This is a genomic window from Rhodobacter maris (genome assembly GCF_900217815.1).
Lineage (GTDB): Bacteria > Pseudomonadota > Alphaproteobacteria > Rhodobacterales > Rhodobacteraceae > Rhodobacter > Rhodobacter maris.
The window spans coordinates 55,496-163,927 of the sequence record NZ_OBMT01000008.1 but is presented as its reverse complement, the minus strand read 5'-3'; the positions used below and the strand labels follow the sequence as shown (position 1 = coordinate 163,927).

Annotated in this window: 105 protein-coding genes, 1 tRNA gene, 1 pseudogene and 1 CRISPR repeat array (1 of these 108 running past the window's edge); of the genes and pseudogenes, 58 read left to right on the top strand and 49 right to left on the bottom strand. The window is 65.3% G+C overall.

All coding sequences use genetic code 11. The features are described from left to right. Nucleotides 1-381 precede the first annotated feature (381 nt). The 9 genes and pseudogenes from CRO22_RS12305 to CRO22_RS12265 all read left to right on the top strand — a co-directional run bounded on the left by CRO22_RS12305 (nucleotide 382) and on the right by CRO22_RS12265 (nucleotide 11,116). The gene (locus CRO22_RS12305; RefSeq protein ID WP_097070447.1) at nucleotides 382-2,886 is read left to right on the top strand and encodes a CRISPR-associated helicase/endonuclease Cas3; all 2,505 of its coding nucleotides are present in this window, start codon (nucleotides 382-384) and stop codon (nucleotides 2,884-2,886) included. 79 nt (nucleotides 2,887-2,965) lie between these two features. Next, nucleotides 2,966-4,435, top strand: coding sequence for a type I-E CRISPR-associated protein Cse1/CasA (gene casA / locus CRO22_RS12300; RefSeq protein WP_097070446.1), 1,470 nt, complete (start codon nucleotides 2,966-2,968; stop codon nucleotides 4,433-4,435). Then, nucleotides 4,432-4,926, top strand: a complete 495-nt coding sequence (gene casB / locus CRO22_RS12295; RefSeq protein ID WP_097070445.1) for a type I-E CRISPR-associated protein Cse2/CasB — start codon at nucleotides 4,432-4,434, stop codon at nucleotides 4,924-4,926. Before casA ends, casB begins: the two co-directional genes overlap by 4 nt. Then, nucleotides 4,923-6,020, top strand: a complete 1,098-nt coding sequence (gene cas7e, locus CRO22_RS12290) for a type I-E CRISPR-associated protein Cas7/Cse4/CasC (RefSeq protein WP_097070444.1) — start codon at nucleotides 4,923-4,925, stop codon at nucleotides 6,018-6,020. Before casB ends, cas7e begins: the two co-directional genes overlap by 4 nt. Continuing rightward, nucleotides 6,020-6,703 (top strand): type I-E CRISPR-associated protein Cas5/CasD, encoded by a 684-nt coding sequence (gene cas5e, locus CRO22_RS12285; RefSeq protein ID WP_097070443.1) that lies wholly within the window; start codon nucleotides 6,020-6,022, stop codon nucleotides 6,701-6,703. The genes cas7e and cas5e overlap by 1 nt, the downstream gene beginning before the upstream one ends. Next, complete coding sequence (gene cas6e / locus CRO22_RS12280) at nucleotides 6,700-7,371, top strand: type I-E CRISPR-associated protein Cas6/Cse3/CasE (protein ID WP_097070442.1); 672 nt, start codon at nucleotides 6,700-6,702, stop codon at nucleotides 7,369-7,371. Before cas5e ends, cas6e begins: the two co-directional genes overlap by 4 nt. Continuing rightward, nucleotides 7,368-8,396 carry a type I-E CRISPR-associated endonuclease Cas1e gene (gene cas1e, locus CRO22_RS12275; RefSeq protein ID WP_245860968.1) on the top strand — a complete coding sequence of 343 codons (1,029 nt, stop codon included), beginning with the start codon at nucleotides 7,368-7,370 and terminating at the stop codon, nucleotides 8,394-8,396. Before cas6e ends, cas1e begins: the two co-directional genes overlap by 4 nt. Continuing rightward, nucleotides 8,393-8,674 carry a type I-E CRISPR-associated endoribonuclease Cas2e gene (gene cas2e, locus CRO22_RS12270; protein ID WP_097070441.1) on the top strand — a complete coding sequence of 94 codons (282 nt, stop codon included), beginning with the start codon at nucleotides 8,393-8,395 and terminating at the stop codon, nucleotides 8,672-8,674. The genes cas1e and cas2e overlap by 4 nt, the downstream gene beginning before the upstream one ends. Before the next feature lie 87 nt (nucleotides 8,675-8,761). Continuing rightward, nucleotides 8,762-10,071: a CRISPR direct-repeat array (repeat unit 29 nt; unit sequence CTGTTCCCCGCCCACGCGGGGATGAACCG). 74 nt (nucleotides 10,072-10,145) lie between these two features. Next, nucleotides 10,146-11,116: pseudogene (locus tag CRO22_RS12265) on the top strand (IS5 family transposase). Between the two features lie 325 nt (nucleotides 11,117-11,441). On the opposite strand, the gene CRO22_RS19490 reads toward CRO22_RS12265, so the two are convergent. Together CRO22_RS19490 and CRO22_RS12260 are read right to left on the bottom strand one after the other, a co-directional pair. Next, on the bottom strand, nucleotides 11,442-11,612 hold the full coding sequence (locus CRO22_RS19490; protein ID WP_449314197.1) for a hypothetical protein: 171 nt from the start codon (nucleotides 11,610-11,612) through the stop codon (nucleotides 11,442-11,444). Nucleotides 11,613-11,672: 60 nt separating this feature from the next. After that, the gene (locus CRO22_RS12260; protein WP_449314196.1) at nucleotides 11,673-12,407 is read right to left on the bottom strand and encodes a helix-turn-helix transcriptional regulator; all 735 of its coding nucleotides are present in this window, start codon (nucleotides 12,405-12,407) and stop codon (nucleotides 11,673-11,675) included. Nucleotides 12,408-12,618: 211 nt separating this feature from the next. Between CRO22_RS12260 and CRO22_RS12255 the strand changes: the two genes are divergently transcribed. The 6 genes from CRO22_RS12255 (at nucleotide 12,619) to CRO22_RS19205 (ending at nucleotide 18,061) form a co-directional block, all read left to right on the top strand. Continuing rightward, on the top strand, nucleotides 12,619-13,197 hold the full coding sequence (locus CRO22_RS12255) for a 5-methylcytosine restriction system specificity protein McrC (protein WP_097070440.1): 579 nt from the start codon (nucleotides 12,619-12,621) through the stop codon (nucleotides 13,195-13,197). Between the two features lie 334 nt (nucleotides 13,198-13,531). After that, complete coding sequence (locus CRO22_RS12250; protein WP_097070439.1) at nucleotides 13,532-14,734, top strand: tyrosine-type recombinase/integrase; 1,203 nt, start codon at nucleotides 13,532-13,534, stop codon at nucleotides 14,732-14,734. Between the two features lie 4 nt (nucleotides 14,735-14,738). After that, complete coding sequence (locus tag CRO22_RS12245; protein WP_097070438.1) at nucleotides 14,739-15,398, top strand: hypothetical protein; 660 nt, start codon at nucleotides 14,739-14,741, stop codon at nucleotides 15,396-15,398. Between the two features lie 97 nt (nucleotides 15,399-15,495). After that, the gene (locus CRO22_RS12240; protein ID WP_245860967.1) at nucleotides 15,496-15,678 is read left to right on the top strand and encodes a helix-turn-helix transcriptional regulator; all 183 of its coding nucleotides are present in this window, start codon (nucleotides 15,496-15,498) and stop codon (nucleotides 15,676-15,678) included. 66 nt (nucleotides 15,679-15,744) lie between these two features. After that, entirely contained in the window at nucleotides 15,745-15,987 is a 243-nt protein-coding gene (locus CRO22_RS12235; RefSeq protein WP_097070437.1) for a hypothetical protein, read from the top strand. Further along, the gene (locus CRO22_RS19205) at nucleotides 15,974-18,061 is read left to right on the top strand and encodes an AAA family ATPase (protein ID WP_245860966.1); all 2,088 of its coding nucleotides are present in this window, start codon (nucleotides 15,974-15,976) and stop codon (nucleotides 18,059-18,061) included. The genes CRO22_RS12235 and CRO22_RS19205 overlap by 14 nt, the downstream gene beginning before the upstream one ends. A 247-nt stretch (nucleotides 18,062-18,308) precedes the next feature. Here the strand turns inward: CRO22_RS19205 and CRO22_RS18670 are convergent, their stop codons facing one another. The 15 genes from CRO22_RS18670 to CRO22_RS12165 all read right to left on the bottom strand — a co-directional run bounded on the left by CRO22_RS18670 (nucleotide 18,309) and on the right by CRO22_RS12165 (nucleotide 32,003). Continuing rightward, the gene (locus tag CRO22_RS18670; RefSeq protein WP_176518630.1) at nucleotides 18,309-18,941 is read right to left on the bottom strand and encodes an SWIM zinc finger family protein; all 633 of its coding nucleotides are present in this window, start codon (nucleotides 18,939-18,941) and stop codon (nucleotides 18,309-18,311) included. A gap of 164 nt (nucleotides 18,942-19,105) precedes the next feature. Further along, a complete protein-coding gene (locus CRO22_RS19345) occupies nucleotides 19,106-19,237 on the bottom strand; it encodes a hypothetical protein (protein WP_281254754.1) in 132 nt (43 codons plus the stop codon). A gap of 304 nt (nucleotides 19,238-19,541) precedes the next feature. After that, a tRNA-Ala gene (locus CRO22_RS12225) sits at nucleotides 19,542-19,617 on the bottom strand. Between the two features lie 108 nt (nucleotides 19,618-19,725). Further along, entirely contained in the window at nucleotides 19,726-20,181 is a 456-nt protein-coding gene (locus CRO22_RS12220) for a thioredoxin domain-containing protein (RefSeq protein WP_245860965.1), read from the bottom strand. Between the two features lie 174 nt (nucleotides 20,182-20,355). Then, nucleotides 20,356-20,952: a thymidine kinase gene (locus CRO22_RS12215; protein ID WP_097070436.1), complete on the bottom strand. Its 597-nt coding sequence runs from the start codon at nucleotides 20,950-20,952 to the stop codon at nucleotides 20,356-20,358. Nucleotides 20,953-20,995: 43 nt separating this feature from the next. Further along, the gene (locus CRO22_RS12210; RefSeq protein ID WP_097070461.1) at nucleotides 20,996-22,351 is read right to left on the bottom strand and encodes a DEAD/DEAH box helicase; all 1,356 of its coding nucleotides are present in this window, start codon (nucleotides 22,349-22,351) and stop codon (nucleotides 20,996-20,998) included. Nucleotides 22,352-22,586: 235 nt separating this feature from the next. After that, nucleotides 22,587-23,036 (bottom strand): D-aminoacyl-tRNA deacylase, encoded by a 450-nt coding sequence (dtd, locus tag CRO22_RS12205; protein WP_097070435.1) that lies wholly within the window; start codon nucleotides 23,034-23,036, stop codon nucleotides 22,587-22,589. Continuing rightward, nucleotides 23,033-23,956: a carbohydrate kinase family protein gene (locus CRO22_RS12200; RefSeq protein WP_097070434.1), complete on the bottom strand. Its 924-nt coding sequence runs from the start codon at nucleotides 23,954-23,956 to the stop codon at nucleotides 23,033-23,035. Before CRO22_RS12200 ends, dtd begins: the two co-directional genes overlap by 4 nt. A gap of 53 nt (nucleotides 23,957-24,009) precedes the next feature. After that, nucleotides 24,010-25,149 (bottom strand): primosomal protein N' (replication factor Y) - superfamily II helicase, encoded by a 1,140-nt coding sequence (locus CRO22_RS12195; protein ID WP_097070433.1) that lies wholly within the window; start codon nucleotides 25,147-25,149, stop codon nucleotides 24,010-24,012. Nucleotides 25,150-25,212: 63 nt separating this feature from the next. Further along, complete coding sequence (locus CRO22_RS12190; protein WP_097070432.1) at nucleotides 25,213-26,334, bottom strand: SPFH domain-containing protein; 1,122 nt, start codon at nucleotides 26,332-26,334, stop codon at nucleotides 25,213-25,215. 12 nt (nucleotides 26,335-26,346) lie between these two features. Next, complete coding sequence (locus CRO22_RS12185; protein ID WP_097070431.1) at nucleotides 26,347-27,294, bottom strand: DUF2927 domain-containing protein; 948 nt, start codon at nucleotides 27,292-27,294, stop codon at nucleotides 26,347-26,349. Nucleotide 27,295: 1 nt separating this feature from the next. Then, on the bottom strand, nucleotides 27,296-28,456 hold the full coding sequence (locus tag CRO22_RS12180; RefSeq protein WP_097070430.1) for a toxic anion resistance protein: 1,161 nt from the start codon (nucleotides 28,454-28,456) through the stop codon (nucleotides 27,296-27,298). A gap of 32 nt (nucleotides 28,457-28,488) precedes the next feature. Continuing rightward, complete coding sequence (locus tag CRO22_RS12175; RefSeq protein ID WP_097070429.1) at nucleotides 28,489-29,139, bottom strand: hypothetical protein; 651 nt, start codon at nucleotides 29,137-29,139, stop codon at nucleotides 28,489-28,491. A gap of 125 nt (nucleotides 29,140-29,264) precedes the next feature. After that, the gene (locus tag CRO22_RS12170) at nucleotides 29,265-30,164 is read right to left on the bottom strand and encodes a 5-bromo-4-chloroindolyl phosphate hydrolysis family protein (RefSeq protein WP_097070428.1); all 900 of its coding nucleotides are present in this window, start codon (nucleotides 30,162-30,164) and stop codon (nucleotides 29,265-29,267) included. Nucleotides 30,165-30,368: 204 nt separating this feature from the next. Beyond that, nucleotides 30,369-32,003: a pseudouridine synthase gene (locus CRO22_RS12165; protein WP_097070427.1), complete on the bottom strand. Its 1,635-nt coding sequence runs from the start codon at nucleotides 32,001-32,003 to the stop codon at nucleotides 30,369-30,371. Between the two features lie 119 nt (nucleotides 32,004-32,122). Between CRO22_RS12165 and CRO22_RS12160 the strand changes: the two genes are divergently transcribed. Continuing rightward, nucleotides 32,123-32,572: a nucleoside deaminase gene (locus CRO22_RS12160; RefSeq protein WP_097070426.1), complete on the top strand. Its 450-nt coding sequence runs from the start codon at nucleotides 32,123-32,125 to the stop codon at nucleotides 32,570-32,572. Between the two features lie 3 nt (nucleotides 32,573-32,575). Here the strand turns inward: CRO22_RS12160 and CRO22_RS12155 are convergent, their stop codons facing one another. The 3 genes from CRO22_RS12155 to CRO22_RS12145 form a co-directional block, all read right to left on the bottom strand. Further along, a complete protein-coding gene (locus CRO22_RS12155; RefSeq protein WP_097070425.1) occupies nucleotides 32,576-33,340 on the bottom strand; it encodes an ABC transporter permease in 765 nt (254 codons plus the stop codon). Continuing rightward, nucleotides 33,340-34,128 (bottom strand): ABC transporter ATP-binding protein, encoded by a 789-nt coding sequence (locus CRO22_RS12150; protein WP_097070424.1) that lies wholly within the window; start codon nucleotides 34,126-34,128, stop codon nucleotides 33,340-33,342. The genes CRO22_RS12155 and CRO22_RS12150 overlap by 1 nt, the downstream gene beginning before the upstream one ends. A gap of 75 nt (nucleotides 34,129-34,203) precedes the next feature. Then, nucleotides 34,204-35,220 (bottom strand): ABC transporter substrate-binding protein, encoded by a 1,017-nt coding sequence (locus CRO22_RS12145; RefSeq protein WP_097070423.1) that lies wholly within the window; start codon nucleotides 35,218-35,220, stop codon nucleotides 34,204-34,206. A 291-nt stretch (nucleotides 35,221-35,511) separates the two neighbouring features. Here CRO22_RS12145 and nudC point away from each other — a divergent pair, with 291 nt between their 5' ends. Both nudC and CRO22_RS12135 read left to right on the top strand, forming a co-directional pair. Next, a complete protein-coding gene (nudC, locus tag CRO22_RS12140) occupies nucleotides 35,512-36,441 on the top strand; it encodes an NAD(+) diphosphatase (protein WP_097070422.1) in 930 nt (309 codons plus the stop codon). 75 nt (nucleotides 36,442-36,516) lie between these two features. After that, the gene (locus CRO22_RS12135; RefSeq protein WP_097070421.1) at nucleotides 36,517-36,975 is read left to right on the top strand and encodes a hypothetical protein; all 459 of its coding nucleotides are present in this window, start codon (nucleotides 36,517-36,519) and stop codon (nucleotides 36,973-36,975) included. 39 nt (nucleotides 36,976-37,014) lie between these two features. Here CRO22_RS12135 and CRO22_RS12130 read toward each other — a convergent pair whose 3' ends face one another. From CRO22_RS12130 to nikR, 3 genes are all read right to left on the bottom strand, one after another. After that, a complete protein-coding gene (locus CRO22_RS12130; protein ID WP_217991895.1) occupies nucleotides 37,015-38,691 on the bottom strand; it encodes a hypothetical protein in 1,677 nt (558 codons plus the stop codon). Nucleotides 38,692-38,751: 60 nt separating this feature from the next. Beyond that, nucleotides 38,752-40,548: a PhoX family protein gene (locus tag CRO22_RS12125; protein WP_097070420.1), complete on the bottom strand. Its 1,797-nt coding sequence runs from the start codon at nucleotides 40,546-40,548 to the stop codon at nucleotides 38,752-38,754. Between the two features lie 104 nt (nucleotides 40,549-40,652). Next, nucleotides 40,653-41,150, bottom strand: coding sequence for a nickel-responsive transcriptional regulator NikR (gene nikR / locus CRO22_RS12120; protein WP_097070419.1), 498 nt, complete (start codon nucleotides 41,148-41,150; stop codon nucleotides 40,653-40,655). Nucleotides 41,151-41,298: 148 nt separating this feature from the next. On the opposite strand from nikR, the gene CRO22_RS12115 reads away from it, so the two are divergent. The 11 genes from CRO22_RS12115 to CRO22_RS12065 all read left to right on the top strand — a co-directional run bounded on the left by CRO22_RS12115 (nucleotide 41,299) and on the right by CRO22_RS12065 (nucleotide 51,867). After that, nucleotides 41,299-42,069, top strand: a complete 771-nt coding sequence (locus CRO22_RS12115) for a DUF4198 domain-containing protein (RefSeq protein WP_245860964.1) — start codon at nucleotides 41,299-41,301, stop codon at nucleotides 42,067-42,069. Nucleotides 42,070-42,085: 16 nt separating this feature from the next. Then, entirely contained in the window at nucleotides 42,086-42,718 is a 633-nt protein-coding gene (gene cbiM, locus CRO22_RS12110; RefSeq protein WP_097070417.1) for a cobalt transporter CbiM, read from the top strand. After that, a complete protein-coding gene (locus CRO22_RS12105) occupies nucleotides 42,715-43,254 on the top strand; it encodes a cobalamin biosynthesis protein CbiL (RefSeq protein ID WP_097070416.1) in 540 nt (179 codons plus the stop codon). The genes cbiM and CRO22_RS12105 overlap by 4 nt, the downstream gene beginning before the upstream one ends. Further along, entirely contained in the window at nucleotides 43,251-43,967 is a 717-nt protein-coding gene (locus tag CRO22_RS12100; protein ID WP_097070415.1) for an energy-coupling factor transporter transmembrane component T family protein, read from the top strand. The genes CRO22_RS12105 and CRO22_RS12100 overlap by 4 nt, the downstream gene beginning before the upstream one ends. Then, nucleotides 43,964-44,665: an energy-coupling factor ABC transporter ATP-binding protein gene (locus tag CRO22_RS12095; protein WP_097070414.1), complete on the top strand. Its 702-nt coding sequence runs from the start codon at nucleotides 43,964-43,966 to the stop codon at nucleotides 44,663-44,665. The genes CRO22_RS12100 and CRO22_RS12095 overlap by 4 nt, the downstream gene beginning before the upstream one ends. A 1,020-nt stretch (nucleotides 44,666-45,685) precedes the next feature. Further along, a complete protein-coding gene (locus tag CRO22_RS12090; protein WP_097070413.1) occupies nucleotides 45,686-47,215 on the top strand; it encodes a Ni/Fe hydrogenase subunit alpha in 1,530 nt (509 codons plus the stop codon). Continuing rightward, the gene (locus tag CRO22_RS12085) at nucleotides 47,197-47,739 is read left to right on the top strand and encodes a hydrogenase maturation protease (protein WP_097070412.1); all 543 of its coding nucleotides are present in this window, start codon (nucleotides 47,197-47,199) and stop codon (nucleotides 47,737-47,739) included. Before CRO22_RS12090 ends, CRO22_RS12085 begins: the two co-directional genes overlap by 19 nt. Before the next feature lie 9 nt (nucleotides 47,740-47,748). Beyond that, entirely contained in the window at nucleotides 47,749-47,982 is a 234-nt protein-coding gene (locus tag CRO22_RS12080) for a HypC/HybG/HupF family hydrogenase formation chaperone (RefSeq protein WP_097070411.1), read from the top strand. A gap of 89 nt (nucleotides 47,983-48,071) precedes the next feature. Next, nucleotides 48,072-49,445 carry a sensor histidine kinase gene (locus tag CRO22_RS12075; RefSeq protein WP_097070410.1) on the top strand — a complete coding sequence of 458 codons (1,374 nt, stop codon included), beginning with the start codon at nucleotides 48,072-48,074 and terminating at the stop codon, nucleotides 49,443-49,445. After that, nucleotides 49,442-50,440: an NADH-quinone oxidoreductase subunit B family protein gene (locus tag CRO22_RS12070; protein ID WP_097070409.1), complete on the top strand. Its 999-nt coding sequence runs from the start codon at nucleotides 49,442-49,444 to the stop codon at nucleotides 50,438-50,440. Before CRO22_RS12075 ends, CRO22_RS12070 begins: the two co-directional genes overlap by 4 nt. Further along, nucleotides 50,437-51,867: a nickel-dependent hydrogenase large subunit gene (locus CRO22_RS12065; protein WP_097070408.1), complete on the top strand. Its 1,431-nt coding sequence runs from the start codon at nucleotides 50,437-50,439 to the stop codon at nucleotides 51,865-51,867. The genes CRO22_RS12070 and CRO22_RS12065 overlap by 4 nt, the downstream gene beginning before the upstream one ends. 39 nt (nucleotides 51,868-51,906) lie before the next feature. Here CRO22_RS12065 and CRO22_RS12060 read toward each other — a convergent pair whose 3' ends face one another. From CRO22_RS12060 to kynU, 3 genes are all read right to left on the bottom strand, one after another. Beyond that, nucleotides 51,907-52,314, bottom strand: coding sequence for a universal stress protein (locus tag CRO22_RS12060; protein ID WP_097070407.1), 408 nt, complete (start codon nucleotides 52,312-52,314; stop codon nucleotides 51,907-51,909). A 108-nt stretch (nucleotides 52,315-52,422) separates the two neighbouring features. Further along, nucleotides 52,423-53,430: a GTP 3',8-cyclase MoaA gene (moaA, locus tag CRO22_RS12055; protein ID WP_097070406.1), complete on the bottom strand. Its 1,008-nt coding sequence runs from the start codon at nucleotides 53,428-53,430 to the stop codon at nucleotides 52,423-52,425. 47 nt (nucleotides 53,431-53,477) lie between these two features. After that, a complete protein-coding gene (gene kynU, locus CRO22_RS12050) occupies nucleotides 53,478-54,674 on the bottom strand; it encodes a kynureninase (RefSeq protein ID WP_097070405.1) in 1,197 nt (398 codons plus the stop codon). A gap of 148 nt (nucleotides 54,675-54,822) precedes the next feature. Here kynU and CRO22_RS12045 point away from each other — a divergent pair, with 148 nt between their 5' ends. The 3 genes from CRO22_RS12045 (at nucleotide 54,823) to CRO22_RS12035 (ending at nucleotide 58,607) form a co-directional block, all read left to right on the top strand. Beyond that, the gene (locus CRO22_RS12045; RefSeq protein WP_176518629.1) at nucleotides 54,823-55,290 is read left to right on the top strand and encodes a methyltransferase family protein; all 468 of its coding nucleotides are present in this window, start codon (nucleotides 54,823-54,825) and stop codon (nucleotides 55,288-55,290) included. Between the two features lie 290 nt (nucleotides 55,291-55,580). Then, a complete protein-coding gene (locus tag CRO22_RS12040; RefSeq protein WP_097070403.1) occupies nucleotides 55,581-57,155 on the top strand; it encodes a Re/Si-specific NAD(P)(+) transhydrogenase subunit alpha in 1,575 nt (524 codons plus the stop codon). 15 nt (nucleotides 57,156-57,170) lie between these two features. Next, nucleotides 57,171-58,607 carry an NAD(P)(+) transhydrogenase (Re/Si-specific) subunit beta gene (locus tag CRO22_RS12035; protein WP_097070402.1) on the top strand — a complete coding sequence of 479 codons (1,437 nt, stop codon included), beginning with the start codon at nucleotides 57,171-57,173 and terminating at the stop codon, nucleotides 58,605-58,607. Nucleotides 58,608-58,877: 270 nt separating this feature from the next. On the opposite strand, the gene CRO22_RS12030 is transcribed toward CRO22_RS12035, so the two are convergent. From CRO22_RS12030 to CRO22_RS12000, 7 genes are all read right to left on the bottom strand, one after another. Beyond that, nucleotides 58,878-59,876, bottom strand: a complete 999-nt coding sequence (locus CRO22_RS12030; RefSeq protein WP_097070401.1) for a hypothetical protein — start codon at nucleotides 59,874-59,876, stop codon at nucleotides 58,878-58,880. Then, nucleotides 59,873-60,553, bottom strand: coding sequence for an ABC transporter ATP-binding protein (locus CRO22_RS12025; protein WP_097070400.1), 681 nt, complete (start codon nucleotides 60,551-60,553; stop codon nucleotides 59,873-59,875). Before CRO22_RS12025 ends, CRO22_RS12030 begins: the two co-directional genes overlap by 4 nt. Next, on the bottom strand, nucleotides 60,550-61,686 hold the full coding sequence (locus CRO22_RS12020; RefSeq protein WP_097070399.1) for an ABC transporter permease: 1,137 nt from the start codon (nucleotides 61,684-61,686) through the stop codon (nucleotides 60,550-60,552). Before CRO22_RS12020 ends, CRO22_RS12025 begins: the two co-directional genes overlap by 4 nt. Further along, nucleotides 61,683-62,030, bottom strand: coding sequence for a hypothetical protein (locus CRO22_RS12015; RefSeq protein WP_217991894.1), 348 nt, complete (start codon nucleotides 62,028-62,030; stop codon nucleotides 61,683-61,685). The genes CRO22_RS12020 and CRO22_RS12015 overlap by 4 nt, the downstream gene beginning before the upstream one ends. After that, complete coding sequence (locus CRO22_RS12010) at nucleotides 62,027-62,554, bottom strand: nitrous oxide reductase accessory protein NosL (protein ID WP_097070398.1); 528 nt, start codon at nucleotides 62,552-62,554, stop codon at nucleotides 62,027-62,029. Before CRO22_RS12010 ends, CRO22_RS12015 begins: the two co-directional genes overlap by 4 nt. A 54-nt stretch (nucleotides 62,555-62,608) precedes the next feature. Further along, nucleotides 62,609-63,253 (bottom strand): nitrous oxide reductase accessory protein NosL, encoded by a 645-nt coding sequence (locus CRO22_RS12005; RefSeq protein ID WP_097070397.1) that lies wholly within the window; start codon nucleotides 63,251-63,253, stop codon nucleotides 62,609-62,611. A 129-nt stretch (nucleotides 63,254-63,382) separates the two neighbouring features. After that, entirely contained in the window at nucleotides 63,383-63,820 is a 438-nt protein-coding gene (locus CRO22_RS12000; protein ID WP_097070396.1) for a DUF2946 family protein, read from the bottom strand. Between the two features lie 183 nt (nucleotides 63,821-64,003). Between CRO22_RS12000 and CRO22_RS11995 the strand changes: the two genes are divergently transcribed. Further along, complete coding sequence (locus CRO22_RS11995; protein ID WP_097070395.1) at nucleotides 64,004-64,897, top strand: DMT family transporter; 894 nt, start codon at nucleotides 64,004-64,006, stop codon at nucleotides 64,895-64,897. A 32-nt stretch (nucleotides 64,898-64,929) separates the two neighbouring features. Here CRO22_RS11995 and choV read toward each other — a convergent pair whose 3' ends face one another. The 3 genes from choV to choX all read right to left on the bottom strand — a co-directional run bounded on the left by choV (nucleotide 64,930) and on the right by choX (nucleotide 67,824). After that, nucleotides 64,930-65,982 carry a choline ABC transporter ATP-binding protein gene (gene choV, locus CRO22_RS11990; RefSeq protein ID WP_245860963.1) on the bottom strand — a complete coding sequence of 351 codons (1,053 nt, stop codon included), beginning with the start codon at nucleotides 65,980-65,982 and terminating at the stop codon, nucleotides 64,930-64,932. Next, nucleotides 65,979-66,815, bottom strand: coding sequence for a choline ABC transporter permease subunit (gene choW / locus CRO22_RS11985; RefSeq protein ID WP_097070394.1), 837 nt, complete (start codon nucleotides 66,813-66,815; stop codon nucleotides 65,979-65,981). The genes choV and choW overlap by 4 nt, the downstream gene beginning before the upstream one ends. A gap of 82 nt (nucleotides 66,816-66,897) precedes the next feature. Next, nucleotides 66,898-67,824, bottom strand: a complete 927-nt coding sequence (gene choX / locus CRO22_RS11980) for a choline ABC transporter substrate-binding protein (protein ID WP_097070393.1) — start codon at nucleotides 67,822-67,824, stop codon at nucleotides 66,898-66,900. A gap of 117 nt (nucleotides 67,825-67,941) precedes the next feature. Here choX and betI point away from each other — a divergent pair, with 117 nt between their 5' ends. The 4 genes from betI (at nucleotide 67,942) to CRO22_RS11960 (ending at nucleotide 72,411) form a co-directional block, all read left to right on the top strand. Continuing rightward, on the top strand, nucleotides 67,942-68,523 hold the full coding sequence (gene betI / locus CRO22_RS11975; RefSeq protein WP_097070392.1) for a choline-binding transcriptional repressor BetI: 582 nt from the start codon (nucleotides 67,942-67,944) through the stop codon (nucleotides 68,521-68,523). Then, on the top strand, nucleotides 68,520-69,968 hold the full coding sequence (gene betB, locus CRO22_RS11970) for a betaine-aldehyde dehydrogenase (protein WP_097070391.1): 1,449 nt from the start codon (nucleotides 68,520-68,522) through the stop codon (nucleotides 69,966-69,968). Before betI ends, betB begins: the two co-directional genes overlap by 4 nt. Nucleotides 69,969-70,033: 65 nt before the next feature. Continuing rightward, nucleotides 70,034-71,689, top strand: a complete 1,656-nt coding sequence (gene betA / locus CRO22_RS11965; protein ID WP_097070457.1) for a choline dehydrogenase — start codon at nucleotides 70,034-70,036, stop codon at nucleotides 71,687-71,689. Nucleotides 71,690-71,766: 77 nt separating this feature from the next. After that, on the top strand, nucleotides 71,767-72,411 hold the full coding sequence (locus CRO22_RS11960; protein ID WP_097070390.1) for a thermonuclease family protein: 645 nt from the start codon (nucleotides 71,767-71,769) through the stop codon (nucleotides 72,409-72,411). 2 nt (nucleotides 72,412-72,413) lie between these two features. Here CRO22_RS11960 and CRO22_RS11955 read toward each other — a convergent pair whose 3' ends face one another. The 3 genes from CRO22_RS11955 to CRO22_RS11945 form a co-directional block, all read right to left on the bottom strand. Then, nucleotides 72,414-73,811, bottom strand: a complete 1,398-nt coding sequence (locus tag CRO22_RS11955; protein ID WP_097070456.1) for a helix-turn-helix domain-containing protein — start codon at nucleotides 73,809-73,811, stop codon at nucleotides 72,414-72,416. A gap of 54 nt (nucleotides 73,812-73,865) precedes the next feature. Then, the gene (locus CRO22_RS11950) at nucleotides 73,866-75,062 is read right to left on the bottom strand and encodes a multidrug effflux MFS transporter (protein ID WP_097070389.1); all 1,197 of its coding nucleotides are present in this window, start codon (nucleotides 75,060-75,062) and stop codon (nucleotides 73,866-73,868) included. Nucleotides 75,063-75,125: 63 nt separating this feature from the next. Beyond that, a complete protein-coding gene (locus CRO22_RS11945; protein ID WP_097070388.1) occupies nucleotides 75,126-75,476 on the bottom strand; it encodes a DMT family protein in 351 nt (116 codons plus the stop codon). A gap of 174 nt (nucleotides 75,477-75,650) precedes the next feature. Between CRO22_RS11945 and CRO22_RS11940 the strand changes: the two genes are divergently transcribed. From CRO22_RS11940 to scpA, 6 genes are all read left to right on the top strand, one after another. Next, nucleotides 75,651-77,183 (top strand): acyl-CoA carboxylase subunit beta, encoded by a 1,533-nt coding sequence (locus tag CRO22_RS11940; protein ID WP_097070387.1) that lies wholly within the window; start codon nucleotides 75,651-75,653, stop codon nucleotides 77,181-77,183. A 10-nt stretch (nucleotides 77,184-77,193) separates the two neighbouring features. Further along, nucleotides 77,194-77,640 (top strand): DUF6497 family protein, encoded by a 447-nt coding sequence (locus CRO22_RS11935; RefSeq protein WP_245860962.1) that lies wholly within the window; start codon nucleotides 77,194-77,196, stop codon nucleotides 77,638-77,640. A gap of 457 nt (nucleotides 77,641-78,097) precedes the next feature. Next, complete coding sequence (locus CRO22_RS11925; RefSeq protein WP_097070385.1) at nucleotides 78,098-78,499, top strand: hypothetical protein; 402 nt, start codon at nucleotides 78,098-78,100, stop codon at nucleotides 78,497-78,499. Nucleotides 78,500-78,893: 394 nt separating this feature from the next. After that, a complete protein-coding gene (locus tag CRO22_RS11920) occupies nucleotides 78,894-79,073 on the top strand; it encodes a hypothetical protein (RefSeq protein WP_245860961.1) in 180 nt (59 codons plus the stop codon). A gap of 147 nt (nucleotides 79,074-79,220) precedes the next feature. Beyond that, nucleotides 79,221-81,224 carry an acetyl-CoA carboxylase biotin carboxylase subunit gene (locus tag CRO22_RS11915; protein WP_097070383.1) on the top strand — a complete coding sequence of 668 codons (2,004 nt, stop codon included), beginning with the start codon at nucleotides 79,221-79,223 and terminating at the stop codon, nucleotides 81,222-81,224. Between the two features lie 95 nt (nucleotides 81,225-81,319). Next, a complete protein-coding gene (gene scpA, locus CRO22_RS11910) occupies nucleotides 81,320-83,449 on the top strand; it encodes a methylmalonyl-CoA mutase (protein WP_097070382.1) in 2,130 nt (709 codons plus the stop codon). 168 nt (nucleotides 83,450-83,617) lie between these two features. Here scpA and nhaA read toward each other — a convergent pair whose 3' ends face one another. Beyond that, on the bottom strand, nucleotides 83,618-84,814 hold the full coding sequence (gene nhaA, locus CRO22_RS11905; RefSeq protein ID WP_097070381.1) for a Na+/H+ antiporter NhaA: 1,197 nt from the start codon (nucleotides 84,812-84,814) through the stop codon (nucleotides 83,618-83,620). A 145-nt stretch (nucleotides 84,815-84,959) separates the two neighbouring features. On the opposite strand from nhaA, the gene CRO22_RS11900 reads away from it, so the two are divergent. The 4 genes from CRO22_RS11900 to CRO22_RS11885 are packed head-to-tail and all read left to right on the top strand — an operon-like array spanning nucleotide 84,960 to nucleotide 87,657. Then, complete coding sequence (locus CRO22_RS11900) at nucleotides 84,960-85,445, top strand: GNAT family N-acetyltransferase (protein WP_097070380.1); 486 nt, start codon at nucleotides 84,960-84,962, stop codon at nucleotides 85,443-85,445. Between the two features lie 17 nt (nucleotides 85,446-85,462). Then, a complete protein-coding gene (locus CRO22_RS11895; protein WP_097070379.1) occupies nucleotides 85,463-86,161 on the top strand; it encodes a TerB family tellurite resistance protein in 699 nt (232 codons plus the stop codon). Beyond that, nucleotides 86,161-87,177 (top strand): endonuclease/exonuclease/phosphatase family protein, encoded by a 1,017-nt coding sequence (locus CRO22_RS11890; RefSeq protein ID WP_097070378.1) that lies wholly within the window; start codon nucleotides 86,161-86,163, stop codon nucleotides 87,175-87,177. Before CRO22_RS11895 ends, CRO22_RS11890 begins: the two co-directional genes overlap by 1 nt. Nucleotides 87,178-87,195: 18 nt before the next feature. Then, on the top strand, nucleotides 87,196-87,657 hold the full coding sequence (locus CRO22_RS11885; RefSeq protein WP_097070377.1) for an AAA+ family ATPase: 462 nt from the start codon (nucleotides 87,196-87,198) through the stop codon (nucleotides 87,655-87,657). Between the two features lie 60 nt (nucleotides 87,658-87,717). Here the strand turns inward: CRO22_RS11885 and CRO22_RS11880 are convergent, their stop codons facing one another. Next, nucleotides 87,718-88,203, bottom strand: coding sequence for a hypothetical protein (locus CRO22_RS11880; protein ID WP_097070376.1), 486 nt, complete (start codon nucleotides 88,201-88,203; stop codon nucleotides 87,718-87,720). A 140-nt stretch (nucleotides 88,204-88,343) separates the two neighbouring features. Between CRO22_RS11880 and CRO22_RS11875 the strand changes: the two genes are divergently transcribed. Then, nucleotides 88,344-88,772 carry a SufE family protein gene (locus CRO22_RS11875; RefSeq protein WP_097070375.1) on the top strand — a complete coding sequence of 143 codons (429 nt, stop codon included), beginning with the start codon at nucleotides 88,344-88,346 and terminating at the stop codon, nucleotides 88,770-88,772. Nucleotides 88,773-88,859: 87 nt separating this feature from the next. Further along, on the top strand, nucleotides 88,860-89,627 hold the full coding sequence (locus tag CRO22_RS11870; protein WP_097070374.1) for a gamma-glutamyl-gamma-aminobutyrate hydrolase family protein: 768 nt from the start codon (nucleotides 88,860-88,862) through the stop codon (nucleotides 89,625-89,627). Nucleotides 89,628-89,630: 3 nt separating this feature from the next. On the opposite strand, the gene CRO22_RS11865 is transcribed toward CRO22_RS11870, so the two are convergent. From CRO22_RS11865 to glmU, 3 genes are read right to left on the bottom strand one after another with little or no spacing between them, the layout of a single operon-like run. Then, nucleotides 89,631-90,464, bottom strand: coding sequence for a DNA alkylation repair protein (locus CRO22_RS11865; RefSeq protein ID WP_097070373.1), 834 nt, complete (start codon nucleotides 90,462-90,464; stop codon nucleotides 89,631-89,633). Next, nucleotides 90,461-92,275, bottom strand: coding sequence for a glutamine--fructose-6-phosphate transaminase (isomerizing) (glmS, locus tag CRO22_RS11860; RefSeq protein WP_097070372.1), 1,815 nt, complete (start codon nucleotides 92,273-92,275; stop codon nucleotides 90,461-90,463). The genes CRO22_RS11865 and glmS overlap by 4 nt, the downstream gene beginning before the upstream one ends. Next, the gene (gene glmU / locus CRO22_RS11855; RefSeq protein ID WP_097070371.1) at nucleotides 92,276-93,622 is read right to left on the bottom strand and encodes a bifunctional UDP-N-acetylglucosamine diphosphorylase/glucosamine-1-phosphate N-acetyltransferase GlmU; all 1,347 of its coding nucleotides are present in this window, start codon (nucleotides 93,620-93,622) and stop codon (nucleotides 92,276-92,278) included. 93 nt (nucleotides 93,623-93,715) lie between these two features. Between glmU and CRO22_RS11850 the strand changes: the two genes are divergently transcribed. The 3 genes from CRO22_RS11850 to CRO22_RS11840 are packed head-to-tail and all read left to right on the top strand — an operon-like array spanning nucleotide 93,716 to nucleotide 96,801. After that, nucleotides 93,716-94,402, top strand: a complete 687-nt coding sequence (locus CRO22_RS11850; RefSeq protein ID WP_097070370.1) for an HAD-IA family hydrolase — start codon at nucleotides 93,716-93,718, stop codon at nucleotides 94,400-94,402. Then, the gene (locus tag CRO22_RS11845; protein WP_097070454.1) at nucleotides 94,395-95,612 is read left to right on the top strand and encodes an MFS transporter; all 1,218 of its coding nucleotides are present in this window, start codon (nucleotides 94,395-94,397) and stop codon (nucleotides 95,610-95,612) included. Before CRO22_RS11850 ends, CRO22_RS11845 begins: the two co-directional genes overlap by 8 nt. Continuing rightward, nucleotides 95,602-96,801, top strand: coding sequence for a DegT/DnrJ/EryC1/StrS family aminotransferase (locus tag CRO22_RS11840; RefSeq protein ID WP_394341494.1), 1,200 nt, complete (start codon nucleotides 95,602-95,604; stop codon nucleotides 96,799-96,801). The genes CRO22_RS11845 and CRO22_RS11840 overlap by 11 nt, the downstream gene beginning before the upstream one ends. Here CRO22_RS11840 and CRO22_RS11835 read toward each other — a convergent pair. The 4 genes from CRO22_RS11835 to CRO22_RS11820 all read right to left on the bottom strand — a co-directional run bounded on the left by CRO22_RS11835 (nucleotide 96,798) and on the right by CRO22_RS11820 (nucleotide 101,355). After that, entirely contained in the window at nucleotides 96,798-97,604 is an 807-nt protein-coding gene (locus CRO22_RS11835) for a hypothetical protein (protein WP_097070369.1), read from the bottom strand. The genes CRO22_RS11840 and CRO22_RS11835 overlap by 4 nt on opposite strands. Before the next feature lie 144 nt (nucleotides 97,605-97,748). Beyond that, on the bottom strand, nucleotides 97,749-98,600 hold the full coding sequence (locus tag CRO22_RS11830) for a response regulator (RefSeq protein ID WP_245860969.1): 852 nt from the start codon (nucleotides 98,598-98,600) through the stop codon (nucleotides 97,749-97,751). Continuing rightward, the gene (locus CRO22_RS19200; RefSeq protein ID WP_097070367.1) at nucleotides 98,513-100,651 is read right to left on the bottom strand and encodes a sensor histidine kinase; all 2,139 of its coding nucleotides are present in this window, start codon (nucleotides 100,649-100,651) and stop codon (nucleotides 98,513-98,515) included. The genes CRO22_RS11830 and CRO22_RS19200 overlap by 88 nt, the downstream gene beginning before the upstream one ends. 32 nt (nucleotides 100,652-100,683) lie before the next feature. Beyond that, nucleotides 100,684-101,355 (bottom strand): molybdopterin-dependent oxidoreductase, encoded by a 672-nt coding sequence (locus CRO22_RS11820; protein ID WP_097070366.1) that lies wholly within the window; start codon nucleotides 101,353-101,355, stop codon nucleotides 100,684-100,686. Nucleotides 101,356-101,608: 253 nt separating this feature from the next. On the opposite strand from CRO22_RS11820, the gene CRO22_RS11815 reads away from it, so the two are divergent. Next, nucleotides 101,609-102,211, top strand: a complete 603-nt coding sequence (locus CRO22_RS11815; RefSeq protein ID WP_097070365.1) for a response regulator transcription factor — start codon at nucleotides 101,609-101,611, stop codon at nucleotides 102,209-102,211. Between the two features lie 224 nt (nucleotides 102,212-102,435). Here CRO22_RS11815 and CRO22_RS11810 read toward each other — a convergent pair whose 3' ends face one another. After that, nucleotides 102,436-102,669 carry a hypothetical protein gene (locus tag CRO22_RS11810; protein ID WP_141399443.1) on the bottom strand — a complete coding sequence of 78 codons (234 nt, stop codon included), beginning with the start codon at nucleotides 102,667-102,669 and terminating at the stop codon, nucleotides 102,436-102,438. A gap of 207 nt (nucleotides 102,670-102,876) precedes the next feature. Between CRO22_RS11810 and CRO22_RS11805 the strand changes: the two genes are divergently transcribed. The 5 genes from CRO22_RS11805 to CRO22_RS11785 all read left to right on the top strand — a co-directional run. Continuing rightward, the gene (locus tag CRO22_RS11805) at nucleotides 102,877-104,037 is read left to right on the top strand and encodes an acyl-CoA dehydrogenase family protein (protein ID WP_097070363.1); all 1,161 of its coding nucleotides are present in this window, start codon (nucleotides 102,877-102,879) and stop codon (nucleotides 104,035-104,037) included. Then, on the top strand, nucleotides 104,034-105,638 hold the full coding sequence (locus tag CRO22_RS11800) for a carboxyl transferase domain-containing protein (protein WP_097070362.1): 1,605 nt from the start codon (nucleotides 104,034-104,036) through the stop codon (nucleotides 105,636-105,638). Before CRO22_RS11805 ends, CRO22_RS11800 begins: the two co-directional genes overlap by 4 nt. 122 nt (nucleotides 105,639-105,760) lie before the next feature. Continuing rightward, nucleotides 105,761-107,683: an acetyl/propionyl/methylcrotonyl-CoA carboxylase subunit alpha gene (locus CRO22_RS11795; protein ID WP_097070452.1), complete on the top strand. Its 1,923-nt coding sequence runs from the start codon at nucleotides 105,761-105,763 to the stop codon at nucleotides 107,681-107,683. Continuing rightward, nucleotides 107,680-108,327: a glutathione S-transferase family protein gene (locus tag CRO22_RS11790; protein WP_097070361.1), complete on the top strand. Its 648-nt coding sequence runs from the start codon at nucleotides 107,680-107,682 to the stop codon at nucleotides 108,325-108,327. The genes CRO22_RS11795 and CRO22_RS11790 overlap by 4 nt, the downstream gene beginning before the upstream one ends. Next, nucleotides 108,320-108,432, top strand: partial view of a hydroxymethylglutaryl-CoA lyase gene (locus CRO22_RS11785; protein ID WP_097070451.1) — the 5' portion only. 748 nt of this gene lie beyond the right edge of the window; 113 of the gene's 861 nt are visible here — the first part of the coding sequence; it begins with the start codon at nucleotides 108,320-108,322; its stop codon lies off the right edge, out of view. Before CRO22_RS11790 ends, CRO22_RS11785 begins: the two co-directional genes overlap by 8 nt.

The window sequence follows — 108,432 nt, the reverse complement described above, 5'->3', positions numbered from 1 at the left end:
GCTTGCCATGGCTCTTCGGAAAGAACGGTTTCAGACGCTCCATCTGCGCCTCGGTCAGCCAGTAAAGATTGCTCATAGATCAGGTCTCCTTGCGGGGCCTGAAACACGCCAGAAGCCTGAAATCAATGGGTCTGGAGCCTAATGACCTGCCGCTTCGGAGGAACTGCGTCAGGATTTTCTCTAAACCAAAAGCCTCCAGTCTGAGCAGATCCAGCGAGCAGGGACCGATCACGCTCAGGTTGATTGTCTACGCCCCCGCGACATTTTTCGACGCAAGGGGGGGCGTTTCTGCGAGGTCTGTTGGCGCAGGAAGACGACGCGGTGTAGCCTCGGGCGCGTCAGATCCGGGATGGCCTGTTTTTAAACCTGTGGAGTTTTCTGATGAGCTTTTGGGACTGGCCCGGCAAAAGCCCTGTGGGCGATGAGTTGCCCGCCCATCCTGCCGTCTATCACATGTTGGATGTGGCGGCCGTGGCCGAGCATTTGATCGAGCCTTTCGCCCTGGTCCCGCCGCTGAGGGCGGCGCTGGTGCTGCTGGTGGCGCTGCATGATCTGGGCAAGATCAGCGACAGCTTTCGGGCGATGCTTGCGGGCGCGCCTGCGCAGGGCCCGCGGCATTGGGAATTGACCGAGGTGTTGCTGCACCAAAACGACGCGCATCTCGCCGAGCGACTGGGCGGCGACCCCGATCTGCGCTGGCAGCTTTATGCCGCCGTGGCGGGGCATCACGGAAGGCCGCCCGATCTGGCCATCGGTGCGCTGCCCAAGCCCGCAAGGGTGCGGGAATTTGGTCTCGCGATGCACCGTGTCGGCTCTGGCGCGGCCCCTGCCGCCGAGGTGATCGAGGCCTTTTGCGACCTCTGGCCCGGGGCTTCGCTTGATGTGCTTGATCTGGTCGATGCCACCCGGCTTTCATGGTGGTTGCCCGGGCTTTGTGCCTGCGCCGACTGGGTCGGCTCGAACACGCGCTGGTTCACGGCGCAGACCCCGGACCTGCCGCTCTTCGACTATCTGGCGCAGGCCCGGCAGGTTTCGACGGTCGCGGTGGCCGAAGCGGGGCTTGGCGGCACCGTGGCGCAACCCGGCCCGCTTTTCGATTTTGCGCTACGCCCGATGCAGGCGGCCTGCACCGCGCTGCCCTTGCCAGACGGCCCGATGCTGGCGGTGATCGAGGATGAAACCGGCGCAGGCAAGACCGAGGCCGCACTGATCCTGGCGCATCGGATGGCGTTGGCGGGCAAGGGGCGGGGGCTTTACTTCGCCCTGCCGACAATGGCGACGGCGGATGCGATGTTTCGCCGTTCCGCACAGATTGTAGGTCGGATCTTTGCCGCGCCGACGTTGACCCTGGCGCATGGGCGGGCAGGGCTCTCGGCCGATTTCCGCGATCTGGTTTCGGGGGACGCGCGGGGCGAGGACGATCCCTCCTGCACAGACTGGTTGGCCGAAAGCCGCCGCCGCGCGCTCTTGGCCGATGTGGGGGTGGGCACCATTGATCAGGCGCTGATGGCAGTGCTGCCGGTCAAGCATCAAACCCTGCGCCACTTCGGCCTTTCGTCGAAGATCCTGATCGTCGACGAGGTCCATGAGATGGGCGAGGCCTACATTGCCAAGGAACTCGAACGGCTGTTGCAGATGCACCGCGCGGCGGGGGGCTCGGCGATCGTGCTCACCGCAACCTTGCCACTGGCGCTGCGCGAAAAGCTGCTCGCGACTTACGGCGGGAAGGGCGTCAGCCCCGCCTATCCGGCGCTGACGGTGGCGGGCGGCCCGGCGGTCAGCGACTTTGCCGCCGATCCGCGCCCGGTCAAGGGGCCGGTCACGGTTGCCCGGATCGAGACGGTCGCGGCGGCGGTCGATCATCTGGTGACGGCGGCGGGGCAGGGCGCGGCCTGCGTCTTCGTGCGCAACTCGGTCGATGAGGCGATTGCGGCGCGCGAGGCGCTTTTGGCGCGGGGCATCCCCGCAAGGCTTCTGCACGCCCGTTTTGCGCTGTGCGACCGCAAGCGGATCGAGGCCGAGGTGTTGGCCACGGTCGGCAAGACCGGGCAGGGGCGGGCGGGCTTCGTGCTGGTGGGCACGCAGGTGCTGGAATCCTCGCTCGATCTCGATTTCGACGTGATGATCTCGGACCTCGCCCCCATCGCCGCGCTGATCCAGCGCGCAGGCAGGCTTTGGCGGCACATGGAGGAACGTCCTGCCGCCGCCCGCCCGGTTGCCGCGCCCGTGCTTCATGTGCTCTCCCCCGATCCCGCCGTCGTCGCCGATGACCGCTGGCTGCGGGGCACGCTCGGGCGCGGGGCTTTTGTCTATGATCTGGCCGATGTCTGGCGCACGGCGAGGGTGCTCTCTGCCGCGGGCCGGATCGAGGCTCCGCAGGGCCTGCGCGCCCTGATCGAGGCGGTGCATGGCGAGGCGGCCGAACCGGTGCCCGAGGCCCTGACCCGCGCCGAAACCGAGGCTCTGGGCAAGGCAGCCGCCGCCCGAACGCAGGCGGTTCACAACCTTGTCGATCTGTCGCGCGGCTATCGTGACGGCGGCGGGGCCTCCCCCGATACAAGTTATCCGACGCGGCTGGGCGGTCCCACCCGCACGCTGGTTCTGGCGCGGCACACCGCTTCGGGCCTTGCGCCCTGGGCCGAGGGCGCCGATCTCTCGCCTGCCGAGGCCTGGGCGCTCTCCGAGGTCTCGGCCCGCGCGGCGCGGCTCGACGCGCTGCCCTTGCCCGATCAGACCACCCCGCAGATCGTCGCCGCCACCCGCGACTGGCCCGACTGGAGACGCGCCGAGGTCCGGCTCTGCCCGGTGGCTGACGACGGCACGATCTGTAAGGGCTTGCGTTACGACCGCGAGTGCGGGCTTGTCTTCGAGGGCGTCACTTCCTGACATCCGATGAAATTAACCCTCTTTACGGGTGTCGATGCGGGGGATTTACTGCCTGCATTGGTTCTGAGCGGAGGTGTTGATGACGCTCAATTTGATTGCAGACCCATGGATTGCGGTGCGGTGTCGGGATGGGGCGCGCCGCACCATCGCGCCCTGGCAGATGGCGGAACCGGAGATTGTGGCGCCCGACTGGCACCGCCCCGATTTCGACATTGCCTGCCTCGAGCTGCTGATCGGGCTGGTTTATCTGGCCGATCCGCCCGCCGACAGGGCCGACTGGAAACGCCGCAGGGCCGCCGATTCGGCGCGTCTGCGCGAAAGCCTGGCCGCCTTTGCCCCCGCGTTCAACCTGCTTGGGGATGGCCCGAGGTTCTTGCAGGATTTCGAGCCGATCAAGGGCGAGGATAGCCCCCCCGACATGCTCTTCATCGACAGCGCCGGGGCGAATACCGCGCGTAACAATGCAGATGTGATCGTGCATCGGGGTCGCTACCCGGCGCTCGATCTGCCCGAAGCGGCTATGGCGCTTTATACTTTTCAGGCCTTTGCGCCCTCGGGGGGCGCGGGCAACCGCACCTCGATGCGCGGCGGCGGGCCCTTGGTGACGCTGGTCGATCCGTACGAGAGGCAGGGCAGCCTGTGGGATCTGATCTGGGCCAATGTGCCCTGCGGTCAGCCCGGCCGGGCCGAGGATCTGCCGTGGATGCGCCCCACGCGCGTTTCCGATACCGGCCAGCAGACCCTGCCGCCCGAGGGCGCGCCGTTCGCCCCAGAGGCGTTCTTTGGCCAGCCCCGCCGGCTGCGGCTGGTGGCCGAGGGAGGGCGCGTCACGGGGGTGATCCAGCGGCCCTATGGCACCAATTACGCGCTCTGGAAACATCCGCTCAGCCCCTATTACCGCATGAAACCGGGCACGGAATGGCTGCCCAAACACCCCCGCGCCGGGCGGTTCGGCTATCGCAACTGGCTTGGGATCATTGCCGAGCAGAGCAAGGACGAGCTTTCCGAGCTGGCGCTTTGCTTGCGCGACTGGAACGGGCGGCAGGGCGGCGGGTCGGTGATCGTCGCCGGTTGGGCGATGGACAACATGAAACCGCGCGATTTCACCCTGTCGGTGCAGCCGGTGCTGGATCTTGCCGACGACGGCTGGGCCTGCCTTGCCGGGCTGATCGCGGCGGCCGAGGCGGCGGCGTTGGCTCTGCGCGGTGCGCTTGAACCCGTGCTTGCGGGCGGCGAGGCGCGCGAGGCGGAACGCGAGACCTTCTTTGCCGAGACCGAGGCCCGGTTTCTGGCGCATCTCGATACGATCCGGGCGGGCGGCGATCCGGCGGCGGACTGGCTCTCCGACCTGCGGCGTCAGGCGATGGGGCAGTTCGAGAAGCTCGCCTTCGACGGCATCGAAACCCGCGAGACTGATCAGATGCAGCGCGTGTTCGACGCCTGGAAGTTTCTTGGCCTCGCCTTTGCCGGTTACGGCAAGCAGGGCAGGGAGATCTTCGAGGCGTTGACCCTGCCCCCGCCCGAGAGAAAGAAAGGGAAAGCAGCATGAGTGAGGATCCCAAAGGGCCGGGCGCGGTGGCGCTGGGCTGGTGGAGCACGCATATCGGCCCGCGCGACATGCCCGCCGCCAAGGCGCTCTCGGCCCGGTTACGCCGGGCCGCGCCGCTTGCCGTGCTCTGCGAACCGGCGGTGCAGGATCTGGCGCGGGCGCTGAACCTTGGCCCGGCGCAGGCCGATCGCCTCGTGCAACTGGCCGTGCTTCTGGCCGAGCTGCGCGAGCACACCGGCGCGCGGTTGGCGCGGCGCCTGGGCGGGGCCGAACCCGTTCTGTCGCAGCTTCGGTTTCAGCGCCTGATCCGCGCCGAAGGCGACGAGCTGACCGACCTTCTGCGCCGCGCGATTGCGATGGCCGACCGCAAATGCAACGTCGCCGCGCTTGCCGCTGACCTGCTGCACTGGGAGGCCGCCCGGCCGCGCTGGTGTTTCGATTATTTCGGCGCCGAGGCGCCGGCCAAAGACCTTGAGGAGCAAACCCGATGACCACCTTCGTGCAATTTCACCTGCTGACCAGCTACGGCCCCTCGAACCCGAACCGCGACGATCAGGGCCGCCCGAAACAGGCGATGGTGGGCGGTGTGCCCCGGTTGCGGCTTTCGTCGCAATCGCTCAAGCGCGCGCTGCGCGAAAGCAGCTTCTTTGCGCTTGATCTCAAGGGGCACATGGGCGAGCGCACCAAGCTTCTGCACGGCGAACTGTTCACCTATCTGACCGGCAAGGGAGCCTCCGACAAGGCCGCGCAGGAGGCCGCCGACAAGGTGGCGGCGATCTTTGGCAAGCTGGAAAAAACCAAAAAGAAAGACGGCACGGAGGAAACCAAGGGCACCACCTTGGCCTTCATTTCGCCCGTCGAACGCAAACTGGCCGAGGAACTGGCCGAAAAGATCGTGGCGGGCGAGGCGCTGCCCGCCGAGAAGGATCTGAAGAAAGAGGTGCTGCGCCGCGCCGATGGCGCCATCGACATCGCCATGTTCGGGCGGATGCTGGCCGATGATCCGGATTTCAACCGCGATGCGGCGGTGCAGGTGGGCCATGCGATCACCACCCACGCCGCCCATGCCGAGGAAGACTGGTATTCGGCGGTCGATGATCTGAACAAGGCCGAGGATACCGGCGCCGGGCATCTGGGCGAGACCGCCTTCGGATCGGGCATCTATTACCTTTATGTCTGCATCAATTGCGATCTGCTGATCGAAAACCTTGCGGGCGACCGCGATCTGGCGGTGAAGGGGGCCGAGGCGCTGACGCGGGCGCTGGCGCAGGCGACGCCGCGCGGCAAGCAAAACAGCTTCGCCCATCACCCGATGGCGTTCCATATCCGTGCCGAACGCGGGTCGCGCGCGCCCCGCGATCTGTCGGGGGCCTTCTTCACCCCGGTCGATCGCAAGCTGAAGGAGCTTGGCGCGAACGACCTGCAATCGGCCTCGGTGAAGGCGCTGGAAAGCACGGCTGCGAACATCGACGCCTGCTATTTCGACGGCCAGCCCGAGGACTTCCGCAGCCTCGATACGCTGTCGGGCGAGGGCACGCTGGGCGAGATCACCCGCTTCGTCGCTGATGCGCTGCGGGGCGCGTGATGCAACCCGTTCTCATTTTTGGGCTTTCGGCGAGCCTTGCCGCAATGGGGGAGCTGGCGGGGCACGAGCGGCGCGGCTCGCTGATCTGGCCCGCCCGCTCGGCCATCCTCGGGCTTCTGGGTGCGGCTTTGGGGATCCGGCGCGAGGGCGATTTCTCCGCTCTCGACGCCTTGTCGATCTCGGTGGCGATCTTCGAGGCCGGGGTGCCGCTGCGCGATTATCACACCATCGAAACGGTGCCCTCGGCGGCCGCCAAACGCCCCAATTCCCGCCCCGAGGCGCTGCGCGACGCGAAGGGGCGCACCAACACCACGATCACCCTGCGCGACTACCGCGCGGGGGTGTTTTACGGCGTGGCGGTGCAGGGCGCGGGGCTCGAGACCCTGCAAGCGGCACTGACCCGCCCGCATTTCACGCTTTATCTGGGCCGCAAATCCTGCCCCCTTTCGGCGCCCCCCGGCGCAAAGATCGTGCAGGCCGAAACCCCCGCCGAGGCCCTGGCCCATCTCACCCCGCCGCCCTGGCTGTGCCGTGGCGGCGCTCCGCTGGCCCGCATGCTGATCGTCGATGCCGAGGTGGGCGAGCAGGTCCACGACCGCGCCATCGACCGCGGCCTGTGGCACTTCGCCCCCCGCACATTCGCCCGCCAGCCGGTCGAGATCGCGCTGGAGGCCACGTCATGAGCCTCTATCTGAGCCAGATCCGCCTCGCGCGCAGCCCCGCCGCGCAGGCGCTTGCGCCGCTTTTGCTGCCCTCGGGCGCGGGGCATCGCCGCTCGGCCGCGCATAATCTGCTCTGGTCGATCTTTTCCGACGGCCATGACCGGCGCCGCGATTTTCTGTGGCGCGAGGAAGCCGAGGGGCAGTTTCTGACCCTCTCGGCCCGCCCGCCGGCGCAGACCGACCTCTTCGCGCCGCATCGGGTCAAGGACTTCGCTCCCGATTTGAACCCCGGCGACCGGCTCGATCTGTCCTTGCGCGCTAATGCCACGCGGATGAAGCGCGGCGGTGCGCGGGTCGATGTGGTGATGGACGCGCTGCGGTCGGTGCCCACGGCGGCCCGCGCCGGGGAACGCGTAGCCCTTGCGCAGACCGAGGGGGCGGCGTGGCTCGCGCGGCAAGGGGAAAAGGCCGGGTTCCGGCTGATCCGCGCGCAGATCGAGGACTATTCGGTCGAGGTGCTGCCGGGCCATCGCGGCCCGCGCAGGGGCCAGAAGCAATTCGGTATCCTCGATCTGACCGGCCAGATCGAAGTGACCGACCCCGCGGCCTTTGTCGCTCAGCTTGGGCAAGGGTTCGGGCGCGCCAAGGCCTTCGGCTGCGGGCTGATGCTGATCCGGCGGGCGACGTGAGCGGGGAAGGCGAAAAAGGGCCGGGCGGTCCCGCCCCGCCCGACGCGGCCCCGCCCGGCTCTGACCCTCCCCATTCTGCTTTGCCCCATTCCGCTCTGCCCGGTCTGGCGCCGCCCAAACCGATCCCGCTCAAGGACCGCGCCTCGCTGGTGTTCGTCGAACACGCGAAACTCGATGTGCTTGATGGCGCCTTTGTCGCGGTGAATGCCGATGGCACCCGCACCCAGATCCCGGTCGGCGGTCTTGCCGGCATCATGCTCGAACCCGGCGCGCGGATCAGCCATGCCGCCGTCGCCCTGGCCGCCCGGGTCGGCACGCTGATCACCTGGGTGGGCGAGGGCGACGTGCGGCTTTACTCGGCGGGCCAGCCGGGCGGGGCGCGGGCGGATCGGCTGCTCTGGCAGGCGCGGATCGCACTCGACGATGCGGCGCGGCTGCGCGTCGTGCGCAAGATGTTTGCGATGCGCTTTGCCGAGGAGCCGCCCTCGCGCCGCTCCATAGACCAGTTGCGCGGGATCGAGGGGGTTCGGGTGCGCGAAACCTATGCGATGTTGGCGCGCCAGCATGGCGTCGACTGGAAACGGCGCAACTACGACCCGGCCGATTGGGCGGCGGGGGACATCCCGAACCGCTGTCTTTCCGCCGCCACCGCCTGCCTGCACGGGCTTTCCGAGGCGGCGGTTCTGGCCGCAGGCTATGCCCCTGCCATCGGCTTTCTGCATTCGGGCAAGCCGCTGTCCTTCGTTTATGACATCGCGGATCTGTTCAAACTGGAGACTGTGGTGCCCGAGGCCTTTCGCATCGCGGGACAGGCCGCCAAGGGCAAGCTGGAGATGTCGCCCGACCGCGCTGTGCGGCTGGCCTGCCGCGATGCCTTCCGCCGCACCGGACTTCTGGGCCGAATCATCCCCGCCATCGAAGAGGTGCTGAGCGCGGGTGACTTGCCCCGCCCGGACCCGCCGCCCGAGGCGATGCCGGTGGCCTTCGAAGAGGGGCAGTCGGGCGATGCGGGGCATCGCGGATGATGGTGGTCGTGATCTCGAACGCGCCGCCCCGATTGCGCGGGCGGCTGGCCGCCTGGCTCGTCGAGGTGCGGGCGGGCGTTTATGTGGGCGATTATTCGGCGAAAACCCGGGAAATGATCTGGGATCAGGTTCTGGCGGGGCTTGAGACGGGCGATGCAGTGATGGTCTGGAAGGCACCCACCGATCAGGGCTACGACTTCCGCACTGCGGGAAAGAACCGCCGGATGCCGGTGGATTTCGACGGGCTGAAGCTGGTGAGTTTCAGGCCGGACAGGTGAGGCCGGGCCAGAACGAAAATCGCGTTGGAACTCGGTGCGCTCTTTGACATTGTGAAAATCTCGGTAGATCAATGGTCTGCAGGAAGTCTGTTCCCCGCCCACGCGGGGATGAACCGGAACGCGCTATGATCATGCTTCCGCTAATCAACTGTTCCCCGCCCACGCGGGGATGAACCGCAGATTGAAACGGAAATCCCGTTCGCGTCGTCCTGTTCCCCGCCCACGCGGGGATGAACCGATCTCCTGCTGCCGCTCGCCCATCACGAGGTACTGTTCCCCGCCCACGCGGGGATGAACCGCCCGTGTCAGCGCCGTGAAGGCTTCGGACCGTCTGTTCCCCGCCCACGCGGGGATGAACCGCGCCTGATTGGCAGACCATGCCCAGGTGGACGCTGTTCCCCGCCCACGCGGGGATGAACCGAATGGTGGGCGGTGATCGTGGGTGTGGTCGGGCTGTTCCCCGCCCACGCGGGGATGAACCGAGGGGTTCCATCGCGCTTGGTGCGAAGAGGCTCTGTTCCCCGCCCACGCGGGGATGAACCGATCGCCGCGTCGTAATCCTCATCGGTGCGGGGCTGTTCCCCGCCCACGCGGGGATGAACCGCGCCAGCCCGCCCCGCACGTGCTTCGATGGCACTGTTCCCCGCCCACGCGGGGATGAACCGACTTTATCGGCAAGGTCAGACCTTGGCCGATACTGTTCCCCGCCCACGCGGGGATGAACCGCACTCCTCCAAGGTGGGGAACCATGGGGTCTCCTGTTCCCCGCCCACGCGGGGATGAACCGCCGCCTTTATCGAAAAACCCGCGGCGTCGGCGCTGTTCCCCGCCCACGCGGGGATGAACCGGCCGCAGCTATTACCGTTGGGCAGCGCATGTTCTGTTCCCCGCCCACGCGGGGATGAACCACTGACCGCAAAGATGCGGCTCGATGTGAGCGACTGTTCCCCGCCCACGCGGGGATGAACCGCTGCCGGTGCTGTCGTCAAACCCGATCGAGACCTGTTCCCCGCCCACGCGGGGATGAACCGCGCCACGGGCGAAAGATCACGTCTCGCTGCGCCTGTTCCCCGCCCACGCGGGGATGAACCGCGACCCGGATGCCACGGCTGGGACGAAAATTGCTGTTCCCCGCCCACGCGGGGATGAACCGGCGGATGGGTGGGTGATCGCCAACATGGCGAACTGTTCCCCGCCCACGCGGGGATGAACCGCTTGACCTGCGCCTTGTCCTTGATCGACCACGCTGTTCCCCGCCCACGCGGGGATGAACCAGGACAGTTCCGCGAGGGCGGAGAGGGTGCGCCCTGTTCCCCGCCCACGCGGGGATGAACCGGTACCTGCAACCGGTTGCACGATCCGTCAGCCCTGTTCCCCGCCAACGCGGGGATGAACCGGAGAGGCGTCGGGCTCTATTGCGCAAATCCCTGCAGGGATTCATCTCGTGAAACCGGTATGGTAGCTGGACGTCATGAGCATACCCACACCCCCGACCTACAAGGCCAAGAACTGGCCGGCCCAGAATGAAGCGCTCAAGCGCCGGGACTCGCTGACGATCTGGCTTGACCTGCGATGCCGTGCCGACAGGCTATTGTGGCCGCCAGCAAACCTGCAGTCAAACCGACCATGATGCTGAAATCCAGACGTGCCTTTCAATGAAGGTCTTGTTCGGTATGGCGCTTCGGCTGACGACCGGGTTTGTCGAGAGCCTGTTGAAGCTGATTGGCTTTGACTGGTCTGTGCCCGACTTCAGCACGCTGTCCCGCCGCCAGAAGACCCTGGCCGTGAACATCCCGTATCGCGGCTCAAAGGAGCCTTTGCACCTGCTGATCGACACTGAGCCATGGCGCCGCCACTGGTCCGAGTCCCATGGCGAAGGGCATCAAGGTCGAGGGGGAAGGTGAGTGGAATGCGCGCGAGCATGGCGGTTCCAAACGGCGGGTCTGGCGCAAGATCCACCTCGGGATCGGCGCGCAAACGTTGGAGATCCGAGCCGTTGCGTTCACCAGCCGTGGCATCGGCAACGCGCCCATGCTGCCGGAATTGCTCGATCAGATCCCACCCGAACAGGAGATCGGTAGCGTCACCGCATACGGCGCCTATGACACGCGTAAGTGCCATGATGCCATTGCGGATCGAGGCGCCGCCGCCGTCATCCGACCCCGCAAGAACGCAAAACCGTGGAAGCCGAACACCCTCGGAGCGGTCGCACGAAACGGAGTTTTGCGGGCGTAGAAGTATCTCGGTCGGGTGCTCAGGCGAAACTGGAGCGGTTATCACCGCCGAAGCCGCGTCGAAACGAAGATGCACTGTGTGAAATTGCTGGGGCAGCGCCTCATGGCGCGGGACTTCGACCGTCAGGTCGCTGAATTCCAGATCCGCATAGCCATCCTGAATGGCTACACCGCGCTCAGCACGCCTGTCACTGAGGTCGTGGGATAAGTCTGTCCGTGGATAGGGGAGCCTCGATCATCAGCCGAATTGCGCAACAGAGTTTTCGTGAGTATCCAGGGTCACCTCGGGTTGTTAACGGTGACCCCCATATTAAGCAGGATTTTCGTCCTGTCGTCAGCTGTCGATCCGAAATCCACATATTCCGAACTTCCTTCGATGCGAAGTTTCTGGTGCCCTCGATCCCGTCGACGACGTGGCCAGTCCCCACCCGCGATTGCCCGGACGCCCGTGTGTCATCCTGTTTCAGAACGGATTTTTTCGTCGCTGTTCCAGTGCAGGGTATTGCGACGGTTAACCGCCGTTTCACCCCGCCTCAGGGCATAGAGCTGAAATCATCGCGCCTGTGGCCTTCGACCATCGCATGCAGGCCTTCGGGTTCCAGCACCTCGACCGCATCGCCCCATTGGTAGAGGTGCCAGGCCATCTCCAGTCCGCCCGCCGCCTCGAAGCGCACGAGCAGACTGCTGTCGTCCTGCCATTCCAGCCGCTGCGAGGGGTGGAACCGAAACCCCGCCGCGCGCTCGGCGGCGCGGGGGGCAAAGCGTCAGACCACCGGGCCGAATTGCGCCGGGTCCTGCCAGACGCCGAAGGATTGCGCTGCGAAGCGTTGCATCGAGAACGCCGTGTCCATCGCGAAACTTTCGTCGAGCGCCTCGGCGGAAAGGATCTGATCGAGCCGGAAGCTGCGGATCAGATCGCCTTTCGCCGTATCGCGGGCCACGAGATAGGTGCGATGGCCAAGCAGCACCCCATAAGGTTCCAGCACTCGTTCGGGCGCATCTTCGGATTTGTAGCGTACCCTGAGCTGGAAGGGGCCACGCAGCGCCTCGGTCACCGCGTCAAGGATTTTGGGCGCCAAGCTGACCCGCGGCCCCGGCCGGGTTACCGTGGCCAGCGCCTGCAGCACCGCCTCGGCATCGGCATCGGCTTCGGCGCGGGCGGCATCGCGATTGCTCAGCCGCGCCAGAAGGCCCTCGCGCAGCCCCGCGAGCGCCCGGGCGTGACGCAGCTGCCCCTCGGCACCGGCCTCGCGCCCCGCGATCTCGAGGCCTCGATCGCGGTCTCGGGGGGGCAGCTGCGGTCGGTCGAGCGCGCCGGGCTCGATCCGCCAGCGCCGCTTGTGATCCGCACCGTCCTCGGCGGCGACATTGGCGAAGGTCGTCTCGAGCGCCTTTGTCATCCGCTGTGCCGTGCGGTGGGAGATAGAAAATTTCGCAACGATTTCATCAAGGTTGACGCCCGAACGCCGCGCCGCCGCCATCTGCGCCAGCCGGATCAAGTCTTGGCTTTGGAAAAGGACATTCGCTCCCCGACAGCAATTGACACCCCTCGACGTTAGGAATGATCCTGCGATCTGTCGAGGGGATTCCCTTGGGGGGCCATCACCAGACCTTTGGAGCACCTATGCGTTTTCTCGGCAGTCGCACCCATTCTCTCGTCACCAGACCGATGTGTTCGGCGCGGGGGCTTTCTGCTGTGGAGGAGTTTGTGTGACCGGGTTGACCGACACCCGCCGCCTTGTGTTTTACGACGCAGAGGGAGAGATGTATTTTCCGGTGCGGGACGGTGGCACGGGACGATCGATCTTTAAGGTGAAGCCTCGCGGGGCGAGCAATCGGGCCGAGGACGAGGGCACGGCGCTTCTGTTCGAGATGGATGCGCTGTTTGAACAGTGTATCGGGCGGCTGATCCGTCGGGCTGTGCAGGGCAGCGGCCATCAGGTGGCCCTGCAGGGCGGTGGTCTTTATTGCCTTGAGGACGCGGGGCGGGGGCTCTTTCGCACCAGACCCGACATTCTGATCCGGCGCGCGGGCCAGGTGGTGCAGGTGATCGACACGAAGTGGAAGCGCATCGCGGCGCGGATCGACGACCCGAAACAGGGCGTGTCGCAGGCCGATGTTTATCAGATGATGGCCTATGCCCAGCTTTATCGCGCCCCCCGGGTGACGCGGCTTTCCCCGCATTACAAAGGGCTTGCAGCGGCCGAAGGAGTGCAAGCGCGGTTCACGATCTCAGGGTATACGACCGTGCTCGAAACCGCGTCGGTCGATGTGGGGCTGCTCGCCTGAGCATTTCGGTCGAGGTGTCGCCTCAGATTTTTTCGCCAAAATCGGGCGGCTTGGGCCTGAGTCGGTCGGGCCTCAAAACTTGGTCGGAATGATTGGTCGGAACTTGGTCGGAGGGGCCTGGGACATTTCCCGTAACCCGCTGATATTGCTTCAATTTTCAGGAAATTTTACGGCTTGGTGGAGCTGAGGTCTGCCATAATGGGTTCCGCTTGGTTCCGCGATGCGCCGCAATGTCATTGTAAAATAACGGATAATTTCGCTTTCACGATCCCGCATGTTCCGGCATAATACGCCCTATTCCCCCACTTAAAGGGGGAAAGCTTGGGGGAAGCCGATGGCAGCTTATCTAACCCGCCGACCCGAAAAGGCCCTGACCGCGCAGGCGGTGAAGAACGCCGCCCAGCCGGGCAAGTATTTTGACGGCCACGGGCTGTTCCTGCGCGTCGATGCGAACGGCTCGAAGTTCTGGGTGCAGCGCATCACCATTCGCGGCAAGCGGTGCGAGTTGGGGCTGGGCTCTCCCGCGCTGGTGTCCTTGGCCGAGGCCCGCGCCGCAGCTTTGGAGAACCGCAAGATAGCCCGTGCCGGGGGCGACCCGCTGCAAAGCAAGCGCGAAGCCTTGGCGGTGCTCAGTTTCGAGCAAGCCGCGCGCAAGGTGCATGAGTTGCACCTGCCGACATGGCGCAACGAAAAACACGCCCGCGACTTCATCATTTCGCTGGAAACCTACGCCTTCCCGAAGCTGGGCAAGCTGCGGGTGGCCGATGTGACCACGGCGGATGTTCTTGGCGTCCTGATGCCGATCTGGACCGAGAAGGCCGAAACTGCGCGCCGGGTGCGCCAGCGCATCGGCTCGGTGATGAAATGGGCGATCGCGCAGGGCTGGCGCCAAGACAACCCTGCGGAAAATATCGACAAGGCATTGCCCAAGGTGGACAAGTCGCAAATTCACCGCAAGGCGTTGCCATACGCTGAGGTGCCGAAGTGTCTTGACGCCGTGGCCGCCTCGCGCGCTGGGCTTGCAACCAAGCTGGCGCTGGAATTTCTGGTGTTGACTGCGGCGCGCTCGGGCGAGGTGCGGGAAGCGCGCTGGGATGAAATCGACCTGAAGGCGAAGGTCTGGGAGATTTCCGCCCAGCGCATGAAGATGAAGCGCCCGCATCGGGTGCCGCTCTCACCGCGCGCCGTGGCGATCCTGCGCGAGGCCGAGGCGCTGGGCGGCAGGGATGGCTTTGTCTTTCCCGGCACCAAACCGGGCCGCCCGCTTTCCGACATGACGCTTTCCAAACTGGTGAAGGAATTGGGCTTTGAGGCCGATGTTCACGGCTTCCGCACCTCCTTCCGCACATGGGCGCAGGAACGCACCAATTTCCCGCGCGAAGTGGCCGAGGCGGCCTTGGCGCACCTTTCAGGCGATGCAGTTGAGCGCGCCTATGCCCGATCGGACGTGTTCGAGAAGCGCCGCGAGATGATGGACGCTTGGGCGGGCCATGTCGCAGGCGGATCGGCTGAAATCGTCAAGCTGGCGCGGGGGTGAGGGGATGACGCGAGGCAGCAACAGGCACGATGTTCCTTCGCAACTCGGTGACGATTGGATCAATTACGATTGCCCGGTGGAAAGCTGGGAGTATTGGGAGGGCAGGTTTGGGCAAGCGTTCGCACTAAAACTGCGTAACGCGATCGCGTTGGCGATGACAGACCTGCGGACCTATCGGAAAAACTATGACGCACCCGCCGTCACGGAAAATGGCCGAAGGCTTGACGCAGGTGAGATCAAACGCGCGTTGAAGAAAGCGATAAAAAACGGTTCATATCCCAGCCAAACTATTGCCCGGTTCGTCGTGCTGCACAGCACAGATTCGCCGTTTGCAAGCGTGGCCGAGAAAGCCAGCCAAATTCTCGGCGGGTTCACAGAAGCGCCAGAAGATTATTTGATGGAGCGCGCCCGGCCAGAAACCCTGTTTACGCGCGTTCTCTGCGAAATGTTCCATCGCCACGGCATGAATGTGTCGCTTGGATCGGCGGGAACCTTATACGGCAAAGACGGAATGAGTCCCGAAGCCAGATCGAAAGACGCGCCCGAAACGGCCTTTGTCGAGTTCGTCAGGCGGGTGGTTGCGGAACAGAGCAATCCATCGGCAAGCTATTGCGCGAGTGTGAGAAAAGTAATCCAGAGATGCCCTATCTGCTCCAAGCTATGAGCGGCTTGCGGAAATATGTCCTCCCGTAATCTTTTGTAAAATAACGAGTTTTCCGGCACCGTCCTTCCTGAGCCGCAACGCAACATGGAGAACGGACGTGACAATCGAAAAACACTATCGCCGCCGCGACGTTGAAGCCCTGACGGGCCTCGCGCGCTCGACACTTTACGACCTCATGAGCCGGGGGGAGTTTCCCCGCCCTGTGAAGATCACGGGAAAGGCCGTGGCATGGCCCGAAAGCGCCGTGGCCGCATGGCTGGCAGATCGGCAAAGCGCCTGAAACGGAAATGGCCCGGACGGGCTAGGTCCGGGCCGAAAACTCACCCTCAAGCAAATAGGTGAAACGATGGCATACATCGTCATGAAGCAATATACCCCGAAAGAACTCGCCCGCAAATGGGGCAAGCGCGCATGGAGAGAAACGCCCGCGCAAATCGTGGCGATCCCTTTCCCCGAGGGCGTCCTGTTCGGTGCAGAACAGCGTTACAGCGCCCAGCGCGTCAGCTTCTTCCTCTCGGTCGAAGATGCCCGGATCATTGGCGAGAAGCTTCTTGCCGCCGCGCGTGAGGCTGAAAATGCAGTTTCCTGACAGGTTCATTCTCTACCGCCGCGAATGGGACGCCGGGCGGGGCAAGTTCAACAAGATCCCCGTTGACGCCTCTGGCGCCGCCATTGACGCACACGACCCGGCCCAGTGGCACAGTCGCGCCGATCGGGCGCAATATGCGCGCTGGGATGAACACACGCCAGCCGCGCCTTATGGCGTCGGCTTCGTGCTCAACGGTGACGGGATATTCTGCCTCGACCTCGACAACTGCGGCACCGAGACGGGATGGTCCGATGAAGCGCAGGCGATCTGGCAAAGCTTCCCCGGCGCGCTGGGCGAGGTCAGCACAAGCGGCAAGGGGCTTCACATCTTCGGGCGTTGTGACCCGGCCCAGCTTGGCGATCTGCGCAACAAGTGGGGCGGTGACAAGGAATGGTATCAGGCAGGGCGGTTCATCGCCCTGTCGCGCGAAGGCCCGCAGCCGATCGGCGGGGCGTGGCGCGAGTTTGACTGGACAGAACAGTTGCGCCACCTCGTGCCGAAGCGCGAACACCTGGGCGAATTACCCGAGGGACGCGCGCCGGAATACACCGGGCCGGAAGATGACGAGGCGTTGATTGCCACCGCCATGCGATCGAGTAGCGCCGCCGCATCGTTCGGGGCGGGCGTCACCTTCTCGGACCTCTGGACCGCAAACGCCGCTGCGCTGGGCGCGCGTTACCCCGCCTTCGATGGCAACGGGGGTTTCGATCATTCCTCTGCCGATATGGCCCTGATGACCTTGCTCGCATTCTGGACCGGCAAGGATATGCCGCGCATGGATCGCCTGTTTCGCCGCTCCGCGCTGATGCGCGACAAATACGAGGCGCGCGAGGATTACCGGCGCGAGACGATTCAGAAGGCGGCAAGGCTCTGCAAGAGCGTCTATGACCACCCGCGCCGCGAAATGGCGCAGCCGATCGCGCCGGAAGATGAAGAAAGCGGCTTCTACAGCGCCGCAATCCTTGACGGCAGGCCCGTTCCCGAACGGCAATGGCTGGTGAACGGGCTTGTGCCCGGTGGAACTGTCACCCTTCTCGGGGGCGATGGGGGCACCGGCAAATCGCTTCTCGCGCTGCAACTGGCCGTTGCGGTGGCGACGGCGACCCCTTGGCTGGGAAAGCCGGTTCGATCGGGCGGCGTGATCTTCACATCTGCGGAAGATGACGAGGCCGAATTGCACCGCCGCCTTTCCGATATTCTTCGGGTGCAGGGCCTCACCTATGGCGCCTGCGAACGCCTGACGCTGCGCAGCCTTGCGGGCAGGGACGCCTTGCTTGCGACCGAAGGGCAATATGCGTTGATCGAGTCCGACCTGTTCAAGGAACTCGACAAGCGCGCTGGGCAGGACGCGCCGGTTTGCATCGTGATCGACACACTGGCCGATGTTTTCCCGTCGAACGAAAACGACCGGGCAAAGGCCCGCCAATTCATCGGACTTTTGAGCAAGTTGGCGATCCGGCACCGCTGCGCCGTGATCTTGCTGTCGCACCCGTCCTTGACCGGCCTCAACAGCCGCAGCGGCACAAGCGGCTCGACCGCGTGGCACAATTCGGTTCGGTCGCGCCTTTATCTGGAACGGATCATTGTTGACGGTTACGAGGCCGATCCCCGCAGGCGTGTCCTGTCGATCAAGAAGGCGAACTACAGCGAAACGGGCAACGAGATTGAGATGATCTGGCAAGCGGGGGTTTTCGTGCCCGACGCTGGGACGGGGCGAGAGGCGCGCAACGCCGATGCGGAGCGGGTGTTTCTCAAGCTGCTGCGGTTGTTCACAGGGCAGGGGCGGAACTTGAATCCAAACAGCGGTTCAAATCACGCGCCAAAGCTGATGGCGGAACACCCCGAGAGTGAGGGCATGACGAAAAAGGCCTTCAAGCAAGCGATGGAAAGCCTTCTGGCGAGCGGCCGCATTTGCCTCAAAGAAGAAGGCCCGCCCTCGAAGCGCAGCAAATACCTTGCGGAGAACGCTATTTATCGGGAACTGCCGTTAAATAGCGACGGCGAAGCGGCTTCCACCTCCCCTTCCATTCCCCCTTCACCTCCCCTTCCGATTGGGTGCCTTCCACTCCCCTAATACCCCTGGAGGGAGAAGCACCCCCGAAGGTGCTTCCTCCCCTGTGATTATCAATTCGGGCGCTAATTGCTCGGAGAACGGTCACATCCTGCGGCAAGTAACAGATTTGCCAAATATTCCTGTCGCTAGAAAACGCCCGAGGTCGCGCGTTCCCCGCGCGGCCTTGGCGCTGACAGGACCCGGGATTGTTTGACGACTTCTTAGCCCCAGTCCGCGCATCGCTGAGCTTGATAAATTGAGAAGAACGTCAACGATGAAGCAAGCCAATCAGGCGACCTAGCGCGCTACGCGGTTTGCCCGGAGTCTGCGGGCGCGCCGAGGGGGCGGCGCTGCTTACGGCTGTTTTCGCAGTTGGAACCGGAAAGCTCGGCGCCGTTCCAACAACGAAAGTTGTTGCGGATTGTGGTGGTCTTGATCGATTGTCACCACGCAAGAGAGCATCGAAATCGACGCCATCAAGTTGCTTAAGAAATGGGCGTATTTCACTCGCGCCCGCAGGGCCTTGTCCGTATGACCAACGATGCCCGCCAAGCGACCAACCAAACTGTTCTATTGGGCCGCTCGCCTCGCTGTAACGTTCCCCATTGCGCTTCATGTGCGCGAATACATTGAGCCATTCGCGGGAGTTGCCGACTGTGACGAGCATGGGTTTCGCAGTTGGCAAGCTGACTTCCCAAGCGATGTAAGGGGCACCATGCCCCGCATTAACGATTGCGCGCACCCAGTTGTTGGCGGAGTCGAAGGCGTGGCGTTCATTCAACGCTCTGACCAAGTGTTTGCACAATCGGCCGAGTTCCCCTGATTTTGCTAGGTTGCCGCGAACCTCAACAAAATCAGGGCAAGTGCAGGTCTGCGCTGCGAGGTCGAGTGAATAGGTCACATTTTGCAACCGATCCGACGCAACCCGTTTGGTCGCTGGGGAGACGATTGGAGAAATGAATACGAGGCTGACAGGCCGAAACGCTCTCGGCAGGCTTGTGTCGCACAATTCGGCTACCTCCCTCTCGACTGACGGCATGCAGATACGGAAATGTGAAGCTGGCTTCACGATCCGAACTTCAACGTCCCAATAATGCCGAGAATAACCCCCACAACAAGCCCGCGCCCAAACGGTCCGGCCATCCAAATCGAGGCAACCGCTCCGGCAATCGCGCCCATTATTGCGGTGTAGATCATGCGTGCAGACTCCCCCCAGTGCGACCATGCCTCGCATGGTCCCTGAGTGACTTTGTTGCAGCCAAGCTGAACGCGATGCCGATGATGACGCGGAATAGTTCTGTGACGAGACTCATGGGGAAATTCCTCGGTGAACAATTCTGCGCCGATCATGCTTTGAGGCGTCGTTTCTGTCAAAGCCAGATGTCCGACTTGTTCCGCTCAGAACCGCCTTGTTCTCGAATGAATTGGGGGATGAAATGGGGGAAGTTCAAAAGCATGACTGCGATTTTTCGCTTTATTTCAATGCTTTAGGGGAACGGCATGGTGGAGCTGAGGGGGATCGAACCCCTGACCTCATCATTGCGAACGATGCGCTCTCCCAACTGAGCTACAGCCCCTCGCCGTGGGGGGCTGTTTCGCCTAAGACGCAGGTATTGTCAAGCGGCTCTCATGCCGACGGGTGACAAAATTTTCGGTTTTCCGTCACATGTTTCGAGGCGCGCGCTTTACGCCTTTGCACCCAGCTTGCCGCGCGCGAAGACGACCAGATCGGCGGCCGGTCGCACGCCGGCGGCGCGGGCTTGCTCGCGCCCCTTCTTGAACAGGATGAACGCCGGAATACCTTGAATTCCATAATGTTGCGCGGCTTCCGGATGGCTCTGCGTGTCGAGTTTCGCCAGCCGTACTTCGCCTGCCAGCATCCCCGCGGCAGTCTGGAATTGTGGCGCCATCTGCCGGCACGGGCCACACCAGGGAGCCCAGAAATCGACCAGCAGCGGCACATCGTCCTGTGCGGCCTTGCGCAAGATGTCGGAATCGATTTCGCTCACCTTGGCCGCCATCAGCGTCGCGCCGCAGATGCCGCATTTGGGCCCGTCGCTGAGTTTTCCTGCCGGAACCCGGTTCGCCTGCCCGCAGGACAGACATGTGAGCCGCAAACCTTCAGCCATGTTGGCCTCCATAATATTCGCTTTGTAGAATATATTGGAGGCGAGGGCCGGGTTTGCAAGGCGTCACGGGTGAGCCGCTTGATGTCCTGACGCGCGGCCCGCCGCATGTCAGGCAACGGCCAAGGATCCGTTTCAGCGGCGGCGGCCTGCGGACACGGACGGCTGACCGAGAGCTTTCGGGCGAACTCAATCGCCTGCAGGGAGAGGCTCGCCCATTGCCGCGCGCCAGTGGCGACGGCAGAGCGCGACATAAGTCTCGTTGCCGCCGATCTGAACCTGGGCGCCGTCGTGAGCAGCGCGCCCATCGGAGCCCAGGCGCACCACCATCGTCGCCTTCTTGCCACAATGGCAGATCGTGCGCACCTCGCGCATCTCGTCGGCCAGAGCGAGAAGCGCGGCCGAGCCCGGAAAGAGTTGCCCGCGAAAATCCGTGCGCAGCCCGTAACACATCACCGGCACGCGCAAATCGTCGACCGCCCGGGCCAGTTGCCAGACCTGCGCCTCGGTCAGAAATTGCGCTTCATCAACAAATATGCAGGCGCAGGGCCCGGATTCGAGCTGATCCTTGATCAATTCGAACATATCGGTGGTTTCCGTGAAACTGGTCGCGGGCGCGCTGATGCCGATCCGGCTGGCGATCCGCCCGGGGCCGGCACGGCTATCGAGTTGTGCCGTGACGAGCAGCGTCTGCATGCCGCGCTCGACATAATTGTGCGAGGCCTGCAGGAGGATCGTGCTCTTGCCGGCATTCATCGTCGAGTAATGGAAGTAGAGCTTGGCCATGGCGCCTTTTGCGCTACAGCCGCGCGCCTTGCAAGCGCGCGGTTCAGTGGCCGCGCTGCGCGCGCGACGGGCGCTTTGGCATCGCCGTCCCGCCCGTGCCCGACTGCGTCTTGCTCCGGGGGCCACCGCGCTTGCCCTCGTGCTTTGTCGGCGCCGGAGCCTTGGTTGCGGTTGCCTCGGCCGGGGCCGGTTTCGGACCGCGCCCGCGATGCGGCTTCTTGGCGCCGCCGCGAGGTTGTTGCCCCGGCGCGGGGCGCGTGCCGCCCTCGGCATGGGCCTCGCCGCCGATGACCGGGATCTTTGCTCCCATCGCGGCCTCGATCGCGCGCAGATCGCTCATTTCGAGCGGGCCGCAAAAAGCCACGGCGCGCCCGTCGCGACCGGCGCGCGCGGTACGACCGATCCGGTGCACATAGTTTTCCGGCACATTCGGCAGGTCGTAATTATAGACATGGGCGACGAGCGGAATGTCGAGCCCGCGCGCGGCGACATCGGTCGCCACCAGCACCTGAACCTCGCCCGCGCGGAACGCGGCAAGCGCCCGCTCCCGCTGCCCCTGGCTTTTGTTGCCATGGATGGCGGTGACCGAAAAACCCCATTTTTCCAGAAGCTTCGCGAGCTTGTCCGAGCCGTGCTTGGTGCGGTTGAACACCACCGCAAGCTCGCCCGGATGGCGCGAGACATATTCCGCGAGCAGCGCTGCCTTCTCGCCCTGCGTAGTGAAATGCACGCCCTGGTCGATCTTTTCGGCCGCCTTGCCGGGGGGGGCGACCTCAATGCGCACCGGGTCGGAGAGGTAGCTTGCCGCCAGTTCCTCCATCAGTTTCGGCATCGTTGCGGAGAAGAGGAGGGTCTGCCGTTTCGCCGGGATCAGCGTGGCGATGCGGCGCAGCGCATGGATAAAGCCGATGTCCAGCATCTGGTCGGCCTCGTCGAGCACGAGATATTTCGTCTCGCTCAGCACCACGGCACGACGTTCGATCAGGTCGATCAGCCGGCCCGGGGTGGCGATCAGCACGTCGCAGCCCTTCAGGAGCCGTTCTGCCTGCAGGTTGAGCGAAGCACCGCCGACGACGCGCTGAATCCGCACCGGTGCATCCTTGGCATAGGCGGCGAGGTTGTCGTGGATCTGGCTTGCCAGTTCGCGCGTCGGGGCAAGCACAAGGGCGCGCACGGTTTTGGGCGCCGGACGCTTGCCATAGGCGATGATGCGGGTGAGCATCGGGAGGCCAAAAGCGGCGGTCTTGCCGGTGCCGGTCTGGGCGAGGCCGAGGATGTCGCGCCCGCGCACGATATGGGGAATGGCGCGGGACTGGATCGGCGTCGGCTTGATCAGGCCGAGGCCTTCGAGATTTTGCAGAAGCATCGGCGCGAGGCCGAGATTGTCGAAGTTTTCCAAACGTTTGTCTTTCAGATTGCGCAGGCGCAAAAAATTCTGGCCCCCGGCGAAGCGGGGGCGGGCGGGCGGGCGGTGCAATCCCTGCACCCGGCCCCCCGCGTGAATGTGAGGCCAATCATCCGGTTCGGGCGCTCGGAAGAAAAGCGCGGCTGCTCACGCGGCAACAAACCCGGATTGAGCAGCACTTGGGGGCTTGGCGCCGAAAAGTCAAGGGAAACCGGCAAGTCCTGGTGATTCAAGCCCGGTCGGCACTGTCCATCCAGATCGTGACAGGGCCATCATTGACGAGGCTCACCGCCATGTCGGCGCCGAATTCTCCATTCGCCACTGATAGGCCAAGGTCTTGCAATATATTTGAAAAATGCACGTAAAGCCGGTTTCCCTCTTCGGGGGGCGCAGCCGTGGAAAAGCCGGGGCGATTGCCGCGGGAGGTATCCGCGGCGAGGGTGAACTGGCTCACTACGAGGCAGGCGCCGCCAATCTCGGCCACTGAGCGATTCATCTTGCCTGCGGCGTCCTTGAAAATGCGCAGTTTGGCGATGCGGGCGGCGAGCTTTTCCGCCGCGATCTCGGTGTCGCCCTGCATGGCGCAAACAAGGATCAGCAGCCCTTGCCCAATTTCGCCGGTGACGCGTTCTCCCACTTCCACTTTCGCGCGGGAAACACGCTGGATCAGCGCTCTCATGCGAGCTCCTCCGCCCAAGGTGGGTTAGCCCCCGCGCGGGATACGGTGACAGCGGCCGCGCTCACGCCCAATTTCAGACAGGCGCCGAGAAGATCCGCATCGGCACTGGTCACCGCCGCTTTCGTCAGCGCGCCGGCGCGGTCGAGGGCCGCCAGAATACCCGCATTGAACGTATCGCCTGCGCCGACGGTATCGATCACCGCAACTTCGCGCGACGGTTCGAAAAGTGAAAGCTCTGCCGTGAAGGCATAGGCCCCTTCGGCGCCCTTGGTGATGAAAACGAGCTTCGGGCCGCGGTGCAGGATCTGGCGGGCCTGCGCCGCGATCTCACCCGGGCCTTCGAGCCAGTGCAGATCCTCATCGGAGAGCTTCACGATATCGGCCGCCGCAATCATCCGCGCGAGCCGCGCGCGATAGGCGGCTTCATCTTGGATGAAACCGGCGCGGATATTGGGGTCAATCATCACGAGGCGCGTCTTCGTCGCGCGCAGCATCAGCGCTTCATAGGCCGCGCCGCAGGGCTCCGCCAGGAGCGAGATGCCGCCAAAAAAGAGTGCGCGCACCGCGGCGGGCAGAGCGGGCATCATGTCCGGAACAAGCATGCGCCCGGCGGTATTCTCGTCATAAAAGGCGTAGTTCGCCTGGCCGTCGACGAGCGTCACGAAGGCCAGCGTCGTCGGGCGGTCGGAACGGAGGGTGAGGCTGCAGTCGACCCCCGATGCCGCAAGCGTGCGCATCAGAACCCCCCCGAAGAGATCGGTCGAGATCCCGGACAGGAAGCCCGCATCGGCCCCAAGCCGCCCAAGCGCGATTGCCGTATTGAAGACCGCACCGCCCGGGTGCGGCGCGAACAGCGTCTCCCCTCCCGGGCCGACCCGCGGCAGCATGTCGATCAGTGCCTCGCCACAACTCAGGATCATCGCGTCCCCCGTTTTGCCGAGACATAACGGCTGGCGGGGCAGGGTGCAATCGCTCAGCCTTGCTGGAGATTGCCGAGCCAGACGAGCCCGCCGACCAACACGGCCACGAGCAATACCGCAAAGGCGATCTTCCACGCGGACCAGGGCCGGTCGCCGCGGACTTGGCCGGTTTGCGCATTGACGACGAACCGATAGGAACGACCGCGGAACTTGTAGGCGGCGGTCCAGACCGGCAACAGCACATGTTTGAAGGTCTCGGCGGCGAAATCGGTTTCTATCGCGCCGATGCGCTGCTCGTCGCCACCGATCGCGCGGCGCACGTCGCTCTCGATCACGCGCGCCATCTCGGCGCGGCCCTCGCGATGCCCCTCGGCCAGTGCGACCGTGTAGCCTTCCGCCTCAAAGCCGGAGAGATAATCGGGGCTGTAGGCGATGAGCGCCGAGAGATCCCAGGGCTGGAGCGCGCGCAGATAGGCGGGCGGAAGCGAGCGGGCCGCATAGATCAGCACATCGTCGAATGTGCGGGCAACGCGCCCCGAAACCGTGCTCCAGCGGATGCGGCGCTCCTGTTGCGTCCGGGTTTCCCAGCGTCCGTCGACCTGAACCCGGACCTCCTTGCTGACGTAATAGGCATCGCCGCGCTGGCCGGTATAGGCGCTCTGCGTGTCGGCGTCGAAGGTCCAGAAGGGCGCGTAGACCCCGGTCAGCTTGCGGCCCCGGCGAGCATAGTCGACGAGCCCGTTCGGGGCGAACCAGAGCCCCCCGAGCCATTTGCCCACGGCGGCGCGCGCCTCGGCCTCCGTCACGGCGAAGGGCACCAGTCCCTGCGGTTTGAGGCGTCGCGACGGGCCCGTGTCGGCAACGACCGGAGTTGCACAAAACGGACATTCAGAGGCGTGAACAGCGCCTCTCATTTCGATATTTGCGGCGCAATTCGGGCATTTCAGCGTTCGAACCTCTTCAATCTCCGCAGGGGCCCCGCCTTCCGAGAGACCCTCCGACAACGCCATCTCGCGCAACCCCGAGCGGCCGCGTCCAAGCGCGCGGGGGATCTCCTGCGTATGACCGCAATGGTCGCAGATGAGCTGATCCATTCCGGGCGCGAAGCGCAGGTCCGCACCGCAAGCCTCGCAAGGGTAATGGCGCTCCGCAGGGGCATTGCCCTTGCGGCCGATCTTGGGCACCAGAGTCATTGTCGTCTCCCTCCGCTGCGCTGCGAAATCGGGGGTGGTTCGATTGGGGCTTCGGGGGGCGGATCAGAGTGGCGGCGGGGGCGGCGCAATTGTGAAAAGCTGCGCAAGTTCCATGATCTCGCCCGCGGCTTTCCAGCCATCCTGTCCGGGCGACCACACAAGGGACTCGCGGCTGAAAGTGCCCTCGCTCACCATCCGCCCCAGATGGCCGCGGCCATATGGGCCAAGCGTTTGCCCGTTTACGGCCAGATGCCAGACCTTTTCGACGGGCGGCGGCGGGGGCGGAGGCACGGCTTGCGCGGTGGCTGGGGCAGGGGCGCCCCAGGGGCCAGGGGCGATGCCGAGCCCCATCCCGGCTCCCATTCCGGCGGCCAGTCCGGCGCCCATCGTTGCCCCCAGCGTCGTCACCGCGGCCGAACCCGGCTGGCCAAGCGCCTGGGCGGCGGTGAACTGCAGGTAGCGGTTGAGATCGCCTACCACGCCCATCGAGCTGCGCTGGTCCAGAACGGCTTCCACCGCCTCTGGCAAGCTTATGTTTTCGATGTAGAATTCCGGGATCGAAAGGCCATAGGCCGCAATCACCGGCTCGATCGCCCGCACCACGAGCTTGCCCATGTCGGTGGTATTGGCGGCCATGTCGAGCACTGGCACGCCCGCCCCGGCGAGCACCCGCGAAACTTCCTGAACGATCACGTTGCGGATCTGGAACGAAATCTCGTCGGCGGTGAATTCGCCATCCGTTCCGACGATCTCGGCCATGAATTTTGCGGGATCGGTGATCCGCATCACATAAGTGCCGAATGCGCGCAGCCGCACCGGGCCGAACTCCGGATCACGACAGATCACCGGGTTCTTCGTGCCCCATTTCTGATCGGTGAAGCGGGTGGTGTTGAGGAAATAGATCTCGGATTTGAAGGGAGAGCGGAAGCCGTGGTCCCAGTGTTGCAAGGTGGTGAGCAGAGGCATGTTGTTCGTCTCGAGCATGTAGAGCCCGGGGCCGAACACATCGGCGATCTGCCCCTCATGCACGAAAACAGCCGCTTGCCCCTCTCGCACAGTGAGCTTCGCACCATATTTGATCGCATGTCCCTCGCGTTCGAAGCGCCAGACCATGGTGTCGCGGCTGTCATCGGTCCAGTGGATGACATCGATGAATTCGCCGGCGAGAAAATCTAAAATGCCCATGCGCATACCCTCCTAGCTGCCACCGGTCATTTCGGTGGCGATCGTGGTGATGATCGGCCGCGCCTCCGCCTCGGTCATGCCCGGGCGCAGTCGCGGGTCGTACAGCATGCGCAGCAAAAGCTCGTCATGGCGGGTGAGCAGCGCGAATTCCTCGTCGTCGTTGAAAATCGAGGGCCGGGCGCTGGGGTAGTCATTGGCGAGCCCCATGCCCTGCGCGAGTTCTTCATGCAGGCAGGAGCGGCGCAGAAGCGGCGGATGCTCGGCCCGGATCACCGCCACGGCGCGCGAATAGGCTGGCGAATGGCCCTCGGAAAAGGCGAAAACAACGCAGAAGGTCGAGGGAGAGAGATTGGTGATCGCATTGATCGAGGCCGGGTCGATCCCGGGCACCAGCCGCTCGAGCCGGGGCGCCAGCGCGCGGCGCTCGTCCTCGTTGACGACGAAGACGGTGTAATTGCCCCCCGCGGGCACGGTGGAAACCGGATGGCGGGTGGTCGTCGCGAGCCGGCCAGCATAGGCGGCGATTTCGGCGCGGTCTGCCTCCCGCGTGGCGCTGGGCACCGAAGCGCCGAACTCCACGGCAAGGCGCACCGGACTCTCCCAGCGGCGCAGCCGCGAAGGTGCTGTTTTGGCTACGTAAATTCCGCCAAGCTCGGAATATTCGTCGTAAAGCGCGATATGGATGAAATCGTCAATCAGTTGATGCGTCGCAAAGGGCGCATCGCGCGGCGCCAGATCGGTCCGCAGCAGGCCGCGGCCCTTCAGCGTCTCCTCGATCTGGCGGTAATAGCTTTCGATCGCCAGGCTTTCGGCGCTGCGCGGGGCTACGGCCTCCTCGGCCACGGGCGCAGGGCTCGGGCGGGGCGAATGGGCGAGGCCGCGCTCGCCCAGCGGCCGGTCGAGACAGCCCGACAGGGCGAGGCAGGCGAGCGCGACGCCCGCCAGACCGAGGCGGCGCATCTCAGCCCTCGGCCGGTTTGGCCCGCGCCGAGGCGAGGGTCTCACGCAAAGCCGTTTCGAGCCGGACCAACTCCTGCGCGGCTTCGGCGCGCTTGCGCTTGCCCTCGTCGGCGATACGCAGGCTGTCCTCGATCGTCGCGATCAGCTCTTCGTTCGCGGCCTTCACCGCGGCAATGTCGAACACACCGCGCTCCATTTCGCTGCGAACCGTGGCATTGGCCGCCCGGAGCGTCCTGGCATTGGCGGAAAGGAGTTCGTTCGTGAGGTCGGAGGCCGCCTTCACCGCTTTCGCCGCCTCGGCGGAGCGCTGGATCGTGACCGCCTGGGCAAGCTGCGTCTCCCACAGCGGCACGGTATTGACGAGCGTCGAATTGATCTTGGTGATCAGGCTCTTGTCGTTTTCCTGCACGAGCCGGATCGAGGGCAGGGACTGCATCGTTACCTGCCGGGTGAGCTTGAGATCATGCACCCGCCGTTCAAGGTCGTCGCGCGCGGCGCGCAAGTCGCGCAGCTCTTGCGCGCGCAGGATCTTTTCTGCCTCGGGCGCCGCATTCACAGCGGTTTCAAGCGCGGGGATGTCCGCCGCATCCACCTCGGCAAGCTTGGCCTCGCCCGCGGCGATGTAAAGCGCAAGCTCGTCATAAAAGCCGAGTGTCTTGTCATAGAGCCGGTCGAGCGCCTTGATATCCACGAGAAGCCGCTGTTCGTGGTTCAGAAGCCGGTCCGTGATCGAGTCGATCTGCCCCTGCACTTCCTCATAGCGGGCGAGGAAGCGCGCGAAAGGGGCGGCGCGGCCGCTGAGTTTTTCCCACAGGCTGCGCTCGCGGCGCACATCGAGTTCGCCCTCGGAAAAGCCGCGCAACGCGGTGACCATGGCCGCGAGGCTGTCGCCCGCCGCACCCAGATCTTTCGTTTTCACATCTGCAAGCATTTCCTGACTGATCGCCTGCAGATCGCTTTGCGCGCGTGCACCGAATTGCACGATCGAGCCGGTGTCGCGCAGGTTGATTTCGGCCATGCGGGTGCGGATCTCGGCGGCAACGGGCGCGGGGGCAGTGGTCAGCGGCACCAGCTCGGCGGTGGGCTCGGGCAAGGTCAGCGCGGCCACGGATTCGATTTCGGCCACGGCTTTTGCCGCTTCGGTGCGGACGGTCTCCGTCATGCAGTCCCCCATTGCGTCCCAAAGGGGCACATTCAGGCGTGCTCGGCCCTGCCCCCGATCTCTCGTCCGTGCTGCGCCCCCCGCGAGCGGGCGCGCAGCGATACCAGGCAATCGAGAGTTTCGCTCGTCAGTTTTTCGAGCGTATCCGCGAAGTTGCCAAGCGTATGTTCGTTCGTCGCGCTGCCAAGGACAAGTGAAAGTTTGCGCGTTGCAGTCTCGATCTGCACCAGCCCGCCGATCAGCTCTGCCTCGATCTGTATGCGCTGCGCGGGAGCGCGACGCAATTCGGACAGCAAGCGCATCTGCGCCGCGCGGCAATCGGCAAACACCGGCAAAAGTTCAGGGGCACGCGCGCGCAGGAGCCGGTGCACCTCGGTCATGCGCAGCTTCACCTCCGCGTCGAGCCCGCGCCCCTGGGCAAGATGTTTGGCCGGGGCGAGGGCGGGCGGCGCAGCGGCAGGGCAGGGCGCAGAATGCGGGCCCCTTGCTTGCGAGCGCGCCGCAATCTGCCGCTGCCGGAGCAGGGCGGCGAGGGCGAGCGCGAGCGCCAGAGCCCCGAAGGCGAAGAGCGCGCCAGGCAAGGGGGCGATTGCGCGCGGTTCGGCCGCGAAAGTAATCGTGGCGAGGGCCGCGATGCCCCCTCCGCCGAGTGACAGAGCGAGGATCGAGAAGCGTGAAGACATGAAAGACCTACGAAAGTTTATGCCACTCTCGCGGGGAAGCGGGGCCAGATTATGGCTGCGCGGAGGAGAAAACTTGCGGGAGTCAGAGCCTTTGGTGCCGTAAGGAAAATGGCGGGCAAGAGCGCTCAGCGCGGCTCCCGCAGCCCCTCGCGGGCGAGCCGTTCCCGCAGCACCTCCACCTCGATCTCAAGCGCCACACGGTCGTTTTCGCGCAAGGCACGGGTCCGGGCGGCGTAATTCGCCTCCAGATCGTCCAGCAGCGCTTCATATTCAGCGCGCGCTTTGGCGTCGCGCAGCGCTCCGGTGAGACCGGCGTATTTCTCGCTCGCCGCGCGCGCGCCCGAAAGATAGACGGTGAGATAGCGCCGCGCCGCGCCCAGATCGCCCGGGTCTTCCTCGACGGCGCGGAAGAGTTCGTGCGCGGTCTCGGCAAAGGCTGCGACCCGGGCGGTGAGCCGCGCATCATCCGCCCGCGCGATCGCTTCCGCCATCGCGGCGAGTTCGCGCTCGCCTTCGGTCACCACTTTCGACACCCGATCTTGCTGGAACGGGTCAACGCCCTCCAGCCCCTTGTCGCGCATCGGATCGAGACCGAAAGCGAACAGGGAGAGCGCGGCGCCGATCAGACCGATCAGACCGGCGCCGAGGGCGCCGATCTCGGGCGCCTGGGCACCCAGCCCGAGGCCGAGCCCGATGCCGAGAGCGCCGAAGGCCTTGCGCGGCAGCACGGGGCGGCGGGCGACCTTGCGGGCCTGCCAGGCGGCCTCGGCCTTCAGCCCCTCACGGATCAGAAAGACCGCCCCCGCAATCAGTGCGAAGCTGCCAAGGCTTCGGGCAAGCGTGAGCGGGCCCGCGCCGAAAGCGTTGAACAGGAACGGCAGTGCCGCAACGACAAGCCATACCAGGCGGCGGGTCATCGGGTGCGCGGGGCCGGTTTCCGGCAGCCTGTCAGGCGCAACCCCGGCGTAGCCGCGCGATTCGGCATTGGGGGAAGGGGAATATTTGCCGCCGTATCGTTTCGCCATTTCAGACCGTGCCCTTCAGCGCGACCGAGACGGTCAGTGCCAAAAGCAGATAGAAGGCGATGCTCTGGAGCGTCTTGCGGGACATGGGGCCTCCGGGTCGGGGTCACATGGTCAAGCTAGGTGCGCGGGGCCGCCGAGAAAAGGGGGCGGGCGCATTTGGCACGGGCAGGGCGGCATTTTCGGCGCCCCGCCAGAAACTCTCGCTCAGCCGCGCTTCGGGCCGCCCTTGAAGCTGCCGCCCGGTTTCCCCCCGGGTTTGCCGCCCGGTTTGCCGCCGTGGCTCTTGAAACCTTCCGAACGCGGTTTGCCTCCGGGTTTGCTCCCATGGCTTTTGAAGCCCGAGGATTTGAAGCCGGGCTTGCCGCCGTCTTCGCGCCGGGCGAAGGGCTTCTTGTCGCCGTCCTCGCGGCGGGGATAGGGCTTGCGATCCCCGTCCTCGCGGCGCGCATAGGGTTTTTTGTCGCCATCCTCGCGGCGAGCGTAGGGTTTTCGGTCCCCGTCCTCGCGACGCGCATAGGGTTTTTTGTCGCCATCCTCGCGGCGGGCATAGGGTTTGCGGTCCCCGTCCTCGCGGCGGGCGTAGGGTTTTTTGTCGCCCTCTTCGCGGCGGGCATAGGGCTTGCGGTCCCCGTCTTCGCGGCGGGCGTAGGGTTTTTTGTCGCCCTCTTCGCGGCGGGCATAGGGTTTACGGTCCCCGTCCTCGCGGCGCGCCCAAGGTTTTTTGTCGCCGTCTTCACGCCGGGCAAAGGGCTTGCGCTCCCCGTCGTCGCGACGCCCGAACGGTTTGCGGTCCCCATCCTCGCGCCGGGCAAAGGGTTTGCGCCCCGCGTCGTCCTCATGATGCGACTTCATGCCGAAGGCGCGCGGCTTGCGGGCGCCGCCCTCGCTTCCGGAGGAAAAGTCACGCTGCCGCCCGAAGCCCTTTTTCGGCGCGTCGTCGCCCTCGGGGCGAGGGCCGCGTCTCGCGCGTTCGGGGCGATCTTTATCAACCCCCCCCTTGTCAAAGCTCTTGCCCCCTTCGCGGGGCGGGCGCGGTGCCATGCGCTCGGCGCGCGAAGGCTTGCCATCCTCGACGCCAAACAGGAGCCGGTCGCCGAGCTGGTCGCGCAGGAGCTTGCGTTTCACTTCCATCACGTCTCCGGGCTGCATGTCATTGAGCCGGAACGGGCCGTAGCTCACGCGAATGAGCCGGTTCACCACCATGCCCACCGCGGCCATGGCGCGGCGGATCTCGCGGTTCTTGCCCTCGCGGATGCCGACCGTCAGCCAGGCATTCGCGCCTTGTTGGCGGTCCAGCGTCACTTCCATCGGCTGGAAGTCTTCGCCCTCGATGGTGATCCCCTCGCGCAGCGGGTTGAACGTGTCGTTCATCGGGCGACCGTTTACGCGCACGCGGTATTTGCGCAGCCAGCCGGTTTCGGGCAGTTCGAGGCGGCGCTTGAGCCCGCCATCGTTCGTCAGCAAAAGCAGCCCCTCGGAGTTGAGGTCGAGCCGACCGATGTTGAGCACGCGCGGCATGCCTTCGGGCATTTCGTCAAAGATCGTGCGGCGGCCCTGTTCGTCCTTCTCGGTCGTCACAAGGCCGAGCGGCTTGTAATAAAGCCAGACCCGGGTTTCCTGTGGCGCATCAATCGCGGTGCCGTCGATCGTCACCTTGTCGGTGGGGCGCACATCGAGTGCGGGCGTGTCCACCCGCTTGCCGTTCACCGCAACGCGGCCCGCAAGGATCATCTTTTCCGCATCGCGGCGGGAGGCCACGCCGGAGCGGGCGATCACCTTGGCAATACGTTCAGCGGTGTTGGAGGATTCGGGGGCGGGGGATTCGGGCGTATCAGCCATATCTGGTCCTTCGGGGGGAGGGGGCGCGCGACCATCGCGGGCGAAGGCTCCTCCCTACACCTGTTGTGCGGGCTTGGAAAGCGGCTTGATGGGGGAAGGTTTGCGCGCGATGAAGGGGCATGGAGTTTCGCAGCTATATGGATCAGGCGCTCATCGAGGCGCGGGTCGCCGCCGCGCGCGGCGAGGTGCCGGTGGGCGCGGTTGTCGTGGCGCCCTCGGGGGAGGTGGTGGCCCGGGCGGGCAACCGCACGCGCGAGCTTTGCGACCCGACCGCCCATGCCGAAGTTCTGGCCCTGCGCGCGGCCTGCGCGGCGGCGGGCTCAGAGCGGCTTTTGGGGCATGATCTTTATGTCACGCTTGAGCCTTGTCCGATGTGCGCGGCGGCGATTGCCAATGCCCGGATCGCGCGGCTGTATTATGGCGCGTCAGACCCGAAATCGGGCGGCGTGGCGCAGGGGCCGCGCATCTTTGCCCATACCCAATGCCACCATGTGCCCGATGTCTACGACGGGATCGCCGCGCTGGAGGCGGAGCGGTTGCTGAAGGAGTTCTTTGCCGCGAAACGGTGAGGCTCAGCCCGGGCTGCGCTCTGCCCAGCCGGCAAAGATCCGCTCCAGCGCAACGACGGCGTAATAAAGCACGATCCCGAGTGCGGCGAGCGCGATCAGCACCGCAAACATCAGCGGATAATCAGAGTTGGTCTGGCCAGACAGGAACAGCGCGCCCAGCCCCTTGCCATGCGGCGAGACGATTTCCACAAGGTTCGTGCCGATGAAGGCGAGCGTGACCGAGACCTTCAGCGCGCCAAAGAATTCGGGCAGGGTCTTTGGCAGGGCGATCTTGCGGAAGATAGTGAATTTCGAGGCGCCAAGCGCGGCCAGAATATCGCGGTATTCGGGCTCAAGCGTGGAGAGGCCAATCCCCACCGAAACGGCAATCGGGAAGAACGAGATCAGAAACGCCATCAAGACGGTGTTGAAATCATACTGGCCAATGAACACGAGCGCGATCACGGGCACGAGCGTCGCCTTCGGGATCGCGTTGAAGCCCACGAGGAGGGGGTAGAGCCCGGCGCGCGCGATGCGCGAAAACCCCATCACCATGCCAAGCCCGGTGCCAAAGATGACCGCCAGCACCAGCCCCGCCACGGTGCGCCAGAGCGTTTCCCAGCCGCCCGAGAGAAAGAGCGCGTGGTATTTGACAAAGGCGGGGGGCAGGTCGGAGGGCGAGGCCATCTTGTAATCGGGCCAATCGTTGATCCAGACCACGCCTTCCCAGAGGCCGAGGAAAATCAGCATCGCCAGCAGCGGCACGAGGATCTTTTGCGCAAGCTCCATCAGTGCATCTCCCCGGTGCGGCCCTGCGCAATGCGGATCTGATCGCGCAGCAGGTGCAGCATCTCGCCCGCCTTCGGCTCGTAAAGGATGTCGATGCGCCGATCCGCGGGCAGATCGACATCGAGCACATATTGCGTGCGCGCGGGCCGCCCCGAAAGCACGACGACCTGATCACCCAAAAACACGCTTTCGCGCAGGTCATGGGTGATCAGCACACAGGTGAAGGGCTCGGCGGCGCGCAGATCGCGCATCGTCTGCCACAGATCCTCGCGGGTGAAATTGTCAAGCGCGCCAAAGGGTTCATCCATGATCAGCACCTGGGGGCGATGCACGAGCGCGCGGCACAGGCTCGCGCGTTGCCGCATCCCGCCCGAAAGCTCGGACGGTTTCTTGCCCTCGAACCCTTTGAGCCCGACCATGTCGAGCAGATGCGCCGCCCGCGCCTCGGCCTCGGCGCGCGGCATCCGCGGCGCGACGATCTCCAAAGGCAGCATGACGTTTTGCAAGATCGTCCGCCATTCCAGCATCACCGGGTTCTGGAACGCCATCCCCACAGTCTTGCGCGGGCTCGCCACCTCTTCGCCCGCCAGAACCACAGCGCCGGTATCGGGCTTCATCAGCCCGGAAATGAGCCGCGTCAGGGTGGATTTTCCGCAGCCCGAGGGGCCGACCACGGCGCAAAACGTGCCCTCGGGCACTTCGATGTCGAGCCCGTCCAGCACCGGCAGCGGCCCGTGCTTGGTACGATAGGCGTGACGCACGCCCTTGATATCAATGAACTTGCTCAATGGTTTCCCCAAGTCGTCGGGGCGACACGGCGGAAGGAACATAACCGCGTCGCCCCTCTGGCCACCTCGCGTGGCCTATTGCAGGGTCATGCTGCCATCCGTGGGCAGGTAGGTTGCGTCAAATACATCGCCCATCGTCGGCTTGGTCTTGAACGCATAGGTCATCGCCAACTGGTCGATGGCTTTGGCAAAACGCTCCGGGTCAACATTGCCGAGCCCATGCGCCTTGACCCAATCGGTCGCCACATTGCCGTCGATCGCGAGTTTGAGGCGTTTTTCCTCAAGCGTTGCATCGGCCGCCGGGTTCTTGGCCGCAAGCGCGGCAACGGCAGAGGCCGGATCGGCAATGGCTGCCTTCCACCCCTCGGCGGTGGCCCGCAGGAAGCCCGTCACCTCGGCGGGATGCGCGGTGGCGAAGTCGGTGTTCACAATGATCGCATTGCCGTAAAGTGCGACACCGTAATCGGCCATCAGGATCACGCTGAGATCCTCCGCGGGCACGCCAAGGCGCTCGGCATTGAGCGTGGAAGTGAAGGAAAAGCCCGTAATCGCGGCGACCTTGCCCTCGGCCAGCATCGGTTCGCGCACCGGAAAGCCCACCGGCTCCACGGTGATCTTGCTCATGTCGAGCCCGTTCTCGGCGGCAAAGATCGGAAATTGCGCCCAAGCGCCATCGGGGGGCGGCGCGCCGAGAACCTTGCCTTCGAGATCCTTCGGGCTTTCCACGCCCAGCGACTTGCGCCCGACCACGGCAAAGGGTGGCTTATCGTAGATCATCATCACCGCACGCACCGGCGCGTCGGGGTTCTGGTCGAGAAATTTCATCAAGCTGTTGATGTCGGTGAAGCCCACCGGATAGGCGCCGGTCGCCACTTTCGGGATCGCATCAAGCGAGCCCGCGCCCTCGGTCACGGTGACCGTGAGCCCCTCGGCCGCGTAAAGCCCCTGATCGACGGCGAGCACATAGGGCGCAGACGGTCCCTCGAATTTCCAGTCGAGCGCGAAGGGCATCGCGGTTTCGGCGGCCAGCGGCGATGCGCTCACAAGCAGGGCCGCGCTGATCCCGAAACGGCGGCCAAGGCGAAGGAACATGGTCAATCCCCTGTCGTTCTTTCTCTTTTCTTCATGCTGCGGCGGGGCCGCGCGGCAGGGAAGAGGATGTCTTTGCACGCGGCGCCCGAGAACGATGCAGATGAGCGGGACATGGGCGGAAAAGGCGCAGATGCCTGCAATTTGGGCTGAATGGCAAAACTCGGGTTCGAAACACGGGCGAATCCCGAGGCGAGGTCTGCGGGTTGCGCAGGACAGGTCGCCGGTCCGGGCTCTGGTCAGCCGCGCGGGGGCATGCCACAACCGGGCCAGTCGGGCGGGAAAGGACAGGCGATGATCGAGACCATGGCGTTCACCGGATCGGGCACGGCCGCGGGCCTGGCGCGCGCGGCGCATCTGCGCGCCGATGCGCAGGCTCAAGCGCAGATGCGGGCGGATCAACAAGCCCGTGCGGTTGCTTTTTGCGGCGGGCAGGCGCTTCTGACCGCGTCGGGCGCGGCCCCCGATCCGGTGTTGGGGGCCGGGCTCTTTGCGCTGACGCTGCGCGATCCGCGCTGCGCGGGCCTCGAGCCGATTTTTCTGGGGCTGTGCGACGCCGCGCCGGTCTTCGCGTTCGATCTGCCGCCCGAAATGGCGCAGTCCCTGCCCGAGGGGGCTGAATGCGCCGATCTGCGTGGCGCGCTGGCGCGGCTTGATGCGCGCTCGGGCGAGATTGCGGCTACGGCACGGGCTTTGATCACCTGGCACGGCACGCATCGCTTCTGCCCGGCGTGCGGGGCACCGAGTGCTATAGTTCTGGCTGGCTGGCAACGCGCCTGTGCGGCCTGCGGGGCGAGCCATTTTCCACGCATGGATCCGGTGGTGATCATGCGCATCACGCATGACGACCACGTGCTTCTGGCAAGGTCGCCGGGCTGGCCCGAGGGGCTTTATTCCTGCCCGGCGGGCTTCATGGAACCGGGGGAAACGCCCGAGGCGGCGGTGCGCCGCGAAGTGGCGGAAGAGACCGGGGTGCAGGTCGGCGCAGTGCGGTTTCTCACCGCCCAGCCCTGGCCTTTCCCGGCCTCGCTGATGCTCGGTTGCGCGGGCGCGGCATCAAGCACCGCGCTCACTCTCGATCCGGTCGAGATCGAGGCCGCGCTCTGGGTGCCGCGGGCGCGGCTTGCCCGGATCTTTGCGGGCGAGGATTCTGAAATCCGCGCGGCGCGGCCCGGAACTGTCGCACGCTGGATGTTGGCGGACTGGCTTTCGGCTTCGGTGTGACAGGGCAATTGACAGGCTGGCCGCGCTTGGGCAAGCACAGAAGAGCGCTCCCATGCGGGGCATCTGGAGGCAGACATGAAGTTTTCCAACCGCGTCGACGTGGCTCTGGCGCCGGATCATCTGTTTTCGCATCTCACAGACGTGGCCGCGATCGAGCAGGTCGCGCGGCGCAAGGGGGTGACGATGCGCCGGCTCGACAGTCTGCGCGAGATTGGCGCGGGAATGTCCTGGGAGGTGGGGTTCATGCTGCGCGGCAAGCCACGGGAGATGATCGTCGACCTCGCGCGGTTCGAACCGGCCCGCTGCACCGAATATGCTGGTACGTCCTCAAGCTTCCAGCTGACACTCCTGCTCGAATTTACCGCGCTTGAGGCGGGGCGCACGCGGCTGAGCACGGTGCTGGAGCTGCGCCCGCGCACGCTGGGTGCGCGGCTGCTGCTGCAATCGGCGCGGCTCGGGCGCGCTAATCTCGACCGGCGCTATGATGCGCGGATCAAGAGCTTCCTGCGCGCGCTCGAAGCCCGCGCCGCCTGAGCATTTGCGCCACTGCCGGGCGCCGCCCCCGGCCCTGTGTCATTGATACCAGGCGGCGAGCGGTTTCGTGATGCCGGTGGGCTGGTCCTGCTCCACTTCGCGGTGGACATTTTCCTGCACCTCCACGGTCGCATCGCGCCCCTTCGCAAAGCTCTGGTCGCGCACGATCTCGCGGTAGGCCTTGTCGAGCGCAAGTGCGCGGGCGGGCGAAGGGTAAAGAAGCCGGGAGACATCGGCGCGGAACCCCGCCACCGGCGCGGGGCGCAGCGCGCCAGTCTCTGTCAGATAGCGTTCGATCACCTCGGTATTGCCGCGCAGCTCGTCGCCCGCGCCATTGGCTTGCAGGTAATGGGCATATTCGGGCGCGCCATCGGCGCGGATCATCTCCGGGATGCCGTAAAGCGCCTTTTGGCTCCAGTGCCACCAGCCGCCATTGCCGAGCGTGGCGGGCACTTTGCGCGGGAAGGCGAAAGTGTCGTCGTCATTGGTGCCGACCCCGCCGTGGCAGCCGATGCAAAACACCGTTTCTTCAAAGCTCTGCGGGCGCAGATCGCCCTGCGCATCCTCGATGAACCCCTGCAGCCGCCAGCCGGTGCCATTCGTCACCCCCTCTTCCGAGGAGCCGAAGAAGAGCGAGATCCGGTCCGGAAAATCGACCCGTTCCTTGGCTTCGGCGAGCGCGCCCTCCTGCCGGTCGAAATAGGTCTGCCAACGGGTCTTGCGCATGTAACGCAACTCTTTCAGACGCGGTGCCATGGCGATTTGGCCGCTCTTCTCCTCCACGTCGATGTAGCGCACGGTGTGCAAAAATTCTGTGCCGAGCGGGTAGAGCCCGGCGGCCAAGGGCGCCGAGCCCGCCGCCTGCAGGCTTTGCGCAAGCCCCACCCAGCTCATGTTCTGCCCCTCCTTCGGCGCCCAGTCAAAAGCGACGAAGAGCGCCTGAGCGAGCCTGCCATCGTGGTCGAGGTCAACGCCGAGCGCGGTCTCGTCGGTCGGCGCGATCGGCACCGGGGCACGGCGGATCAGCGCCTCGACGATGGCGAGGTTGGTCTCGTAAACGAGCCGGCTCTCGGTGCCATCCGCGGTTTCGCGGTAGGCGGCGGGCAGGCGGATCATCACGTCATCGGTGGCGCCATTGGTGGGCCAGAAGGCGCCATTGAGCGGATAATAGGCGAACGCCCGCCAGCCGGTCATGCGCCCATCGGCGCCGATGTCGAAGCCGTCCGCATCGAAATTGTAGGTCACGTCGGGGGTGAAGCCGTCCCAACGGCCATTCCCGTTCACATCCCATTCGGGGGGCAGATCGGCGAGCTTCGCGGCGAGCAGATTCTGCCCGTTTTCATCGAGATAATTGCCGGTGCGGATATAGGCGAGGATCTCGTCATCGCTCACCTTGGCCACCTCGGCGCGGCGGTCGACAAAAAGGTTCGTCCAAGGGTTTTTCAGCGCCGGACCGGGCAGGCTGTAGGCGGTTTGCAGGTCATCATCGTTGATGAAATGCGGCGCGCGGCTCTCGGCATGGCAGGTGAAGCACGGATTATGCACCGCGCCCGCGGCATCCTCGGTCTTCGTGTAGCATTGCGGCGGGATATAGGCGGTGCGGTTTTTCAGCACCGTGGTCTTGAGATCCACCACCGGGGATTCGGCGCCCGCGGGCAGGGCCAGACCGGCCAGAACCAGAAACACGAGGCCCATGCGGGCGGCGGGGTGGGGCATCTTCGTCTCCTGCAAAAAAGACGGGGAGGGCGGACCCTCCCCGTCGTGCTTTGGCTTTGCTTACTTCGCGTCGAGCGCGGGCATCGGGCCGATGTAGCCGACATAGGCGCGCGCATCGGCGGCGTCTTGCAGCTTGTCTTCATCCGATTCCCCGTAGGGGTGCTGCACCACGGCCATCAGATAGGCATGGCCGCCCACATTCGGGTAGAAGTAGGGCGAGGTGGTTTCCGAGCCGTAGGGGGTCGAGAAGATCCGGGTGAGTTCGCCCGAGCCGAGGTTCATCGCCCAGATCGCGTCGTTCTGGTGGCCTTCGCCGGTGTCTTCGCCGATGATCAGCGTGTTCGTGCCCGGCATGTAGGTGATGTTGTCGGGGTTCGCGATGCCGTTGATATCGCAGGTGTTCACCTCGGCCGCGGCGCCACACATGTTATGCGCGGGGTCGCAGTTCGGATCGGCCGCAGCGGCCACCTGTTCATCGCTCATCGGTTTGCCCGAGATCAGCGCCTTCATCGTCGTGGCGTTGAAGTTCTCGTCCAGATCGAGCGCGAAGACGGTGCCGCAGGCGTTTTTCGGCAGCTGGATCAGGTCGCGGCTCGGCAGATCCTTCTTGTCGCCCGCGGTCATGCCCTTGCCGACTTCCGACATCGAGATGTAGAGCTGGTTCGTCTCCGGGTTGAAGGTGATGCCTTCCATCTTCCGAAACTCGGTCGAGGCGCCCATCATCGAGGCATAGCGGCGGGTCTCGATGCGCGAGGCCACCACTTCCATGCCCGGTTTCACCTTCAGGCATTCCAGAACGCCCTCGGCGTTCGAAGGCGCGAAATCCATGGCGCAGGTGCCGCCCTCGCCCAGATCGGTCGCTTCGAAGATGTCGGAAAAGATCGGCTTCTTGGCGATCGCCGCGGCGATCTCGGCTTCGGTCGCATGGCCGAGGTCGATCCATTCGAGGTTCGCCGCACCGCCGTTCTCGGCCGAGGTCTGCACCCATTTCGCGGCATAAAGCGTGCCGGCGCTCAAATCGCCCGCCGTGTCGGCGACGAATTTGAACAGCCCGACGTTGGTACCGTCATCCGAGATATAGGCGGTTTTCTGGTCGGGCAGAACATAGGCGAGTTCCACCGCAACGCGGCCCATCGCATAATGCTTGTCGGCCTTGGCCGAGCCATCTTCCGAGACGGTGATCTCGGTCGGATAGCCATAGGCATAGGGGTTGAACACCGAGCGGAACGTCGCGAGGTCCATCTTTGCCGGGTCAACGCCGAAGAAGCGCACCATCGGGAAGTAGTAATCGTCGATATCCGAGAGTGCGGCGGCTTTTTCGATCGCTTCGGCATCCGGCGGATACTCTTCCGAGCCCAGATGCGTGCCCCAGGGCGTCACGGAGCCCGCGCAGGGCACCCAGAGCCCGCCCAGATCCTTGAATTCGACCGGTTTGGTCGAAACCGGGGTCAGCTTGCCATCGGCATCTTGCTTGAGCTCGCTCACATACATCGCACCGGGGCGCGATTCGAAATGGCTGATCGAATAGAGCTTGTCGCCGACGGGGAGGAGCGAGGAGAAGTCAGCATCGACCGAGAGCGCTTCCGAGCCGTCTTCCGCAGTCACGACCTTGCCGTTCTCATCGACGAGCGCGCCAAAGACGCCATCGCCGATCTTGTCGCCGGTGCGGGCGAGGATGTTGTAACCGATCGCATATTCCTGACCGTCGATGACGATCTTGTCGGAGGCGAGAACCTGACGCTTGGCCGCATCATCGGCAGCGAAGGGCACCGGGGCGAAGCTGATCTCATGGGCGAGCGCGAGGCCGGGCAGCAGCACGAGGGCCGTGGCGCCCAGCAGGGCGGATTTGAAAGTCATGTCGGACACCTGATCCTGTTTAAGGTTGGGGTGCCCTCCTGCTAGGCCCGCTGTGCGACGTGTCGTTGACGTCTGTGTAACGTTCCTGTGACGAGTTCCGCTGCTCAGCCTTCGACCGGCCCGAAGCCGGCCTGCACGCGGATGTGGCTATGTTCGTGCCCCGGTGCGCCGTGGCTGTGCTCGTGGCTGTGGCGCGCGGCATCCTCGCCCACCGGAATGAGCGCAAGCGCGCCATGCGCCACGCCGCGTTCAAGAAATTGCGCTTCCGCGGCGCGGGTGACGCTGTCGACCGTGCCGCGTGTCACTTCGATCTCAAGCGACGTGGTATGGTCAAGCGGCACCGACAGGGTGGCCAGCGTGTGGTCATGCGTGTCAAGCCGGCGCTGGGCGAGCCTTGCGCCAAGGTTGCGCACGCCCTGATCGACGGTGCAGGACATCACCGCAAGGCAGGGCGCCTCGGCGGGGACATCGGTGCGGGTCAAAAGCGCGCGCCGCACCAGATCGCGGATCGCCTCGGAGCGGTTGCCCGCCCCGCTTTTCGCCATGAACAGGTCAAGTTCCGTCGCCAGATCCTCGGTCAGGGTGATCGTCACGCGCTGCATGGAAACTTGTCCTTTCCGGTGGTCATGCTCTTACCATCTGATTTTCCAACGCTTTTTATGCGCGTGCAATGATTTTCGCTTGCGGTTTGTGAGTGTATGATCAATTTTAAAATAAATCACACAATCCATGTCGCTCAGGGAGACCCCGTTGCTTTCTCGCTTTGCCCCGTTTCTCGGCGCTGCCGTGCTCGTCCTTTTTGCCGCTCCGGCCGTCGCGCATTTTCAGGAAATCCTGCCCTCGGCCGATGTGTTGCCTGAAGGTGGCACTGTCACGCTGGATCTGACCTTCACCCATCCGTTCGAGGGGGGGCCGGTGATGGAGATGGCGCGCCCGGCCGCGGTCGGCATGCTCGCGGGCGGTGTGAAGACCGATCTTTCCGCCGCACTCACTGAAGCGCCGAAGGACGGCAAGAGTGCCTGGACCCTCCGCGCTGATCTGCCCGAGCCGGGTGCCGCGGTGTTCTGGGTCACGCCGGAACCTTACTGGGAGCCCGCCGAGGGAAAATATATCGTGCATCACGCCAAGGTCGTGGTCGACAGTTGGGCCTCGGGCGCGGGCTGGGATGCCATGGTGGGTCTGCCGGTGGAAATCCGCCCGCTCACGCGCCCGACCGGGCTCTGGGCGGGCAATGCCTTTTCGGGCGTGGTGATGAAGGCGGGCGCGCCGCTGCCCTTCGCCGAGGTGGAGGTGGAGCTTGTCAACACGCTGCAGCTTGCGGCGCCAAACGAGGCCTTCATCACCCAGGTGATCACGGCGGATGCGAATGGCACCTTCTCCTATACCATGCCCTTCGCCGGCTGGTGGGGCTTTGCGGCGTTGACCGAAGCTGATACGCCGATGCGGTCGCCCGACGGCAGGGAGGCTCCGGTCGAAGAGGGCGCCCTGATCTGGGTGCGGGCCACCGCGCCCGGGCCGTGAGCGGAAAGGTCGCGAGATGGCGCATATTCCCGACGGAATCCTGACGTTGCCTGTGCTGATCGGCGGCGGCCTGTGCGCGGCGGCGGGGGTGGCGGTTGGCCTGCGCGCGCTTGATGATCGCGCGATCCCGCGGGTGGCGCTTCTGGCCGCCGTGTTCTTTGCGGCTTCGCTTGTCGCTGTGCCGGTCGGCCCGTCGAGCGTACATCTTATGCTCTCAGGGCTCATGGGGGTGATGCTCGGCTGGGGGATCTTTCCGGCGGTGCTGGTGGCGCTTGCGCTTCAGGCGGCATTGTTCGGCATCGGCGGGATGACGACGCTGGGGGTGAATACGGTCAATATCGCGCTGCCCGGGGCGCTGGTTGGCCTCGTGCTCGGCCCGATGATCCGCGCCGCGCGCAGCCCCGCCCGCGCCGGGGGACTGGCGGCGCTGGGGGCGGTGCTGGCCGTTGCCGGCACGGCCGGAGGCGTGGTGCTCGCGCTTTTCCTTTCGGCCCCGGAATTTGCTCCCGTGGCCAAAATCCTTGGCCTCACCTATCTGCCGCTCGCGCTCGCCGAGGCCGCAATCACTGGCACGATCACGGCTTTCCTCACGCGGGTCGAGCCGCGCGCGCTGCACCCGGTGCTGCGAGAGGAGGGCGAGTCGGCATGATCCGCCCCTTCGCGCTGCTTTTGTTCCTGTGTGCCGCAATGCCTGCCAATGCGCATGGGATGAAGGTCTTTGCGAGAGTGATCGGCGATCAAGTGAGCGGTTACGGCTTTTTCATCGGCGGTGGGCGACCCGAAGGGGTGGATTGGATGGCCGAGATGGCCGGAGCCCCCGTCGCAAGCGGCAAGACCGATACCGGGGGCGGCTTTGCCTTCCCGGTGCCGGGCCCGATCACCGGTCCCGTCACCGTAACGATCAACACCGGGGACGGCCATATCGCGCATACGGCGCTTTCGCCCGAGCGCTTCGGGGCGGCGCCCGGTGCGCCCGCCCTGCCGGAGCCCGCCTCCCCGCGCGTGCCCGGCGCTCCGCCGCTCGACCAGATCGTCGCGACGGCAGTGGCGCGCGAAGTCGCGCCGCTCACCGAGCGGATCGAACAGATGGACGACCGGATGCGGCTCACCGATCTGATGTCGGGGATCTTCCTGATCATTGGCCTTGCGGGCATCGGCCTCTGGGTCCGGGGGCTGCGCCGGTGAGGTTCGCGCCCGCCGATCTGCGCCCCCGGCTCGGCGCCGGGGGTCTGGTGCTCGTGCTGATCGCGCCGCTTGCCCGGCCCGGCCCGGCGCTGGTGGCGCTCGCCCTCGTGCTCGCGCTTTATGCGCTCGAGGGTCGCGCGTTGCCCTGGCGACGCCTGATCCATCTCGAGGCTTTTCTGGCGCTTCTCTTCCTCACCCTGCCGTTCACCGTTCCGGGCACCGCGCTCCTGCGCCTCGGTCCGCTTGCCCTTACCGATGCAGGCCTCGCCCGCACCCTCACGCTCGCCGCGAAGGTGACCGCCTCGGTGCTGCTGCTTTCGGCACTTTTCGCCGACACCGCCCCCGAACATCTGGGCGGCGCAATGCGCGCCGCGCGCCTGCCCGAACCGCTCGTGCGCATCTTCCTTGGCCTCGTGCGCTACCTCGCGCTGATCCGCGCCGAGATGGCGCGCGCGCAAGAGGCGATGCGGGCGCGCGCCTTCCACCCCGGCACGAACCGCCACAGCTGGCGCGCCTTTGGCTGGCTGATCGGGCGGATGCTGATGCGCGCGCTCGCCCGCGCCGACCGGGTGGAAGAAGCGATGCGCCTGCGCAGTTATACCGGGCGCCTGCCGCGCCCGCTCCTGCCGCCTGTCGGCGCCGCAGACCACGCCCGCGCGCTGGCCCTTTGCGCCCCTTTCCTTGCGATCCTGATCTGGGAGCTTGCCCGATGATCCCGCTCGTCACCCTGACGGATCTGGAGATCCGCCGCGACGGTCGCGCCGTGATTTCCCATGCGGCGCTCACCCTGAGAGCCGGGGAAAAGCTGGCCATCGTCGGCCCGAATGGCGCGGGCAAGACAACGCTTCTGCGCGCCATCGTCGGGCTCGAGCGTGCGAGCGCGGGGCGCGTGACGCTGTTTGGCGAGACCTGCGGGACCGAAGCGGCCTTTCGCAAGGGGCGGCGTCGCATCGGCTTTCTGTTTCAGGACAGCGACGATCAGTTGTTTTGCCCGAGCGTTGTCGAGGATGTGGCCTTCGGCCCGCTCAACCTCGGCGCCTCCGAAGAGGCGGCGCGCGAAGTCGCGCTCGAGGCGCTCGCTGCGCTCGGCCTCGCGCATCTGGCCGAACGCTTCACCCACAAACTTTCTGGCGGCGAGAAGCGGCTCGTCTGCCTCGCCGGGCTTTTCGCGATGCGCCCCGATGTGCTCTTGCTCGACGAGCCGACGAATGGCATCGACGCTGAAAACGGCGCGCGGCTGCGGGCGGCGCTGGCCGGATTTGCAGGCGCGATGATCCTCGTTTCACATGACGACGGCTTTGTGTCCGAGTTTGCGAGCCGGGCGATGGTGCTGCGCGAAGGCGTGCTGCGCGCCGCCGAAATCCACAGCCATCCGCATTTTCACGCCCATCCGCATATCCACCCGGTCTGAGCGTCAAAAAGGCCCGCGCGGCGTGCCGGGGCGGGCGAATCCGACCGCGACTCTGCCTGATTTGCGGCGAGTGAAAGCCAGGCTTCCACAATTCCGCTAAGGCGGTCATTTTTGAACCACCCCAGTTTTGCACCGGTTGCGGGTATTGATGAGGGGCGGCACATCTCTGGCGCGATCTTCGTCAAAAACATGCGCGAAGACCTGTTTCGCGGGCGGGATTTTACCGCGGATCGCGCGATGAGATCTCCGGCGATGCGGCCGGGGCGGACCCAATCGCCGGGCTGCGCCGCCTGCCGGGGGAAATGCCTGCAAAAGAAAGGTGGCAAGGGGCCGGGGCTCATCTCCGGTGTGACGCGGGAAAAGCGGAGGCCTGTCTTTTCGGGCAGGTCGCTTGACCGGGACGACGCGCGGGCAGGCGGAAATTGGTCAGCATTTGTGACTAACCTTCGCCGGCCACACAGACCGCCCGGAACCGGCGCGGCGCGGTGCGAAAAAACCGATCGGCTGGGGGCGGCAATTCGTTTGACCCGTCCTCCGTCGCGCGCCAGATTTTCCTTATTCCAGACGGAGACTGGTGATGCACTGCCCCGAGATCAGATCCGCTGCGAGGATCGCCACCAGAGCCGAGCGCAAGGCTGCGCCCCGCTTTTGTGGAGGGCACGGCACCATCGATCTCGGCGTCTTTTTCGGCCCGGCCCGACCCTGCGCCCGGGCCATGTCTCATACGATCATCGCGCCCGGTGCCTGCGCGGTGACCGCAGACCTGTCCGCGCCAGTCGCGCATCTCGATGTGGGCGAGATGCCCGGTGCCCCTGTCTGTGGGGCGACCGGGGGGCGGGTCAACGTCCCGGACGGCCCAGAACCCTCATCCCCCAGGGTCGGGGGGCAGAGAGTCGCCGTGGCCGTCCGGGTCGAGCCTTGCACCGCGCGGTCGTGGTGGGCGGGGCCGGTGCCGCCGCGCCGATGAACGCCGCCGCGCTGCCCGCTTCCGCCTGACATTGCCCCCCTGAAAGCCCCCTCATGTATGCGTCTCGCCCTCTGGAACCCGACAGCGCCCGCCCCGAAAGCGTGGCGCCGCAGGGTCCGGGCCGGCAGATCACGCTCGAGGCGCCCGCGCCGCTCGGCGATCAGGGACGGGTGACGATCACGCTCGATGCCGCGGGCGAGGTCGATCAGGCGCGGCTGCACATGGTCGAGTTGCGCGGGTTCGAACGTTATCTGGAGGGGCGCCCGATTGCGGAGATCGCGCATGTGGTGCAGCGTCTCTGCGGCATCTGCCCGGTCTCTCATCATCTTGCCGCGGCGCGCGCGATGGACCGGCTGGCGGGCTATCAGGCGCTCACCCCCACCGCCGAAAAGCTGCGCCGGCTGATGCATTACGGTCAGATGGTGCAGAGCCATGCCGTGCATTTTTATCATCTCGCCGCGCCCGATCTGCTCTTTGGCGATGATGGCGCGGCAAATCGGCGTGCCGTTGCAGAGGTGTCCGAGGCCTTTCCGGAGATCGCGACTCAGGGGGTTCTGGTGCGCCGCTTCGGTCAGGAGGTGGTGCGCGCTGTCGCGGGAAAGCGCGGTCTGGGCGGGGGCGCGGTGCCGGGCGGGATGAGCCGTCCGCTTACCCCCGAAACGCGCGAGATGCTGCGCGGAGATGTCGATCAGGTGATCGACTGGACCGAAGCCGCGCTCGGCATGATCGCGCGGCTGCACGAGACGAACCCTGCCTTCTATGCCGGTTTCGGCACGGTTTCGGGGCCCGTGGTCGGGCTCGTCACCGCCGCGGGCGGGGCTGATTTCTACACCGGGGCGCTGCGCGCGCGCAGCGCGACCGGCGCTCCCCTGTTCGACCAGATTGCTCCGGAACGCTTCGATGATGTGATCGAGACCCGACCGGTGCCCTGGAGCGACACCGAATTTCCGCACCTCAAAGGGATCGGTCCGGAGGAGGACTGGTACCGCGTGGGGCCGCTGGCACGGATTCAGGCCTGTGATCTTCTGACCTCCGAGAGAGCAGAGGCTGAACGCCAGCGGCTCCTGGCCATGGGGGAGGGGCGGATGCTGCATGGCGTGCTGTTCCATCACTGGGCGCGGCTCGTCGAGCTTCTGCATGCCGCCGAAGTGATCCGCGATCTGCTTGAGGACAGCGGCCTGTGCGGGCACGACCTCATTGCGGAGCGCAGCGCAGAGCGGCCGATGCAGGCGGCGACGATGATCGAGGCGCCGCGCGGGATGTTGTTCCATCGCTACAGCTGTGATGATGCCGGGCGGATCCGCAGTTGTCAGTTGATCGTGCCGACCACCCAGAACACCCATGCGCTGAATGCCGCACTCGGTCAGGTGGTGCGCCGGCATCTTAGGGGGCGCCGGATCACCGAGACATTGCTCGGCCATATCGAGCGGGCGATCCGTGCCTACGACCCCTGCCTCTCCTGTGCCACCCACGCGCTGGGGCAGATGCCGCTTGAGGTGGAACTGCGCGATGCATCCGGCCATCTGCTCTCGGAGATCCGGCGCGGCATCCGCGGGGAGGTCTCATGCGCAATCCCCGGCTGAGCCCGCGGGTGGTGGTTTTCGCCTGGGGCAACGAAAGCCGCGGCGATGACGGGCTCGGGCCGCGGCTCGCGGCGCGCATCCATGCCGCGGGCTGGCCGCATGTCACGCTCGTCGAGGATTTCCAGCTGCAGGTCGAACACGGGCTCGACCTCGTCGGGCAGGATTTCGTGCTCTTCGCCGATGGCGGGCAGGGCACTCCGGCGCCGTTCTTTTTTCGCCAGACCGCGCCGCGCCGGCTGATGACGCATTCGAGCCATGGCGTCGGGCCCGAAGCCGTGCTCGAAGCCTATCGGCAGGTGATGAATGCCGAGCCGCCGCCCGCTTTCGTGCTTTGCATGGCGGGCGAGCGCTTCGATCTGGGCGAGGGGCTGAGCCGGCGGGCGGTTACCCATCTGGCCGAGGCCTGGGGGTTTCTTGTGCCGCTGCTGTCCTGGCCCGATCTCGCGCATTGGCAAGCGGTCCAGACTGGTCCGGTCGCCGTTGCGGAGCCTCTGCCCGCGTCGCCGCGCCCGGCGGCGGAATAGGGGGCGGGAATGTGTCTGGGCGTTCCGGTACAGATCGAGGAGATGCTGGAAAACGGCTGCGCCCTTGTCACGCTCGAGGGCGTGACACGGCCGGTCTCGCTGGCGATGATCGAGGCGGCGCGGCCGGGCGACTGGGTGATCGTTCATGCCGGGATCGCCTGGGAACGTGTCCCCCCGGAAGAGGCCGCCGAGATCCGCGCCGCACTCGCGCTTGCCTGCGCCGCCGAACCGCCCCTTGCCTGAGCCCCGCTCTGGGTTACACTGAGCCGACGCCCGCGGCCGCCCGCGCCCGGACGAACCCGCCCGGCCCCCCAGACCCCCGAGTGCAAAACATGACCGGCAAGGACAGCCTTCCCCGCCACGACCCGGCCCGGCTCGGGATGCTTGCGCCCGAGACCGGCGACGCCGTCTGGGCCGATGTGCTCTCGGCCGTCGATCGCACCTGGGTGGAACTGGTTGATTATCAGGAACGGCTCGAACGGCAGAACCACGAACTCGAGGGGCTTCGTTCTTTTCTCGGCTCGATCCTCGCCTCGGTTTCCGATGCGCTGATTGTCGCCTCCCGCGCCGGGGCGGTGCTCGAAACCTCGGCCTCGGTCGATGCGCTCACCGGCCGCCCGTCCGGCGGCTGGACCGGCGCGGCGCTCGTGCAGATGTTCGAACCGGCTGCGGGGCCACGGATCGAGCAGGCGATGGCCGAGGCAACGGCGGGGCGCGCGCCGGTCACGCTTGAGGCGGCGCTGAACGGGCGCGACGGGCCGGCGCCGCTTGAGCTTTCGATCTCGCCCCGGCGCGACGAGCGCGGCCGGATCGTCGGCTTCGTGCTCACCGGCCGCCCGCTCGGCGAGTTGCGCCAGGCCTATTCGCAGCTCGCGGCGAGCCATGCCGCGCTTATCGCCGCGCAGGCGCAGCTTGTGCGCAACGAAAAGCTGGCCTCGCTCGGCCGGCTCCTGGCCGGGGTTGCGCATGAGCTCAACAATCCGATCTCCTTCGTGTACGCCAATGCCCATGCGCTGGAGCGCTATGCGGGCAAATTCGAGACTTATTTCGCCGCCGTGCAGCAGGGGGCGAGCCGGGACGCGCTGATTTCCCTGCGCGACGACCTCAAGCTCGACCGCGCCGTGACCAATCTGCGCACCGCGATCGAGGGCGCGCGCGACGGCGCCGAGCGGGTGCGCGACATTGTCGAGGATCTGCGCCGTCTCTCGGCTGAAGGGAGCGGTGAGATGGTGGATTTCGACCTTGTCGAAGTGGCTCATGTCGCGGCCGACTGGGTGAGCCGGGGCACCAAGACGCTTGCCGACATCCGTTTTGCGGGGGTGCCCGCGCTGATCGTTCGGGGGCGGCCCGGGCATATCCAGCAGGTGGTGATGAACCTCGTGCAGAATGCGCTCGACGCGCTTGAGGACATGGGCGGCGCACGGGTGGTGATCGAGGCCGGTCAAAACGGCGGACGCGGAGAACTCCGGGTCAGCGACAATGGCCCCGGTGTGCCGGAGGCCGTGGCAGCCACGATCTTTGATCCGTTCTTCACCACCAAGGCGGTGGGCAAGGGCACCGGGCTCGGCCTGTCGATCAGCCACAAGATCGTGGAGGAACACGGAGGTCGGCTCCGGCTGCTGCCTTCGGGTGATCTTGGCGGCGCCTGTTTCGGCTTCGATCTGGCGCTCGGCGCGAGCGCAGACGTGCTGGGAGAGGGGGCATGAACATTCTCTGGCTTCAGGCCTCGGGCTGCGGCGGCTGCACGATGTCGGCGCTTTGCGCCGAAGATCCCGACTTTCTCGACACGCTCGCGGGGGCGGGGCTTGCATTTCTCTGGCATCCCGCGCTCAGCCTGGCGAGCGGGGCCGAAGTGCTTGCGCTGCTGAAGTCGATCGAATGCGGCGAGACCGCGCTCGACATTCTTGCGATCGAGGGCGCGGTGGCGCGGGGGCCGCGGGGCACGGGTCGGTTCCAGATGCTCTCGGGCACCGGGCGCGCGATGCTCGATTGGGTGCAGGCGCTTGCGCCTATGGCTGCCCATGTGGTTGCCGTGGGAAGCTGCGCCGCCTATGGCGGCGTGACATCGGCGGGTGGCAACCCCTCCGATGCGGTCGGGCTCGCCTGTGAGGGCGCGCATCCGGGCGGCGTTCTGAGTGCTTCCTTTCGGGCCCGCGCGGGCCTTCCGGTGATCAATATCGCCGGTTGCCCGACCCATCCGGGCTGGGTGACGGAAACACTGATGCTGCTCGCCGCCGGGCGGCTCGGGGCAGAAGACCTCGACCCTCTGGGGAGGCCGCTCTTTTATGCGCAGCATCTCGTGCATCATGGCTGCCCCAAAAATGAATATTATGAATACAAGGCCTCGGCTGTGGTGCTCTCCGATCTGGGCTGCATGATGGAGCATCTGGGCTGCGTCGGCACACAGGCCGTGGGAGATTGCAATATCCGGCCCTGGAACGGCGAGGGCTCCTGCACAAGGGGGGGCTACCCCTGCATTGCCTGTACCGCGCCCGAATTCGAGGAACCGCGCCACCCCTTCACCGAAACGCCGAAGGTCGCGGGGATCCCGGTGGGGCTTCCGGCCGACATGCCCAAGGCCTGGTTCATGGCGTTGGCCTCGCTTTCCAAGGCCGCCACCCCCGAACGGATCGCGAAAAATGCCACGGCCTCCCGCATCGAAGTGCTGCCGACGATCCGCAAGCCGAAGGACCGCAGATGAGCGACGCACCAAGGCTCGTGGTCGGGCCGTTCAACCGGGTCGAGGGCGATCTCGAAGTGCAACTCGAGATCGCCGCGGGGCAGGTGGCCTCGGCACGGGTCAATGCGCCGCTTTTCCGCGGCTTCGAGCGCATGCTCGAAGGGCGTGATCCGCGCGACGCGCTGACGCTCACGCCGCGGATCTGCGGTATCTGCTCGATCTCGCAATCGACGGCTGCGGCGCAGGCGCTCGCCGCGGTCGCGGGGGCGGGCCCGACCCCACAGGGCGCCGCGATGGCCGCGCTGATCCATGCGGTCGAGAATGTCTCGGACCATCTCTTCCACTTCACCCTCTTCTTCATGCCCGATTTCACCCGCCCCTGTTACTCCGGCCGGCCGTGGTATCTGCATGCGGTGGAGCGCTTTGCCGCGATGACCGGCGCGGCGGGGCGGGGGGCCGTGGAAGCGCGCGCGCGGCTGATGCATATCCTTGGCCTGATGGCCGGGAAATGGCCGCATACGCTCGCGATCCAGCCCGGCGGCGTCACCCGCACGCCGGGTCCGCGCGACAAGCTGCGCATCGAGACCGGGTTGCGCCAGTTCCGCCGCTATCTCGAAGCAGAGCTCTTTGGGGGGCGGCTCGAAGATTTTGTCGCCCTCGCCACGCCCGAGGCGCTGGCGGGCTGGGGGCGTGGCGATGTCGGCCTGTTTCTTGAGATCGCTGCCGATACCGGGCTCGCCGATCTTGGCCGTGGCACGGGGCGGTATTTGAGCTTTGGCGCCTATTCCCTTGCCGGAGCGCATGGTTTTGCACCGGGGCTCTGGCGTGCGGGGGCGCGGGCCCCGGTTGATCCGGGCGCGATTGTCGAGGATCTGAGCCATGCCTGGATGCTCGGCCCGGGCGCCCATCCCTATGAGGGCATCACCGAGCCCGACCAGACGATGCGGGCCGAGGCCTACAGCTGGTGCAAGGCGCCACGGCTCGGCGGTGAAACGGTCGAGGTTGGCGCGCTCGCGCGGCAGGTGGTGGATGGTCATCCTCTGGCGCGCTCGCTCGCGGGGGGCGGGGTGCTTGCGCGCGTGGCCGCACGACTTCTGGAGATTGCGCGCACGCAGATCCTGATGGAGCGCTGGGCAGCGGAGATACGGCCCGAGGCGGCCTTCATGGCGGCGGTGGAGCTTCCGAAAGACGGGCGGGGCGCCGGGCTCGCCGAGGCGGCGCGGGGGGCGCTCGGACACTGGATCCGGATCGAGGGCGGACGCATCGCCGCTTATCAGATCATCGCGCCAACGACCTGGAATTTTTCCCCGCGCGATGCGGCAGGCCAGCCGGGGCCGCTCGAGGCGGCGCTGGTGGGCGCGCCGGTAGGACCGGGCGACGAAAGCCCGGTGTCGGTACAGCATATCGTGCGCAGCTTCGACCCCTGCATGGTCTGCACCGTTCATTGACGGGCGGGGGCCGGCCTTGGCGCCGGCCCGGCAAACGCTTTAGCGCAGCACCATCACGGAGCACGGCGCATGGCGCACCACCCGCGCCGCGGTCGAACCGATCAGATAATCGCCAAAGCCCGGTCGATGCCCTGCAATCACCACGCAATCGGCACCGATCTCGTCGATCAGGTCGAGGATCTCGTTGGCAGCATGGCCTTGGCGGATCACCCCGGCGCCGTTTTCGAAACTGTTGGCAAGCTGGTCGAGCTGGCTTTGCAGCGTGTTGCGCAGCTCGATGTCATAGCCCTCGGGCATGTAGGAGATTGCATAGCCGGGGACATCGGCCATCACATGCACGAGCGTGACCCGTGCGCCGGGACCGGCAAGCACCCGCGCGGCCTCAAGCGCGGCGGCCGGGTCATGGCTCTCGTCAAAAGCCACGGGAACGATGATATTGGAATACATGACGAACTCCCCTCCTCTGGAGACCGGTTTATGGCTCAGTTTCGGCGCTTCGCGGCGCCGGTGCATTGATGCAGGTCACGTCCGGCGGGCGCGCCGTGGCCGGGGTTCTCATCCGCCGGTCCGGTTCATCGGCCGTGCCACAGCGCCTTCGGTGGCGGTGTCGGTGTAAAGGAAATCATGTCCGCGCGGCTTGCTGGAGAGCCCTGCGCGGATCGCGGCGAGGAGCGGCTCGTTCCCCTCGGAGGCGCGCAGGGGCGCGCGCAGCTCGACCTTGCCGATCTGGCCGAGGCAGGGGTAAAGCGTACCGGTCGCACTCACCCGCACTCGATTGCAGCCCTCGCAGAAATTATGGCTCAGCGGTGTGATCAGGCCGATCTTCTGCCCGGTCTCGCGCAGGCGCAGATAACGCGCCGGGCCGCCCGTCGTTTCGGCAAGATCTTCGAGCGTGAAGCGCTCCGCCAGCCGTGCGCGCAGATCGGTGAGCGGCCAGAACTGGTCGCGCCGCGCCTGGCCGGGCAGATCGCCGAGCGGCATCACCTCGATGAAGCTGAGATCATGGCCCGCATCGCCCGCCCAGGCCACGAGATCAAAGAGTTCGTCCTCGTTGAAGCCCTTGAGCGCGACGGTGTTGATTTTTATCTTCAGCCCCGCGGCCTTTGCGGCCGCGATGCCCTCCAGCACCTTGGCGAGATCGCCGCGCCGGGTGATTTCGACAAAGCGGGCGGGATCGAGGCTGTCGAGCGAGACATTGATCCGCCGCACCCCGTGCTCTGCAAGGGCCGCGGCATGGCGGGCAAGTTGCGAGCCATTGGTGGTGAGGGTGAGCTCGTCCAGCGCTCCGCTCGCAAGATGGCGCGAGAGCGCGCGCACGAGGCTCATCATGTTGCGCCGCATCAGGGGTTCGCCCCCGGTCAGGCGCAGCTTGCGCACGCCAAGGCCGATGAAGGCGGAGGCGAGCCGGTCGAGTTCTTCGAGCGAGAGAACATCGCGCCGCGGCAGAAATGTCGTGTCCTCCGACATGCAATAGGCGCAACGGAAATCGCAGCGGTCGGTGACCGACAGCCGCAGATAGGTGATCGGGCGCGCGAAAGCGTCGGTGAGGGCGGGGCTCGTCATCTTTCAAGGGTAGTGTGGCGGCGGTCCCCCGGCAAGCGGCGGAACGTTCATGTGACGCGCGCGCGGGCGTGGAAGTCCGGGCGGTCCCACCGGCCGGTTTTGAGAATGTCGGCGAGAATCGCGGCGGCACGGTCGACCTCATCGGCGCCGAGATAGAGCGGCGTGAAGCCGAAGCGCAAGATGTCGGGCGCGCGGAAATCGCCGATCACCCCTTCGGCGATGAGCGCTTGCATGATCGCATAGCCCTGCGGATGCGCAAAGCTGGCCTGAGAGCCGCGTTGCGCGGGATCGCGCGGGGTCACGAGCCGCAGATCCGGGCAGATCGCTTCTACTGCGGCAATGAACCGGTCCGCCAGCATCAGCGATTGTGCCCGGACATCGGCCATCTCGACGCCCTCCCAGACATCGAGTGCCGCCTCGAGTGCGGCGAGTTGCAACACCGGGGGCGTGCCGACGCGCATCCGTTGCGTGCCCGGGGCGGGGCGGTAGCCCGGCTCGAAGGCGAAGGGGGCCTCATGGCCGAGCCAACCGCAAAGCGCGGGGCGGGCCGTCTCCGCATGGCGGGGCGCGACATAGAGGAAGGCGGGCGCGCCCGGTCCGGCATTGAGGTATTTATAGGTGCAGCCCGCAGCAAAATCTGCCCCTGCACCGGCAAGGTCGACCGGCAGCGCGCCCGCGGAATGCGCCAGATCCCAGAAGGCGAGCGCGCCGGCCACATGGGCCCTCGCGGTCAGCGCCTTCATGTCGTGTTTGCGCCCGGTGCGGTAATCGACCTCGGTCAGCATCGTCACGGCGATGCTTTCGTCGATCGCGGCTTCCACCTCTTCGGGGGCGACAATGCGCAGCTCATGCCCGGCGGCGAGCAGATCGGCCAGCCCCTGCGCAATATAGAGATCGGTCGGGAAATTGCCGCTGTCGGTCAGAATTACGCGCCGTTCGGGCCGGGCTGCGAGTGCGGCGGAGACGGCCTGAAACACCTTGATCGAGAGCGTGTCGCCGAGCGTCACGGTGCCGGGCTCGGCACCGATCAGCCGACCGATCCTGTCGCCGAGCCGCTCGGGCAGACCCATCCAGCCGGCGCGGTTCCAGGCGGTGATCAGCATCTGACCCCATTCCGCGGTCATCGCCTTGGCCACCCGGGCGGGCACCGCGCGCGGCAGCGGCCCAAGCGAATTGCCATCAAGATAGATCACCCCTTCGGGGATATCGAACAGCGCCCTGGTGGCGGTGAAATCTGTGCGCATCGGAGCCTCCCTCGGGCGGAGCCTGCCCGGGGCGGGCGGCGAGTGCAAGGGGGGGCGGCTGTGCACCTGCGCGCAAGTGACCCGCCGGGCGGGGCTTGCCAGCCCCGGCGCGAGCCCCAAAATGCGGATCAGGGCAGGGGAGAGAGCGATGAACCTGGCAACGACACTGAAACTTGCGCTGCAAGAAATGGAACTCCCGCCGATGTGGCTCGCGGTTTTTGCAGCGCTGGGCTGGGCGGTGGGGCAGCTCGCCCCGCTGCCGATCCCTTACGCGCCCGCCCTCGGCTGGGCGCTGGTCGGGCTGGGCCTTGCGATCTCGGGGCTCGCTGCGGCGCAGATGGTGCGCGCCCGCACCACCTTCATTCCCCGTCGCCAGCCCGCAAGGCTCGTGACCAACGGTATCTTCGCGCTCTCGCGCAACCCGATCTATCTGGCCGATGCCGTCATCCTCTCGGGGCTTTTGCTGATCTGGAACGCGCTCTTTGCCGCGCCGCTTGTGCCCGCCTTCATGCTCTGGATCACGCATCGTTACATCAGGGGCGAAGAGGCCTGGATCGCAGCGGCGCATGGCGAGGATTATGCCCGTTACCGCGCCCGCACCCGGCGCTGGCTTTGAAGTGATGCTGCGGCGCAGAAAAATCGTCGCAGCCTCGTGTCTCCGCGTCACGCGCGGGAATTTGCCGGATTGCCCGGTACTTCAGCAAACCCTTGAAACATTTTGGTAAATGGGAGCGGTAACATGGTATGCAACGGTATGCCGCACTGCGGCCCAAAGACTGCGTCAGATTCCCATCTGTTTCCTGTGATCATTCGCTTGTGAAACTTTCTTACGCGGTGTTAAGAGGCTGTCGCCACGTTTTGTCCCCCGGCTGAAATCGTCCGGGGGCAGCATTGGGAGAGAGAGAAGTGAAAATCGGCGCTCCGAAGGAGATTTTCGAGGGGGAAGCGCGCGTCGCACTCACCCCCGACTCTGCGGTCCAGCTCCAGAAGCTCGGACATGAATGCTACGTCGAGGCCGGGGCCGGTCATGCGGCAGGCTTCGAAGACAGTGCCTATGAGGCTGCGGGCGTGACCGTGGTGAAGGGCGCCGCCACACTCTTCGACACCGTCGATTTCATCGTCAAGGTGCGCCCGCCGGTCGATGCCGAGATGGCGCGTCTCAAACCCGGTAAAACGCTGATTTCCTTCTTCTATCCCGGTCAGAACAAGGCGCTTCTGGAGGCTGCGAAGGCCACCGGCGCCAATGTCGTTGCGATGGATATGGTGCCGCGGATCTCGCGCGCCCAAAAGATGGATGCGCTGTCGTCGATGGCGAACATCTCCGGCTACCGCGCGGTGATCGAGGCGGGCAACAATTTCGGCCGCTTCTTCACCGGTCAGGTGACGGCGGCGGGCAAGGTGCCGCCCGCGAAGGTGCTGATCGTCGGTGCGGGTGTTGCGGGGCTTGCCGCGATCGGCGCCTCGACCGCGCTCGGTGCGATCACCTATGCCTTTGATGTGCGCCCCGAAGTGGCCGAGCAGATCGAATCGATGGGCGCTGAATTCGTCTATCTCGATTTCGAGGAAACGCAGCAGGACGGCGCCGCGACGGGGGGCTATGCCGCCCCCTCGAGCCCTGAGTTCCGCGAAGCGCAACTGAAGAAATTCCGCGAGCTTGCGCCCGAGATGGACATCGTCATCACCACGGCGCTGATCCCCGGCCGCGATGCGCCGATCCTCTGGACCAAGGATATGGTCGCGGCGATGAAGCGCGGCTCGGTGATCGTTGACCTTGCCGCCGAGCGCGGCGGCAACTGCGAGCTGACCAAAAAGGACGAGAAGGTCGTCACCGAGAACGGCGTGACCGTGATTGGCTACACCGATTTCCCGTCCCGGATGGCGCAGCAATCGAGCCAGCTTTACGCGACCAACATCCGTCACATGATGACCGACCTGACCCCGGGCAAGGACGGCGTTGTCGTGCACAACATGGAAGACGATGTGATCCGCGGCGCGACGGTCGCTTATCAGGGCGAGATCACTTTCCCGCCGCCGCCGCCGAAAGTGGCCGCGATTGCCGCGCAAAAGCCGAAGGAAAAGCCCAAAGCGCTGACGCCTGAGGAAATCCGCGCCGCTGAAAAAGCCGCCTTCCGCAAGCAGACCCGCGATCAGCTGATCATGCTCGGGGCGGGTGGGGCCTTCCTCCTTGGTATCGGCCTTGTCGCGCCGGCGAGCTTCATGGCGCACTTCATCGTTTTTGCGCTCTCGTGCTTCGTCGGCTTCCAGGTGATCTGGAACGTCTCGCATTCGCTGCACACGCCCTTGATGGCCGTCACGAACGCGATCTCCTCGATCATCATTCTGGGCGCGCTGATGCAGGTGGGCTCGACCAACTATCTGGTGGTGCTGCTTTCGGCCGTCTCGGTCTTCCTTGCGGGCATCAACATCTTCGGCGGTTTCATGGTCACCCGGCGCATGCTGGCGATGTTCCAGAAGTCGTAAGCGGAGGGGAACATAATGGATTTCGGTTTCACCACGGCCGCTTACGTTGTTGCGGCGGTTCTTTTCATCCTCTCGCTGGGCGGGCTCTCGGGCCAGGAAAGCGCCAAGCGGGCGGTCTGGTACGGCATTGTCGGGATGGCGCTTGCCGTCGCGGCAACACTGGTCGGCCCCGGTCAGGGCTACTGGCTGCTGTCGATCATCCTGCTCGGCTGGGGCGGCTTTTATGGCGTCAAAGTCGCCAAGAAGGTGCAGATGACCGAGATGCCGCAACTCGTTGCGGCGATGCACTCGCTCGTTGGCCTTGCGGCCGTGCTTGTGGGCTATAACGCCTATATCGAGTCGGTCACCGTGCCGGAAATGAACGAGGCGGCGAAGGCGCTGCTGCGCGGCTTTGGCGCGGTTGTGGCGCATAAAACGCCGACCGAGCTCACCATCCTGCATGTCGAGCTGTTCCTCGGCGTGTTCATCGGGGCCGTGACCTTCACCGGTTCGATCATCGCCTTCGGCAAGCTCGCGGGCAAGGTCGACAGCAAGGCCAAGAAGCTTCCGGGCGGCCATATTCTCAACGCCGTTGCCGCGCTTGGCTCGGTGGCGATGCTCGTGCTCTTCATGCTCGGCTATGGCACCTGGCCGCTCATCGTGATGACGCTTCTGGCGCTTTTCATCGGCTATCACCTGATCATGGGCATCGGCGGCGCCGATATGCCGGTGGTCGTCTCGATGCTCAACTCCTATTCGGGCTGGGCCGCGGCGGCGATCGGCTTCTCGCTCGGCAACGATCTTCTGATCGTGACCGGGGCGCTGGTGGGCTCTTCGGGCGCGATCCTGAGCTACATCATGTGCAAGGCGATGAACCGCTCGTTTGTCTCAGTGATCCTCGGCGGCTTTGGCAACACCTCGGGCCCCGCGCAGGCGGTGGAAGGCGAGATGGTGGCGATTGATGCGCAAAGCGTGGCCGATGCGCTGAATGAAGCCGAAAGCATCATCATCATCCCGGGTTATGGCATGGCGGTGGCGCAGGCGCAGATGGCGGTGAGCGAACTCACCACGCTGCTGCGCTCGCGCGGCAAGTCGGTTCGCTTTGCCATTCACCCGGTGGCGGGGCGCTTGCCGGGGCACATGAACGTGCTGCTCGCCGAGGCGAAAGTGCCTTATGACATCGTCCTTGAGATGGACGAGATCAACGAGGACTTCCCTGAAACCGACGTGGCGATCGTGATCGGCTCGAACGACATCGTGAACCCGGCGGCGCAAGACGATCCGAACTCGCCGATCGCCGGGATGCCGGTTCTGGAAGTGTGGAAGGCGAAGCAGGTCTTTGTTTCCAAACGCGGTCAGGGCACGGGCTATTCGGGCATCGAAAACCCGCTTTTCTACAAGGAAAATACGCGGATGTTCTATGGCGACGCGAAGAAGTCGATCGAGGAACTGCTGCATCTGATCCGGCGCTGAGTCTGATCTTACGGCATTGGAAAGCCCCGCCTTCGGCGGGGCTTTTGCTTTCGCCTCGGCAGGGCCGAGGCGACCCGCGCGGGGGGCAAAGCCCCCCGCGCCCCCCGATTGATGCGCCTTAAGTCGTGCGTGATGTTTGCAGGAGGCTGTTTCGCTCCGCTGGCGCGGAGCGACCCGCCGGGGGCTCCGCCCCCGGACCCCCGGGATATTTGCGCAAGTTCGAAAGACGGGGATCTTGGGTCGGCTCGGCTCTGCCGAGGCGAACGACTTTCAGCCGAAGAGGATCAGATGTGAGCGGGCGATCACCAGAAGCGTTACTGCGCCATAGGTGGCAAAGCCCGCCATCGCCCAGAGCGTGAACCGGCGCGCAACCGGCGGCAGGACCGCTTCAAGGCTCGCACGGCGCTGGAACGGGGCGGTGGCGCCAAGCCCGAGCGCCAGCGCCGTTGCGCCGAACAGCGGCACGTAGAAGGCATAGCCGATATAGAAATACTCCCGCTGCAGAATGCAGAACGGGCAGTGATGATTGGGGTTCTCATAGACATAGAGCGAAATCACCGAGACCATCGCCGTCAGCGCCACCGCAAAGAACACCGCCCCCGCCAGCGCGAAGAGAGCATGGCCGCGCCCGGTCCTGACGGCATAGGCGCCGAGCCCCAACACCACCAGCTCCGCCAGTGCCAAAGCCCAGAGCGAGAGCCCCGGGGCGAGGCCCGCCATCTCGTTGCCGATCCCTTCATTTGCCGGGGTGAAGAGCTTCGAGCAGCAGGAGGTGATCACATCGGTGCGCAGGTTGAGATAATAGGCGAGTTCCAGCCCCCCCGCGAGGATCACGAGCGGCGCGATCCCAAGGATGAGCGCATATTTCACGCGGGTGAGCGGGTAGTCGCGCCCAAGCCGGTCCACATGATCCACGATCAGCCAGACCGCTGCGGCGAAGAACACCGCGATCTTGGCATAAAGCGCCGGGAAACCGTAGCCATTCACATTGAGCGTGCCGACCGCGCACATCGCCCCCACGAACAGCGCCGCCATCCGGTCTGCGTTGAACACGAACAGAAACAGCGCCACCGCCTCCGCCAGCATCACCATCGCAAAGAGGGTCGAGACAAGCTCGGTGCGCCGTTCCATCTCAAGCTGCGCGCGGCTTCCCGAGGCCAGATCCCAGTGCCGCACCAGCCGTTGCCCGAACCAGGCGGCGCCCAGCGCCACCAGAAGCGCGAGAAAGGAGACGAGGAGCAGGGTCAGGATCGGGGTGCGGAAGATCACGAACGCACCTCAACCACCTGCCCGTCACGCATCTCGACCACAGCGCTTACGGGGGCTGCCGCGATGATGCGCGGGTCATGGCTTGTCAGCAGGACCGTTTTGCCCTGATCGCGCAGCGCGGCCACAATATCGAGAAAGCGGTGCGTGAGCGCGGTATCGAGGTTGGCGGTTGGTTCATCGGCGATCAGCACCGGCGCATCGTTCACGAGCGCGCGGGCGATGGCGGCGCGCTGCGTTTCACCGCCCGAGAGCACTTCGACAGGCATCAAGGCCTTCGGGCCGAGCCCCAGAGCCTCGAGCCGGGCCAGCGCGCGCGCTTGCACGGCGCGCGGGTCTTCGCCCAAGGGGGCGGCGGGCAGCATCACGTTGTCGAGCACCGTCAGACCGCGGATCAGGTTGAAGCGCTGGAACACGAAGCCGAAGTGCCGGCGCCGCAGATCGGTCAGAAACCGCTCGGGCAGGCCGGAGACCGGCGCGCCATCGAGGGTGATGCGCCCGGTGCTGGGGCGCGCCATGCAGCCCACAAGGCTCAAAAGCGTGGTCTTGCCCGAGCCCGAGGGCCCCATGAACACCGTGACCCCGCCCCGGGCGATGGTCAGGGTGACGGCGTGGAGTGCCGTGACCGCGTTCGGGCGGCCCTCGTTATAAATTTTCGATACATCGGAGAGGGTTATCATCGCATCACCGCATCGGGGTCGGCACTTGCCGCGCGCCAGACCGGCACCACCGTTGCCGCCGCATAGGGCAGCGTGGTGAGCAGCAAAAGCACCACAAGCTCGGAAAGATCCACCCCGGGGGCGAGCCTGAACGCGGGGTAGATCACGGCCCAGCCTTTCAGCACCGGCGCAAAGAGTGGCGCGCCAGCCCAGAAAACATGGGCGTAAGCTGCTGTTGTGCCAAGGAGGAACGCGCCAAGCGAGACAAAGCCGCCTTCCCAGAGCTTCATCGCGATCACATCGCGCGTATCCCAGCCGATCGCCTTCAATATGCCGATCTCGCGCGCTTCCTCGGCGGAGAGGCCCGAGGCTTTGTCGGCGGCAAAAATCGCGAAGGCGAGCATGGCAACCGCGGCAAGGGCCACCATCATCCCCTCGCGCCAGTCAAAGAGCTTCATATAGGTGCGGGCAATGTCGTCGCGGGTGACGAAGCGGGCATCGGGCATCGCGCGGCTGGCCTTGTCGACCACGGTGGCGCGTTCGCGCGGGTTGCGCACGCTGGCGGCAAGGTCGGTGAACATGTCCTCGGGCACCGAGAAAAAGGCGCGGAAATCCGCCGCGTTCATCAAGAGCAGATCGGCGGTCAGCAGGGCAGAGTCGCTTTCAAAGGTTTGCGCCACGTCGAAGCGGTTCAAATCCCCCTGCTTGCGGGAGAGAAAGAGCGGGGCGCCCTGCCATTCAAGCCCGCGCGCCCGCGCGATGCCCTCGCCAATGATCACCTGCCCGGGGGGGGGCATCTGCCCCGCTTCGGGCACCATCACGGTGTAATTCGCGCCGCTCACCCGGTCATAATAATAGCCCCAAAGCCGACCACGCACATCGCGCACGCCGCGGATGCTGGCGAGATCGTCGATCAGATCGGCAGAAATCATCGCCTGACGGCCAAGCGAAAGCTGCTGCACGATCAGATCCGGCGCACCCTCAAGCGCGGCATCCGCCTCTTGCCGCAGAGCCGAGGCGAAGAACATCGCCGAGGCCAGCAAAAACACCACAAGCGAGAAGACCGCGACGAGGGCAAGGTTCTTGACCTTGCGGCGGGAAAGCGCGGCGATCGTGTAATCAGCGAGTGCGCGTTGGCGGCGCAGCGCGTTCATCGTGTGACCTCCGCTTCCGAAAAGCCGAGCCTTGCCGCGCCCCATGGCCCCGCAGGGGGCACGAAACTGCCGGAGGGGAAATGTTCGAAACTGCCGGGCGCATCTTGAAAGGCGGCGGCATGATCGGCGAGCGCGGGGTGGCGGGTGTAGCGTGCCTCGGTGAAAAGGGCGAGATCGCTCAGGCCGAGATCGGCCACGATCTGACGCTCGCGCGCGATGCGCAGGCGCTCTTGCGGGGCGCGCCAAAGCGCATCGGCGGCCTCGGCCATGCCAAGCGCCACGAGCAGGCCCAGTGCCCCGAAGACCGGCGTGGCGGGGCGGCGATATCGGGGCAGGGCGGTCACTCGAAGCGGCCCTCATCAAGCGCGAAGGGCAGCTCGGGCGTGACCTCGGCAAAGCTCACGAGCCGCTTGCCCTTGTGGTCGCGCATGAAATCCTCGGCATCGGCCGGGGTCGCGAGCGGCACGAACTCATGGCCCATCGGCCCGAGCACATCCGAGCCCACCGCATAAAGCGCTTCGCGGGCATCGACCATCGCGACCTCGTAATAATCGCTCACCCCCATGCCGGTGATCTGCGCGCGGCTGCGGCCGCGGGCATATTTGCCGGGGTCGTGCAGGAACTTGAAGAAATCCTTCGGCCCGTCGAAATGCACCGCTGTGCCGTCGGAAAACTGGATCGTCGCGATCCAGTCCGGGTAGCGCGCGACGAACATGCCGCAGACCGGGCAGGTGTCGCGGGGGCCGGGCGGTGGCAGCGTGATTTTTGCCGCCGCGGCAGAGGCAAAGCCGGGCGCGAGCGGTAGCGCTGCCGCGCCGAGCAGCAGCGCCAGCGTGCTCCGCCGGGATTGCTGCGAGATATTGCACATGGTCAACTCCAAGTCAGGCCGCGCAGTGAGGCGCGGCCAAAATGTTGCAAAAGGTCAATTGCCGGCGGGCATAGCCATGCCCATTTGCTTGCGTTTCTCCCCGCGGCGGGCCCGAATGGCGAGCGTATCCTTGGCCATATCGAGATAGGCGAGGGTCAGCGCCTCGTCAAAAGCTGTGGTCTTGGCCCCCGCGGCGCTGGCGGCGGCCTCGGCCTTGGCTGCATCGGCATAGGCCCATTTTGACACGGCTGTCATCGTGCCGGGTTTGCCCGGGTCGATCACATAGGTCATCGCGCCCGTTTCGGCGAGCGGCTTCACCTCGCCCTCGGCCCCGGCATCGCCCGCATAGATCGCCTTCGGCCCGGCATCCATGTTGAGCGCGAGCGAAATCGCCGCGCAGTGGAGCGAGCAAGTGGCATCGACCGTGTCATTGGCATAGACGATGAGGTGACGGGTGTGGGAATACATCTGCCGCATCATGCCGCAATAGGGGCAGCGGGGGTATTTTTCGAATTCATCGGTGAGCGGGTCGGTATCGACCTTCAAAAACCGCGTCAGCCCGTTCTCGTCGGTCCATTGCATCGGGCTCACGGGCTTTTCGGTGGGCGCCATCGCCATTTCGGCGTGCGCGGCGGTGCCTGCCAGCCCCGCGAATGCGGCGCCGGTGGTGGTGGTGATCAGAAAATTGCGACGGTTCATGGAAATCTCCGGTCATTGGCGTGGGGCAAGCGCCCGAAGGCGGCCCCGGATCATGGCGCGAACACGGCAAGACACCCGACCGGCGCCGGAGGTGCGGGACGCTGCCCCTCCGGCCCGGACGCGGGGTCGTCAGGCGCGCGGCGGCGCGCGGATCTGGCCGGAGCGGGAAAGCGGAGCGATGAAGCCAAAGGGGACAAACAGCGTGGGTGCGAGCGCGGCAATCAGGGTGACAATCGGCGCGGGCGCAAGGCTTGCAACCGGCGCATCAAAGCTGCACACGCCCGCCGAGGCGCAGACGGCGCAATCACCGTGCCCTGTGGGGGCGGGCGCGCCGGGTTGGGCGACGATGCGGCCCGAGGCGGGGTCATAAAGCGCGACCCCCTCGCCCGTGCAAATTTGCAAAAAGCCGAGCCGGGCGCCGGGTTGGGCCGCGCCCATCTCATGCACGGCTGCCGCCCCCAGATGCTCGGCAAAGAACAGCACCTGCACCAGCATCGCAAGGATCGCCAGCGCGCGCGGCAGCGCGTGGCGAAGCGGTCGGGCTGGAAGAGCGGGGGTGAGCGACATGGGCCTGCGTGCAATGGGTCGCCGCAGCCTCGCCTCAGATGGTCAAAAAAGCAACACTCTTCCGGCGCTTCCGGGCTGGCGGCTGCGACATTTTGTGCGCCCGGCGGCTCCGGCCTGCCGATGCTGTAATCGGCACAATCGCGCGCTTGCCAATGGCGGCCTCTGCCCGCACAACGGGCCATCATGACCCGTGCCCCCTCTTTTGTCCCGAGCAAGGATCGCCCGCTTGCGGGCATCGCCTGGATGCTTGCCACCACGCTCAGCTTTACCGCCGTGAATGTGAGCGTGCATTATCTGGGGGCGGGCCTCCCCGCGACCCAGACCTCTTTCGTGCGCTTCCTCTGGGGCTGGCTTTTCGTTGCCCCGGCGCTCTGGCAGCTTGTGCGATTGCGCTTTGCGCCAAAGGTCTGGGCGCTCTTTGGTCTGCGCGGGCTGTTGCATGCGGTGGGCGTGATCTTGTGGTTTTACGCCATGGCGCGGATCTCGATCGCCGATGTGACGGCGATCGGCTATCTCAACCCGATTGTCGTCTCGATCGGGGCGGCGCTGCTTTTGGGCGAGGCCTTCGCCTGGCGCCGGGGCGTGGCGATTGCGGTCGCGCTCCTTGGGGCGCTGGTGATCTTGCGGCCGGGCCTGCGCGAGATTACCTCGGGCCATGTCGCCCAGCTTGGCGCGGCGCTCTTCTTCGGGCTCTCCTATCTGGTGATGAAGCGCCTTTCTGTGCTCGCGCCCGCCGCCGTTGTGGTGGCGATGATGACGGTGGTGGTGACGATCTGCCTTGCGCCACTCGCGCTTTTGCAATGGCAGCCGATGACGCTTTCGGAAAACCTGATGCTCGGCACCACGGCGCTTTTCGCCACGCTCGGCCATTATTGCATGACACGCGCCTTTGCCTGCGCGCCGGTCACCGTCACTCAGCCGGTGGTGTTTTTGCAGCTTGTCTGGGCCTCGACCGCCGGGCTCTTGCTGTTTGGGGAGGCGATCGACCCCTTCGTCTTCCTTGGCGGCGGGATGATCGTTGGCGCAGTGAGCTATATCACATGGCGCGAAGCGCAGGCCCGCCGCCGCCAAAGCTGAAAGGCCCCTCGCGGAGGGGCCTTTCGGGCGTGTCAGCGTGCCGCCTCGGCACCGCGCGGGTCGATCAGCCGCGCAATCACCCCCTCGCGGGTGACGCGGCGCCCGCCGGTGAGCGCCACGGCGGGCACGTCGCGCAGGAGCGCCATCACCTCTTTCACCGGCAGATCGGGCGAGAGAGGCGTGCCCTCGGCGCTGCCCGGCTCGGAAACATCTGCCGCCGTGAGCACGCCAAGCGGGTTCATATGCGCCACGAAATCCTCGACATAATCGTCGACCGGATTGGCGATGATGTCGCGCGCCGTGCCCATCTGCACGATCCGCCCGCCCTCCATGAGCGCGATCCGGTTGCCGATCTTGAAAGCCTCATCAAGGTCATGGGACACGAAAACGATAGTGCGTTTGAGCGTGGATTGCAGCTCGAGCAACTCGTCTTGCAGCTTGGCGCGAATGAGCGGGTCAAGCGCCGAGAAGGGCTCGTCCATCAAAAGGATCGGCGCCTCGGTGGCAAAGGCGCGCGCAAGGCCCACGCGCTGCTGCATGCCGCCCGAAAGCTCGCCCACCTTGCGATCTGCCCAGTCCTCAAGATGAACCAGTTGCAGCTGCGCATCCACTCGGTCACGCCGCTCCGCCTTCGACATGCCGCCGAGTTCAAGCCCGAGGCCGACGTTTTCGCGCACCGTGCGCCAGGGCAGCAGGCCGAACTGCTGGAACACCATGGCCACGCGAGAGAGGCGAATGCGGCGCAGGGTTTGCGGATCGGCATGGGTGACATCCACAAGCCCGTTGCCGTCACAGACCTCCACCTTGCCACGGCAAACCGGGTTGAGCCCGTTCACCGCGCGCAGAAGCGTTGATTTGCCCGAGCCCGAGAGCCCCATCAGCACGAGGATTTCGCCCTCGGCCACCTCGAGCGAGCAATTGTGCACGCCCAGAACCTGGCCCGTCGCCTCCTGAATCTCGCTCCGGCTCTGGCCCTGATCCATCAGCGGCAGCGCCCGCCCCGGCTGGTCGCCGAACACGATCGAGACATTGTCGAACCGCACCGCAACGCCCGCGGTCTCCTTCGGGGTCATGATCCGGGTCATTTCTTGCCTCCCAGACGCAGCATCCGGTCAAGGATGATGGCGACAACGACGATGATCATCCCGGCCTCGAAGCCGAGCGCGGTATTGACCGAGTTGAGCGCGCGCACCACCGGCACGCCGAGCCCGTTGGCGCCGACAAGCGCCGCGATCACCACCATCGAGAGCGAGAGCATGATGGTCTGGTTCATCCCTGCCATGATCTGCGGCAGGGCATAGGGAAGCTCCACTTTCCACAGCACCTGCCGCGGCGTGGCCCCAAAGGCGCGGGCGGCCTCAAGCAGGGCCTGCGGCGTGGAGGACACGCCCAGATGCGTGAGCCGGATCGGCGCGGGCAGCACGAAGATCACCGTGGCGATCAGGCCGGGCACCATGCCGATGCCAAAAAACACGATGGCCGGAATGAGATAGACGAAGGTCGGCAGGGTCTGCATGAGGTCCAGAACCGGCTGCATCGCCATGAAAAGCCTTGGGCGGTGCGCCGCGGCAATGCCGATCGGCACGCCCACCACCATGCACACGACACAGGCCGAAAGCACCAGCGTCAGGCTTTCGGTCGTCGGTTTCCAGTAGCCCTGGTTGAGGATGTAGAGAAAGCCCACGAAGACCAGTGCGACCATCTTCCAGTTGCGCTGCGTGGCCCATGTGAGCGCGCAGAAGATCGCGATGATCACCAGCGGCGGCGGTGTCTGCAACAGCCACAGGATGCCGTCGATCAGCGCCTGCATCAGTGCCGAAAGCATGTCGAAAATGCCCGAGGCATTCTCCTTGAACCAGTCGAAGACGAATTTCGCCGTCTTGCCGACCGGGATCTTCTGGGCCGTAAGCCACTCCATCTACATCTTTCCCCTCAAGTCGCGCCCGGTATCGGGCCTGCATCGCCCCCCGCAGCCTTGCGGGCGAGGGGCGGAATGGTGCTTATTTCAGCGCTTCGGTCACGGCGGCGAGCCCGTCGCCACCATCCTTGGTGGTCACGCCCGCAAGCCAGGGCGCGAGCACCTCGGTATGCGCCGCGAGCCAGGCCTTCGCGGCCACTTTCGGCTCCTCGCCATCGTCGAGGATCTTGCCCATGATCTCGTTTTCCATCGCAAGCGAGAACTCAAGGTTTTCGAGCAGCTTGCCGGTGTTCGGGCACTCGGCCACATAGCCTTTGCGGACGTTCGTCGCCACTTCCGCGCCGCCATAGTTCGGGCCGAAGAAATCGTCACCACCCGCAAGATAGGTGAGGTCGAAATTGGCGTTCATCGGATGCGGTTCCCAGCCGAGGAACACGACCGGCTCGTTCGACTTGTCGGCGCGCGCGACCTGCGCGAGCATGCCTTGCTCGGAGCTTTCGACCACTTCGAAGCCCTCGAGCCCGAAGGCGTTTGCCGTGATCATGTCCATGATCAGCCGGTTGCCGTCATTGCCCGGCTCGATGCCGTAGATCTGCCCGTTGAGCGCATCCTTGTGCGTGGCGATATCGGCAAAATCCTTGATCCCGAGCGCCGCGCCCGCGGCGTTGGTGGCGAGCGTGTATTTGGCGCCCGTCAGGTTCACCCGCACCGTTTCCACCGAGCCCTCGTCGCGGTAGGGCGCAAGATCGGCCTCCATCGTCGGCATCCAGTTGCCGAGGAACACATCGACATCGCCGCCCGCAAGCGCGGTATAGGTCACCGGCACCGAGAGCACTTTCACGTCGGTCTCGTAGCCGAGCGCTTCGAGCACGACCGAGGTGGCGGCGGTGGTCGCGGTGATATCGGTCCAGCCGACATCCGAGAACACGACCTTGTCGCAATTGGCGCTGGCGGGAAGGGCGAGCGAAAGTGTCGCAGCCCCGGCAAGAAGGAACGAACGAAGGGTCATTTTGGTCTCCCGTTGGTTGCCCGGTTTGGTGGTCAGGCTTTTTGTTGATTGACGAGTCAATAAACTTGCCTGTAGCTCCAGAAAGCAAGACCTTTTTGTCGCAGGGACGCAAAAGCCATGCCGAAGCTTGGGGCAGAGCCTATTCGACGGGCAGCCTTGGTGAAAGCCACGATTGAGACCGTGGGGGAGGCCGGGTCGCTTGAAGTGACTGTCGCGCAGATCGCGCGGCGTGCAGGCATGTCTTCTGCGCTCGCGCATCATTATTTCGGCTCGAAGGAACAGATTTTTCTTGCCGCGATGCGCTCGATTCTGACCCTCTACGGGGCAGAAGTGCGCGGCGCTCTGGCGACGGCACAGGATCCCGAGTCGCGGCTTCGGGCGATTGTTGCGGCCTCTTTTGCGGCGGGCAGCTTCCGGCGCGAGACGATTTCGGCCTGGCTGAACTTTTACGTGCTCGCGCAGACGAATGCAGAGGCGCACCGGCTCCTGCGGGTCTACCAGCGGCGGCTGCGCTCCAACCTGCGCCACGATCTGCGCGTGCTGGTCGGGCCGCGGGCCGAGGCGGTGGCCCGGGGCCTCGGCGCGATGATCGACGGCGTCTATATTCGTGCCGCCCTTGCCGATGGTGCGCCGGATCGCCGCTATGCACTTGATATCGTGACAGAATATCTCGATCGTGAACTGGAGGGAACGCCATGAAGGCTCAACCGCAAGCAAGCCATTTTGTGGATGGCACCTGGCTCGAAGACGCTGCTGGCGCCGAGATCGAGGTGATTTATCCCGGCACGGGCGAGGTGATCGCGCGGCTCCACGAGGCGACGCCCGCCGTGATCGACGCGGCGCTTGCCTCTGCCACGCGGGCGCAAAAAGTATGGGCTGCGATGAAGCCTGTCGCGCGTGCGCGAATCCTGCGCCGCGCGGTCGATCTTATTCATGCGCGCGCGGCGGAGCTGGCGCAGCTCGAGACCCTCGACACCGGCAAGCCGATTCAGGAGACCGAAGTGGCCGACTGGCCCTCGGGCGCCGATGCGCTCGAATATTTCGCGGGCCTCGCGCCCACGCTGACGGGCGAGACCATCCCGCTGGGCGGCGATTTTGCCTATACGATTCGCGAGCCGCTCGGCGTGTGCGTGGGGATCGGCGCCTGGAACTATCCGAGCCAGATCGCCTGCTGGAAGGCCGCGCCCGCGCTTTCAACCGGCAATGCGATGGTGTTCAAACCCTCCGAGATCACGCCGCTCGGCGCGTTGCAGCTGGCCGCGATCTTCATCGAGGCGGGGATGCCGCCCGGCGTTTTCAACGTGGTGCAGGGGCGCGGGGCCGCAGGCGCAGCGCTCTCGACCGATCCGCGGGTGGCGAAGGTCTCGCTCACCGGTTCGGTGCCGACGGGCGCGAAGGTCTATGCCGCCGCGGGGGCGGGCATGAAGCATGTGACGATGGAGCTTGGCGGCAAGTCGCCGCTCATCGTTTTTGACGATGCCGATCTGGAAAGCGCGATCGGCGCGGCGATGCTCGGCAACTTCTATTCCTCGGGGCAGATCTGCTCGAACGGCACCCGCGTTTTTGTGCAAAAAGGGATCAAGGAGCGGTTTCTGGCGCGCCTTGCCGCGCGCACGGCGGCCATCGTGGCGGGCGACCCGCTCGATCCGGCGACGCAATTTGGCCCGCTGGTGAGTGCCGATCAACACGCGAAGGTGTTGGGCTATATCGCGAAAGGCAAGGAAGAGGGGGCGCGGCTTGTTTGCGGCGGCGCCGGCAACGAGGGGCCCTTGTTCGTGCAGCCCACTGTTTTCGCCGATGTGACTGACGACATGACCATCGCGCGGGAAGAGATTTTCGGCCCCGTGATGGCGGTTCTGGAGTTCGAGACCGAGGAAGAGGTGGTTGCGCGCGCCAACGGCACGCAGTTCGGCCTCGCCGCCGGGGTCTTTACCGGCGATCTGGCGCGCGGCCACCGGGTGATCGGCGCGCTCGAAGCCGGCACCTGCTGGATCAACGCCTATAACCTGACGCCCGTCGAAATGCCGTTTGGCGCGGTCAAGGCCTCGGGCCTCGGGCGGGAGAATTCCAAGGCGGCGGTCGAGCACTACACCCAGCTCAAGGCCGTCTATGTCGGCATGGGGCCGGTTGAAAGCCCCTATTGAACATCACGCCGGGGGCGCTGCCCCCGGACCCCCGGGATATTTACGGCAAGATGAAAGAGCACGGCATGGATGCGGATTATGTGATCATGGGTTCGGGTTCGGGCGGGTCTGCGCTGGGCTACCGGCTCGCGGAAGCCGGACATAAGGTTGTCATTATCGAACATGGCGGTACCGATTGGGGGCCGTTCATCCAGATGCCGGCGGCGCTCTCCTACCCGATGAACATGGGCCGGTATGACTGGGGCATGTCGACCGAGCCCGAGCCGAACCTCGGCGGTCGGCGCCTTGTCACGCCGCGTGGCAAGGTGATTGGCGGCTCTTCCTCGATCAATGGCATGGTCTATGTGCGTGGCCATGCACGGGATTTCGACCATTGGGCGGAGCAGGGGGCAACCGGCTGGGCCTATGCGGATGTGCTGCCCTATTTCAAGCGGCAGGAGAACTGGCACGGCAGCCATGATGGCGCCGATGCCGCCTGGCGCGGCCATTCCGGCCCGCTCCATGTCACGCGCGGCCCGCGTAAAAATGTTCTTTTCGAACATTTCATTCAGGCGGGCGCCGCCGCGGGCTACCCGGTGACGATGGATTACAATGGCGAGCAGCAGGAGGGCTTCGGCCCGATGGAGGCGACGATCTGGAAGGGCCGGCGCTGGTCGGTGGCCAATGCCTATCTGCGCCCCGCGCTCAAACGCGGCAACCTTCAGATTTTGCGCGGGCTCGCCCGCAAGGTGGTGATCGAGGCGGGCCGCGCGGTGGGCGTGGAATACGAGCGCGACGGGGTGATCAAGGTCGCGCGCGCGCGCGCCGAGGTGGTGCTCTCTGCGTCCTCTCTCAACACGCCGAAGCTTTTGATGCTGTCGGGTATCGGCGATGCGGAGCATCTGCAATCGCATGGGATCGAGGTAGTGGCGCATCGCCCCGGGGTTGGCGCGAACCTGCAAGATCACCTTGAAATCTATATGCAATTTGCGGCGCAAGAGCCGGTGACGCTCTACAAATACTGGAACCTCTGGGGCAAGTTGACGGTGGGCGCGCAATGGCTCTTTACCCGCAGCGGGCTCGGCGCCTCGAACCAGTTCGAGGCTTGCGGCTTCATCCGCTCCGATGCCGGGGTCGAATATCCCGACATCCAGTATCACTTCCTGCCGATCGCCGTGCGCTACGATGGCAAGGCCGCCGCGGAGGGGCATGGCTTCCAGGTCCACACGGGGCCGATGCGCTCGAAATCGCGTGGCACCGTCACGCTGCGCTCTGCCGATCCGAAGGAGAACCCGGTGATCCGGTTCAATTACATGTCCCATCCCGACGATTGGGCGGAGTTCCGCAAAGTGGTGCGGCTCACGCGCGAGATCTTTGACCAGGCGCCGATGACAGGCCATGTGAAGCATGAGATCCAGCCCGGCGCCGGAGTTCAGAGCGATTCCGAGATTGATCTGTTCATCCGCGATCATGCGGAAAGCGCCTATCACCCCTGTGGCACCGCGCGGATGGGGCGTGCGGACGATCCGATGGCAGTGGTTGACCCCGAAGCGCGGGTGATCGGCGTCGAGGGGCTGCGCGTGGCCGACAGTTCGATCTTCCCGCGGGTGACGAATGGCAACCTCAACGGCCCCTCGATCATGGTCGGCGAGAAGGTGGCGGACCATATTCTGGGGCGTCGCCTGCCCTCCGAGAATGTGGTGCCCTGGATCAATCCGACCTGGAAGACCGCGCAGCGCTGACGCAATATATGGTGCGTATTCTTAATCGGCCCACATAATCTGCTTGCGCTCCGGCGGCTCTGCGCTAGGTTCGCCCCATGATGAAGTGGGTTTTGATATTCGTGGCTCTGGCCTGCCCGGCCGCGGCCGGGGAGGTGGAGGGCAGGGCCCGGGTGATTGATGGCGATACGCTCGCGATCGGCGCGGAAAAAGTTCGGCTTCAGGGGATCGACGCCCCCGAACATGACCAGACTTGTGAGGATGCGCTGGGGCGGGCCTGGCCCTGCGGCGCGGCCGCCACGAAGCGGCTCGAAACGCTGGTCGGACAGGGCGAGATTCTCTGTGAAGGCAAGGAACGCGACCGCTATCACCGGCTTCTTGGAACCTGCCGCGCCGGTGGGCAGGTGATCAACGCCGTGCTTGTGTCCGAAGGGCTGGCCGAGGCCTATCGCCGCTACGCGCTCACTTATGTGCAGCAGGAAGAGGCTGCCCGCGCGGCCCGGCGAGGCATCTGGCGTGGTGCGCATCTGGCGCCGGAGGCGTTCCGGCATGGCGCGGCCCATCGCCCAGAACGGGTGTCCGGCTGCCTTATCAAAGGAAATATTTCAAAAAACGGCAAGATTTTTCATGTTTTTGGCGCGCCGGATTATCAGCGCACGCAGATTGACACGCGCAAGGGCGAGCGCTGGTTCTGCTCGGAAGCCGAAGCGCGCGCGGCCGGTTGGCGTCCGGCGAGACGCTAGGCTCACGCGATGTCATAGGGCAGCAGGCCGCGGCGGTTGGGGGTGACGATCAGGCGGCGCTCCAGCGGCGGCACGGAGCGTTGGTGGCATTCTCTGCGCTCGCAGATCCGGCAGGAAATGCCGATCGGCTGATAGGCGCGCGGGTTGCTCAGTTCCATGTCATCGGCATAGACAAGTCCGCGCGCATGCGACACTTCGCAGCCCAGGCAGATCGCATAGCGCCGCACCGGGGCGGTGAAACTCCCGCCAGATTTCGAGACATCGCGGGCGAGGCAGAGATACCGCACCCCATCCGGCGTCTCGGCCAGTTGCCGTAGAAATTTAGTCGGCGTTTCAAAGGCCTGATGCACGTTCCAGAGCGGGCAGGCGCCGCCGAACCGGGCGAATTGCAGCCGGGTGGCGGAATGGCGCTTGGTGATCGTGCCAGCCTGGTCGACGCGCACGAAGAAGAACGGGATGCCCTTGGCACCGGGGCGCTGCAGGGTCGAGAGCCGATGGGCCACCTGCTCGATGCTGGCGCCGAAATGGTCGGCAAGGCGCTCGAGGTCATGGCGCGTTTCCTGCGCGGCCTCGAGAAAGGCGCGGTAGGGAAGCAATGCCGCCCCGGCGAAATAATTCGCAAGCCCGATCTTGGCGATCGCGCGCGAGGTCTCGGACTGGAACCGTGCAAGATCGAGGGTCGCATCCAGAAGCGGGTTCTGGGTGATCAGCGCGACCTGATGCAGGAGCTGGAAGGCCTGGGTCGCGCGGTGCGCATGGTTGGCCAGATGCAGGCTGTCTCCCTGTCGCAGGCGCAGCTCTGAAATATCGGAAAACTGCACTTTTACCCCATGCATCGCGAGCACTTCGATAGCCCGGGCCATAGGGTCAAGACGCTTTCCATTCGGGCTTGAAAACTGCTCGGCAGCACGGTCGACGGCATCGATGTAATTGTCGCAATAGTGAAAGAAGTCGCGCACTTCTTCCCAAGGGCTGACGACCGTTTGCGCGCCTTCGCGCCCCAGCGCCTCGTCGAGTGAGGCGAGCCTTTCGTGTACTTGCCGATAGGCGCGGTGCAGTTCGAGAAATGCGCGTGCGAGCGCGGGCGCATTCGAGGCGGCCAGGCGCAGATCGGCGAGCGGAGGGGCGCCGCCATCGGCAAAGACCGGATCGGCCAGCGCCTCGCGCATGTCGCTGACGAGCCGTTCGGCATCGCCCGCCGAAAGTTCGGTCACGTCGAGGCCGAATTCGCCTGCCAGTGCCAGAACCACTGCGGCGGACACCGGACGGTGGTTGTTTTCCATCTGGTTGAGATAGGGCAGCGAGACGCCGAGCCGGTCGGCAAAAGCCTTTTGCGTCAGCCCGAGCCGCGCACGGGTCTCACGCAGCTTGACGCCAGCATAGAGTTTCTGGGTTGTCATCGGCGCCTCCCCGCGCTTTTGCAAAGCGATTGTAGTCTTTGCAAAGCTCAGGCGTCAAATGCCGAGCGCGCGACGGCGGTGAAACACCCAGAGGATCGCGCAGACCGAGAGCGCCGAGGAAGCGAACATCACGAGGGTGAGGTTGAAAACGGAGACCTCAACCCCGATCAGCGCCGCGGTGAGGCTCGAGAGCGCAGCGCCACAGCCGATTGTGAGCGTGGCGCCAAGGCCGGAGGCCGTGCCCGCAAGGTCGGGGCGTACCGACATCATCCCGGCATTGGCCGAAGGCAGCGACAGGCCGTTGCCGATCCCGGTCACGCCGACGAGGGAGAAGAAAAGGAGCGGACCCAGAAGCCCGGCGAGGCTCGCCAGAAGCGCCGCCGCGAGGGCGAGGGTGGCCAGCGCAGTGCCCGCGAGCACCATCTTGTCCATTCCGAGGCGCGTGGCGAAGCGGCCCGAGACCCAGTTCCCGATCAGATAGCCGAGCGACGGCAGGGCGAAATAATAGCCGACCTCCGCCGGGCTCAACCCGAATGCCTTCTCGCCCACCAAAGGCGCACCGCCGAGATAGGCATAAAAGAGCCCTGCGGCAGAGGCGGCGGAGAGCGAATACCCCCAGAAGCGCTGGGAGCGGACAAGCACCGGATAGGCGCGGGCCTGAGCGCGGAAGCCGAGCCCGCCGCCCGCCACCGTCTCGCCCATATCGGCCCACACCAGACAGAACAGGCCGATCCCGGAGGCGGCGAGCACCCAGAGGTTCGCCCGCCAGCCAAAGCCCGCGTCGAGCAGCCCGCCGATCACCGGGCCCACCATCGGCACAAGCGACATGCCCATGGTGACATAGCCGATTTTTGAGGCGGCTTCTGGGCCGGGCACCACGTCACGGACCGCAGCGCGCGACAGAACGAATGTGGTCGCCACCACCGCCTGCACGAAGCGCGCGGCGAGGAAGCTCTCGGCCGTGGGGGCGAAAAGCGCCGTGAACGAGGCGAGCGTGAAGATCGCCACCACGCCAAGCGTCACCGGCCGGCGGCCGAACCGGTCCGAGATCGGGCCGATCACGAATTGCGCGAGCGCCGAGACTGCGAGATAGGCCGAGATCGCAAGCTGCATCACGCCGTAATCCACCCCGAAATGGCGCGCCATGCCGGGCAGCGAGGGCAGGAAGATATTGAGCGCAAGCGCCGCCACCCCGGTCGACAGCACCAGGGTCAGGATATGGGGCGGCGTGGAGCGGTCAAGAAAGGCCATGGCAAGGCGCTAGGCGTTGCGCGGCTTTTTGTCCATGGGGCAGTTGTATGCCGCACAAGATCGCTAGCCGCGGTTGGAGAATACAAGCCCCGCCCCCGCCACGATCAGCCCAAAGCCAAGCGCGGTGCGCCAGCTTGGCGCCTCGCCCAGCCACCAGGTGTTGAAGGCGACGAAGACGCTGAGCGAAATGACCTCCTGCATCACTTTCAGTTGTGCCGCCGTTAGCGTGCCGTAACCGATCCGGTTTGCGGGCACCATCAGCAGGTATTCGAAAAAGGCGATGCCCCAGGAGACGAGGATCGCGACGAGAAGCGGCGCGGATTTGAAGCGCAGATGCCCGTACCAGGCGAAGGTCATGAAAACATTCGACGCCGAAAGCAGAAGAAAGGTGACGAGCGGGGCGGGCAGTTGCATGATGATCTCCGGGAACCGCTCTAGCGCAGGGCCGGACGCCACACCAGAGCCGCGAATTTGCGGATTTGCAATTCGCAATCGTGCCGCTGGGAATAATTTGCAAATTTTCGCAAATCCGCTTGGTAATAATCTTGCGCTGAATTAGGTTGCGCGGAAATTCTCGGAGGGGACCCCATGAAAGATATTCTGAGCGAGCTGGAAAGCCGCCGGGCGGCCGCGCGCCTGGGTGGCGGCGAACGCCGCATCGATGCCCAGCACAAGAAGGGCAAACTGACCGCGCGCGAACGCATCGAGCTGTTGCTTGACGAGGGGTCGTTCGAAGAATTCGACATGTTCAAAACCCATCGCTGTACCGAATTCGGCATGGAGCAAGACCATATCTCGGGCGATGGCGTGGTGACCGGCTGGGGCACGGTGAACGGCCGCATGGTCTATGTGTTCTCGCAGGATTTCACGGTGTTCGGCGGCTCGCTTTCCGAAACCCATGCCGAGAAGATCTGCAAGATCATGGATATGGCGGTGCAAAACGGCGCGCCGGTCATTGGCATGAACGATTCGGGCGGCGCGCGCATTCAGGAAGGCGTGGCCTCGCTCGCGGGCTATGCCGAGGTGTTCCAGCGCAACATCATGGCCTCGGGCGTGGTGCCGCAGATCTCGCTCATCATGGGGCCCTGCGCGGGCGGCGCGGTCTATTCGCCCGCCATGACCGATTTCATCTTCATGGTGAAAGACAGCTCCTACATGTTCGTCACCGGCCCCGACGTGGTGAAAACGGTGACCAACGAGATCGTCACCGCCGAGGAACTGGGCGGTGCGGGCACTCATACCAAGAAAAGCTCGGTGGCCGACGGCGCCTATGAGAACGATGTCGAAGCGATTTACGAGACCCGGCGTCTGATCGACTTCCTGCCGCTCTCGAACCGCGAGAAATCGCCGGTGCGGCCCTTCTTTGACGATGTCGGCCGGATCGACGAAAGCCTCGATACGCTCATTCCGGCCAACCCCAACATGCCCTATGACATGAAGGAACTGATCACGAAGATTGCCGATGAGGGCGATTTCTTCGAGATCCAGGCGGCGTTCGCAGGCAATATCATCACCGGCTTCATCCGCATCGAGGGGCGGACGATTGGCGTGGTGGCGAACCAGCCGATGGTGCTGGCGGGGTGTCTCGACATCGACAGCTCGCGCAAGGCGGCGCGGTTCGTCCGCTTCTGCGATGCGTTCTCGATCCCGATTCTCACGCTGGTCGACGTGCCCGGCTTCCTGCCGGGGACCGGGCAGGAATATGGCGGCGTGATCAAGCACGGCGCGAAGCTGCTCTTCGCCTATGGCGAGGCGACAGTGCCGAAGGTGACGGTGATCACCCGCAAGGCCTACGGTGGCGCCTATGACGTCATGGCCTCCAAGCACCTGCGCGGCGACATCAACTATGCGTGGCCCTCGGCCGAGATCGCGGTGATGGGCGCGAAAGGGGCGGTCGAGATCCTTTATCGCTCCGAGCTTGGCGATGTGGAAAAGATCGCGGCCCGCACCAAGGATTACGAGGGTCGCTTTGCCAACCCCTTCGTGGCGGCCGAGCGCGGCTTCATCGACGAGGTGATCAAACCCTCCTCGACCCGCCGCCGGGTGGGGCGCGCCTTTGCGAGCCTGCGCTCGAAGACGCTTTCCAACCCGTGGAAGAAACACGACAACATTCCGCTCTGAGGGGCGCGGAATGGGGCGTGGGGCCGGGCAGTCTGTCAAAGCCTTGCGGGGGGTGGCTCTGGTCGCCCTCGCTTTGAGCCTGACTGCCCGGCCCGGATTTTCGCAAGAGACCGGGCCTTCGGGCGAGCCGATCCCGGTGCCTTCGGGGGTTACGGTGCGCTGGTTCGAGACCCTGCGCGACAGTCAGGGATCTGCGGGGCTCACCCTGCGGTTCCGCTTCGTCGCGCCGGAGGTGGCGGCGCCGGGCTATGATCCCGACAAGGCCGCCGCTGACCTTCAGGCGCTTTGCGACGGCTATGTGCTGCCGCGGGTGCCGATGATGGGGCCGCAACCGGCGGAGCTGGTGCTTGACCTGGCCGACCGGGTGGTCCCCTTCGGCGAGGCGAACGAGGCGGCCGTACAATTTTTCGAGGCGTATTCCGTCGCCGACGGGGCCTGTGTCTGGGAGTTCTACTGATGCGCGCTGGCGCGGGAACAGCGAGGATGGGGCGGAGCGTCAAGGGCGCGGCCGATCACATCTGCGCGGGGTGGCGGGGGGAACCGTGCGATCCCCTCTTCTGCGCCGCCGCACACCGCGATATTCTCGCAACCGGCGGGAATCGTTCCCGTTGTATCAACATGCCGTGGGGCAGAACCGGTCAGAAGCCGCGTCACGCAAGCCTCTCGGTCAGGAGACTCTCATGTCGAAAAAAGCTTTCGCTGCCCTCGCTCTGCTCGCGTTTGTCGCCGCTTGCGCGCCGAAACCCGCTCCGGTCGAGCCGGTTACGGTCGAGCCCGTGCAAACCGGCAAATACAAGTGATCCGATCCGGGGGCGGGGTCTGACCCCGACCCCCGGCGCCGCGCCCGCCTTGCAGGGCGCGGCTGCGATGTGCCATGGCGCGCGCAGACATGCCGCGCTCAAAGGAGGCACATCATGCTGAAACACAGAGGGTTCCCGTCGCGCCTGCCGGGAACCGACTTCCAGTTCACGATCCGGCGCGCCAACAAACAAGGCGCCACCAAGATCATCCGCCGCGAACGCTACAAGGACCGCGCCGCGCCTGACCGGCGCGCTGATGCGGGGTTCATGGCCGCGCTCTGGAACCATTTCGGGGAAGAGCCGTTCGAGCGCGGCAATCTTGATGCCGGCCGGCTGAGCTGGCTCATCGGTCGAGAAGTTGTCTGGGCCGAGGAACCCGCCGATCCCGCTGCCTACGACCAGCTTCTGCGCATTGACCGCAAGCGCGCCGAGGCCGCCTTTCCGGAAGTTTTTGCCGAGCCCGAAGCCTTCCAATGGGAGGATCCAGATGCGGACGATGACGAGGATTGGGAGTGATGCTGGGCGCGGCGCGAGATTTTCGGCAAAAAATGGCCGATTCCAGCAAAAAAACGCATTTGCGCTTTTGCAATTGCGCCAGCGTACCCCACATCAATCCCAGAGCGCCGCGTTTCGAAGCCGCGACGCTCATAGCCAAAGTCCATGCTCTTCGTCTGCGGCCCGGCCATCCGGTCGGGCCGCGGCACGCATTTTTCCCCGCTGTCGCTCCCTATGATGCGCAAGGTCTTGCCGATGCCGCGCCGCAGCAGGCAAAATCTGGCGAAATCCCTTTGTCGACCGACGCTTCCGCGCTAGATTCCGGGGTAACAACAACCCCTGACGGAGGCAGATCAACATGCGCAAATCATCCCTTCTTGTTGCGGCACTCGCCGTCGCATCCCTCGCCGGATGCATGGAAAACCAAAACGGCACTGGCGTGCTTCAAACCCAGGGCGGGCGGGCGCTTGCCGGGGCCGCGGCTGGCGCCGTGCTCGCCGATGCGACCGACAACAACGCCCTCACGGGGGCGGCGATCGGTGCGCTCGCTGGCGGGGCGAGCTGCAACGCCGGTATCGGCGGCCCCTGCTACTGATCTTCTGCTCGCCGCGTATCGCGCGGCCGAGCCTTTTTTGCGTGCCACCGGAGCCTCCCGCTCCGGTGGCCGTTTTGTTTCCGTCATTGACATCGCCATGAAGAAAGGGGGCACGGTTTCCGCTGTGCCTGGAGGAAGGGACTGACAATGTTCAAGAAAATCCTGATCGCCAACCGCGGCGAAATTGCTTGCCGCGTGATCAAGACTGCGCGCAAGATGGGTATCAAGACGGTGGCGGTTTATTCCGACGCCGACGCCCATGCGCTGCATGTAAAAATGGCCGACGAGGCGGTGCATATCGGCCCGCCGCCGGCGAACCAGTCCTATATCGTGATCGACAAGATCATGGAGGCGATCCGCAAGACCGGCGCCGAAGCGGTGCATCCGGGCTATGGCTTCCTCTCCGAGCGGATGGATTTTGCCGCCGCGCTGGAAAAAGAGGGCGTTGCCTTCATCGGCCCGCCCTCGGGCGCGATCGAGGCGATGGGCGACAAGATCACTTCCAAGCGCCTTGCGAAAGAGGCGGGCGTGAGCACCGTTCCGGGCTACATGGGCCTTATCGCCGATGCCGAGGAAGCGGTGAAGATCTCCGACGAGATCGGCTATCCGGTGATGATCAAGGCCTCTGCGGGCGGCGGCGGCAAGGGTATGCGCATCGCCTGGAACGCCGAGGAGGCGCGCGAAGGCTTCCAATCCTCGAAGAACGAGGCCGCCAACAGCTTCGGAGATGACCGGATCTTCATCGAGAAATTCGTCACGCAACCGCGCCACATCGAAATTCAGGTGCTGGCAGACGCGCATGGCAACTGCCTTTATCTGAACGAGCGCGAATGCTCGATCCAGCGCCGCAACCAGAAGGTCATCGAAGAGGCGCCCTCGCCCTTCCTTGATGCCGAGACCCGCAAGGCGATGGGCGAGCAGGCCTGCGCACTGGCCAAGGCCGTGGGCTATACTTCGGCGGGCACCGTCGAATTCATCGTCGACGGCAACCGCAACTTCTACTTCCTTGAAATGAACACGCGCTTGCAGGTGGAGCATCCGGTCACGGAACTCATCACCGGCATCGACCTTGTCGAGCAGATGATCCGCGTCGCCGCGGGCGAGAAGCTGCCGTTTGCGCAAGACGACATCAAGATCAACGGCTGGGCGATGGAAAGCCGCCTTTATGCCGAAGACCCCTATCGCAACTTCCTGCCCTCGATCGGGCGGCTCACCCGCTACCGCCCGCCGGTTGAGGGCCACACCACCCGCGGCGGCATCGTGCGCAACGATACCGGCGTTTACGAGGGCGGCGAGATCTCGATGTTCTACGACCCGATGATCGCCAAGCTCTGCACCTGGGGGGCGACGCGCGCCGAGGCGATCGAGGAGATGCGGCTCGCGCTCGACACGTTCGAAGTGGAAGGGATCGGCCACAACCTGCCGTTTTGCGCCGCGGTGATGGACCATGAGCGCTTCATCTCGGGCAATATCTCCACGGCCTTCATCGCCGAGGAATATCCCGAGGGCTTCCAGGGTGTGACGCTCGATGCGATGACGCTCAAGCGCGTGGCCGCGGCGACGGCGGCGATGAACCGGGTGGCGGAGATCCGCCGCGCCCGCATCTCTGGCACGCTCGGCAACCATGAACGCCATGTGGGCGAGGATTGGGTGGTGAGCCTGCAGGGCGAGGCCTTCCCGCTCAAGATCGCGGCCGACAAGGCGGGCTCGACGGTGAAATTCGCCGATGGCACGCATCTGCGGGTGGAGAGCGACTGGACCCCGGGGCGCTCGCTGGCGCAGCTTCTTGTCGAAAGCGTGCCGTTGGTGCTCAAGGTTGACGAGATCCCGATGGGCTTCCGGATCCGCGTGCGCGGTGCGGATCTCAAGGTGCATGTGCGCACGCCCCGCGCCCATGAGCTGAGCCTGCTCATGCCCGAGAAACTGCCGCCCGATACCTCCAAGTTCCTGCTCTGCCCGATGCCGGGGCTGATCGTGAAGATCGCGGTCGAGGAGGGGCAGGAAGTGCAGGAAGGTCAGGCGCTGGCCACGGTCGAGGCGATGAAGATGGAAAACATCCTCAAGGCCGAGCGCAAGGGTGTGGTGGCGAAGATCAACTGCGCGGTCGGAGCCTCGCTGAAGGTCGATGACATCATCATGGAATTCGAATGAGCCTTGCCGCCCGGGGCGCCACGGGGCCCCGGGCGGCAACACGAACAGAGGCGATCCGGGGCGCGCATCCGGCCGGGCCGAGAGAGGAAGAGGCTATGACGACGAAGAAAGAGGATTGGGCCACGCTCGCGCAGAAGGAACTGCGTGACAAGCCGCTCGACACGCTCACCTGGAACACGCTCGAGGGGATCGCGGTCAAGCCGCTCTACACAGAAGAGGACGTGCAGGGCCTGCCCCATATGGGCTCGCTTCCCGGCATCGCCCCCTTCACCCGCGGCCCACGTGCCACGATGTATGCCGGCCGCCCCTGGACAATCCGCCAATATGCGGGCTTTTCCACCGCCGAGGAGAGCAACGCCTTTTACCGCAAGGCGCTTGCCGCCGGTCAACAGGGCGTTTCCGTGGCCTTCGACCTCGCCACGCACCGCGGCTATGACAGCGACCACCCGCGCGTGGTCGGCGATGTCGGCAAGGCCGGTGTGGCGATCGACTCGGTCGAGGACATGAAGATCCTGTTCGACGGCATCCCGCTCGAAAAGGTCTCGGTCTCGATGACGATGAACGGCGCGGTGATCCCGGTGCTGGCGAACTTCATTGTCACGGGCGAAGAGCAGGGGGTGGAGCGCAAGCTCCTTTCGGGCACGATCCAGAACGACATCCTCAAGGAGTTCATGGTCCGCAACACCTATATCTATCCGCCCGAACCCTCGATGCGGATCATTGCGGATATCATCGAATACACCTCGAAAGAGATGCCGAAGTTCAACTCGATCTCGATTTCGGGCTATCACCTGCAGGAAGCAGGCGCGAACCTGGTGCAGGAACTCGCCTACACCCTCGCCGACGGGCGCGAATATGTGCGTGCGGCGCTTGCCCGGGGGATGGATGTCGATGCTTTCGCGGGAAGGCTCTCGTTCTTCTTCGCGATCGGCATGAACTTCTTCATGGAGGCGGCGAAACTGCGCGCGGCGCGGCTTTTGTGGCATCGCATCATGTCCGAGTTCAACCCGAAGAAATCCAGCTCGCTGATGCTGCGCACCCACTGCCAGACTTCGGGTGTGAGCTTGCAGGAGCAGGATCCCTACAACAACGTCGTGCGTACCGCCTATGAGGCGATGGCGGCGGCGCTGGGCGGCACGCAGTCGCTCCATACCAACGCGCTCGACGAGGCGATCGCGCTGCCGACCGACTTCTCGGCGCGGATCGCGCGCAACACGCAGTTGATCTTGCAAGAAGAGACCGGCATCACCCATGTCGTCGATCCGCTCGCGGGCAGCTATTACGTTGAGAGCCTGACCCATGAGCTCGCCGCGAAGGCCTGGGAGCTGATCGAGGAAGTCGAGGCGATGGGCGGCATGACCAAGGCCGTGGCCACCGGTATGCCGAAGCTGCGGGTGGAAGAGACCGCGGCGCGGCGGCAGGCGATGATCGACCGCGGCGAGGAAGTGATTGTCGGCGTCAACAAATACCGCCTCGCGAAGGAAGACCCGCTCGACATTCTCGACATCGACAACGTCGCGGTGCGGGAAGCGCAGATCGCGCGGCTGACGAAGATGCGCGCGAGCCGCGATGAGGCAGCCTGTCAGGCGGCGCTGCTCGAACTGGGGCGGCGCACGGTGGAAGGGGGCAATCTGCTCGAGGCGGCGGTCGAATGCGCCCGCGCCCGGGCTTCGGTCGGGGAGATTTCGCTCGCCATGGAAGCGACGTTCGGGCGCCATCGCGCCGAGGTGCGGACCCTTTCCGGGGTTTATGGTGCGGCTTACGAGGGCGATGAGGGCTTCGCGCAGATCCAGCGCGATGTCGAGGCCTTTGCCGAGGCCGAGGGCCGCCGCCCGCGGATGCTGGTGGTGAAGATGGGGCAGGACGGGCACGACCGCGGGGCCAAGGTGATTGCCACGGCCTTCGCCGATATCGGCTTTGATGTCGATGTGGGCACGTTGTTCCAGACCCCCGAAGAAGCCGCGCAGGACGCGGTCGACAACGACGTGCACGTGGTGGGCATTTCCTCGCTGGCGGCGGGGCACAAGACGCTGGCGCCCAAACTCATCGCCGCGCTGAAGGAGAAGGGCGCTGAGGATATCCTCGTCATTTGCGGCGGGGTGATCCCGCAGCAGGACTATGATTTCCTGGAGAAAGCGGGGGTGAAGGCGATCTTTGGGCCGGGCACCAACATTCCGTTCGCGGCCCGCGAGATCCTCGATCTGATCCGCGCGACGCGCGGCTGACTGGCCGGGCAGGGGGCGCTGCCCCCCTCTTGGCCGGGCCAATTCACCCTCTGGGATGTTTGCTCCGAGTCGAAGGGCCAAGAAGAAAGGGCGCCGCTGCGGGCGCCCTTTTCTGTTTTCGGGCGGGTCGAGATCTTCCCGAGGGCGAAGGAGGGGGCGGGCCAGGCCTCAGCTGGCCGCCTGCGGCGTGGCCACCGCCTCTCGCGCGGCGTCTCCCTGCGGGGCCAGTCGCAGCACGGCAAAGCCGATCAATGCCGAGACGAGCGAGCCCGCGAGAACGCCGAGCCGGACCGCGTTCATCTGTTCGTCTTCCTCGAAATTCAGCGAACCGATGAAGAGAGACATGGTAAAACCGATCCCGGCGAGGGCAGCTATGCCGTAAAGCTGAAGCCATGTCGTCGCCTCGGGGAGCCGCGCGACCCCCGATTTCACCAGCGCGAAGCTTGCGCCGAAAACGCCGATCTGTTTGCCGATCACGAGCCCCGCGGCGATCCCGAGCGGCAGCGGCGCGAAGAGATCCGAAATCCCGATGCCGCCGAGGTTCACACCGGCATTGGCAAGCGCGAAGACCGGCACGATGAGGAACATCACATAGGGGTTGAGCGCATGTTCGAGCGCGTGGAGCGGCGATTTGCCGTAGCGGTCCTTGAGAGGAATGAAAAAGGCGGTGATCACGCCCGCGAGCGTCGCATGCACGCCCGATTTCAGCACCAGTACCCAAAGCACGACACCAAGGATCAGCGTCGGCGCGATCCGGTGCGCGCCGGTGAAGAGGCGCAGCGCCATCAGCGCCATCGGGATCAGCCCGAGCGCCAGATAGACCGGCTTCAGCTCGGCGGTGTAGAAAAGCGCGATCACGATGATAGCGCCAAGATCGTCGAGAATCGCGAGCGTGAGCAGGAAGACCTTCAACGCGGGCGGCACGCGTTTGCCCAGAAGCGCCACCACACCCACCGCAAAGGCGATATCGGTGGCGGTCGGGATCGCCCAGCCGGTGACATGGAGCGGATCGGACCAGTTCAGCGCCAGATAGATCAGGGCCGGCATCGCCATGCCGCCGAGCGCCGCCACGCCGGGCAGTGCCACATTGGCAGGATTGCGCAAGGCGCCTTCGCGGATCTCGTATTTCAGTTCCAGCCCGACGAGCAGGAAAAACACCGCCATCAACCCGTCATTGATCCAGAGAATCAGCGGTTTGGAGAGGCCGGTCTCGCCCAGGGAGACTGTGAATTTCAGATGCAGAGCCTGGGTGTAAAGATCCGCATAGGACGAATTCGCCAGTGCCAGTGCCATCGCGGTGGCGATCATCAAGACCACGCCGGCCGCCGCCTCGTGTTGGAACAGTTTCTCGATCCGCTTCAGCACGGGCAGGTATCCTTTCTCTGGTATCCCCTTGGAAATGGGCCCTCACGCCCGCGTTTCAAGCCAGAATCGACGGTGCTCATGTCGCTTTTTGCTGCGCTTGCACCCGGGGCGCGGCTGGGGCAGGGTGCCGCCAAAGGAGCCCGCCATGATCCGCCCCGCCACGCCCGAAGATATCCCCGCCCTTCTCGCTTTCTGGAATCCGGTGATTGCCGAGACGACGATCACCTTCTCGCCCACGCTGCACAGCGCCGAGAGCCTCGGGCAGCTCATTTCGGAGCGGCAGGCGGCGGGGCGGGCCTTTCTCGTGGCCGAGAGCCTGGGGGAGGTGGCGGGCTTCGTCAGCTATGACCAGTTCCGCAAGGGGCTCGGCTATGCCGCGGCGATGGAACATACGATCATTCTCGCGCCGGCGGCACGGGGGCAGGGGGTGGGGCGTGCGCTGATGGCGGCGGCGGAGGATCACGCCCGCCAGGCTGGGGCGCATCTGATGGTTGGCGGGATCTCGGCAGAGAATGCGCCGGGCCTCGCCTTTCATGCGGCGGTGGGCTACGTCGAAGCCGGGCGCGTCGCCGAGGCCGGACGAAAATTCGAACGATTCATTGATCTTGTGTTGATGCAAAAGATTTTGTGAGGCGATAGAGTGGCGCCATGGAGCGCAAGCCTTCCCTCTGGGCCCGCATCGGCGAGGCCGTTTCCTCGCTGACCCGCGCCGAGGGGCTCGCGGGGATCTTTGAGCGTACCCCGCCCGAGCGCTCGGTCGCCTTCACCATTGCCATCATCGCACTCGGCGCGAAGCTTTCCAAGGCCGACGGGCAGGTGACGCGCGACGAGGTCTCCGCCTTCCGCGCGATTTTCCAGATCCCGCCCGGCGAGGAGGCCAATGCCGCACGCGTTTTCGACATGGCGCGCACCGATGTGGCGGGGTTTGACGCCTATGCCCACAAGATCGCGGCCATGTTCGGGAGGGGCGATCCGATGCTGAAGGATCTGCTCGAGGGGCTCTTTGCCATCGCCATGGCGGATGGCGAATATCACGAAAACGAGGATGCCTTTCTCTCCGAGGTGGCTGCGATCTTTGGCATCGACGATGTGAATTTTCGTTCAGTGCGTGCGGCCTTTGTGCCCGGTGCACCGCTCGACCCCTGGTCGGTGCTTGAACTTGCCCCCGGCACCGATTTGCAGACTGCCAAGGCGCGCTGGCGCACTTTGGTGCGCGATGCCCACCCCGACCGGGCGATTGCCCGCGGCCTGCCACCCGAGGCGGTCAAGCTCGCAGAGGAACGCGTGGTGGCGCTCAATGCCGCCTGGGCCGAGATCGAATCTTCCGCGAAGCGGGCGGCGCTCTGATGCGGATCGCCACCTATAACGTCGAATGGTTCACCTCGCTCTTCGACCGACGCGGGCGGATCCTTGACGATACCGAGCGCTCCGCTCGTTGGGGGGTGAGCCGGGCCGAACAGCTCGGCGCGCTCGGCATCGTTTTCACTGCGCTCGAGGCCGATGCCATCCTGATTGTCGAGGCGCCCGACAACAACACCCGGCGCAAGACCGTGCCGATGCTCGAGGCTTTTGCCGCAAAATTCGCGCTCCGCCAGCGCCGCGCATTGATTGGGTTCGCGAACGAGACGCAGCAGGAAATTGCGCTGCTTTACGACCCCGATGTGATCCGCGCGGTGCATGAGCCTGCCGAGGGCAACGAGTTCGCGCCGCGGTTCGACGGTCAGTTGCAGATCGATCTCGATATCGACGACCGGCTCGATATGGTCATCTTCTCCAAACCGCCGCTCGAAGCGACGCTGGAAACCCGCACGGGGGTGCAGGTTCGGCTCATCGGTGTGCATATCAAATCAAAGGCGCCGCATGGCGCTACCGATCTCGACAGCGAAGTGCGGGTCGCGATCGAAAACCGCCGCAAGCAGCTTGCGCAATGCCTCTGGCTGCGGCGCCGGGTCGATGCGATGCTCGACCGGGGCGAGAGCCTGATCGTGCTGGGCGACTTCAACGACGGGCCGGGGCTTGACGAATATGAAAAGCTTTTTGGCCGCTCCGGGCTTGAGATCGTGCTGGGGCATGGCCTGCCGCAGGAGCGGCGCCTGCATGATCCGCATGCCCGGCCGAGCAAAGGGCAGACCGCCGCGCAACCTGCCTCGGCGCGGTTCTTCATTCCCGACCCCCCGCCGGGGCAATATTTCTCGGCGATGCTCGATTATATCCTTCTTTCCCCCGATCTGTGCCGGCGCGGGCCGAAATGGCGGATCTGGCATCCGTTCGACGATCCCGCCTGCTATCGCACCCCGGAGCTGCGCGAAGCGCTGCTGCAGGCGTCGGATCATTTTCCGGTCTCGGTGGATCTTGCGCTCTGACCGGGCTATGATCGCCTCATGAGCCAGCGCATCCTTCTTGCCGTAGCTGTTCTTGTGGCTGCTCTCGGGTTCGGGGGCTGGGCCGTGTTCGCCCCTGCGGAAGAACCCACGCCCGTGCCGCGCCAGCTTCTGCCGCCGGAGCCGGGGCCCGAAGTGGCCGAGCCGTCCGGGCGCGACGACATGGTGGCAGGGCGGTCGCTCGTTGAGCGTGGAGCAGAGCTTTTTCTCCGCGGCCTGATAGACGAGCTGGGGCCGCAACTCGACGAGATGCAGGACGGGCTGGGCGCTGCGGCCGAGAGCCTCGGGCCCAAGCTCGCGCAGCTGCTCGCGCTGATCGACGATGTGCGCAATTATCTGCCGCCAGAACGGCTCGGAAACGGTGATATCCTGATCCGCCGCCTTCCGGGCGCGCCCGCGCCGCCGCCCCTTCCGGAGGGGCTGAAGCGCGCATCTCCGCCCACGCCGCTGACCGATCTCTGAAGCTCCGGCAGGGCGATTTCGGGGAAGGAGAAGAGGATCCCGCCCGCCGATCCGTAACGCTCAGCGGCTGATCGCGCGCTGGTTGGTAGCGCCGATCACCACGATCCGCTTCACCCGGGCGAGTTTGACGCTGTTGATATAGGCGGTGGCCGTCACTTCCCGCGAATTGGGCGTTCCCACCCGCTGGGCCGCAAGGCTGCCCGGTTCGGGCCAGACCGCGACGAAACGATACCGCATCTCGCCCTCGACCGGCTCGCCATCGTTTTCCGCCAGAAGCGCTGTTCCCCACCAGCCCTGAGTCGGCGGCAGCCCGGTTGCGGCGACGATTGCGCCGCCCTGGCTGGGCTTCACCTCCAGCCCGACCACATCGGCGATGAGACGGCGCTTGTCATTCTCGATATCGGGATAGCCGCCGGGCGGTGCCAGCGTCTGCGCAACTTCCTGATGGCGGAACCAGTTGAACGGGTTCATCCAGCCGCAGCCCGTGAGAGCCAGGGAAGTCGCCAGCAGCAGCGGAAGGGGGACGGAACGGCGGATCAGGGTCATGGCTACTCCGGTCGGACGGCAACAGGTCTCGCCTTGGGTAGCCGATCACACAGACTTTGAAAAGCGGCCTCTGCCCCTCTGGACGCTCGCGCCCCTGCGCGCTACCCATGGGCAAGCGCATGAAATCCCCGGAGTCCGCCATGGCCAGCCCTGCCTTTGAAGAGATTGCCGAGACCTTCGACTTCCTCGACGACTGGGAGGACCGTTACCGCCATGTGATCGAACTGGGCAAGGCTCTGCCCCCGCTCGACGAAGCGCTCAAGGTGCCCGCCACAAAAGTCGAGGGCTGTGCAAGCCAGGTCTGGCTGATGCCGCGCATCGAGGGGCAGGGGCCGCAAGCGGTATTCAATTTCGAGGGCGCCTCGGATGCGATGATCGTGCAGGGGCTGATCGCGCTTTTGCATGCGCTTTATGCCGGGCTCAGCGTCAGCGAGGTGAGCGCCGTCGATGCGAGGGGCGAGATGGGGCGGCTCGGGCTCGACGCGCATCTGAGTGCGCAACGCTCGAACGGGCTCGCCGCGATGGTGGAGCGGATCCGCAAGCTCGCCGCCGAGGCTTCGGCGGCCTGAACCTTGCACTGACGCACAGAAGTTGCGCGTGCGAAAGCCTTTGCGCCACGCCGCACCGGCGCTAGCTTGATGGCAAAGGAGCGCGCCATGAGCATATTCGCACATCGCCCGGTGGTCGGCGTGATCGGCAACCGAGGCCTCGTCAATGACCGTTACCCGGTGCATGAGGGGGGGCAGATGAATTCCTGCGCGGTCGCGCATGTGTCGGATTGCCTGCCGCTTCTGATTCCGGCCGATCCGGAGATGGTCAGCGTTTCCGAGTTGCTGGAAGTGTGCGATGGTTTCCTGCTCACCGGCGGGCGTCCCAACATTCATCCGCATGAATATGGCGAGGAGCCGACAGAGAAACATGGCGCCTTCGATCGCGCCCGCGATGCGATCACCTTGCCGCTGGTGCGAGCCTGCGTAGAGCGCGGCCAGCCGTTTCTGGGGATCTGCCGTGGCTTTCAGGAGGTGAATGTGGCGATGGGGGGCACGCTTTACCCCGAGATCCGCGAATTGCCCGGACGGATGAACCACCGCATGCCGCCCGAGGGCACGCTCGAAGAGGCCTTCGCGCTGCGCCACAAGGTCCGTCTCGCCCCGGGCGGGCGGTTTGCCGCACTTTTTGGCGCCGAGGAGGTTCTGACCAATACGCTGCACGGTCAGGGGATCTGCCAGCCCGGGCCCCGCATCGTGATTGAGGGCCGCGCCGAGGATGGCACGCCGGAGGCGATCTATGTGAAGGATGCGCCCGGCTTCACGCTCGCCGTGCAATGGCATCCGGAATGGAATGCCGAACACGACCCGGTGTCGCGGCCGCTGTTTCAGGCCTTCGGTGCGGCGGTGCGGGACTGGGCGGCCGCGAAGAGATAAGGCTCAGCGCAGATATTTTGTGGCTTCCTTGCGCGCGAAGGGCTTGAGCGTCGCCCCATGCGCGGCGAGCCAGTCTGCGACGGGTGCGGCGTCATGCTTGGAAAGCTCGCGCAACCACCCGCCGATTGCCTTCTGAAGGAACCAGTCGCGTTCGGGGGCGAGGCTTTCGCACCAGCTGAGGATTCGGGCACGGATTGCGCGCTCTTCAGCCGTTGGAATGTTTGATTTCGTAAAGGGCAAAGTGATCACCAGCGCCGCACGCCGGGTCCACATGTTGGGATTGTGCAACCAGGTCTCGACCTCGTCGAGCCGTTCCGGGGCCGCCGCAAGCCGCCGACCGCCCGCGTTGCAGGCATGGTCGGAAACGGCCCAGCCGTTGAACCCCGGCGCCCAGCCGGCAATCAGATCCCAGACCGCTTGATCGGGGCGGATCCGCGCCTGGGTGAGCAGTTTGGCCGCCGCGATCATCGCCTCGTGCACATCGGTGCGCCAGAGCGCGTCTGCGAGCGCGACCCGCTCCTCAAGCGTGCATTGCGCGCGCCACAGCCGCGCACTGTCCTCGATCAGGGGCACCGGAACGCCCAGATAACGCCGCGCGACCTTGTGATAGGAGGCCGCCTCTGCCGCGCGCTCGGCATCGCCGCAGGCTGCAAGCGCGGCAAGCGCTTCCTCGATGCCGGGCGGCGGGCCGAGATCTTCCGCTTCCACCTCGTGGTATTGCGTATACTCGGCCTCAGAGGCGGCATAGGCCGCGGCCTCGGCGGAAAGCCGCAGCTCTTCCTCGGTCATCGGCCGGTCTTCGGCGATGATCACCCTGGCGCGGCGTTTGCGGCTCATTCCACCGTCACTGATTTTGCCAGATTGCGCGGTTGGTCGACATCAGTCCCCTTGGCGATGGCGGTGTGATAGGCGAGAAGCTGCGCGGGCAAGGCGTAGAGGATCGGCGCGAAAGGCTCGGCCACCTCCGGCATGCGCAGATGGGCCCAGGTGCCTTCGGCGGCTGTGGTGGCGCCCTTCGCATCGGTGACAAGCAGCACCTTGCCGTGCCGCGCCATCACCTCCTGCATGTTCGAGACGGTCTTGTCGAACAGCCGGTCATGCGGCGCCATCACGATCACCGGCACGGTGCGGTCGATGAGCGCGATGGGCCCGTGCTTGAGCTCGCCCGAAGCATAGCCCTCCGCATGGATATAGCTGATTTCCTTGAGTTTCAGAGCACCTTCAAGGGCGAGCGGATACATCGCCCCGCGCCCGAGAAAGAGGATGTCCTGCGCCTCGGCAAGCTGGGCGGCCAGCCGGGCGATCTCATCCGAAGTGGCCAGCGCGGCATTCATCAGCCCGGGCAGCGCGCGCAGCGTGTCCATATGTGCGGCGGCCTGCGCGGCGCTCAGATGGCCGCGGTCGCGCCCGGCTTTCAGCGCCATCACCGCCAGCGCCAGAAGCTGGCAACTGAAGGCCTTGGTCGAGGCGACACCGACCTCGATGCCTGCGAGGATCGGCAGCGCCAGATCCGCCTCCCGCGCAATCGAGGAGGTGGGCACGTTCACCACTGCGACCGTGTGCGCGACCTTGCCCTTGCAGTACCGCAAGGCTGCCAGCGTGTCGGCGGTCTCCCCCGATTGGCTGACGAACAGGGCGAAACTGTTTTTCGGCAGCGGCGGTTCGCGGTAGCGGAATTCGGAGGCGACATCGATTTCGCAGGGCAGACCGGCCAGGCTCTCGAACCAGTATTTCGCCACCGAACAAGCGTAGAAAGCGGTGCCGCAGGCCACAAGTGTGAGCCGCTCGATGTTCGAAAAGTCCAGTTCTTCAGGCAGATTGATGTGGTCTGCCTTGAGATAATGTCGCAAGGCATCGCCCAACACCACGGGTTGCTCGGCGATCTCCTTGGCCATGAAATGCTTGTAGCCGCCCTTCTCGACCTGTGTTGCACTCAGGTCTATGCGGGTCGTTTCGCGGCTGGCCTGCACGCCATCGGCATCGAAGATCTCGACGCCGGCGCGGGTGACGAAAGCATAATCCCCCTCGGCCAGATAGGTGATACGGTCGGTGAAGGGAGAAAGCGCGATCGCATCGGAGCCCACGAACATCTCGCCCATGCCATGACCGATGGCGAGCGGCGACCCCTTGCGCGCGGCGATCATCAGATCGTCCTGCCCCTCGAACAGCCACAACAGCGCGAAGGCGCCCTCCAGCTTGTGAAGCGCGGCCACAGCGGCGTTATGCGGGCCCATGCCGCGCTCCATGAACATCCGCGTGAGCAGGGCCACGGTTTCGCTGTCGGTTTCGGTCTCGGGGGTGATCCCGGCTTCGGCAAGCTCGGCGCGAAGGTCGCGAAAGTTTTCGATGATGCCGTTATGCACCACCGCAACCGGGCCAGAGCGATGTGGATGGGCGTTGCCTGTGGTGGCGGCGCCATGCGTTGCCCAGCGGGTGTGGCCGATCCCCGCGCGTCCGGCCAGCGGTTGATGCACCAGAAGATCGGAGAGATTGACGAGCTTGCCCACGGCGCGGCGGCGGTCGAGCTGGCCTGCATTCACCGTGGCGATGCCGGCGCTGTCATAGCCGCGGTATTCGAGCCGCTTGAGCGACTCGACAAGCAACGGAGCCACTTCGTGCTTGCCCAGAATTCCAATGATGCCACACATTCAGACCCCCTTTTTCTGCGCGGCCTTCTTCGCGCGCAGGATCTCGAAAAGCTTTGTCGCCACCCCCGGACGGTTCACCTGTTTCGCACGGCCAAGGGCCAGCGCACCTGCCGGCACATCCTCGGTAACAGTCGAGCCCGAGCCCGTGAGCGCGCCGTCGCCCACCGTCACCGGCGCCACCAGCATCGTATCCGAGCCGATGAAAACATTGCTGCCAATCGTCGTGCGGTGTTTGAAAACGCCGTCATAATTGCAGGTCACCGTGCCCGCGCCAATATTCGTGTGCTCGCCGACATCGGCATCGCCCAGATAGGTCAGATGGCCAACCTTGACCCCCTCGCCGAGGATCGAATTCTTCACCTCGACGAAATTGCCAATATGGACATCTTCCGCAAGTTCCGCCCCCGGGCGCAGCCGCGCGAAGGGACCGATGGTGGCACCGCGCGAGATATGGCAGCCCTCGAGATGGCAGAAAGCCTCGATCGTGGCGCCGCTTTCGATCGTCACCCCGGGGCCGAAGACGACATTGGGGCCAAGCACCACATCGCGCCCGACCCAGGTGTCAAGGGCGAACCAGACGGTTGCGGGGTCAACCATGGTCACCCCGTTTTCGAGCGCCTCGGTGCGGGAGCGGGCCTGAAACAGCGCTTCGGCGCGGGCAAGCTCGGCGCGGGTGTTGATGCCGAGCGTCTCTTCCTCGGCGCAGCGCACCACCGCGGCCGAATAACCTTCGGCGCGGGCCGCGGCGACAATATCGGTGAGGTAATACTCCCCGGCCGCGTTGTCATTGCCGAGCGCCCGCACGAGCCGCGCAAGCAAGCTGGCATCGCAGCAGATCACGCCCGAGTTGCACAGGGTAAGCGCGCGCTCGGCCTCGGTCGCATCCTTGAATTCGACGATCCGTTCGAGCCGGTCGCCCGTGACGATCAAGCGCCCGTAACGGCCCGGATCGGCGGCCTCAAAGCCCAGAACCACGACATCTGCCGTGCATTCGACGAGATTTTCAAGCGTTTCGGGCCGGATGAAGGGCGTGTCGCCGTAGAGGACCACGACCTTGCCCTCGAAGCTTGCCATTTGCAGAAGCGCCTGGGCCACCGCATGGCCGGTACCGAGCTGCTCGGCCTGAAGCGCGCAATCCGCCTCGGGGGCGATCCGGCTGACCGTTCTCTGCACCTCCGCTGCGCCGTGGCCCACCACGACGACGACACGCTCCGGGTCGAGCCTTTGCCCTGCTGCAAGCGCATGGGCGAGGAGGGGCGCGCCGCCGAGCCGGTGCAACACCTTGGGCAGCTCTGAATTCATGCGGGTGCCTTGACCGGCGGCAAGGACAACGAGGGCAATAGCCATGAGAGCGCCTTTTCTTCTGCGTCAGCCTGTTTTACCGATGTGCTACCGGCTCGCAAGAGGGCGAGCATCACACAATCTTTCGGGGGCGTAACAGTGACGGGGACGGCGGCGACGGTGGTTTTCGATCTCGATGGCACGTTGGTGGACACCTCCGCCGATCTGATCGCCGCGGCGAATGCCTGTTTTGCGGCACGCGGTCTGGAGGTCGCGCTCGATCCGGTGGCCGATGCGCTCACCGCCTTCCATGGCGGGCGGGCGATGCTGGCTTTGGGATATGCGCGAGCTGACCGCGCCGGGGCAGCGGCGCTGGTGGAACAGGATTATTTGCGGCTGCTCGCGCATTACGCAGATCATATTTGTGTGCACTCAAGGCTTTACGCTGGGGCGAGCGGCGCGGTCGCGGCGTTGCGGACCGCTGGCTACCGGACCGCGATCTGCACCAACAAGCCCGAGGCGCTGGCGGTGAGCCTGCTCGATGCGCTGGGGGTCTCGTCGCTTTTCGACGCGCTGATCGGCGCCGATACGCTGCCCACCCGCAAGCCCGATCCTGCGCCCTATCTGGCGGCGGTCGAACGCGCGGGTGGCACGGTGGCGCATTCGGTGATGATTGGCGATACCGAAACCGATCGTGTCACCGCGCGCGCGGTGGGCGTGCCATGCATTCTCGTCGGCTTCGGGCCCGAAGGGGCGGCGATTTCTCGCCTTGCTCCCGAAGCGATGCTTGAAAGCTACGCCGATTTGCCCGGCTGTGTCGGCCGGTTCCTGCCGCGTCATGGCTGAACTGCCGCCGCGCGCGATTGTCTTCATCCTGCTCGTCGTCTTTCTCGACATGGCGGGGCTCGGCCTGATCGTGCCGGTGGTGCCACGACTGATCGAGGAGGTCGGGGGCGTTGCGCTTTCCGATGCAGTGAAGGTGGGCGGCGCGCTCTACGCGAGCTATGCGCTGGCGCAATTTATCGCTGCGCCGCTCATGGGGGTTCTCTCGGACCGGTTCGGGCGGCGGCCGCTTCTGCTCCTCGCGCTCGGGGGGCTCTGCATCGATTATCTTCTTTATGCGCTTGCCCCTAGCCTTGGCTGGCTTTTCGCCGCGCGCCTTGTTGCCGGGATCTGCGGTGCAACGCCGGTGATCGCCCATGCCTATGTCGCCGATGTCACCGCGCCCGAGCGACGCGCCCGCGTTTTCGGCTGGCTCGGCGCGGCGCTGGGGCTTGGCTTCGTGCTGGGCCCGGCGCTGGGCGGGCTGCTTGGGACATTCGGGCCAAGGGTGCCGTTCTGGGCCGCGGCAGGGCTTGCCGGAGCCAATCTGATCTGGGGTTTTTTCGCGCTTCCCGAAACCCTTGCGCCGGAAAAACGGCGCCGCCCGCATTGGCGCGAGGCGAATCCCTTTGGCATGTTTGCGGTTTTCGCGCGTGCCCGCGGCGTGCTGCCGCTCGTGGCGGTGATCACCCTTTATACCTTTGGCTCGGCGGTCTATCCGGCGATCTGGTCATTCTGGGGGATTGCGAAATTCGGCTGGTCGGAGGCGGTGATCGGGCTCACGCTTGCGGGGTTCGGGCTGGTCTGGGCACTCGCTCAGGGGCTGCTGACCGGCCCGGTGGTGGCGCGGATCGGCGAACGGCGCGCAGTGCTGCTCGGGCTCATCGTCGCCGGTCTCGTCGCGACGGGTTATGGCTTTGCCGGAGGGCTTGGCGCGGTGATCGTGCTTTTGCTTTTCCACGGCCCCGAGGGGTTCGCGCAGCCGAGCCTTGCCGCAATGATGTCGCGGGCGGTGGCGGAGAGCGAGCAGGGCGCCCTGCAGGGGGGGCTCGCCGCGGTGGAAAGCCTCGCAACGCTGGCGGGCACGCTGTTCTTCGCCGGGCTCTTCGGCTATTTCCTCTCCGACGCGGCGCCGGTGCAGAGCCCTGATGTGGCCTTTTTCGTGGCCGCAGCCGTGCTTGTGGCGGCTGGCGCGCTCTTTGCATGCCTGAGGAGGCGGGACGATGATGGATGAGACGCTTGAGGTCTTTACCGGTAATTTCACCCAGCAGGAGCCGATTTCCGAAGCCGGGATTGCCGCGGCGGTGGCGGTGATGCGCTCGGGCCGCTTGCACAGATACAACATTGCCCCCGGCGAAATTGACGAAACTGCGGCTCTGGAAGTTGATTTTGCAACATACACCGGGGCGCGCTATTGTTTGGCTGTTGCCTCTGGAGGCTATGCGATGCGCTGCGCCTTGCGCGCGCTTGGCGTTGCCCCGGGCGAGCGGGTGCTGACCAATGCTTTCACCCTCGCCCCGGTGCCCGGCGCGATTGCGGCGCTCGGTGCCGAACCGGTTCTCGTCGAGACCACCGAGGATCTGGTGATTGACCTGGAGGATTTCGCCGACAAGGCGACAACAGCGGGGGCGAAGGTGCTCCTTTTGTCGCATATGCGCGGCCATATCTGCGACATGGATCGGCTGATGGAGATCGCCAGCGCGGCCGGGATCACTGTGGTGGAGGATTGCGCACATACGATGGGGGCCGCCTGGCGTGGCACGCCTTCGGGGCGCTTCGGCGCTGTGGGCTGCTATTCGACGCAAACCTACAAGCACATGAACTCGGGCGAGGGGGGGCTCATCGTCTCCGACGACCCGGTGCTGATGGCGCGGATGATTCTGATCTCGGGCAGCTACATGCTTTACCATCGGCATCGCGCCGCGCCGGGGCCGGACTATTTCGAAACCGCGAAATACCAGATGCCGAATGTTTCGGGCCGGATGGACAATCTGCGCGCCGCGATCCTGAGGCCGCAAATCGCCGAACTGCCGGATCGGGCGGCGCGTTGGAACGGGCTTTATCGCGCGCTGGAGGCGGGGCTTTCTGCCGCGCCGGGTCTGCGGTTGATCCCGCGGCCCCAGGACGAGGCCTTCGTGGGCTCGTCCTTCCAGTTCCTGTTGCCCGGCTGGGAAGCCGCGCGTATTCAGGGCCTTGTTGCGCGCTGCGCCGCGCGGGGGGTAGAGTTGAAATGGTTTGGCGCTGCCGAACCCGTTGCATTCACCTCACGTCATCAGAGCTGGCGTTACGCGCCCGCACAAAATCTGCCGCGCACCGACCGGTTGTTGTCGGCTCTGCTTGATCTGCGTCTGCCGCTCACGTTCCACGAAGCCGATGCGGTGGCAATCGCCAGGATCCTCGATGCGGAACTGCGGCGGAGCTAGAATTCAGGCTGGACCTCTGCCATGCGTTCCTGCCAGATCGCGTTGTTGATCGGCGCCTCGGCGAGGGCGAATTCGAAACTGGCGAAAGCACAGGGCAGGCGCAGCGTGACATCGGCGAGTGCGAGCCGTTCGATGCCGAAATCATGCCCGGCCACCTCTTCCGACAGCAGCACGACGGAAATGTCCGGGCGGCCCTGACGCAGCCGCATCAACCCCTCGGCCATGGCGGTCACCCCGCCCAGAGTATCCAGATCGACGATCAGAAGCGCGCCATGCGGCGCCGACCAGATCGGCGAGGTCGGAGCCAATGCGGCAATGCGGCGGAACGGCAGCCCGTGATCGCCGAGCCATTCGAGGCAGGGAATAGGTGCCCCGGAACGCCGCGAAAGCACCATGACCAGCGCGATATTCTCGACCTCGACTGCGTGGAACGCCGCGGCCGGGCGCGTAGTGGGGGCGGCGGCGGCATTGGCGGCGCTGATCGTGCGGCGGGACGCAGATGCCGCTTCGGTGTGAGGCGGAGGCTCTGCAGGAAACGCGGTCAAGGCAGAGATCGGTGTCGGAACCGAACTCACATGCGGTGCCATCGGCAGTTGATGCAGCGGCGCCACGCGGGTGAAGCCCTCGGCAAAGATATCCTGCATCTCCGGTTGCGCGGTCAGATCAGCTTGCGCTGTGCGCCTGGGCTCCGCTTCCGGCGCCGGTTTCGAAAAAGACAGGCGCAACCGCGCCAGTGCCCGCACGAACCAAGGCCCGGGGGTAACCTGGTGTGCCGGATGCGGCAGGATGTGTGACCAGACCATCAATGCCTCCGTTCCTTAACCTAAATGCTAGGTTAATTGCCCTTCGTAAACCTCGGCAATATGTCGGACGGCACTAAACGCAATCTTAGGTATAGTTTTGGGCACAATTTTGGCGCGAAAGTGGTGTATTTGTGTCCGCTTGTGTCAGGTGCTCGTCCCATCCGGGGTCTGTGTCGGGGAAATTCGCGTTGCAACCATCGCGCGAGTGGCCGTCCAGACGGTCGGAAGCGCCGCCAGCGCGGCGGCGGCCGAATCACCCGGAGGCGCACCTGCCGGGAGGTGGCGCAGGGGGGTATCAATCGCCTTGAGCAGGCGATGCAGCCTGTCTGCCCCCAGAAGTGCGGCAGAACCGGCGAATTTATGCGCAAGGGCTGCGGTGGCAGCGGGGTCGGCCTGGGCGGCGACAGTGGTCAGGCGTGGCAGCATCGACTCGCCTTCCGCGAGAAATTGCGCAAGCGTCTGCGCCATCAGATCGGGTCCGAGCGACTGCGCCAGATCAGTGTGGGTCGCCAGATTGATCAGCGGAGCCTCGCGCGTCGCCATCAGAGGGGCGCCGCCGGGCGAGAAGGCGCTGACCGCGCGGTGCGGCGCAGTCTCGGCCGAAAGTTTAGGCGCGCTCTGCGCCAGATGCGGGGTGGCGGCACCGATTTGAACTGTTGCGGACCGCGGCGCAGAACCTGTGCCGGCTCGGGCCAGTTCATCGGCCAGCACCTGTTCGAGGATGCGCCGCGTGATCGGTTTCGAGATCACGCGGCAGACCCCGGCCGCCTCAAGCCGGGCGCGCGCTTCGGGCAGCACGTTCGCGGTGATGGCGATAATGGGCGTTGCCCGGTTCGGCCCCTGGCCCGCGCGGATCGCTTCGGTCGCTTCGATGCCGTTCATTCGTGGCATGTTGAGATCGATCAGGATCACGTCGAAGCGGCGCCGGGAGGCGATTTCCACGCCCTCGAACCCGTCGCGCGCCTCGTTGAAACGGTGTCCGCCGCGGCGCAGCATCTCGCACAGGACGACGCGGTTGATGTCGTTGTCTTCCACCACCAGCACATCGATCGGCGCGTGCGGCGGCGACATCCCGGAGGCATCGTCCGGCGCAGGCGGCGGTTGGCCGCTGCCGCGCGGGGGGGGGCACTCCCAGGGGTGAGCAGAAGCGGCGCATTGGCGGAGAGGCGGACCGCTCCGCCCCCGGAAGCCTCAACCTCGGCACTTGCCATCACGGGCTCGGGCGCTTGCGGCTTCGGCGTCAGCCGCAGCGGCGCGCGCGGCGCAGGTATCGGCAGGACCACCGGCGCGGGCAGCGTGATCCAGAACGCCGAGCCTTTGCCGACATCGCTTTCGACACCGATCTCGCCCCGCATCGCCCGCATCAGCCGCCGCGCGATCGAGAGGCCGAGACCGGAGCCTGTCGCCTCGCGCGAGAGTTCCGGATCGAGGGTGACGAAATCGTCGAAGATCCGCTCCGCCTGATCGGCTGGAATGCCGATGCCGGTGTCGATCACCCGGTATTCGAGCTGGCCCTGGTCGCGGTGGTATTCCACCTCGACGGAAATCTTGCCGTTGCGTGTGAATTTGATCGCATTGCCCACGAGGTTGATCAGCACCTGGCGGATCCGGAGCGCATCGCCTTCCACCGCTTCGGGCAGGCGCCCCTCGGCCACAGCGACGAGCTGGTTGCCGCGCGCCGCGGCCGCGCCTGCCTGGGTTTGCACGATCTCGTCGGCCACTTCCATCGGTGCGAAAGGCTCGCGCACCAGAGAAAACTTGCCGGCATCGAGCCGCTCGACATCGAGCGTGTTGTTGACATGGCTGAGCAGGATCTCGCCCGCCTTCTGCATCGATTCGACAAAGCGGCGCTGCGTGGCATCAAGCGGCGTTTCCACCAGCAGATCGAGCGTGCCCAGCAGCCCGTTGAGCGGCGTGCGCATCTCGTGGCTCATCACGGCGACGAATTCCGATTGCGCGCGCTCGCCTGCCATTGCGGAATCGCGCGCGTCGATCAGTTCCTGCTCGGCGGCGACCCGGTCGGTGATGTCGCGCAGATAGCCGACGAAGATTTCTTTCTTGCCGATCCGCGTTGCCGTAACGGAAAGCTCGGCCGGAAAGACGCTGCCGTTCTTGCGACGCGCTTGTAGCCCGATCAGCCCGTGCCCGGCGATGCGCGGCACGCCCCCGGCGCGGTAGCGGCGAAAACCCGCGTCATGCGCGGCCTTCATGTGATGGGGCACGATCAGATCGTGCATCAGCGTGCCTTGCGCCTCGGCGCGGGTATAGCCAAAGACCTTTTCGGCGGCGCCGTTGAACTCGATCACCCGGCCGGTCTGGTCGACCACGATCACCGCGTCGATCGAAGTTCCGATCACCGCCTCGAGCCGGGCCTTGGCGAAGACGAGCGACTGGGTCTGGTTGCGCCCGTAGCGCCACAGCCACCAGGTGATGATGAACCCCGCCGATACCGTGGCGAGGAGCGCGGCGGTGAGCGAGGCGAGGCGGATGAGCGAATCGAACACCTGTTCGCGCTGGTCCTTTGCGCGTTCGGCCAGCGCGTTCACGCCATAGCTCGAGATCGTGCGCACTTCAGACGCCATTTCGCGCGTTGTCTGGCGCAACCGCGGCAGTGCCTGTTTCAACGTCTCGGGCCCGGCGTCGATCTGCGCCGCGGTCTCGATCAGATAGCGATCAAGCCGGGAAAGCGCCGCCGAGGCGGCTTCGGTCTCGGTGACGACACGGAACCCGGCCCCATCGCGGATGGTCTGGGCGCGGCTGTAGAAAATATCGAATTTACGAGAGAAATCCTCAAGATCGACGCGGCTGTCGGCGCTGCCACGGACAAGCGTCTCCTCGAACTGGTAATATTCCACTTCGAGTTGGGCGAGGGTCCATTGCAGGCTGTCGGAATTGGCGATCGCGAGATTGTCGATATCGACACGTACGGCGGCGCCATAGTGGTAAAGCGAGACCCCGGCCGTCAGGAGAAGAGCCACCAGCCCGGCAAAGAGCAGATGGCGCAACGGCTGGGATGGGGCACGAAACGGAGTCGAACGATTGTACATTTACGCAACTTGAAAAAACGTTGCCCCGGATGTTACGGCAGAACCTCGATCCGGTCCACCTGCCATACGGAGCGCGCGTAAATTACCTCGTTTCGATAGGAAGGATCGGCGTCATAGGGGTAGACGATCCAGAGCGGTCCCTTCTCGCGGATCGACATCGGCTGACCGTTGCGCCGGTCGGCGAGCAGCGGGGCCTCGTCGGCAAGTTCGGCCAGCGGGATTTCCACCGCATAATCGTTGAGCGCGATCACCCGGATCTGGCCCGCGTGTACGCCGAGCCGCGCGAGGACTTCGCGCAGTGGCACGCCGGAAAAGCGGGATTCGCCGCTGGTCCAGATCGTCGAAGTGGCAAATTCCGCGCGCGGCAACGCCCCGAGCATCGCATCGTCGAACTGCACCACCTGGGTTGCGCCGGATTTATCCACGGGATCCGCCAGCGCAGGAGCATTTCCGGTACCGAGAGCTCCGGTCACTGTGAGGAGAATCTTGCCTTTGGGCGCGCCGAGCGGTGCCACCGGATCAGGGGAAAACACATTGGTGGGTCTCATCGACACATTTTCCGCCGCGAAAGGCGTCGCGGAAGGAAGCATCGGGGTGATGCGGGGCGGTGCGTCGGCATTGACCAATGTGACCGGCAAGGCGATCGCCGCCACGGCAACGGCGCGCAAAGTCAGGAAGCGGGCCGTCAGTCTGAGCTGTTGCACGGCCTTTCCTCCCGAACTGGCATTATCGCTCGCAGTCTTGCACAGCGCGCAAGGTCAGCCATCTGCGAAGACGTATATTATCCTATTCGGAGGGATACGGGTTGCACTGCTTATTGGGGTGTGCATGGTGCTTTGGAAGAGGTAACCGGAAACGTATCCGGGCCACCCTTGCATTGCCGCGGCTTCTTGCGGATTACCCTTGGTAAGCGGAAAACCAGAGCGGGGCGGGGCGAATGGAATTTCGGAGGAATGTGTGAAGCTATTGATTGCCGACGATCATGCGCTCGTGCGCGACGCCATCGCGGCGCTGCTGCGGGCGGGAGGCTGCGAGGATGTCGCGGTGGCAGGCGATCTTTCCGAGGCCTTGAGCCAGGTTGAACAGCTCGGTCCGTTCGACCTCGTTCTGCTCGATTACGATATGCCCGGTATGGATGGATTGGTCGGGCTGAGCGAAATGAAGCGGCGCTACCCGGATCAGGCGGTTGCGATTATCTCGGGCGTGGCGCGCCCGGCCGCGGCGCGCGAGGCGCTCGACGAAGGGGCGATCGGATTCGTGCCGAAAGCGCTGCCCGCCCGGTCGATCATCGGTGCAGTGACGCTGATGGCCTCAGGCTCGGTCTTTGCGCCCTTCGATTTCCTCAAACAGGTCGATGCGCCGACGATGGGCGGGCTTTCGCAACGCGAAACCGAGGTGCTGCGCGGGATCTGCGCGGGTCAGACCAACAAGGAAATCGCGCGCGAGATGGACCTGCAGGAAGTCACGGTGAAGCTGCATGTGCGCACGCTGACACGCAAGATCGGAGCGCGCAACCGAACCCATGCCGCGATGATCGCGCGCGAAAACCACTGGTTCTGAACCGGTGCCGAGCGCAGCGTTTCCACACCCTCAAGCGGGTCTTGGTGTGTTGACATGTGGACATTTGGGGGCGCGCAAGCGCCATGCGCGAAGGCTCGCGGGCTTTTGCCACGCAGGCTAAAGCCCACGGAAGACTGAAGCCGACGATAGAGAGAAACGACCTGCACGCGACATCGGCAACAGCGATCGCGCCTGATCCGGTATGGTTTCGGAGCGGGACGGGTTTAAAAACCGCGCTGCGAGGGGAATTGTACCACTTCGGCTGAGTAGAGCGGATGGGGATCCGCCGCAACCCGGCCCAGAGGCATGCGGGGGAAGACGACCGGCTCCATGCGCTCGATCGCTTGCTGAAGCGAAGCGGACACGTCTTCCAAGCCCTCGTTGCGGCAATAATCATTCATCTCGATCAGCACGGCGTACATCCATGCGTGCTGACTGGCTGTGGCGATTGTGCTCACTGCGTCCTCGGCCCTTAAGTTGCCTCCCCAAGTCTATTTACCAAATTCCTCCTGCCGGGCACTTTGCCGGGAGGCTAGCGCGATGACGCAAAAGTGATGGCCCTGACCGAAAGGCGTGCGACGCTACGGCATTTTCCGTTCCGGCTTGACCTGTCAATTTTTGTGCGCAATGAAATGAACGTTCGTTCAATAATGGGGGAGGAAAGGATGTTCGCAGGCTCGATGGATTTCGATCTGGGCGAGGATATCGCCGCCTTGCGCGAGATGGTGCGGGGGTGGGCGCGCGACCGGCTTGGCCCGATCGCCGCGCGTGTCGACGCGGAAAACGCCTTTCCGAACGAGCTCTGGCCCGAGATGGGCGCGCTCGGCCTTCTTGGTGTCACCGTTCCCGAGGAATTTGGCGGTGCGGGGATGGGCTATCTCGCCCATGTTGTCGCTACCGAGGAGATCGCCCGCGTCTCCGCATCGATCTCGCTCTCTTACGGCGCGCATTCGAACTTGTGTGTGAACCAGCTCAAGCTCAACGGCTCCGAGGAACAGAAGCGCAAATACCTGCCCGGCCTTGTTGCGGGCACGCAGATCGGCGCGCTGGCGATGAGCGAGAGCGGCGCGGGCTCCGATGTCGTCGGCATGAAGCTGCGCGCCGAGAAGCGTGACGGCCATTATCTTCTCAACGGCCACAAATACTGGATCACCAACGGCTGCGACGCGGACACGCTCGTGGTTTATGCGAAGACCGACCCCGAGGTGGGCTCCAAGGGGATTACCGCGTTCATCGTCGAGAAGGGGTTCAAGGGCTTTTCCACCAGCCAGCATTTCGACAAGCTCGGCATGCGCGGATCAAACACCGCGCAGCTCTTTTTCGACAATTGCGAGGTGCCGTCAGAGAACGTTCTGGGCCTTGAGGGCAAGGGCGTGCGGGTGCTGATGTCCGGGCTCGATTACGAGCGCGTGGTGCTCTCGGGGATCGGCACCGGCATCATGATGGCCTGTCTGGATGAAGTCGTGCCCTATGCTCAGGAACGCCAGCAATTCGGCCAACCGATCGGGAATTTCCAGCTTATGCAGGCGAAAATCGCCGATATGTATGTCGCGATGAACACCGCGCGGGCTTATACTTATGAGGTGGCGAAGGCCTGCGACCGCGGCCGGGTGACCCGTCAGGATGCCGCCGCGACGGTGCTCTATGCCTCCGAGCAGGCGATGGTGCAGGCGCATCAGGCGGTGCAAGCCCTTGGCGGCGCTGGATTTCTCAATGATTCCGTCGTCTCGCGGCTCTTTCGCGATGCGAAGTTGATGGAAATCGGGGCGGGCACTTCGGAAATCCGGCGGATGCTGATCGGGCGCGAACTGGTGGGTGGGCAATGAGGCTTTCCTCCACCGCGATCCCGTCTTCGGAGACGTTCCGAAAGAACCGTGAGGCGCATCTGGCGCTGCTCGATCAGGTGCGGGAGGCTGCTGACCATGCCGCGGCGGGGGGCGGGGCGGAGGCCCTCAAGCGCCATGTCGCGCGCGGCAAGATGGCGCCGCGCGAGCGCGTCGCGGCGCTGCTTGACCCCGGCTGCCCGTTTCTCGAGATCGGCGCCACCGCCGCGCATGGGCTCTACCACGGCGCGGCCCCCTGCGCGGGGGTGATCGCCGGGGTCGGCCGGGTGATGGGGCAGGAGGTGATGGTGGTGGCCAATGATGCCACCGTGAAGGGCGGCACCTATTACCCGATGACGGTGAAAAAGCACCTGCGTGCGCAGGAGATCGCCGAGCATTGCGCGCTGCCCTGCGTCTACCTGGTCGATTCAGGCGGCGCGAACCTGCCCAATCAGGACGAGGTCTTCCCCGACCGCGACCATTTCGGCCGCATCTTTTACAATCAGGCGCGGATGTCGGCGAAGGGCATCCCCCAGATCGCGGTGGTGATGGGGTCGTGCACCGCGGGCGGCGCCTATGTACCCGCGATGTCGGATGTGACGATCATCGTGCGCGATCAGGGCACGATCTTCCTCGCCGGTCCCCCCCTGGTGAAGGCGGCAACGGGCGAGGTGGTCAGCGCCGAAGATCTCGGCGGCGGCGATGTCCACACCCGGCTTTCGGGCGTCGCCGATTATCTGGCCGAGGACGATGCGCACGCCTTGGCCTTAGCGCGCCGCGCGGTCAGCAACCTCAATCGCGCCAAGCCCGCGACCGTGCAATGGCAAAGCCCCGAAGACCCGGCCTTCGACCCCGAAGAGATTCTGGGCGTGGTGCCCGCCGATCTGCGCACCCCCTATGACATCCGCGAGGTGATCGCCCGCACCGTCGATGGCTCGCGGTTCGACGAGTTCAAGGCGCGGTTTGGCGAGACCATCGTCACCGGTTTTGCCCATGTGATGGGGTGCCCGGTGGGGATCGTGGCGAACAACGGGGTGCTCTTCTCCGAGGCCGCGCAAAAGGCCGCGCATTTCATCGAGCTTTGCTCGGCGCGCGCCATCCCGTTGGTCTTCTTGCAAAACATCACCGGCTTCATGGTCGGGCGCAAATATGAAAACGAGGGCATCGCGCGGCATGGGGCGAAAATGGTCACCGCCGTCGCCACCACCAATGTGCCGAAAATCACCATGCTGGTGGGCGGCTCTTTCGGTGCGGGCAATTACGGCATGGCCGGGCGCGCCTATTCGCCCCGGTTCCTGTGGACATGGCCCAATGCGCGCATCTCGGTGATGGGCGGCGAGCAGGCGGCGGGCGTGCTGGCCACCGTCAAACGCGAGGGGATCGAGCGCAAGGGCGGCACATGGTCGGCCGCGGAGGAGGCGGAATTCAAACGCCCGACGATCGAGATGTTCGAGCGGCAAAGCCACCCGCTTTTCGCCTCCGCCCGGCTTTGGGATGATGGCATCATCGACCCGCGCAAGAGCCGCGACGTGCTGGCCCTGAGCCTCAGGGCAAGTCTCAACGCGCCGATCGAGCCGACCCGCTTCGGGGTCTTCCGCATGTGACGTTCAAGGCCTCCGGCGGCGATATGTGTGGCAAGATGAACCTCCAGCTCTTTCATCTTGCCGCAAATATCCCGGGGGGCACGGGGGGCGGCGCCCCCCGCCTTCACCAACAGGAGAGTGCGATGTTTCAGAAGATCCTGATCGCCAATCGCGGCGAGATCGCCTGCCGGGTGATCGACACGGCCCGCCGACTCGGCGTGGCCACGGTCGCGGTCTATTCCGAAGCCGATGCCGGTGCGCGCCATGTGGCGATGGCCGACGAGGCGGTGCATATCGGCGGCCCGCGCCCGGCCGAGAGTTACCTTCGCGGCGATGCGATCATCGAAGCGGCGCTCGCGACCGGCGCCGAGGCGATCCACCCGGGCTATGGGTTTCTGAGCGAAAATCCTGACTTCGTCGCCGCGGTCGAAGCGGCGGGGCTCACTTTCATCGGCCCCTCACAGGCGGCGATCCGCGCCATGGGGCTGAAGGATGCCGCCAAGGTGTTGATGGCAAAGGCCGGCGTGCCCGTCGTGCCCGGCTATCACGGAGACAATCAGGATCCCGAACATCTTGCGGCTGCGGCCGAGGCGGTGGGCTACCCGGTGCTGATCAAGGCGGTGGCGGGCGGCGGCGGCAAGGGGATGCGGCGCGTGGACCGCGCGCAAGACTTTGCCACCGGGCTCGAAAGTGCCTGCGCCGAGGCCCGCACGGCCTTTAGCAACCCCGCGGTTCTAATTGAAAAATATGTTGAAATGCCCCGCCACATCGAAGTGCAGGTGTTCGGCGACGGCACCCGCGCCGTGCATCTCTTTGAGCGCGATTGTTCGCTGCAGCGTCGCCATCAGAAAGTGATCGAGGAGGCTCCGGCGCCGGGCATGACCGATCAGATGCGCGCGGCAATGGGGCAGGCCGCCGTGCGCGCCGCCGAAGCGATTGGTTATGCGGGCGCCGGCACGATTGAATTCATCGTCGATGGCTCTGACGGGCTGCGCCCCGACCGGTTCTGGTTCATGGAGATGAACACCCGGCTTCAGGTTGAACATCCGGTGACCGAGGCAATCACCGGCATCGATCTCGTCGAATGGCAACTTCGCGTCGCTGCGGGTGAGCCGCTGCCGCTCGCGCAGGAAGAGATCGGCATCAAGGGGCATGCGTTCGAGGCGCGACTTTACGCCGAGGATGTTCCGGCAGGCTTTTTGCCCGCCATCGGCACGCTGTCGCATCTGGTGTTTCCGCCCGGTGTGCGGGTCGAAACCGGAGTGCGGCCGGGCGACACGATCTCTCCTTGGTATGACCCGATGATTGCGAAAATCGTCACCCATGGCCCGACCCGTGCCGCGGCGCTCAATCGCCTCGCACGCGCGCTCGAGGCGGCTGAGGTGGCGGGCACCACCACCAATCTGGCCTTTCTCGCCCGGCTGGCCCGGCACGGGGGCTTTGCGGCGGGCGCGGTCGACACCGGGCTGATCGGGCGCGAGATCGACGGCCTTGCCGTCGCCCCGCCGGTGCCTGCGGCCGCCCGCGTGCTGGCGGTGATTGCCGCCGCGGGCCTCCATGAGGGCACGGGCGCGGGGTTCACGCTCTGGGCGCCCTTGCGCCGCGCGGTGGATTTCGAATGCCCCGCGCAGCTTCAGATCACTGGGCCGAACCGCGTTTGCGTCGAAATTGCAGGCACCGCGCATGAGTGCCGGCTCGCGCCGGACGGCTGGTGGGTCGATGGCCTCAAAACCTCTGCGCGGTTCCATGTGAAACCTGAGGAAATAACGGTTTTCCTGCAAGGCGCCCATCGCTTCGCGCGCCCTGACCCGCTTGATCGTATCGCGCATGCACCCGCATCGGATCTGACGCTCGCGCCGATGCCGGGGCTGGTGAAAGCGGTTTTCGTTCTGCCGGGGCAAGTGGTTGCACCGGGCGACCGGCTGGCGGTGCTTGAGGCGATGAAGATGGAGCATACCCTTTGTGCAGCGCGCGCGGGAGAGGTGGCGGAAGTGCTTGTGGCCGCGGGCGCTCAGATCGAGGCGGGGGCGGCGCTCATTCGGCTGGCAGAGGAGGAGGCCGCATGACGGTATTGCATCACACCCCGGGCTCGCGGTCGCATCGCGTGCTCTGGCTGCTGGAGGAACTGGGCGAGCCGGTGGACATTCGAACTTGGTCGCTCACCGATGGCGGGCTGCGCAGCCCGGAGTTTCGCGCGCTCAGCCCCGCCGGGCGGGTGCCCGCGCTGGAGATCGACGGGCAGGTGATCTTTGAATCGGGTGCGATCGTGCAATATCTGGCCGAGAGCCGGGGACGGCTCGCCCCCGCGCCCGGAACCGCAGAGCGGATCGCCTTTCTTGAATGGGTGAATTTTGCCGAGACGCAGGCCAATATCCTGCAATCGCTCAATATCCAGCATATCTTCCTGCGGCCCGAAAGCGCGCGCTCGGTGCCCTTGATGAAGCTCGACACGAAGCGGCTGATGCTGACGATGCAGGCGCTTGAGGCGCATCTCGAGGGGCGGGACTGGTTGCTTTCCTCTTTCTCGGCTGCGGAGTGCATGTTCGGCTTCAACATGGATGCGATGTTCCGTTTCGTGCCGCGACCGGATTTTCCGGCGATCCTCGCCTGGATAGAGCGGGCGCAGGCCCGGCCCGCGCATGCGCGCGCTGTCGAAAGGGGCGGCGCGAGCCTCTATGCGCAAGCCTTCTATGAGCTCCCCGATGGCTGATTTCGTCGAAATCGTGGAAATGGCGCCGCGGGACGGGTTGCAGAACGAAAAGCGCCTGATCCCCACGGCGGACAAGATCGCGCTCGTCGACGCGCTTTCCGAAGC

Excerpts from the sequence above, each read along its gene's own strand:
- CRO22_RS12080 (WP_097070411.1), top strand. The coding sequence starts at position 47,749 with ATGTGTCTGGGCGTTCCGGTACAGATCGAGGAGATGCTGGAAAACGGC.
- glmS (WP_097070372.1), bottom strand. The coding sequence starts at position 92,275 with ATGTGTGGCATCATTGGAATTCTGGGCAAGCACGAAGTGGCTCCGTTG.
- CRO22_RS12235 (WP_097070437.1), top strand. The coding sequence starts at position 15,745 with ATGGCATACATCGTCATGAAGCAATATACCCCGAAAGAACTCGCCCGC.
- CRO22_RS11950 (WP_097070389.1), bottom strand. The coding sequence starts at position 75,062 with ATGGCCTTTCTTGACCGCTCCACGCCGCCCCATATCCTGACCCTGGTG.
- CRO22_RS12170 (WP_097070428.1), bottom strand. The coding sequence starts at position 30,164 with ATGGCGAAACGATACGGCGGCAAATATTCCCCTTCCCCCAATGCCGAA.
- CRO22_RS12070 (WP_097070409.1), top strand. The coding sequence starts at position 49,442 with ATGAACATTCTCTGGCTTCAGGCCTCGGGCTGCGGCGGCTGCACGATG.
- CRO22_RS11890 (WP_097070378.1), top strand. The coding sequence starts at position 86,161 with ATGCGGATCGCCACCTATAACGTCGAATGGTTCACCTCGCTCTTCGAC.
- CRO22_RS12220 (WP_245860965.1), bottom strand. The coding sequence starts at position 20,181 with ATGGAGGCCAACATGGCTGAAGGTTTGCGGCTCACATGTCTGTCCTGC.
- CRO22_RS12195 (WP_097070433.1), bottom strand. The coding sequence starts at position 25,149 with ATGACTCTGGTGCCCAAGATCGGCCGCAAGGGCAATGCCCCTGCGGAG.
- CRO22_RS12160 (WP_097070426.1), top strand. The coding sequence starts at position 32,123 with ATGGAGTTTCGCAGCTATATGGATCAGGCGCTCATCGAGGCGCGGGTC.
- CRO22_RS12185 (WP_097070431.1), bottom strand. The coding sequence starts at position 27,294 with ATGCGCCGCCTCGGTCTGGCGGGCGTCGCGCTCGCCTGCCTCGCCCTG.
- CRO22_RS12060 (WP_097070407.1), bottom strand. The coding sequence starts at position 52,314 with ATGTATTCCAATATCATCGTTCCCGTGGCTTTTGACGAGAGCCATGAC.
- glmU (WP_097070371.1), bottom strand. The coding sequence starts at position 93,622 with ATGGCTATTGCCCTCGTTGTCCTTGCCGCCGGTCAAGGCACCCGCATG.
- CRO22_RS12190 (WP_097070432.1), bottom strand. The coding sequence starts at position 26,334 with ATGGGCATTTTAGATTTTCTCGCCGGCGAATTCATCGATGTCATCCAC.
- CRO22_RS12065 (WP_097070408.1), top strand. The coding sequence starts at position 50,437 with ATGAGCGACGCACCAAGGCTCGTGGTCGGGCCGTTCAACCGGGTCGAG.
- CRO22_RS11920 (WP_245860961.1), top strand. The coding sequence starts at position 78,894 with ATGGAAAACCAAAACGGCACTGGCGTGCTTCAAACCCAGGGCGGGCGG.
- dtd (WP_097070435.1), bottom strand. The coding sequence starts at position 23,036 with ATGAGAGCGCTGATCCAGCGTGTTTCCCGCGCGAAAGTGGAAGTGGGA.
- CRO22_RS12105 (WP_097070416.1), top strand. The coding sequence starts at position 42,715 with ATGATCCGCCCCTTCGCGCTGCTTTTGTTCCTGTGTGCCGCAATGCCT.
- CRO22_RS12175 (WP_097070429.1), bottom strand. The coding sequence starts at position 29,139 with ATGTCTTCACGCTTCTCGATCCTCGCTCTGTCACTCGGCGGAGGGGGC.
- casB (WP_097070445.1), top strand. The coding sequence starts at position 4,432 with ATGAGTGAGGATCCCAAAGGGCCGGGCGCGGTGGCGCTGGGCTGGTGG.
- CRO22_RS12165 (WP_097070427.1), bottom strand. The coding sequence starts at position 32,003 with ATGGCTGATACGCCCGAATCCCCCGCCCCCGAATCCTCCAACACCGCT.
- CRO22_RS11935 (WP_245860962.1), top strand. The coding sequence starts at position 77,194 with ATGGGGCGTGGGGCCGGGCAGTCTGTCAAAGCCTTGCGGGGGGTGGCT.
- CRO22_RS12075 (WP_097070410.1), top strand. The coding sequence starts at position 48,072 with ATGACCGGCAAGGACAGCCTTCCCCGCCACGACCCGGCCCGGCTCGGG.
- CRO22_RS12045 (WP_176518629.1), top strand. The coding sequence starts at position 54,823 with ATGAACCTGGCAACGACACTGAAACTTGCGCTGCAAGAAATGGAACTC.
- casA (WP_097070446.1), top strand. The coding sequence starts at position 2,966 with ATGACGCTCAATTTGATTGCAGACCCATGGATTGCGGTGCGGTGTCGG.
- CRO22_RS11800 (WP_097070362.1), top strand. The coding sequence starts at position 104,034 with ATGAGGCTTTCCTCCACCGCGATCCCGTCTTCGGAGACGTTCCGAAAG.
- CRO22_RS12145 (WP_097070423.1), bottom strand. The coding sequence starts at position 35,220 with ATGTTCCTTCGCCTTGGCCGCCGTTTCGGGATCAGCGCGGCCCTGCTT.
- scpA (WP_097070382.1), top strand. The coding sequence starts at position 81,320 with ATGACGACGAAGAAAGAGGATTGGGCCACGCTCGCGCAGAAGGAACTG.
- CRO22_RS12005 (WP_097070397.1), bottom strand. The coding sequence starts at position 63,253 with ATGAACCGTCGCAATTTTCTGATCACCACCACCACCGGCGCCGCATTC.
- CRO22_RS11835 (WP_097070369.1), bottom strand. The coding sequence starts at position 97,604 with ATGGTCTGGTCACACATCCTGCCGCATCCGGCACACCAGGTTACCCCC.
- CRO22_RS11875 (WP_097070375.1), top strand. The coding sequence starts at position 88,344 with ATGGCCAGCCCTGCCTTTGAAGAGATTGCCGAGACCTTCGACTTCCTC.
- CRO22_RS11940 (WP_097070387.1), top strand. The coding sequence starts at position 75,651 with ATGAAAGATATTCTGAGCGAGCTGGAAAGCCGCCGGGCGGCCGCGCGC.
- CRO22_RS11870 (WP_097070374.1), top strand. The coding sequence starts at position 88,860 with ATGAGCATATTCGCACATCGCCCGGTGGTCGGCGTGATCGGCAACCGA.
- CRO22_RS11865 (WP_097070373.1), bottom strand. The coding sequence starts at position 90,464 with ATGAGCCGCAAACGCCGCGCCAGGGTGATCATCGCCGAAGACCGGCCG.
- CRO22_RS12245 (WP_097070438.1), top strand. The coding sequence starts at position 14,739 with ATGACGCGAGGCAGCAACAGGCACGATGTTCCTTCGCAACTCGGTGAC.
- CRO22_RS12025 (WP_097070400.1), bottom strand. The coding sequence starts at position 60,553 with ATGATAACCCTCTCCGATGTATCGAAAATTTATAACGAGGGCCGCCCG.
- CRO22_RS11805 (WP_097070363.1), top strand. The coding sequence starts at position 102,877 with ATGTTCGCAGGCTCGATGGATTTCGATCTGGGCGAGGATATCGCCGCC.
- nudC (WP_097070422.1), top strand. The coding sequence starts at position 35,512 with ATGATCGAGACCATGGCGTTCACCGGATCGGGCACGGCCGCGGGCCTG.
- choV (WP_245860963.1), bottom strand. The coding sequence starts at position 65,982 with ATGACCCGGATCATGACCCCGAAGGAGACCGCGGGCGTTGCGGTGCGG.
- choX (WP_097070393.1), bottom strand. The coding sequence starts at position 67,824 with ATGACCCTTCGTTCGTTCCTTCTTGCCGGGGCTGCGACACTTTCGCTC.
- CRO22_RS11925 (WP_097070385.1), top strand. The coding sequence starts at position 78,098 with ATGCTGAAACACAGAGGGTTCCCGTCGCGCCTGCCGGGAACCGACTTC.
- cas7e (WP_097070444.1), top strand. The coding sequence starts at position 4,923 with ATGACCACCTTCGTGCAATTTCACCTGCTGACCAGCTACGGCCCCTCG.
- CRO22_RS12095 (WP_097070414.1), top strand. The coding sequence starts at position 43,964 with ATGATCCCGCTCGTCACCCTGACGGATCTGGAGATCCGCCGCGACGGT.
- CRO22_RS11840 (WP_394341494.1), top strand. The coding sequence starts at position 95,602 with ATGATGGATGAGACGCTTGAGGTCTTTACCGGTAATTTCACCCAGCAG.
- CRO22_RS11880 (WP_097070376.1), bottom strand. The coding sequence starts at position 88,203 with ATGACCCTGATCCGCCGTTCCGTCCCCCTTCCGCTGCTGCTGGCGACT.
- CRO22_RS12215 (WP_097070436.1), bottom strand. The coding sequence starts at position 20,952 with ATGGCCAAGCTCTACTTCCATTACTCGACGATGAATGCCGGCAAGAGC.
- kynU (WP_097070405.1), bottom strand. The coding sequence starts at position 54,674 with ATGCGCACAGATTTCACCGCCACCAGGGCGCTGTTCGATATCCCCGAA.
- CRO22_RS11915 (WP_097070383.1), top strand. The coding sequence starts at position 79,221 with ATGTTCAAGAAAATCCTGATCGCCAACCGCGGCGAAATTGCTTGCCGC.
- nikR (WP_097070419.1), bottom strand. The coding sequence starts at position 41,150 with ATGCAGCGCGTGACGATCACCCTGACCGAGGATCTGGCGACGGAACTT.
- CRO22_RS12200 (WP_097070434.1), bottom strand. The coding sequence starts at position 23,956 with ATGATCCTGAGTTGTGGCGAGGCACTGATCGACATGCTGCCGCGGGTC.
- CRO22_RS12085 (WP_097070412.1), top strand. The coding sequence starts at position 47,197 with ATGCGCAATCCCCGGCTGAGCCCGCGGGTGGTGGTTTTCGCCTGGGGC.
- CRO22_RS12020 (WP_097070399.1), bottom strand. The coding sequence starts at position 61,686 with ATGAACGCGCTGCGCCGCCAACGCGCACTCGCTGATTACACGATCGCC.
- CRO22_RS12155 (WP_097070425.1), bottom strand. The coding sequence starts at position 33,340 with ATGGAGCTTGCGCAAAAGATCCTCGTGCCGCTGCTGGCGATGCTGATT.
- CRO22_RS12000 (WP_097070396.1), bottom strand. The coding sequence starts at position 63,820 with ATGTCGCTCACCCCCGCTCTTCCAGCCCGACCGCTTCGCCACGCGCTG.
- cas2e (WP_097070441.1), top strand. The coding sequence starts at position 8,393 with ATGATGGTGGTCGTGATCTCGAACGCGCCGCCCCGATTGCGCGGGCGG.
- CRO22_RS12130 (WP_217991895.1), bottom strand. The coding sequence starts at position 38,691 with ATGCCCCACCCCGCCGCCCGCATGGGCCTCGTGTTTCTGGTTCTGGCC.
- cbiM (WP_097070417.1), top strand. The coding sequence starts at position 42,086 with ATGGCGCATATTCCCGACGGAATCCTGACGTTGCCTGTGCTGATCGGC.
- CRO22_RS19200 (WP_097070367.1), bottom strand. The coding sequence starts at position 100,651 with ATGTACAATCGTTCGACTCCGTTTCGTGCCCCATCCCAGCCGTTGCGC.
- betI (WP_097070392.1), top strand. The coding sequence starts at position 67,942 with ATGCCGAAGCTTGGGGCAGAGCCTATTCGACGGGCAGCCTTGGTGAAA.
- CRO22_RS12305 (WP_097070447.1), top strand. The coding sequence starts at position 382 with ATGAGCTTTTGGGACTGGCCCGGCAAAAGCCCTGTGGGCGATGAGTTG.
- betA (WP_097070457.1), top strand. The coding sequence starts at position 70,034 with ATGGATGCGGATTATGTGATCATGGGTTCGGGTTCGGGCGGGTCTGCG.
- CRO22_RS12135 (WP_097070421.1), top strand. The coding sequence starts at position 36,517 with ATGAAGTTTTCCAACCGCGTCGACGTGGCTCTGGCGCCGGATCATCTG.
- moaA (WP_097070406.1), bottom strand. The coding sequence starts at position 53,430 with ATGACGAGCCCCGCCCTCACCGACGCTTTCGCGCGCCCGATCACCTAT.
- CRO22_RS12035 (WP_097070402.1), top strand. The coding sequence starts at position 57,171 with ATGGATTTCGGTTTCACCACGGCCGCTTACGTTGTTGCGGCGGTTCTT.
- CRO22_RS11885 (WP_097070377.1), top strand. The coding sequence starts at position 87,196 with ATGAGCCAGCGCATCCTTCTTGCCGTAGCTGTTCTTGTGGCTGCTCTC.
- CRO22_RS11795 (WP_097070452.1), top strand. The coding sequence starts at position 105,761 with ATGTTTCAGAAGATCCTGATCGCCAATCGCGGCGAGATCGCCTGCCGG.
- CRO22_RS12125 (WP_097070420.1), bottom strand. The coding sequence starts at position 40,548 with ATGACTTTCAAATCCGCCCTGCTGGGCGCCACGGCCCTCGTGCTGCTG.
- CRO22_RS11790 (WP_097070361.1), top strand. The coding sequence starts at position 107,680 with ATGACGGTATTGCATCACACCCCGGGCTCGCGGTCGCATCGCGTGCTC.
- CRO22_RS19205 (WP_245860966.1), top strand. The coding sequence starts at position 15,974 with ATGCAGTTTCCTGACAGGTTCATTCTCTACCGCCGCGAATGGGACGCC.
- CRO22_RS11830 (WP_245860969.1), bottom strand. The coding sequence starts at position 98,600 with ATGCTGCGCCGCGGCGGACACCGTTTCAACGAGGCGCGCGACGGGTTC.
- choW (WP_097070394.1), bottom strand. The coding sequence starts at position 66,815 with ATGGAGTGGCTTACGGCCCAGAAGATCCCGGTCGGCAAGACGGCGAAA.
- CRO22_RS11955 (WP_097070456.1), bottom strand. The coding sequence starts at position 73,811 with ATGACAACCCAGAAACTCTATGCTGGCGTCAAGCTGCGTGAGACCCGT.
- CRO22_RS11995 (WP_097070395.1), top strand. The coding sequence starts at position 64,004 with ATGACCCGTGCCCCCTCTTTTGTCCCGAGCAAGGATCGCCCGCTTGCG.
- cas6e (WP_097070442.1), top strand. The coding sequence starts at position 6,700 with ATGAGCCTCTATCTGAGCCAGATCCGCCTCGCGCGCAGCCCCGCCGCG.
- CRO22_RS12180 (WP_097070430.1), bottom strand. The coding sequence starts at position 28,456 with ATGACGGAGACCGTCCGCACCGAAGCGGCAAAAGCCGTGGCCGAAATC.
- cas5e (WP_097070443.1), top strand. The coding sequence starts at position 6,020 with ATGCAACCCGTTCTCATTTTTGGGCTTTCGGCGAGCCTTGCCGCAATG.
- CRO22_RS11900 (WP_097070380.1), top strand. The coding sequence starts at position 84,960 with ATGATCCGCCCCGCCACGCCCGAAGATATCCCCGCCCTTCTCGCTTTC.
- CRO22_RS11945 (WP_097070388.1), bottom strand. The coding sequence starts at position 75,476 with ATGCAACTGCCCGCCCCGCTCGTCACCTTTCTTCTGCTTTCGGCGTCG.
- CRO22_RS11895 (WP_097070379.1), top strand. The coding sequence starts at position 85,463 with ATGGAGCGCAAGCCTTCCCTCTGGGCCCGCATCGGCGAGGCCGTTTCC.
- CRO22_RS12010 (WP_097070398.1), bottom strand. The coding sequence starts at position 62,554 with ATGTGCAATATCTCGCAGCAATCCCGGCGGAGCACGCTGGCGCTGCTG.
- CRO22_RS12250 (WP_097070439.1), top strand. The coding sequence starts at position 13,532 with ATGGCAGCTTATCTAACCCGCCGACCCGAAAAGGCCCTGACCGCGCAG.
- CRO22_RS11960 (WP_097070390.1), top strand. The coding sequence starts at position 71,767 with ATGATGAAGTGGGTTTTGATATTCGTGGCTCTGGCCTGCCCGGCCGCG.
- betB (WP_097070391.1), top strand. The coding sequence starts at position 68,520 with ATGAAGGCTCAACCGCAAGCAAGCCATTTTGTGGATGGCACCTGGCTC.
- CRO22_RS12090 (WP_097070413.1), top strand. The coding sequence starts at position 45,686 with ATGTATGCGTCTCGCCCTCTGGAACCCGACAGCGCCCGCCCCGAAAGC.
- CRO22_RS11845 (WP_097070454.1), top strand. The coding sequence starts at position 94,395 with ATGGCTGAACTGCCGCCGCGCGCGATTGTCTTCATCCTGCTCGTCGTC.
- CRO22_RS19345 (WP_281254754.1), bottom strand. The coding sequence starts at position 19,237 with ATGATCTACACCGCAATAATGGGCGCGATTGCCGGAGCGGTTGCCTCG.